At 69.0% G+C, this 115,343-nt stretch carries 93 protein-coding genes (1 of these 93 running past the window's edge); 40 read left to right on the top strand and 53 right to left on the bottom strand.

Annotation, left to right across the window (positions count from 1 at the left end; translation table 11 throughout):
* The 4 genes from NVU01S_RS14820 to NVU01S_RS14805 all read right to left on the bottom strand — a co-directional run.
* Positions 1–152, bottom strand: partial view of a Fe2+-enterobactin ABC transporter substrate-binding protein gene (locus NVU01S_RS14820; protein WP_043677123.1) — the start only. Its footprint begins 853 nt before the window's first position; 152 of the gene's 1,005 nt are visible here — the first part of the coding sequence; its start codon is at positions 150–152; its stop codon lies beyond the left edge, outside the window.
* The gene (locus NVU01S_RS14815; RefSeq protein WP_052281041.1) at positions 149–13,573 is read right to left on the bottom strand and encodes a non-ribosomal peptide synthetase; all 13,425 of its coding nucleotides are present in this window, start codon (positions 13,571–13,573) and stop codon (positions 149–151) included. Before NVU01S_RS14815 ends, NVU01S_RS14820 begins: the two co-directional genes overlap by 4 nt.
* A 92-nt stretch (positions 13,574–13,665) precedes the next feature.
* Entirely contained in the window at positions 13,666–14,520 is an 855-nt protein-coding gene (locus NVU01S_RS14810; protein WP_043677119.1) for a siderophore-interacting protein, read from the bottom strand.
* A 164-nt stretch (positions 14,521–14,684) separates the two neighbouring features.
* A complete protein-coding gene (locus NVU01S_RS14805) occupies positions 14,685–15,641 on the bottom strand; it encodes a purine-nucleoside phosphorylase (protein WP_043677117.1) in 957 nt (318 codons plus the stop codon).
* Positions 15,642–15,887: 246 nt separating this feature from the next.
* On the opposite strand from NVU01S_RS14805, the gene gnd reads away from it, so the two are divergent.
* The 3 genes from gnd to NVU01S_RS14785 all read left to right on the top strand — a co-directional run bounded on the left by gnd (position 15,888) and on the right by NVU01S_RS14785 (position 20,210).
* Positions 15,888–17,342, top strand: a complete 1,455-nt coding sequence (gnd, locus tag NVU01S_RS14800; protein ID WP_043677114.1) for an NADP-dependent phosphogluconate dehydrogenase — start codon at positions 15,888–15,890, stop codon at positions 17,340–17,342.
* A gap of 341 nt (positions 17,343–17,683) precedes the next feature.
* On the top strand, positions 17,684–18,793 hold the full coding sequence (locus NVU01S_RS14790; RefSeq protein WP_043677107.1) for a serine hydrolase domain-containing protein: 1,110 nt from the start codon (positions 17,684–17,686) through the stop codon (positions 18,791–18,793).
* A gap of 967 nt (positions 18,794–19,760) precedes the next feature.
* Positions 19,761–20,210: a hypothetical protein gene (locus tag NVU01S_RS14785; protein ID WP_156162029.1), complete on the top strand. Its 450-nt coding sequence runs from the start codon at positions 19,761–19,763 to the stop codon at positions 20,208–20,210.
* 778 nt (positions 20,211–20,988) lie between these two features.
* Here the strand turns inward: NVU01S_RS14785 and NVU01S_RS14780 are convergent.
* Positions 20,989–21,447, bottom strand: coding sequence for a hypothetical protein (locus NVU01S_RS14780; RefSeq protein WP_156162028.1), 459 nt, complete (start codon positions 21,445–21,447; stop codon positions 20,989–20,991).
* 457 nt (positions 21,448–21,904) lie between these two features.
* Here NVU01S_RS14780 and NVU01S_RS14775 point away from each other — a divergent pair, with 457 nt between their 5' ends.
* The 4 genes from NVU01S_RS14775 (at position 21,905) to NVU01S_RS14760 (ending at position 25,866) form a co-directional block, all read left to right on the top strand.
* Positions 21,905–23,239, top strand: a complete 1,335-nt coding sequence (locus NVU01S_RS14775; RefSeq protein ID WP_043683766.1) for a S8 family serine peptidase — start codon at positions 21,905–21,907, stop codon at positions 23,237–23,239.
* Positions 23,240–23,248: 9 nt separating this feature from the next.
* A complete protein-coding gene (locus tag NVU01S_RS14770) occupies positions 23,249–23,488 on the top strand; it encodes a hypothetical protein (RefSeq protein ID WP_043683710.1) in 240 nt (79 codons plus the stop codon).
* 367 nt (positions 23,489–23,855) lie between these two features.
* Positions 23,856–24,896 (top strand): hypothetical protein, encoded by a 1,041-nt coding sequence (locus tag NVU01S_RS14765; RefSeq protein ID WP_043683706.1) that lies wholly within the window; start codon positions 23,856–23,858, stop codon positions 24,894–24,896.
* A 184-nt stretch (positions 24,897–25,080) separates the two neighbouring features.
* Positions 25,081–25,866 carry an SAM-dependent methyltransferase gene (locus tag NVU01S_RS14760; RefSeq protein ID WP_043683702.1) on the top strand — a complete coding sequence of 262 codons (786 nt, stop codon included), beginning with the start codon at positions 25,081–25,083 and terminating at the stop codon, positions 25,864–25,866.
* Here NVU01S_RS14760 and NVU01S_RS14755 read toward each other — a convergent pair.
* Both NVU01S_RS14755 and NVU01S_RS14750 read right to left on the bottom strand, forming a co-directional pair.
* On the bottom strand, positions 25,855–27,186 hold the full coding sequence (locus NVU01S_RS14755; protein ID WP_052281480.1) for a HAMP domain-containing sensor histidine kinase: 1,332 nt from the start codon (positions 27,184–27,186) through the stop codon (positions 25,855–25,857). The two genes, NVU01S_RS14760 and NVU01S_RS14755, sit on opposite strands and share 12 nt — an antisense overlap.
* Entirely contained in the window at positions 27,186–27,893 is a 708-nt protein-coding gene (locus NVU01S_RS14750; RefSeq protein WP_244467587.1) for a response regulator transcription factor, read from the bottom strand. The genes NVU01S_RS14755 and NVU01S_RS14750 overlap by 1 nt, the downstream gene beginning before the upstream one ends.
* A gap of 238 nt (positions 27,894–28,131) precedes the next feature.
* Here NVU01S_RS14750 and NVU01S_RS14745 point away from each other — a divergent pair, with 238 nt between their 5' ends.
* The gene (locus NVU01S_RS14745; protein ID WP_043683698.1) at positions 28,132–29,619 is read left to right on the top strand and encodes an alpha/beta fold hydrolase; all 1,488 of its coding nucleotides are present in this window, start codon (positions 28,132–28,134) and stop codon (positions 29,617–29,619) included.
* Positions 29,620–29,674: 55 nt separating this feature from the next.
* On the opposite strand, the gene NVU01S_RS14740 is transcribed toward NVU01S_RS14745, so the two are convergent.
* Together NVU01S_RS14740 and NVU01S_RS14735 are read right to left on the bottom strand one after the other, a co-directional pair.
* On the bottom strand, positions 29,675–29,881 hold the full coding sequence (locus NVU01S_RS14740) for a hypothetical protein (protein ID WP_043683695.1): 207 nt from the start codon (positions 29,879–29,881) through the stop codon (positions 29,675–29,677).
* A gap of 9 nt (positions 29,882–29,890) precedes the next feature.
* Positions 29,891–30,751, bottom strand: coding sequence for a hypothetical protein (locus tag NVU01S_RS14735; RefSeq protein ID WP_043683691.1), 861 nt, complete (start codon positions 30,749–30,751; stop codon positions 29,891–29,893).
* Positions 30,752–30,992: 241 nt separating this feature from the next.
* Between NVU01S_RS14735 and NVU01S_RS14730 the strand changes: the two genes are divergently transcribed.
* From NVU01S_RS14730 to NVU01S_RS14720, 4 genes are all read left to right on the top strand, one after another.
* On the top strand, positions 30,993–32,366 hold the full coding sequence (locus NVU01S_RS14730; protein WP_052281479.1) for an L-lactate MFS transporter: 1,374 nt from the start codon (positions 30,993–30,995) through the stop codon (positions 32,364–32,366).
* Positions 32,363–32,500: an MFS transporter small subunit gene (locus NVU01S_RS44200; RefSeq protein WP_167829477.1), complete on the top strand. Its 138-nt coding sequence runs from the start codon at positions 32,363–32,365 to the stop codon at positions 32,498–32,500. The genes NVU01S_RS14730 and NVU01S_RS44200 overlap by 4 nt, the downstream gene beginning before the upstream one ends.
* Positions 32,501–32,616: 116 nt before the next feature.
* On the top strand, positions 32,617–33,588 hold the full coding sequence (sph, locus tag NVU01S_RS14725) for a sphingomyelin phosphodiesterase (RefSeq protein ID WP_043683688.1): 972 nt from the start codon (positions 32,617–32,619) through the stop codon (positions 33,586–33,588).
* 96 nt (positions 33,589–33,684) lie between these two features.
* The gene (locus NVU01S_RS14720) at positions 33,685–34,350 is read left to right on the top strand and encodes a peptidylprolyl isomerase (protein ID WP_043683684.1); all 666 of its coding nucleotides are present in this window, start codon (positions 33,685–33,687) and stop codon (positions 34,348–34,350) included.
* Between the two features lie 66 nt (positions 34,351–34,416).
* On the opposite strand, the gene NVU01S_RS14715 is transcribed toward NVU01S_RS14720, so the two are convergent.
* The gene (locus NVU01S_RS14715; protein ID WP_063776088.1) at positions 34,417–34,887 is read right to left on the bottom strand and encodes a histone-like nucleoid-structuring protein Lsr2; all 471 of its coding nucleotides are present in this window, start codon (positions 34,885–34,887) and stop codon (positions 34,417–34,419) included.
* 274 nt (positions 34,888–35,161) lie between these two features.
* Here NVU01S_RS14715 and NVU01S_RS14710 point away from each other — a divergent pair, with 274 nt between their 5' ends.
* Positions 35,162–36,094, top strand: a complete 933-nt coding sequence (locus tag NVU01S_RS14710) for a TolB family protein (protein ID WP_043683681.1) — start codon at positions 35,162–35,164, stop codon at positions 36,092–36,094.
* On the opposite strand, the gene NVU01S_RS14705 is transcribed toward NVU01S_RS14710, so the two are convergent.
* From NVU01S_RS14705 to NVU01S_RS14685, 5 genes are all read right to left on the bottom strand, one after another.
* The gene (locus NVU01S_RS14705) at positions 36,091–37,548 is read right to left on the bottom strand and encodes an AMP nucleosidase (RefSeq protein ID WP_043683678.1); all 1,458 of its coding nucleotides are present in this window, start codon (positions 37,546–37,548) and stop codon (positions 36,091–36,093) included. The genes NVU01S_RS14710 and NVU01S_RS14705 overlap by 4 nt on opposite strands.
* Before the next feature lie 65 nt (positions 37,549–37,613).
* A complete protein-coding gene (locus NVU01S_RS14700) occupies positions 37,614–37,931 on the bottom strand; it encodes a hypothetical protein (protein WP_043683675.1) in 318 nt (105 codons plus the stop codon).
* A gap of 31 nt (positions 37,932–37,962) precedes the next feature.
* A complete protein-coding gene (locus tag NVU01S_RS14695) occupies positions 37,963–39,162 on the bottom strand; it encodes a CAP domain-containing protein (protein ID WP_082032518.1) in 1,200 nt (399 codons plus the stop codon).
* A 47-nt stretch (positions 39,163–39,209) separates the two neighbouring features.
* Positions 39,210–39,728 (bottom strand): hypothetical protein, encoded by a 519-nt coding sequence (locus NVU01S_RS14690; protein WP_029895040.1) that lies wholly within the window; start codon positions 39,726–39,728, stop codon positions 39,210–39,212.
* Positions 39,729–40,142: 414 nt separating this feature from the next.
* On the bottom strand, positions 40,143–41,681 hold the full coding sequence (locus tag NVU01S_RS14685; protein WP_156162027.1) for a peptide ABC transporter substrate-binding protein: 1,539 nt from the start codon (positions 41,679–41,681) through the stop codon (positions 40,143–40,145).
* A gap of 167 nt (positions 41,682–41,848) precedes the next feature.
* Here NVU01S_RS14685 and NVU01S_RS14680 point away from each other — a divergent pair, with 167 nt between their 5' ends.
* Complete coding sequence (locus tag NVU01S_RS14680; protein ID WP_244467586.1) at positions 41,849–43,225, top strand: LVIVD repeat-containing protein; 1,377 nt, start codon at positions 41,849–41,851, stop codon at positions 43,223–43,225.
* Positions 43,226–43,294: 69 nt separating this feature from the next.
* On the opposite strand, the gene NVU01S_RS14675 is transcribed toward NVU01S_RS14680, so the two are convergent.
* The 22 genes from NVU01S_RS14675 to NVU01S_RS14575 form a co-directional block, all read right to left on the bottom strand.
* Positions 43,295–44,686, bottom strand: a complete 1,392-nt coding sequence (locus NVU01S_RS14675; protein ID WP_043683671.1) for a class-II fumarase/aspartase family protein — start codon at positions 44,684–44,686, stop codon at positions 43,295–43,297.
* Entirely contained in the window at positions 44,673–46,763 is a 2,091-nt protein-coding gene (locus tag NVU01S_RS14670; RefSeq protein ID WP_082032522.1) for an FAD/NAD(P)-binding protein, read from the bottom strand. The genes NVU01S_RS14675 and NVU01S_RS14670 overlap by 14 nt, the downstream gene beginning before the upstream one ends.
* Before the next feature lie 118 nt (positions 46,764–46,881).
* Positions 46,882–48,351 carry an MFS transporter gene (locus tag NVU01S_RS14665; protein ID WP_043683667.1) on the bottom strand — a complete coding sequence of 490 codons (1,470 nt, stop codon included), beginning with the start codon at positions 48,349–48,351 and terminating at the stop codon, positions 46,882–46,884.
* A gap of 54 nt (positions 48,352–48,405) precedes the next feature.
* Entirely contained in the window at positions 48,406–49,383 is a 978-nt protein-coding gene (locus NVU01S_RS14660; RefSeq protein WP_043683664.1) for a 3-oxoacyl-ACP synthase III family protein, read from the bottom strand.
* Positions 49,384–49,625: 242 nt separating this feature from the next.
* On the bottom strand, positions 49,626–50,963 hold the full coding sequence (locus tag NVU01S_RS14655; protein ID WP_052281477.1) for an acyltransferase family protein: 1,338 nt from the start codon (positions 50,961–50,963) through the stop codon (positions 49,626–49,628).
* Between the two features lie 23 nt (positions 50,964–50,986).
* Positions 50,987–51,385, bottom strand: a complete 399-nt coding sequence (locus NVU01S_RS44495) for a hypothetical protein (RefSeq protein WP_043683657.1) — start codon at positions 51,383–51,385, stop codon at positions 50,987–50,989.
* A gap of 91 nt (positions 51,386–51,476) precedes the next feature.
* Positions 51,477–52,559, bottom strand: coding sequence for a nitroreductase/quinone reductase family protein (locus NVU01S_RS45355; protein ID WP_063776086.1), 1,083 nt, complete (start codon positions 52,557–52,559; stop codon positions 51,477–51,479).
* A 33-nt stretch (positions 52,560–52,592) separates the two neighbouring features.
* Positions 52,593–53,606 carry a glucose-6-phosphate dehydrogenase (coenzyme-F420) gene (gene fgd, locus NVU01S_RS14645; protein WP_086006312.1) on the bottom strand — a complete coding sequence of 338 codons (1,014 nt, stop codon included), beginning with the start codon at positions 53,604–53,606 and terminating at the stop codon, positions 52,593–52,595.
* Between the two features lie 76 nt (positions 53,607–53,682).
* The gene (locus NVU01S_RS14640; protein WP_156162026.1) at positions 53,683–56,001 is read right to left on the bottom strand and encodes an ATP-binding protein; all 2,319 of its coding nucleotides are present in this window, start codon (positions 55,999–56,001) and stop codon (positions 53,683–53,685) included.
* 106 nt (positions 56,002–56,107) lie between these two features.
* The gene (locus tag NVU01S_RS14635) at positions 56,108–57,229 is read right to left on the bottom strand and encodes a 3-deoxy-7-phosphoheptulonate synthase (RefSeq protein WP_043683650.1); all 1,122 of its coding nucleotides are present in this window, start codon (positions 57,227–57,229) and stop codon (positions 56,108–56,110) included.
* 713 nt (positions 57,230–57,942) lie between these two features.
* Positions 57,943–59,025 (bottom strand): type 2 isopentenyl-diphosphate Delta-isomerase, encoded by a 1,083-nt coding sequence (fni, locus tag NVU01S_RS14630; RefSeq protein ID WP_052281476.1) that lies wholly within the window; start codon positions 59,023–59,025, stop codon positions 57,943–57,945.
* Positions 59,000–60,145 carry a phosphomevalonate kinase gene (locus NVU01S_RS14625; RefSeq protein WP_043683646.1) on the bottom strand — a complete coding sequence of 382 codons (1,146 nt, stop codon included), beginning with the start codon at positions 60,143–60,145 and terminating at the stop codon, positions 59,000–59,002. Before NVU01S_RS14625 ends, fni begins: the two co-directional genes overlap by 26 nt.
* A complete protein-coding gene (gene mvaD, locus NVU01S_RS14620) occupies positions 60,132–61,184 on the bottom strand; it encodes a diphosphomevalonate decarboxylase (protein ID WP_082032516.1) in 1,053 nt (350 codons plus the stop codon). The genes NVU01S_RS14625 and mvaD overlap by 14 nt, the downstream gene beginning before the upstream one ends.
* Complete coding sequence (gene mvk / locus NVU01S_RS14615) at positions 61,181–62,209, bottom strand: mevalonate kinase (RefSeq protein WP_167829476.1); 1,029 nt, start codon at positions 62,207–62,209, stop codon at positions 61,181–61,183. Before mvk ends, mvaD begins: the two co-directional genes overlap by 4 nt.
* Before the next feature lie 53 nt (positions 62,210–62,262).
* Positions 62,263–63,441 (bottom strand): hydroxymethylglutaryl-CoA synthase, encoded by a 1,179-nt coding sequence (locus NVU01S_RS14610; RefSeq protein WP_043683644.1) that lies wholly within the window; start codon positions 63,439–63,441, stop codon positions 62,263–62,265.
* Entirely contained in the window at positions 63,438–64,502 is a 1,065-nt protein-coding gene (locus tag NVU01S_RS14605; RefSeq protein WP_014987451.1) for a hydroxymethylglutaryl-coenzyme A reductase family protein, read from the bottom strand. Before NVU01S_RS14605 ends, NVU01S_RS14610 begins: the two co-directional genes overlap by 4 nt.
* Complete coding sequence (locus NVU01S_RS14600; protein ID WP_167829475.1) at positions 64,502–65,431, bottom strand: SGNH/GDSL hydrolase family protein; 930 nt, start codon at positions 65,429–65,431, stop codon at positions 64,502–64,504. Before NVU01S_RS14600 ends, NVU01S_RS14605 begins: the two co-directional genes overlap by 1 nt.
* A gap of 105 nt (positions 65,432–65,536) precedes the next feature.
* Positions 65,537–66,400, bottom strand: coding sequence for a DUF5995 family protein (locus tag NVU01S_RS14595; protein WP_043683639.1), 864 nt, complete (start codon positions 66,398–66,400; stop codon positions 65,537–65,539).
* Between the two features lie 177 nt (positions 66,401–66,577).
* Positions 66,578–67,429, bottom strand: coding sequence for an SDR family NAD(P)-dependent oxidoreductase (locus tag NVU01S_RS14590; RefSeq protein ID WP_244467585.1), 852 nt, complete (start codon positions 67,427–67,429; stop codon positions 66,578–66,580).
* Positions 67,422–69,341, bottom strand: coding sequence for an anthranilate synthase family protein (locus NVU01S_RS14585; RefSeq protein ID WP_043683630.1), 1,920 nt, complete (start codon positions 69,339–69,341; stop codon positions 67,422–67,424). The genes NVU01S_RS14590 and NVU01S_RS14585 overlap by 8 nt, the downstream gene beginning before the upstream one ends.
* On the bottom strand, positions 69,341–70,018 hold the full coding sequence (locus NVU01S_RS14580) for an isochorismatase family protein (protein ID WP_043683627.1): 678 nt from the start codon (positions 70,016–70,018) through the stop codon (positions 69,341–69,343). Before NVU01S_RS14580 ends, NVU01S_RS14585 begins: the two co-directional genes overlap by 1 nt.
* 31 nt (positions 70,019–70,049) lie before the next feature.
* Positions 70,050–70,838, bottom strand: a complete 789-nt coding sequence (locus tag NVU01S_RS14575; protein ID WP_014987457.1) for a 2,3-dihydro-2,3-dihydroxybenzoate dehydrogenase — start codon at positions 70,836–70,838, stop codon at positions 70,050–70,052.
* 479 nt (positions 70,839–71,317) lie between these two features.
* Between NVU01S_RS14575 and NVU01S_RS14570 the strand changes: the two genes are divergently transcribed.
* The 4 genes from NVU01S_RS14570 to NVU01S_RS14555 all read left to right on the top strand — a co-directional run bounded on the left by NVU01S_RS14570 (position 71,318) and on the right by NVU01S_RS14555 (position 76,540).
* Entirely contained in the window at positions 71,318–72,853 is a 1,536-nt protein-coding gene (locus NVU01S_RS14570) for an AMP-binding protein (RefSeq protein ID WP_043683622.1), read from the top strand.
* A gap of 29 nt (positions 72,854–72,882) precedes the next feature.
* Positions 72,883–73,830, top strand: a complete 948-nt coding sequence (locus NVU01S_RS14565; RefSeq protein ID WP_029895090.1) for a UbiA family prenyltransferase — start codon at positions 72,883–72,885, stop codon at positions 73,828–73,830.
* Positions 73,830–75,443, top strand: coding sequence for an AMP-binding protein (locus tag NVU01S_RS14560; RefSeq protein ID WP_082032521.1), 1,614 nt, complete (start codon positions 73,830–73,832; stop codon positions 75,441–75,443). The genes NVU01S_RS14565 and NVU01S_RS14560 overlap by 1 nt, the downstream gene beginning before the upstream one ends.
* Before the next feature lie 98 nt (positions 75,444–75,541).
* Positions 75,542–76,540: a polyprenyl synthetase family protein gene (locus tag NVU01S_RS14555; protein WP_043683614.1), complete on the top strand. Its 999-nt coding sequence runs from the start codon at positions 75,542–75,544 to the stop codon at positions 76,538–76,540.
* Between the two features lie 13 nt (positions 76,541–76,553).
* Here the strand turns inward: NVU01S_RS14555 and NVU01S_RS14550 are convergent, their stop codons facing one another.
* Positions 76,554–77,366 carry a UbiA family prenyltransferase gene (locus NVU01S_RS14550; RefSeq protein WP_043683611.1) on the bottom strand — a complete coding sequence of 271 codons (813 nt, stop codon included), beginning with the start codon at positions 77,364–77,366 and terminating at the stop codon, positions 76,554–76,556.
* A gap of 371 nt (positions 77,367–77,737) precedes the next feature.
* Between NVU01S_RS14550 and NVU01S_RS14545 the strand changes: the two genes are divergently transcribed.
* Positions 77,738–78,475 carry an SDR family NAD(P)-dependent oxidoreductase gene (locus tag NVU01S_RS14545; RefSeq protein WP_043683607.1) on the top strand — a complete coding sequence of 246 codons (738 nt, stop codon included), beginning with the start codon at positions 77,738–77,740 and terminating at the stop codon, positions 78,473–78,475.
* Here NVU01S_RS14545 and NVU01S_RS14540 read toward each other — a convergent pair.
* Both NVU01S_RS14540 and NVU01S_RS14535 read right to left on the bottom strand, forming a co-directional pair.
* Entirely contained in the window at positions 78,446–79,129 is a 684-nt protein-coding gene (locus NVU01S_RS14540) for a response regulator (protein WP_014987464.1), read from the bottom strand. The genes NVU01S_RS14545 and NVU01S_RS14540 overlap by 30 nt on opposite strands.
* Positions 79,126–80,286, bottom strand: coding sequence for a sensor histidine kinase (locus NVU01S_RS14535; RefSeq protein ID WP_244467584.1), 1,161 nt, complete (start codon positions 80,284–80,286; stop codon positions 79,126–79,128). Before NVU01S_RS14535 ends, NVU01S_RS14540 begins: the two co-directional genes overlap by 4 nt.
* Before the next feature lie 338 nt (positions 80,287–80,624).
* Between NVU01S_RS14535 and NVU01S_RS14530 the strand changes: the two genes are divergently transcribed.
* From NVU01S_RS14530 to NVU01S_RS14520, 3 genes are all read left to right on the top strand, one after another.
* Positions 80,625–81,425, top strand: coding sequence for an AfsR/SARP family transcriptional regulator (locus NVU01S_RS14530; RefSeq protein WP_043683600.1), 801 nt, complete (start codon positions 80,625–80,627; stop codon positions 81,423–81,425).
* 365 nt (positions 81,426–81,790) lie between these two features.
* Positions 81,791–82,132 (top strand): hypothetical protein, encoded by a 342-nt coding sequence (locus tag NVU01S_RS14525; protein ID WP_156162025.1) that lies wholly within the window; start codon positions 81,791–81,793, stop codon positions 82,130–82,132.
* Between the two features lie 323 nt (positions 82,133–82,455).
* Complete coding sequence (locus NVU01S_RS14520; RefSeq protein WP_043683592.1) at positions 82,456–83,244, top strand: AfsR/SARP family transcriptional regulator; 789 nt, start codon at positions 82,456–82,458, stop codon at positions 83,242–83,244.
* 136 nt (positions 83,245–83,380) lie between these two features.
* On the opposite strand, the gene NVU01S_RS14515 is transcribed toward NVU01S_RS14520, so the two are convergent.
* Together NVU01S_RS14515 and NVU01S_RS14510 are read right to left on the bottom strand one after the other, a co-directional pair.
* Positions 83,381–83,572, bottom strand: a complete 192-nt coding sequence (locus tag NVU01S_RS14515) for a hypothetical protein (protein ID WP_043683589.1) — start codon at positions 83,570–83,572, stop codon at positions 83,381–83,383.
* Complete coding sequence (locus NVU01S_RS14510) at positions 83,569–84,237, bottom strand: hypothetical protein (protein WP_156162024.1); 669 nt, start codon at positions 84,235–84,237, stop codon at positions 83,569–83,571. Before NVU01S_RS14510 ends, NVU01S_RS14515 begins: the two co-directional genes overlap by 4 nt.
* Positions 84,238–84,507: 270 nt before the next feature.
* Here NVU01S_RS14510 and NVU01S_RS14505 point away from each other — a divergent pair, with 270 nt between their 5' ends.
* The 5 genes from NVU01S_RS14505 (at position 84,508) to NVU01S_RS14485 (ending at position 89,499) form a co-directional block, all read left to right on the top strand.
* Entirely contained in the window at positions 84,508–84,981 is a 474-nt protein-coding gene (locus NVU01S_RS14505) for a flavodoxin family protein (protein WP_043683579.1), read from the top strand.
* Between the two features lie 187 nt (positions 84,982–85,168).
* The gene (prpD, locus tag NVU01S_RS14500; protein WP_043683576.1) at positions 85,169–86,671 is read left to right on the top strand and encodes a 2-methylcitrate dehydratase PrpD; all 1,503 of its coding nucleotides are present in this window, start codon (positions 85,169–85,171) and stop codon (positions 86,669–86,671) included.
* Positions 86,671–87,585: a methylisocitrate lyase gene (gene prpB, locus NVU01S_RS14495; protein ID WP_043683573.1), complete on the top strand. Its 915-nt coding sequence runs from the start codon at positions 86,671–86,673 to the stop codon at positions 87,583–87,585. Before prpD ends, prpB begins: the two co-directional genes overlap by 1 nt.
* Entirely contained in the window at positions 87,585–88,757 is a 1,173-nt protein-coding gene (locus NVU01S_RS14490; RefSeq protein WP_244467583.1) for a bifunctional 2-methylcitrate synthase/citrate synthase, read from the top strand. Before prpB ends, NVU01S_RS14490 begins: the two co-directional genes overlap by 1 nt.
* A gap of 64 nt (positions 88,758–88,821) precedes the next feature.
* Positions 88,822–89,499: a TetR/AcrR family transcriptional regulator C-terminal domain-containing protein gene (locus NVU01S_RS14485; RefSeq protein ID WP_043683570.1), complete on the top strand. Its 678-nt coding sequence runs from the start codon at positions 88,822–88,824 to the stop codon at positions 89,497–89,499.
* Here NVU01S_RS14485 and NVU01S_RS14480 read toward each other — a convergent pair.
* A complete protein-coding gene (locus tag NVU01S_RS14480) occupies positions 89,496–91,208 on the bottom strand; it encodes an ABC transporter ATP-binding protein (RefSeq protein ID WP_043683567.1) in 1,713 nt (570 codons plus the stop codon). The genes NVU01S_RS14485 and NVU01S_RS14480 overlap by 4 nt on opposite strands.
* The gene (locus NVU01S_RS14475; protein WP_043683563.1) at positions 91,205–93,037 is read right to left on the bottom strand and encodes an ABC transporter ATP-binding protein; all 1,833 of its coding nucleotides are present in this window, start codon (positions 93,035–93,037) and stop codon (positions 91,205–91,207) included. The genes NVU01S_RS14480 and NVU01S_RS14475 overlap by 4 nt, the downstream gene beginning before the upstream one ends.
* Positions 93,038–93,146: 109 nt before the next feature.
* On the opposite strand from NVU01S_RS14475, the gene NVU01S_RS14470 reads away from it, so the two are divergent.
* Positions 93,147–93,485 (top strand): S24/S26 family peptidase, encoded by a 339-nt coding sequence (locus NVU01S_RS14470; RefSeq protein WP_043683560.1) that lies wholly within the window; start codon positions 93,147–93,149, stop codon positions 93,483–93,485.
* On the opposite strand, the gene NVU01S_RS14465 is transcribed toward NVU01S_RS14470, so the two are convergent.
* The 3 genes from NVU01S_RS14465 to NVU01S_RS14455 all read right to left on the bottom strand — a co-directional run bounded on the left by NVU01S_RS14465 (position 93,475) and on the right by NVU01S_RS14455 (position 95,945).
* Complete coding sequence (locus NVU01S_RS14465; RefSeq protein WP_043683556.1) at positions 93,475–94,125, bottom strand: response regulator transcription factor; 651 nt, start codon at positions 94,123–94,125, stop codon at positions 93,475–93,477. The two genes, NVU01S_RS14470 and NVU01S_RS14465, sit on opposite strands and share 11 nt — an antisense overlap.
* Positions 94,122–95,300, bottom strand: a complete 1,179-nt coding sequence (locus NVU01S_RS14460; RefSeq protein WP_043683552.1) for a sensor histidine kinase — start codon at positions 95,298–95,300, stop codon at positions 94,122–94,124. The genes NVU01S_RS14465 and NVU01S_RS14460 overlap by 4 nt, the downstream gene beginning before the upstream one ends.
* A 189-nt stretch (positions 95,301–95,489) precedes the next feature.
* Positions 95,490–95,945, bottom strand: a complete 456-nt coding sequence (locus NVU01S_RS14455; RefSeq protein WP_043683549.1) for a hypothetical protein — start codon at positions 95,943–95,945, stop codon at positions 95,490–95,492.
* A 175-nt stretch (positions 95,946–96,120) separates the two neighbouring features.
* Between NVU01S_RS14455 and lanKC the strand changes: the two genes are divergently transcribed.
* From lanKC to NVU01S_RS14440, 4 genes are all read left to right on the top strand, one after another.
* A complete protein-coding gene (gene lanKC, locus NVU01S_RS14450; RefSeq protein ID WP_043683545.1) occupies positions 96,121–98,739 on the top strand; it encodes a class III lanthionine synthetase LanKC in 2,619 nt (872 codons plus the stop codon).
* 304 nt (positions 98,740–99,043) lie between these two features.
* Positions 99,044–99,169, top strand: coding sequence for a hypothetical protein (locus NVU01S_RS45230; RefSeq protein WP_256656750.1), 126 nt, complete (start codon positions 99,044–99,046; stop codon positions 99,167–99,169).
* 193 nt (positions 99,170–99,362) lie between these two features.
* Positions 99,363–100,628, top strand: a complete 1,266-nt coding sequence (locus NVU01S_RS14445; protein ID WP_043683542.1) for an MFS transporter — start codon at positions 99,363–99,365, stop codon at positions 100,626–100,628.
* Positions 100,628–102,661, top strand: a complete 2,034-nt coding sequence (locus NVU01S_RS14440) for a prolyl oligopeptidase family serine peptidase (protein WP_043683539.1) — start codon at positions 100,628–100,630, stop codon at positions 102,659–102,661. The genes NVU01S_RS14445 and NVU01S_RS14440 overlap by 1 nt, the downstream gene beginning before the upstream one ends.
* An 18-nt stretch (positions 102,662–102,679) precedes the next feature.
* On the opposite strand, the gene NVU01S_RS14435 is transcribed toward NVU01S_RS14440, so the two are convergent.
* Entirely contained in the window at positions 102,680–103,255 is a 576-nt protein-coding gene (locus NVU01S_RS14435) for a TetR/AcrR family transcriptional regulator (RefSeq protein WP_043683535.1), read from the bottom strand.
* A 178-nt stretch (positions 103,256–103,433) separates the two neighbouring features.
* On the opposite strand from NVU01S_RS14435, the gene NVU01S_RS14430 reads away from it, so the two are divergent.
* Both NVU01S_RS14430 and NVU01S_RS14425 read left to right on the top strand, forming a co-directional pair.
* On the top strand, positions 103,434–104,453 hold the full coding sequence (locus NVU01S_RS14430; RefSeq protein ID WP_043683531.1) for a hypothetical protein: 1,020 nt from the start codon (positions 103,434–103,436) through the stop codon (positions 104,451–104,453).
* 181 nt (positions 104,454–104,634) lie between these two features.
* Entirely contained in the window at positions 104,635–106,953 is a 2,319-nt protein-coding gene (locus NVU01S_RS14425) for a TerD family protein (protein WP_156162023.1), read from the top strand.
* Between the two features lie 26 nt (positions 106,954–106,979).
* Here NVU01S_RS14425 and NVU01S_RS14420 read toward each other — a convergent pair whose 3' ends face one another.
* Positions 106,980–107,219 carry a hypothetical protein gene (locus NVU01S_RS14420; RefSeq protein ID WP_043683523.1) on the bottom strand — a complete coding sequence of 80 codons (240 nt, stop codon included), beginning with the start codon at positions 107,217–107,219 and terminating at the stop codon, positions 106,980–106,982.
* Between the two features lie 235 nt (positions 107,220–107,454).
* Here NVU01S_RS14420 and NVU01S_RS14415 point away from each other — a divergent pair, with 235 nt between their 5' ends.
* Complete coding sequence (locus NVU01S_RS14415; RefSeq protein ID WP_043683520.1) at positions 107,455–107,670, top strand: helix-turn-helix transcriptional regulator; 216 nt, start codon at positions 107,455–107,457, stop codon at positions 107,668–107,670.
* A gap of 73 nt (positions 107,671–107,743) precedes the next feature.
* Here the strand turns inward: NVU01S_RS14415 and NVU01S_RS14410 are convergent, their stop codons facing one another.
* Positions 107,744–108,709 (bottom strand): GlxA family transcriptional regulator, encoded by a 966-nt coding sequence (locus NVU01S_RS14410; protein WP_043683517.1) that lies wholly within the window; start codon positions 108,707–108,709, stop codon positions 107,744–107,746.
* Between the two features lie 96 nt (positions 108,710–108,805).
* On the opposite strand from NVU01S_RS14410, the gene NVU01S_RS14405 reads away from it, so the two are divergent.
* A complete protein-coding gene (locus tag NVU01S_RS14405) occupies positions 108,806–109,549 on the top strand; it encodes a DJ-1/PfpI family protein (protein ID WP_043683513.1) in 744 nt (247 codons plus the stop codon).
* Between the two features lie 28 nt (positions 109,550–109,577).
* Here NVU01S_RS14405 and NVU01S_RS14400 read toward each other — a convergent pair whose 3' ends face one another.
* Complete coding sequence (locus NVU01S_RS14400; protein WP_065652206.1) at positions 109,578–109,958, bottom strand: hypothetical protein; 381 nt, start codon at positions 109,956–109,958, stop codon at positions 109,578–109,580.
* Positions 109,959–110,334: 376 nt separating this feature from the next.
* Here NVU01S_RS14400 and NVU01S_RS14395 point away from each other — a divergent pair, with 376 nt between their 5' ends.
* From NVU01S_RS14395 to NVU01S_RS14390, 3 genes are all read left to right on the top strand, one after another.
* A complete protein-coding gene (locus NVU01S_RS14395; protein WP_043683506.1) occupies positions 110,335–110,586 on the top strand; it encodes a hypothetical protein in 252 nt (83 codons plus the stop codon).
* A gap of 277 nt (positions 110,587–110,863) precedes the next feature.
* A complete protein-coding gene (locus NVU01S_RS44195; protein ID WP_167829474.1) occupies positions 110,864–111,019 on the top strand; it encodes a hypothetical protein in 156 nt (51 codons plus the stop codon).
* 157 nt (positions 111,020–111,176) lie between these two features.
* Positions 111,177–111,893, top strand: coding sequence for a hypothetical protein (locus NVU01S_RS14390; RefSeq protein WP_043683502.1), 717 nt, complete (start codon positions 111,177–111,179; stop codon positions 111,891–111,893).
* A 6-nt stretch (positions 111,894–111,899) separates the two neighbouring features.
* Here NVU01S_RS14390 and NVU01S_RS14385 read toward each other — a convergent pair whose 3' ends face one another.
* A complete protein-coding gene (locus NVU01S_RS14385) occupies positions 111,900–112,790 on the bottom strand; it encodes an NmrA family NAD(P)-binding protein (RefSeq protein WP_043683499.1) in 891 nt (296 codons plus the stop codon).
* Between the two features lie 83 nt (positions 112,791–112,873).
* On the opposite strand from NVU01S_RS14385, the gene NVU01S_RS14380 reads away from it, so the two are divergent.
* A complete protein-coding gene (locus NVU01S_RS14380) occupies positions 112,874–113,614 on the top strand; it encodes a TetR/AcrR family transcriptional regulator (protein ID WP_043683496.1) in 741 nt (246 codons plus the stop codon).
* Between the two features lie 50 nt (positions 113,615–113,664).
* Here the strand turns inward: NVU01S_RS14380 and NVU01S_RS14375 are convergent, their stop codons facing one another.
* Entirely contained in the window at positions 113,665–115,140 is a 1,476-nt protein-coding gene (locus tag NVU01S_RS14375) for a cytochrome P450 (RefSeq protein ID WP_063048126.1), read from the bottom strand.
* Positions 115,141–115,343 lie beyond the last annotated feature (203 nt).

The following is a 115,343-nucleotide window of genomic DNA, read 5'->3' as shown; positions in this document are numbered from 1 at the left end:
TCGGTGGTGATCGTCCTGGTGTGCTCGCCGGCCGCGGTGTCCTCGGACGACGAGCATCCGACCACGAGGCCCAGCGCCATGGTCAGTCCGCCGAGCAGGGCGACTGCCCGCCGCATGCGTCCGGCGCGGCCGGACGTTCGGGTCGACTTCATCGGTCTCCTTGTGTTGAACGAACTTTCATCTCCAGCTCGCGCTCGATCAACGGCGTGAGCTCGGCCCAGCCCGCCGCGGTGACGAGCCCGGCGTGGTCGAAGGGCAGATGGTGCACGACGGGGTCGAGCCCGAGTGCACGCCAGCCCGCGGCCAGTTCCGCACCCGGCGAGGCGACGGCATCACGCGGGCGATCGGCGGTGAACAGCGTCAGCGGGCCGGCGTAGTCCGGAACCGCCGACACCGCCAGCAGTCGTACGCATTCGGTGAAACCGGCGCGCAGCGCCTCGTGCAGGTGCGGGTCCGCGCTGCCGATCTCCGGTGCGAGCACGGTCAGCAATTCGGTGACATCCGAGTCGATGTCGTGTTCGGCCCCCGCCCGACGGCCGAGCGGTGCGGCATCGATCAGTCCCGCGAAGGCGATCTCCTCGCCTGCCGCACTGAGCTGGGCTGCCATGGCGTGCACCACATTTCCACCGAACGAGTAGCCGAGCAGGTGGTACGGCCCGCTCGGCTGCTGCGAGCGCACGGTGGCGACGTACTGCGCGGCCAGCTCGTCGATCGACGAGGCGGCCGGCGCCGCGCCGCTCAGCGTGGGCAGTTGCAACCCGAACACCGGCCGTCCCGCGGACAATCGAGCCGCCAACGGCAGGAACTGCCAGGCGAATCCACCGGCCGGGTGCACGCAGAACAGCGGCGGCGCGGCGCCGCCCGCACGCAGCACGAGCACATGTTCCCGGCCCGGGGCCGACGACTCCGGCTCGGCCGCGGCGCCCTGGGTGCGGTCCAGGTGTGCGGCCAGTTCCGCCACCGTCGGCCGGGCCGTCAGCGTGCCGAGCGAAATGGTCACGCCCAGTGCGCGATCCAGCGCGCCGAGCAGCCGCATCGCGCGCAGCGAATCGCCGCCGAGGTCGAAGAAACTGTCTTCGATATCCACCTCGGCGAGCTCGAGCACCTGCTCGAACACCGCGCAGACCGCCCGCTCCCGGGCCGTCTCCGGCGCCCGGCGCACCGTGCGGCGCTCCGGTTGCGGCAGTGCCGCGCGATCCAGCTTTCCGTTGGGCGTCAACGGGATCGCGTCGATCACCACGATCTCGGCGGGCACCAGCGCGGCGGGCACCTTGGCCCGCACTTCCGGGCGCAGATCACGAGGGGCACAGCCCGCGTCGAGCACCACGTAGCCGAACAGTCGTGCGGTGCCCGCGGAGTCGGCGCGGACCGTCGCGGCGGCCCGCCGGACGCCGGGCAGCGCGGCCAGCGCGGTCTCCACCTCGGCCAGCTCGATGCGCACGCCGCGGATCTTCACCTGATGATCGACCCGGCCCAGGTACTCCAGCTCCCCATCGGCCCTGCGGCGCACCAGGTCTCCGGTCCGGTACATCCGGCCGCCGTCGGGGGCGAACGGATCCGCGACGAACGTGCCCGCGGTCAAGCCCGCCCGATCCCGGTAGCCGATCGCGATGCCGTCACCGGACAGATACAGCTCGCCTTGCGCGCCGACCGGCACCTCGGCCAGACCCGAATCGAGCACCCGCACCTTGGCATTGCGCACCGGGCGACCCAAACAGGGTGTGGCACTGCCGGATACCGGCGAGCCGAGCGCGTTGATGGTGAACTCGGTCGGCCCGTACAGGTCGTAACCGGTGGCGACGGGATGTTCGCGCAGCAGCGTCCACAGATCCGGCGGCACCGCCTCACCGCCGAGCAGCACCAGGGCAGGCACATGCGCGCCGGTGAGCAGACCGGCCGCGAGCAATTCCCGTGCGTAGGAGGGCGTCACGTTGACCGCGTCGATGCCGACGTCCTCGTAGTGCGCGACCAGCGCGGCGGGCTCCAGGCGCGCCTGCTCGTCGATGACGTGCACCTCGTGCCCGGCGAGCAACCAGAACAGTTCCTCCCACGACATGTCGAAGGAGAACGAGACGGTGTGCGCCACGCGCAGCCTGCCCCGGTTCGCGCGGCGGTCGGTCGGGCCGAAGATCTCGTCGAGGTGGTTGTGGTACATCGTGGTCAGACCGCGATGACCGATCACCACGCCCTTCGGGCGACCGGTCGAACCGGACGTGTAGATGACGTAGGCCGGTTGATCGGCACAGCTCGGCCCGGCCACCGCGACCTCGGGCACCGCGGGCGGCGGCACGGCACCGTCGAGCACGCGCGCCACCTCGGGCTGATCGATGAGCAACTGCACCCGCGGTCCGCCGTCGCCCTCGATCACGCTCGCCCGATGGACGCCCGTGCTGATCAGGGCCGAGGCCGCACTGTCGGCGAGCAGCTCACGCAGCCGGGCGGGCGGGTGGGTCAGGTCCAGGGGCAGATACGCCGCCCCGGTGCGCATGACCGCGAAGATCGCCACCACGTGGTCGGCGATGCGCGGCAGCGCGAGCGCGACCACGTCGGTGATCCCCACCCCGCGGCTCGCCAGCAACCGAGCCATCCGGTCGACCCGATCGTTCAGCTCTCGCGCGGTCAGCGCGACCGGTCCGCACACCAGCGCGACGGCGTCCGGGGTCGCGGCGGCCCGTTCCCGCAGCAGCGCGTCGACGCTCCCGCCGGGCTGCCCGGGCAGCGGCACGTGCACCCGCTCCGGCGTGAACTCCGGCGCGGCGGCGACCGGCACCGCGGTGTCCGCGACCACCGTGCGGCCCGCTGCGGTGTCCGGTGCCGCGAGCTGTTCGAGGATGGCGACCAGGCGCGCCAGCATCTGCTCGGCCAGCCCGTCCGGGATCAGATCGGCCCGGTGTTCGAGGGTGATCCGCAGCGGATCCGACCCCGCACCCGGATCGACATCGAGAGTCAAGGCGTAGTGCGTGCTGTCCACCGCTTCGCGGCCGACCACGCCGGTGCGCGCGAAAACGTCTGCGGCGCCGCTCTCGTCGCGCGGCAGGTTGCGGAAGACGTAGAGCGTGTCGAACAGCGTCGGGTATCCGGCCGCGCGCTGGATGCGACCCAGGCCGAGCTGCTGATGCGCGACGAGACCACCCTGCTCGCGCAGCATCCGGCGCAGCAGTTCCAGCAGCGGCTCCCCCGGGCGCACCTGGACGCGCACCGGAATGGTGTTGAGCACCAACCCGATCATCCGTTCCGCGCCCGGCACCTCGGGCGAGCGCGCGGAGACCGTCGATCCGAACACCACATCGTCGAGCCCGGTGCTCGCGCGCAGCGCCAGTCCCCACGCGGTGGAGACCACCGTGGACAGGGTGACCTGGCCGTGCCCGGCCAGCGCGCGCAGCGCCGTGGAGGTCGCCGCGCTCAGTTCGATCCGGGACCGGCCCGGCAGCGGCGACCGGTCCGTGGCCCCGGTGCCGACGAGGGTCGGCTGCCGCAGCTCGGAAAGATAGGCGTGCCAAGCCTTTTCCGAGGCACCGTGATCCAGACCCGCCAGCCAGCGCAGCTGGTCGCGGAAGTCGGCGGCAGGTTCGAGCGCCGCGTCGAGGTCTGCGGCGGTGCTGGTTTCGGCCCGCTCGTAGAGGGTGAACAGTTCGGTGAACAGCAGGGCCAGCGACCAGCCGTCGATCAGCAGGTGATGCAGCGTGAAGACGGTGCGGCTGGTGCCGTCCGGCAAACGCAGCAGCACCAGTCGGATCAGCGGCGGTGCGCCGAAATCGAAAGGCGTGCGGTATTCCTCGTCCGCCAGCGCCGCCACGGCGGCCGCGGCGTCGTCGGTCGTGCTCAGATCGACTTCCCGGCACGGTGTTTCCCACGTATCCGGAATGAACTGCACCGGAGCGCCGAAGCCCGCGTGGGTGAATCCGGCCCGCAGGTTGGCGTGCCTGCGCAGCACCGCGTCGAGGGCGCGGCGCAACAGGTCGGCGCGGGCGGGCCGGGCGGCCTCGAACACGAAGCTCACCTGCATGTGGTACGCGTCCGATCCTGCGGCCCGATCGACCACGGACTGGAAGTACATGCCCTCCTGCAACGGTCCCAGCGGCAGCACCTCCTGCCACGCCGGGCACAGCGCGTCCAGGCGGGCGCGCTGGTCGGCGTCCACCGTGACGAGTTCCGCCGCGGCGACGGGTGCGGCCGCGGTGTCCGCCGGCGTCGCGGCCGCGGCCAGCTCGCCCAGGGTCGGGTGTTCGAACACGTCCGCGACGCTGAGCACCAAGCCGTGCCGCCGGGCCCCGGTCACCAGCCGCACCGAGGAGATGCTGTCGCCGCCGAGCGCGAAGAAGGCGTCGTCCGGGCCCGGCGCGGCGATGCCCAGCACCTCACCCGCCAGCCCGCACAGCGTCCGCTCGGCGGCGGTGCTCGGCGCGCGACGCGCGGTGTCGGTCCGGGTCGGCTCGGGCAGCGCAGCGCGATCCACCTTGCCGTTGAGCGTCAACGGCAACGCATCCAGCACCGCGATCGCCTGCGGCACCATGTATTCGGGGAGAATGCCCGCGACGGCGGCGCGGACCGCCGCCGAGTCGAGCGTGCCGCCCGGCGACGCGACGACGTAGCCGAAGAGCCTGCCGGTGCCCGCGCTGTCCGCGCGGACCGTGGCCGCCGCCCGCGCGACCCCGGCGACCGCCCGCAGCGCGGACTCGACGTCGCCCAGCTCGATCCGGAAGCCGCGCACCTTCACCTGATCGTCGCTGCGGCGCAGGTATTCCAGCCGTCCGGCGCGCTGCCGGACCAGATCACCGGTGCGGTACAACCGCCGGCCGGGCAGGTCCGGATCCGGCACGAAGCGCGCGGCGGTCAGTTCCGGCTTGCCGAGGTAGCCGCGAACCACTTGCGCGCCACCGAGATACAGCTCGCCCGCCACGCCCGGCGGTACCGGGCGCAGATGCTCGTCCAGCACTCGGGTGTGCACATCGGTCCACGGTGCGCCGATGGTGACCTGTTCGCCGTCGCACAGGTCGCGCGCCGTCGCCCACACGGTCGCCTCGGTGGGCCCGTACACATTCCGCACCGACCGGCAAGTGGCGACCAGCGCCACCGCGAGATCCGCGGGCAACGCCTCGCCGCCCACCAGCGCGCGCACTGCGGCCAGCTGCGGCGCGTCCTCGTGTTCGACCAGTACGCGCCACAGCGAGGGCGTCGCCTGCACGAGTGTCGCGGCGCTGTCGGCGATCAAGGCGTGCAACGCGTCCGGGTCCCGGACGGTGGCCCGATCGGCGAGCACCACGGTCGCGCCGACGGTCAACGGCAGCAGCAATTCCAGGACGGCGATATCGAAGGACACCGTCGTCACGGCCACGATCCGGTCACCACGGCCGATCCAGCCCGCCCCGCCGACGGTCTCGGCGAACGCCGCGAGATTCGCCGTGGTCACCATGACGCCCTTGGGCTTTCCGGTCGAGCCGGAGGTGTGGATCACGTAGGCCAAGCGCTCGTCGGCCGGCCGCGGCTGCGGTAGCACGACCGGATCCGGTTGTGCCGCAGCGTCGGCCAGCACCGTGGGCGGCCCGCCCGCGGGCAGCCGATCGGCGAGCTCGGAACTGGTCAGCACGCACACCGGGGTCGCGTCCGCGAGCATGTACGCGAGACGGTCCGCCGGGTAGTCGACGTCGAGCGGCAGGTAGGCGGCGCCGAGGCGCAGCACGGCGAGCAGTCCGGCGATCAGATCCGTCGAGCGGGCCAGCGCGACGCCGACCACCTGCTCCGGCCGCGCACCCGCGGCCAGCAGCCGCGCGGCGAGATCCGCTGTCCGCGTGTCGAGTTCGGCATAGGTGATCGAGTCCGCGCCACAGACCACGGCGACCGCGTCGGGGGTCGCCCGCACCTGGTCCGCGAAGCGCACCGCCACGCCGGGCGGCGTGGTCGAGCGCCGCGCCGGATCGCGCGCCGGATCGGTTGCGGCCAGGGCGGTTTCGAAGATGCCCGCGGTCGGCTCGGGCACGACCCGCTCGAGCACGGCGATCAAGCCGTCGACGAGCGCGTCCGCGGTCGCGGGGTCGAACAGGTCGGCGTCGACCACCAGGCGCAGGTTCGCCTCGTCCGGTGCGCCGGCATCGGCCAGCCACACCGCCGTATCGAAACGCGCGGCGGTGGTGACCGGGGGTACCGGCTCGACCACGAGCCCGCCGAGCTGCGGGGCGGGGGCCGCCGGTTCGTAGGCGACCATGGTCTGGAAGAGCGGATGCCGGGCCAGCGAACGCGGCGGAGCCACGGCGTCGACCACCCGCTCGAAGGGCGCGTCCTGGTGCGCCAGCGCGTCCAGCGCGGCGACCCGCACCCGGCCGAGCAGCTCCGCGAAACTCGGACGGCCGGTCAGATCGCAGCGGACGACCAGCGTGTTGACGAAATACCCTACGGTGTCACCGAATTCGCCCGCGTCGTCGTCCAGCACGCTGTCGCGATGCGACACCGTGCTGCCCAGCGGTATATCGCGCCCGGCGCCGAAAGCCGACCAGGTGGTGGCCACCGCCGCCTGCAACACCATCAGCGGGCTGACACCGTACGCGCCGCACAGTTCGGTGATCGCCGCGCGCAGCCCGGCGGGCAACGGCCGGAGCACGGTGTGCCCGCGGTACGCGGCCCGCGCCGGGCGCGGCCGGTCGAACGGCAGCTCCAGCTCGGCGGGCAGACCCGCGAGGGTGTCGCGCCAGTACGCCAGTTGCCCGGCATAGGCGTCCTGCTGCTGTCGGCGACGCTCGCGCGCCGCGTACTCGCGATAGTCCGTACCTGCCGGAGACCACTGGGGCGCTTCGTCTTTCACCCGCGCTCGATACGCGGTGTCCAGATCGTCGAACAGGGGACGCAGCGAGGTGGCGTCGAAGGCGATGTGGTGCACCACGAGGACCAGCACGTGGTCGTCGGGCGCGATCTCGAGCAGCGTGGCCCGCGCCGGCGCCGCGGCGGTGATGTCCACGGGCTGGGTCAGGCATGCCGCGATGGCCGCGTCGAGGCCCTCGGTCCCGATCGCGTGCCAGTCCAGTCCCGCCGCGTCGGCGGCCGCGAGCAGGTGCAGCGTGGCGGATCCGGCCGCGTCCTGCGGATAGGTGGTGCGCAGCACCGGATGTCGCGCCAGCACGTCGCGCCAGGCGGCGGCGAGCGCGTCGTTGTCGAGCGCACCGCGCAGCCGGACGACCACCGGCACGTCGTAGGTGGTGGACGGTCCTTCCAGCCGGTGCAGGAACCACAGGCGTTCCTGCGCGGGCGACAACGGCGCGCCGGTGCCCACCCGATCGAGCACTGCGGGCGTGAACTCCGTTGGGGCCGTTACTACTTCACCGTCCGTGGCGACCGCGCGCTGCCCGAAGCGCCGCTGATCGATCTGCGCCCGCGTCGCGAGGGTGCGCGCCGTCGGCGCGTCGAACACATCGGTGATCGCGACCCGGACGCCCAGCCTGCGCAGCCTGCCCACCAGGCGCATGGCCGTCAGCGAGTGCCCGCCCAGCGCGAAGAAGTCGTCGTCGGGACCGATCGAGGCGAGCTCGAGTACTCCGGCCGCGCCCTCGCGGATCGCCGCCAGCACCGCATCATCGGCGATACCGGGGCTGTCGATCACCAGCGGACGATCCGGTGTCCGGACCGGCGCGGTCGGCGTCACCCAGCCGGACATGTCGAGCAGTTCGCCCGTACGCGTGTCCTCGGCCTCGACCACGGTGCACAACACCTGCGCGATCCGATCGATGATCCGGCCGACCGTCTCGTCCGCGACGGCGGCCCGGTCGTGGTAGACCACCAGCTCCAACCGATCGCCGGGTGGGGCGAGCAGCGTGACCGGGTAGTGCGTGAGTCCGTGATTGTGGAAGCCGGTTATCCGCAGCTCGTGCGATTCCGGCTGTTGCGCACCGGAGTTCGGGAAGTTCTCGAACACCACCAGGGTGTTGAACAGCTGGCCCAGCCCGGCGGCGCGCTCGATCTCGGCCAGGCCCGCCTGCTCGAATTCCTGCATGGCGAACTGTGTTTCCTGCAGTTCGGCGAACAGGTCGAGCAGCGACCGCTCCGGCGCGAGGGTGCACCGCACCGGAATGGTGTTGGTGAACAGGCCGACCATGGCTTCGACACCGGGCAGCTCGGCCGGACGACCGGATACGGTCGCGCCGAAGACGACGTCGGCCTGCTCGGTGAGTTCGGCCAGCACGACCGCCCAGGTGCCCTGCACCAGGGTGTTCAGCGTCAACCCGCGGCGGCGGCCCAGCGCGACCAGCGCGGCGGCCTGCTCTTCGGACAGCGGAACCCGCACCTGCCGGAAGTCTTGTGCGCCGGTCGATGTCGTGGACAGCAGACTCGGCGCGGCCAGACCCGCCAGCCTGGCCGCCCACGCGTCGCGCACCGCGTCACGGTCCTGTTGGGCGATCCACGCCAGGTAGTCGCGGTACGCGGCGGGGGCGGGCAGTTCGGCGCGGTGGTAGAGCGCGAGCAGCTCACGCAGCACGATCGGGGTGGACCAGCCGTCGGTGAGCAGATGGTGCGCGTTGAGCACCAACCGGTGCTGCGCGTCCGGCAGGTGAATCAGCAAGGCGCGCAATAGTGGCGCGCGATCGACCAGGAAATGATGTGCGGCCGCTTCGGTTTCGAGCCGGTCCGCGGCGGCGACCGCGGCCCGCACGGGCAGTGCGGACAGGTCGGCGTAGCGCCACGGCATGCGCAGTGTCCGGGGAATAGCCTGCACGGGCCGGTCCAGCGCGGTGTAGTGGAATGCCGCACCGAGATTGGGGTGCCGGGCGAGTACCGCGTCGAAGGCCGTCGCCAGTCGCTGTTCGTCGAGTGGCCCGGTCAGATCGATCCGCGCGGTCAAGGTATACACGTCGGCCGCGCCGTCGCGGATCGCGTGGAACAGCAGACCCTCTTGCAACGGCGAGAGCGGCAGCAGTGCGGCCAACGGCCCGTGCAGCGCTTCCAGTTCGTCGATGCCGTCCTGCGTGGCCGGGACCTCGGGGCAGTCCGACGGCGTCAGCCCACCCTCGAACAGCACCGCGTGCGCGGCGAACGCCTCCAGCGCGAGTTCCCAATGCTCTTGCAGGGCGGTCACGGTCGCCGCGCCGAGCACCTCCCCCGCCGCCGTCCATTCCACGGCGAGCCTGGGCGCGCCCTGCTCGTGCACGAACGCGTTGAGCGCCAGCACCTCCGACAGCGCCTTACCCGCGGGCTCGCACACCGCGAACGGATCTTCTTCCGGCAGTTGCCAATCGGTACCAGGCGAGGCAGCGAACCGGCCGAGGTAGTTCAGCAGCAGCTCAGGGGCGGGTGTGCGCGCGAGATCGGGCGCGGTCCGCGGATCCAGGTGGCGCAGCACGCCGTAACCGACGCCGCCACCGGGCACGGCGCGCTTGGCCTCCTTCACCGCGCGCAGCAACCGGCCCGCCGCCGCACCACCGGCGAGGGCCTCGGCCAGTCCGGCCGCGGTGTCGATACCGTCGGCCGGCGCCCAGACCGGGTACTCACTGGTGAACCAGCCCACGGTGCCCGCGAAATCGGTATCGGCCGCCAAGGGGTCGCGTCCATGGCCCTCGACGGTGACCGGCCTGCCCGGCTCCAATGCGTCGCCGCGGCTGTGCCGCCACGAGTTCACCGCAAGCAGCAGGGCGGCGAGCAGGACATCGTCGGCACCGGCCCGATACGCCGCGGGCAGCGTGGTGAGCAGGGCCTCGGTGAGTGCCGGAGCAGCGAGCGTTCGGCTGCGCACCGCGCTTCGCGCGTGATCACGGCGCGGATCCAGCGCCCGTTCGCCCAGCGGGGTCGTCGTCGCGCGACCGAGCGCCGCCCGCCAGTGTTCCGCTTCCGCGGCATGGATTCCGGCCGTACCGGCCTCGGCCAGCATCGTGGCGTAGCGCCGCCACGAACTGCTCTTGGACACCAGCTGCAAGGGTTGCCCCGCGCGCGCGGCCTGGCACGCGGCATGCAGTTCGGGCAGCAGTATCCGCCAGGAAACACCGTCGACGGCAAGGTGATTGGCCACCAGGATCAGCCGATCCGGTGTGCCCGCCGGGGTCCGGGCCAGCGCGACGCGCAGGCAGCGGCCGTCGCGCGGGCTCAGCTGATCGGCGAGATCCTGTGCCAGGTCCGGTATCCGGGAAACGTCCTCGACGGCCGGCTCGCTGAGAATATCCGCGGCCGGAACCGAGCCCGGCGCACCGATGGTGAGCGTCGGCGGCGTCGTTTCGGTGTCCAGCACCGCACGCAGCGCGTCGTGCCGGTCGAGCATGGCCTGCACCCCGGTCCGCAGATCCGCGAAATCCAGCGTCTCGTGCAGGGTGAGCACGGTCCACTGGGCGTACCCGGCGATCGCCGCCTCGTCCGGGTTCGCGGCGAGCAACGCGCGCACGATCGGCGGCAGCGGGACCGTGCCGGTCGGCTCGTCGTCGGTCGCCGTGCGCGGCTCGTCGGCGAGCCGGTCGGCGGTCGCGGCGATGGTGCCCAGATCGCCCTGCGCCAGTATCGCTTTCGGCTGGACGAGCAGGCCGTGCGCGCGCAGCCGGCTGCTGACGCTGATCGCCGTGATGCTGTCGCCGCCGAGCCCGAAGAACTCGTCGTCGACGCTCACCGCCGGGCGGCCGAGCACCTCGGCGACCACGGCGCATACGGCGCGCTCACGATCGGTGCGCGGCGCGCGTCCGCGCGAAACCAGTTGCGGCGCGGGCAGGGCCGCGCGATCCAGCTTGCCGTTCACGGTGGTCGGCAGCGCGTCCAGCACCACGAGCACGGACGGAACCAGATGGTCGGGAACGGTTTTCGCGAGCCGGTGCCGCAATTCGTCGGCCCCGTCGAGCCGCTGTCCCGACGCGGGTACGAGATAGCCGATCAGCTGAGCCAGGCCCGCGGTGCTCCGGATCACCGCCGCGGCGGCGGCCACCCCGGGCAGCGCGCCGAGGATCGCCTCGACCTCGCCCAACTCGACCCGGTGGCCGCGGATCTTCACCTGATTGTCGCCGCGGCCCAGGAATTCGTAGCCGAGGCCGGCGCGCCACCGGGCGCGGTCGCCGGTGCGGTACATCCGCGCGCCGGGCGCGCCGAACGGGTCGGCGACGAACCGCTCGGCCGTCACGACCTGGCGGCCGAGGTATCCGCGCGCCAATTGCGGACCGGCGAGGTACAACTCGCCGACCTCCCCGTGCGGGACGGGCTGCAATGCGCTGTCGAGCAGATAGGTACTCGTCCCGACCAGCGGGCCGCCCACGTGCGGCACGGACCCGGATACCGGCGCACTCAGCGCGTCGACGGTGGCTTCGGTGGGGCCGTACATGTTTCGCGCGGCCACGCCCGAGGCGACGATGGCCTCCCACAGCGCGGGCGAGGCCGCCTCGCCGCCGAAGAGCAGCAGCTGCGGGCGATGTCGCGCGCCGAGCATGCCGTTGTCGATCAACGCGGCGGCCATCGACGGCGTGGTGTCGACCACGTCGATCCGGTCGGCGGCGAACGCGGCCACCTGCGCGGCGGCGTCGCGCTGCAATTCGGCGTCGTAGAGGTGCACCCGATGCCCGCACAGCAGCCACAGCAGCTGATCGAGCGCGGCATCGAACGCGAAGGACGCGGTGTGTGCGGTGTGTAACTGCCTGCCGCCCACCCGATCCGCCGCCTCGGCGTAGATGGTCGAGCGATGATGGTGCAGCAGATGCGCCGCGCCGCCGGAACGAACCAGGACGCCCTTGGGACGCCCGGTGGAGCCGGAGGTGTAGACCACATAGGCCAGATGTTCGGGGTGGCGCGGCGCGGCCAGCTCCGCCGCGGTCAGCGGACCGTCCGGCGCACCGTCGATCAGTGCACGAACGGCACTGTCCGACAAGCGGATCGGGGCCGGCCTGGCGTCACCGGCCAGCACCTCGGCCAAGGCGTCCACCGCGAGCACCTGCACCGGGCGGGCGTCGTCGACGATATCGCGCAGCCGCTCGGTCGGGTGCTCGGGATCGAGCACCAGATGCGCCGCGCCCGCATGCTGCACGGCGAGCATCGCCACCACGATCTCGGCCGTTCTGGGTAGCGCGAGGCCGACGATGTCGTCGGGCCCGACGCCCTTGCCGCGCAGGAACCGCGCCAGCTGATGCACCTGCCTGCCGAGATCGGCTGCGGTGAGCCGGGTTTCGCCCGCGACCAGGACGACGCGCTCCGGGTACGCGGCGACCATCCGATCGAAGGCCGTGGACAGGTCTTCCGGCGTACCGGGCAGCGCCGCGCTCGCCCGCTCCGCGAGAATCCGCTCCGCGTCCGCTTGCGGATAGGGCGCGACCCGTCCGATCGTCCGATCCTGTCCGTCGGTGAGTTCGCCGATCATCCGGACCAGTCCGGCCAGCCGCCGCTGCACCGTCTCCGCGTCGACCGAGCGGGCGTCGACCTCGAAGCCGAGCTGGATCCGTCCGCCGGACAGCGGGGTGACGGTGAGCCCGAGATCCTCGGGCGGACCGCCGGCCACATTCCGCAACGTGCCGACGGCGCCGGCGAAATCGAGGGCGACGTCGAAAGCCTTGAGATTGATGCCGATACCGTGCAGCAGCGCGCCGGTCTGCGCGGCGCCGAACTCGCGAGCCAGGTTCTCGCCGCGGTAGCGCTGGTGCGCCCGCAGTCCGCGCAGGGCGTCGGCGACCCGTCGGCTCAGCGCGCCGATCCCGTCGTGACCGGACACCGCGAGCCGCAGCGGCAGCACGTTGACCGCCATGGACGGTGTGGTCAGGGCGGTGCGCCCGACGCGAGCCATCACGGGCAACGCGATCACCACGTCGGTCTCGCCGAGCAGCCGGTGCACGAATCCCGCGTAGCCGCCGACCAATACGTCCGCCCAGGTGGTGCCGGTCGCCTCGGCCACCGCACCGACCCGGGCCATGAACTCGGCGTCGAGCACGGCGCGCGCCTGATGCGTGCGCTCCGCCGGTCCGTCCGGTTGGCTGCCCCGCCCGTCCAGCGACGGCAACGGGGTGAGCAGGTCGCGCCAGTACGCGCGATCCTGTTCGAACTCGGGTCCGGCCTGGTACGCCGCGTCCTCGGCGACCAGCGTCGTCATCGAACCCCAGCGCACCGGCGCGACGGCGGTGCCGCGCACCAGCGCGGTGTAGTGGGCGGCCACCCGGCGCGAGACCAGGGCCGCGCTGTACCCGTCGATGATCAGGTGGTGGTAGAGCTGGATGCACCACACCTCGTTGTCCGACAGGCGCAGCAAGGTGTAGTTGAACAGCTGCCGGTCGACCATCCCCCGGCAGGCCCGCGCGGCCCGGACCCGCTCCGCCTCGACCGCGTGCTGCGCGGCGGCGGTCGGATCCGCCTCGCCGCGCAGATCCACGGTCGGGCGCAGCTGTGCCGCGGCGTCGGTGATCCGCTGCCGCGGCCCGTCCGCACCGTCGCTGAACCGCAAACGCATGGTGTCGGATTCGGCGATCGTACGGCGGATCGCGGTGTCCAGCAGGTCCAGATCGATGGGTTCCGGTCCGGCGATCTCGAGCACCTCACCGACCAGGTAACCGAGGGTGTCGGGGTCGAGGCGTTGAGCGTTCCAGATCCCGAGTTGCGCTCCGGTCAAAGCGAATTCATCGTGCCCGTGCACCGCCGGAAGATCCGTCACAACCCATTCCTCAATCTCGAGCCACACACGTTCAACGCCTGCCGTCGCACGACACCGGGACAGCAGGCGGGTAATGCCGAAACCAACGGCCGTTATTCGGCGTCGGCCTCGTGGTCCTCGTCGAAGTCCGCGTGCCCGCGCTTCCAGTAGGCCGTGACATCGGAGTCACCGGGCTTGGCGCGCAACACTTCTCGTACCCAGCGGCGCAGCGGCCGCACCACGCCCGCCTCGGCGGCGATCCAGGCGTAGATCCGCTCGCCCGCCGGCAGTGCGACGCCGCGCACCGCGCGCTCGAGCAGGTCCGAGCACCCCGGCGCGACCTCGCCCCGGTGCAGCCAGTGCACCTCGACGCCCGCGGGCGCGCTCAGCTCGATCTGTTCCGACTCGTCGACCACCTCGATGAACGCCCAACCCGCGGCGTCGGCGGGCAACGCCTCCAGCCAGCGGGCGATCGCGGGCAGCGCGGTGATATCACCGGCCAGCAGATACCGGTCGTAGGTGAACGGCACCACCAGTCCGCCGGGCGGGCCGGCGATGTACACCCGTGTCCCGGGCGTTGCCGCCGCGGCCCACTCCGCCGCGTGGCCGCCCGGATGCAGCGCGAAATCGATATCGAGTTCACCGGCCGCCGCGTCATAGCGCCGCACCGTGTACTCGCGCGAAATCGGCAGCGGACGCGGCCATTTCAGGGCGAGATCGACCTGCTCGGGCAGGCGCAGCGCGCCGTCGGGATCCGGGTAGATCAACCGGACGTGCTCGGTGGGGGCGTGACTTTCGAACCCGGCGAGTTCGGGGCCGCCGAAGGTCAGGCGGCGCAGCCCGGAACCGATCATCCGGGTGTCGAGCACGGTCACTTCGCGCAGGCCGATCGGGTACGGCACCTTGGCGCCGCCCGCCTCGCCGTCGAGCACTTCGGCGATCCGTTCGAGATGAGCCGCCCGGTTCATGCGAGCGCGCCGATTTTCGTCATTTGTGTGACATCCCTTGCGTTCCATGGAGATCCATCGGCCGATCGGGCCGACGTGCACCACCTCCGGCGCAAAGTCTGAGGTTAGCCTAACTTAATTTACCGAGCAACACCACCGGTCCGAATCGGTGCCGCGGCACTGCCCTACCGCGTGCGCTGCGGCGGGTTCTGCAACAGGTGATCGACCACCAGCCGGCCGAGCGTGTAGCCGTTGTCCAGCGACAGCCGGAACCCCGCGGACTGCTGCTGGATGTGATCCATGACGCTCTGACCGGGATAGGGCTGATCGAAGTTGCTCACCGTGCGCAGCGACAGGTACCGATCCAGCTTGCCGTGCCGCTGCAGCACCGCCGCGGTCGCGTTGTCCTCCATCTGCGTCGTGCAGTAGACGCCGCGCCCCTCGGTGCGCACGCCCATGATGTAGCGCGCGGTATCGGAGAGCTGCTTGCCGGAATACCAGTCGTCGCCGGTCATGGTGTCGCACTTGACCACCGCGGGCTTGCGGCCCTCCTGACCGGGGAACTGCGCCCGCTCGGCGGCGGCCGCGGGGCTGTCGGCGAGCGGGGCGTGCTCGGTCAGCCGGAACGCCGTCTCCACCAACGACTCGTTCAGCTGGAAGGCGGCGGTGTCGTAGTTCTCGACGGGCCGGTACCCGTAGGGCAGCTCCGGTGCCTCCGCGGGCACGAGATGATTGCCGAGATCGAAGTCGACCACCCAGCGCGCCCAAGCCGCGCCGCCGAGCGTGCCCTGATCCGGCGGGGTGCCCGCGGTGCCGACGGTGAGGAAATAGGCGTCGTCGAAATCGAGCTGCGGGCTGTCCAGCAGCGCCATCATGGTGGACGCCGCATTGGTCTTGCCCTGCCCGGTCTGCGCGACGCACAGACCCTCGGCGTTGCAATGCACCGGCTTGTACGCGGTGGGCAGGTTCACGGTGATCGGCAGCGATTCGCGTTGCAACCACGGCTCGGTCTCGGGATCGAACATGGTGATCACCAGCACCCCGACCTTGACCGGTTTCGCCTCGTCGGCGCCACCGCACCCGGCACTCAGCGCGGCGGCGGCGAACACGATGCAGGCGACTACCCAGCGACGTAGCGGCATCGGATGATCCTATGTTATGCCGGGGCGTGGTCGTGAGCTGCGCGGATCCGAACCGGGCCGACCGCTGAGCCGAGCGGCCCGCCCATGTAGGTTGGACGGCAGGTTCTCTTGCGGCACAAGCGAACCACCGGGCCCCGCCGACCTGCGGTTACGGTGTGCCCGCGGATTCGACGAGCAAGCCAGACGCTCGGGTGCCGACAGTCGGTGGAGCGCGGCCGGTCCGCGCCGAGTGAAAGGCCAGACAGCATGACGTCATCGGCGGGATCGAACGCACGCGCCCACATCGGGGTCACCGGCCTCGCGGTGATGGGAAGCAATATCGCGCGCAACTTCGCCCGTCACGGACACACCGTGGCACTGCACAACCGCAGCATCGCCAAGACCGACGCGCTGCTCGCGGCCCACGGCGACGAGGGCGATTTCGTGCGCACCGAGACGATCGAGGAGTTCGTCGGCGCGCTGCAGAAGCCGCGCCGCGTGCTGATCATGGTCAAGGCCGGCGACCCCACCGACGCGGTGATCGAGGAACTCGCGGCCGCGATGGACGAGGGCGACATCATCATCGACGGCGGCAACGCGCTGTTCACCGACACCATCCGCCGGGAGAAGTCGCTGCGCGAGCGCGGCCTGCACTTCGTCGGCGCGGGCATCTCCGGCGGCGAAGAAGGCGCGCTGAACGGCCCGGCCATCATGCCCGGCGGCCCGAAGGAGTCCTACGAGACGCTCGGCCCGCTGCTGGAGTCGATCGCCGCGCAGGTCGACGGGACGCCGTGCTGCACCCACATCGGGCCGGACGGCTCGGGCCATTTCGTGAAGATGGTGCACAACGGCATCGAGTACGCCGACATGCAGCTCATCGGCGAGGCCTACCACCTGCTGCGCGACGCGCTCGGCTTCGACGCCAAGCAGATCGCCGACGTCTTCACCGGCTGGAACCAGGGCGAGCTGGAGAGCTACCTGGTCGAGATCACCGCCGAGGTGCTGAACCAGACCGACGCCAAGACCGGCACCCCGCTGGTCGATGTCATCCTCGACGCCGCCGAACAGAAGGGCACCGGCCGCTGGACCGTCAAGGCGGCGCTGGACCTCGGCGTGCCGGTGACCGGTATCGCCGAGGCCGTGTTCGCCCGCGCGCTGTCCGGCGCCACCGCGCAGCGCGCGGCCGCCGGTGGCCTCGCCTCCGGACAGCTGGCCGCCAAGCCCACCGACGCCGAGCAGTTCACCGCCGACATCGAGCGCGCGCTCTACGCCTCGAAGGTGGTGGCCTACGCCCAGGGCTTCGACCAGATCGCCGCCGCCAGCGTCGAATACGACTGGAATCTGCGGCCCGGCGATCTCGCGACCATCTGGCGCGGCGGCTGCATCATCCGCGCCCGCTTCCTCAACCGGATCAAGGACGCGTACGACACCAACCCGCAGCTGCCCAGCCTTATTCTCGATCCGTTCTTCCAGGCGGCCATCGAGAACGCCATCGACAGCTGGCGCCGGGTGGTGGCCGCGGCCGTGCAACTCGGCATCCCCGTCCCGGCCTTCGCGTCCTCGCTCGCGTACTACGACGGCCTGCGCGCCAAGCGCCTGCCCGCCGCCCTCACCCAGGCCCAGCGGGACTACTTCGGCGCCCACACCTACGAGCGCATCGATATGCCCGGCAAGTACCACACCCTGTGGAGCGGCGACCGCAGCGAGATCGCAGCCGACTGATCCCCCACGCACACCACGGCCCGGGCGCCGTTCCCGTCCGGGTCCGGCGCGCCGAGCACACCATCCGAGCCGGTCGCCGAATCCCGTTGGCTGCCCACCCGATCCGCGCCCTCGGTGCGCCGCCGCGGCGCCAGCCGGTCGGTATCGAGCGACAGCTCGGAGCCGGAGACGGCCGGCAGGCCGAACTTTTCCTGGCCGCCTCGGCGAGACGCACCGTGCCGTAGGTCCCCCGGCGCCGGGGTGTGCGTCTGATGGACCACGGGTGGCAGCGCCGAATCCCGGGTCCGGGTACGGGTTTTCCCTGATGTGCGGGACACTGCCGGGCTTCTAGTGTCCGAGTCATGCGTAAGTCGGCTCTTGTCATGGCATTGGTCGCGCTGGTCGCCGCCGGGTGCGCGCAATCCACCTCGGAAGCAGCGCCGGACGATGCGGCGCGCGTGCAGGCGGATCTCGACGAGCTGGTGCGGTCGGGCATCACCGGGGCCGTCGCGACCACCACCGTGGCCGGACACACCACGACGCTGTCCGCGGGCGTCGCGAATCGGGTTACGGGCGAACCGATTCCGACCGATCACCCGCAGCGGGTACGGGTCGGCAGTGTCGGCAAGAGCTTCATCGCGACGATCGTGCTGCAACTGGTCGGCGAGGGCCGGATTCGCTTGGACGAGCCGATCGACACCTACCTGCCCGGCTTGCTCGCCGGCGACGGCGTCGACGGGCGCGCGATCACCGTGCGCCAGCTCCTGCAGCATCGCAGTGGACTACCGGAATTCAGCGACGACGCGGAGGTCGACGAAGTCGCGGCAGCCGCCGCGGGCCGAGTGTTCACCCCCGACGAGGAAATCCGGCTCGCCCTGCGCCGCCCCGCCCAATTCGCGCCCGGAACCCGGCAGAAATACACCAACACGAACTACGTCGTGCTCACCGAACTCATCCGCACGAGCACCGGCAATCCCTATGCCGCCGAACTGGAACGGCGCATCCTCGCCCCGCTCGGCCTCGCCGACACCTACCTGCCGCCGGCCGGCGAACACGACATCCGCGGTCCGCACCCGCACGGCTACGCGATCATCGACGGCGCCCGCACCGATGTCACGCGCATCGAACCCTCGGTGCCCGGCGCCGCAGGCGGACTCGTATCCACCGGCGCGGACCTCAACCGCTTCTTCACCGCCCTGATCGCCGGCGAACTGCTCCGCCGCCCGGAAATGGACGCGATGCCGGCCAGCCTGCCGATGAGCGAGCCCTACCCCCTCGACTACGGACTCGGCCTGATGACCACCGACTTACCCTGCGGCACAAAATTCCTCGGCCACACCGGCGGCATCACCGGCTACATCACCCTCTCCGGCGCCACCCCCCAAGGCCGAGCCGCAACCATCACCATCACCGAATCCGCCGACCTCGGGTCCCGCGCCGATACTCTGCTGGCCCACGCGTTGTGCCCGTGAAGGTGTGTGAGGGCTACCGTCGTGTGCGCGGGCCGTCGTCACGAGTGCCGGATTTGTTGGTGCGGTGCGGTTTTCGGCGGGGGGCTTCCCGTCAAGGTCTCCCCATCCCACGTTTACACCCGAATCATGCTGAGCGCGTCGCCTGCCGTACCCGGCTGTAGGCGCACGTCAGGCGCGCGGGGTCCTGTTCCCGCGTGGTCATCTGGCTGTGGTTGCGTTTCGGGGGGCTTGGAGTTGCTGGTGTAGTGCGGTTTTCGGCGGGTTGGCTCCCCTCGACGTATCCCCGTCCCAGGTTTGCCCCCGAATCATGCTGAGCGCGTCGCCTGCCGTACCCGACTGTAGGCGCACGCCAGGCGCGCGGGTTCCTGTTCCGGCGTGGTCATCTGGCTGTGGTTACGTTTCGGGCGGCTTGGGAAGAAGGGGTCGCCCGGGAGTGGACCAAGCGACAGATAGGTGCGTGTCGACACGCGAAAGCCCAGACCTGCACCCTTTCTCGGGTTTCGCACCCCTTCTGGACGCCCAGAGCGGGTGCAAAACCCGAGAAAGGGTGCATTTCCTGAGCAGCAGACCCACCCCGAAAAGGAACTCTCGAGAACGGCACCACAGCCAGATGACCACGCTGGGACGAAACCCCACGCACCTGACGCACGCCTACAGCCGGGAACGGCACCCGAAGCCCCCAGCACCATTCATGTAACTCCCGAGGCAGGCACACGAAACTGAGCCGGTAGAACTTCGGCAGCCAGCCAACCACCCCAAACGCAAGAACCGATCCCAAAGACCACCACACTTATTCGGCAGCACCACATTGCACCCCCTGCAACCCCCGAACCCACAACCGCAGAACAGAATTGGAGTTGAACTCCGGAAGCCGAAAAGCAAGGATGGGAAACGTGTGCGGACCGGCCACGCGCCGTCCGCCGCAACTCCAACCGGGGGATTCCATTGCTAGAGAGAGCATTTCAACGTGTTTAAATCCAACAGAGCCGTCGCCACCACGATGGCGACGCTCGGTGCGCTGGCTGCGACGATCGCGCTCGCCGCACCACAGGCCGGGGCGGCAGTCACGAACATGCATATCGAGCAGGGGCAGAGCTTCGGCAGCTCGGACGCTCTCGGCACCGGCTGCTCATACGAAGTCACCATCACCACCGATCCGGGTACCACGATCGGCATGCTCGATCAGATCGGCGACGACCCGCGGACCGCGGACCACAAGCAGTTCCGGCCGGGCAAGATCGTCGCGGACGCGTCCGGCACCGCGCGCACCACGTGGATCCCCGACCGCAAGGGCCCACACAAGCTCGTAGCCCTCGAACTCACCGACGGCGACGATTTCGAGGCCTACGTCCGCCGCGGCCAAATCAACGTCGGCACCGGCATCAACCTGGGCCCCGCCTGCGCCGTTCTCCCCTGATCACCTCTCACCCAACCGCGCGGCCGCCGCACCAGCTAGCGCCAGTCATGCCGGCAGCGGCAGCCACGCCAACTAGCCGCCACCACACCGGATAGCGCCAGCCACACCCGCTGGCTGCCGCGCGCCTCTCGCCACCCCGCGCGCGTGTCGTTCAACAGACACGCGCGCGGGACGACAAAACCTGCGCGGCACGCACTACGGCTACCCCACCGCACGGCAGCCCAGCGCCAGCAGCGCCGGGTCGCAGCAGCCACGCCGGGCAGCGCCAACCACACCGGGTAGCGGCAGCGGCAGCCGCGCCGGGCAGCGCCAAGCACACGGGATAACGGCAGCCGAGCCAAATAGCCGCTGCCACACCGGTAACGGCAGCCACACAGGTCGCCGCTGCCACGCGGGGCAACGCCAACCACACTCACCGGGTCGCACCAATGGCCGTCGCCACGCTAGGTCGCGCCAGCCACCCCGCGTAGTGCCGTGCGGCACGCTTCTTCGTCGCGCACTTCTTCGTCGCCCCGCGCACTTCTTCGTCGCCCCGCGCACTTCTTCGTCGCCCCGCGCACTTCTTCGTCGCCCCGCGCACTTCTCGCCGCCCCGCGCGCGTGTCGTTCGACGGACACGCGCGCGGGACGACAGAACCTGCGCGGCACGCACTACGGCTACCCCAACCGCGCGGCTGCCCAGCGCCAGCCGCGACAGGTAGCAGCAGCCACGCCCCGGTGGCTGCGGCGCGGTTCTTCGTCGCCCCGCGGGGTACGGCTAGTGCCCCGCGGGGGTAGGGCTAGTGGGCGGCGTATTCGATGGTGCAGTCGCCGTTGGTGTAGTTCTGGGCTTCGCCGTGGTTGAACACGCTCAGGGTCAGGGCTATTCGGCCTGGTTTGGTGTCTACGGCGGGGATGGAGAGGACATTTTCGGGGCCCTGCACTCGGGCCGAGGTGTCGCCGCCGCCGCTGCGGCCGGTGTCGAGGTTCGCCCAGACGACCCGGAACTGCTGGTCGTATCCGGTTTCGGAGTTGGCGTCGGTGTGCAGCGTGAGGTCGAAGGTGCCGTCGTTGTGCGAGGAGGCGAACGCTTCACTGACGGCGTAGGTGGAGAAATCGCCTTCCGGCGTGGGGTATTTGATGGTGCACAAGTGCTCGCCGGGGGTGTCGGGAGCCGCGACCGCAACGGGTGTGCCGCCTAAAGCCGCCGCCGTGCATACGGCAGCCCCGATCAGGGCCGAACGTGTCAGTGATTTCATCGAACCGTCCCATCTGTACCGTGATCCAGCAGGTCGAACGCGGTTGACCGAGGCCGATTCGCACCGAATGGAAGCGTTCGGCAACCAGCCCGAGCGTACCCACCGCCGCTCGATTGCGCTGGCAAACGATTCCTAACCCCCTCGGTATCAACGTTTTTCGACTGAGCAATGCGCAATACCGGTGCAGTACAGCAATTCTGACGCACATACCCGGAATTGGCAGTAGCGAGCATCCCGGTAGACAAAGTGGAATTCGCCCGGTCCACAATTCCCGGCTCGCCTGTTCACTCGGTGATGCGGGGAAAATGACCGCGCTGTGATCCCGGACACGCCCTGCCCGGCGAAATTGCCCAGAGCTTGCGCTTTCCCGCGGCACCGGTCGCCCGCCCATAGCGACCTCGGCCGTCCTGGCGTGCCCAACGCGAACTTCCCGGCCGCGGACGGCAGTATGTCGGCCATGCGCGTACTCATCCAGCTTCGCCCGTCCGTCGATGTGATTACCGCAGTGGCCGATCGCGCCGTTTCGGTCGCCACGGCCGATGTCGCCGGGCATCTGTCCGGCATCACGCTCGATCAGTCCTATGCCCCGGTCGCGGTGCCGAAACCGGTGCCCGCCGCGGCCGCCGTCGAGCGACTGAGCTACTCATTGGACCCGGTGGACGCGTCGGTGGTGGTGCGCGGCGAGATCGCGGACGACGACCTCGCCCGCGGTGTCGCCCAGCTGTCCGAATCCCGCAGCGTCACCGGCGTATTCGCCGACCCGGTGATCCAGACCAGCCTGACCTGTGGCGACACGCCCGCGGTCGGCAACTGGCACGACGTCGAAACACTGGTGCGGCGTGGCGATTTGGGTGCCGCCGGGCTGGACGGCACAGGTGTGGCACTGGCCATCGTCGACACCGGGATCAATGCCGCGCACGTGCAGCAGGCCCGGGGCGGCGCCGTGCACATCGATCAGGCGCGCAGCTGGAATCCCGCCGGTGTCAACGGAACCGCGGGCGAGTTCCCGGTGGCGCACGGCAGCATGTGCGCCTTCGACGCGCTCATCGCCGCGCCACAGGCCACCCTGCTCGACATCCCGGTGCTGCAGAGCACCCGACAGGGCGGCAGCACCATGGACGGACTGCTCTCGGACGCGCTGGCCGCCTACGCGCACCTGCGCACCGTACTGACGGACCAGCCCGCCGCGTCCCGTGCGCTGGTGATCAGCAACAGCTGGGGCTCCTTCTCGCCGAGCTGGGACTTTCCGGTCGGACGGCCGGGCAACTACTCCGACAATCCGTCGCATCCGTTCAACGTGATCGTCGGTTCGCTGGAGGCCGCGGGCGCCGATATCGTTTTCGCCGCGGGCAATTGCGGCCGCGACTGCCCCGACGGCCGCTGCGCCTACAAGGACCGCCCGATCGGCGGCGCGAACTCGCACCCCGGCGTGCTGTCCATCGCGGGCGTCGACACCAAGAACCAGCGCGTGGGCTACTCCTCGCAGGGTCCGGGCCGCTTGACCGATCGCAAGCCCGACATCTGCTCCTACACCCACTTCCTCGGGTCGAAGGCCTTCGGTGCGACCGAACCCGACACCGGCACCTCGGCCGCCTGCCCGGTGGCGGCCGGCCTGGTCGCCGCCGTGCGCACGCAGTGGTCCGCCACCGCACTGCCACCGGCCCAACTGCGAACGTTGTTGCAGCGCACCGCGACCGCGCAAGCCGGTGGCTACAACTACGATTACGGGTACGGCATCGCCGACACGGCCGCGCTGCTCGCGGAACTGAACAAATCGGCCTCCCGCGCGTAACGTGGGGGCATGCCGTTGCTCACGATCCGGCTTCCCGCGAATGCGACCCTGGCCGTCGCACTGCGCGAGCTGAAGCTCACGGTCGACGACGTAGACACCGCGTACGGCCTCATCCCCGTCGATCCCGCGCAGGGGCTCTACGCCCTGCGCGTGACCGACTCGGCGGCCGCGCGGCTGAACACCGACCAGGTCGAGATCTTCGCCGACCCCCGCATCGAGGCGATGGACGAGCCGAAACCACCTGTCTGATCAGCTGATTCGTCCCACACCCGGCGGCAGTGCGCCCGGCCACACCGCCCACCACCTTCCGCGCACAACCGGCCCCTAACCGAGATCAGGCGTCAGCTTGTCGCGGGCCGAATCATGCGTGCCGCCCGCGTGATTGAGCGATTGCGCAGGAGTTGCCATCGCGTAGCCGGTCGGCCGCTACCGGTCTGCCCACCGCGCAGCGGACCGGCATCGAGTGAATTCGGCGATCCCCCAGAATGATTCAGCCCTCGTCCGGTCGCGAGCACGTCGCGCAACAAGCACTCACCCGACGTATCGAAAGCACAACATTCCGTACTGGAACCCGACATCGGCCCATACTGGAACCCTCCGGTCTAGGATCCGACCCATGGGTACGCGGGCAGTGCACTTCGTTGGCAGCTTTCCGGCCGAGAGCACAGCTACCGCGATGCAAGCCATGCTCGACACTTCCGGCCCCCTGCTACGAACGCTGCCCACCGGCGAGACGCGACGCTACGAGTTCTACGTCAAACCGATAATCGAAGACCTGGTCGCGCAGGGCGCCTTGGAATTGAAGAAGGCGGGCGAGTGGAATACCAGTCAGCAGCGCACGATCTACCGGCCCGCGCGCGGCAAACGACTCACCGCCGACCTGATGGATCTGGGCTATCTGCACGAGGCCGAGGAGGCCCTGCCGATATTCCTGGCGGCGCGTGCGCGGCACGGACTGCCCGGACTCACCCTGCAGATCGGCATGCCCACCGACTTCACGCTCGCCTTCATCGCGATGGGCCGCACCGGCCTGCTGCGGCATCGAAAAGCGTTCACCGCGGCCGCGCTCCGCGATATCGCCGCGATCCAGCGGCTCACCGGCGGTGACGTGGTCATTCAACTGGAAGCCACCGCGGAACTGGTGCTGCTCGCGCAGACGCAGCCGCGGCACCGGCTGGTGAACCGGGTGCTGGGGTTGAGCAAGCGGATCGCCGCACTGGCCGCCGCCGCGCCCGCGGGCACCCGGTTCGGCGTACACATGTGCGTAGGGAGTCTGCACAACAAGTCCCGGGCCACCCTGCGAGACGCGCGCCCGATCGTCTACTTCGCCAATTGCCTTGCCCGGCAGTGGCCGTCGGGCCGCCCGCTGGAATTCATCCACGCGCCGTTCGCGGCCGGGGACAAGCCGCCCTCGACCGAGAGCACCTTCTATGCGCCGCTGGCAGACCTGGAGCTGCGTGCGGGCACCCACTTCTACGCGGGGCTGGTGCACGACATACCCACCGAGGCAGCGCAATTACAGACGTTGCGGCAGATCGAGCACGCCCTCGGCCGACCGGTCGACGGGGTCGCCACCGCATGCGGCCTGGGCCGGCGCACCCGACCCGTCGCCGACACACTGATGGCTCGGGCAGCCAGGCTCGCCGAACAGGAGTGACGCGCGCGCGGCGCGCCGAGAATGACGTCGCCGGGTATCTGTACGGAACCACACCGCGGTTCCAGTCGAAGATTCGGCCCTGACGGGCGGATCATGACGCTTTGCCGTGCGCCGGGCAGGCTGCTCGAACGCTACGCTCGGGATCGAGCATGCCGAGACCCACCGGGAGGAAACCTTGTCGGGGATGGACCGAGCGCCTGGACTCAATCCCACCGTGCCGAGTTCCGCGCGCATCTATGACTACATGCTGGGTGGTAAGGACAACTACGAGGTCGACCGCCAGGTCGCCCATCGTATGCTCGCGATCGCCCCGGACACCAGGACCCTGGCCTGGTTCATTCGCCAATTCCTGGTCCGGGCAGTCGAATTGGCCGCCGACGCGGGCGTCAAGCAGTTCATCGATCTCGGCGCGGGCATCCCCACTTCGCCCAACGTGCACGAAGTCGCCCGGGAGATAGAGCCTTCGGCCAGAGTCGTCTATGTCGACAACGACCCCGTCGTGCGCGCGCACTGCGACGCACTGCTGGCCAACTCGCCCGGCTTATCGGTCATGCAGGCCGACATCCGGCGCCCGCGCGAGATCATCGACCGACTACGGACCGAGTCGCGCATCGACTTCGAGGAACCGATCGCCGTGCTGATGATCGGCGTGCTGCACTACGTGATGGACGAGGAGAAGCCCGCCGATATCCTCGCCGCGTTCCGCGATGCCATGGCGCCGGGCAGCTACCTGGCCATGACGCACGGGTCAAACGAGACCAATCCGGACTTCATCAGCCAATCCCAGTCCGACACCGAAAACACCCCTTCCCAGGTGCGCTATCGGTCGGCGGAGGAGATCGAGGCCCTCATGGCGGGCTTCGAGTTGATCCCACCCGGCGTCGCGCCCGCACAGCAGTTCCTGCACACGGATCTGCCCGCGACCCGGCTGGTGATCTACGGCGGTCTCGGCCGCAAATCAGCCGGCTGACCGTTTCCGCCGCGACGTGTCGGCCGGTGCCGCCTCGGGAGGCAGCCGGAAACCGACGCGGCCGCCCGGGCCGGGTTCGGCGAATACCGTGCCGTGATGCGCGGTCACGATGTCGTCGACGATCGCGAGACCCAGACCGGAACCCGGCGTACTCTGCGTGTTCGCGGCGCGATAGAAGCGGTCGAAGACGGCGGTGATGTCGGCGGGCGCGATACCGGGTCCCTGATCGCGCACTGTCAATTCCGTGCCCTCGACGTGCACTTCGATCGGCGTATCCGCCGGGCTGAACTTGATCGCGTTTCCCAGCAGATTGTCGATACACCGCTCCAGCGCGCGCAACCGGCCGAGCACCGGCTGGGTCCCCGTCGCGGTGACCGTGATGGTCCGCCCGCTGCGGTGCCGGAACCGCTGGGCGCAATCCTCGGCGAGCGTCGCCAGGTCCAGCGAGGTGGCGTCCTCCGCGGTGCGCTGATCGGTCGCCAGCTCGACCAGTTCGGCGACGAGCGCGTCCAGCGCGACGGACTCCTGAACCAACGTGTGCAGCACCTTGGCTTCGTCCTCGGGCGCGAGGCGGCCCCGGGCGCGCTGCAGGAGTTCCGCGCTGCCGCGAATGGAGGTCAGCGGGGTCCGCAGCTCATGACTGGCGTCCTGCACGAGCCGGTGCTGCTGCTCACGCGAACGGCGCAGCGCGGCCAGCATGGTCGCGAAACTGCCGGTGAGCCTGCCGATTTCGTCGCGGCCGGTGGGCGGCAGCGGCACCGAGAGATCCTGGGTCGAGCTGATGTGCTCGGTCGCGGCGAGCAATCGGCGCACCGGTCGCAGGATCCGACCGATCACCAGCCAGCTGAGCAACGCCGACACCGCCACCGCGAGCGCGGTGATACCGCCTGTGCGCCAGAGGAATTCCTGGTCGATCTGATCCGGCTTCTCGTACCGCTGGGCCACCATCACGGCGCCGCCGCCCGGCCGCGGCTTGGTGAGGATGCCGTACGGCTTGCCGTCCAGGTCGATGTTGTATTCGGCTGTGCCGCTGCCGGTTCTGGCGACCGCCCGGTCGGCATCGGCGACCGGCAGGACTATCCGGTCCGCGACGAGCGGGTGTGCGATGCCGTCCGCGCCCAGCAGTTGCTCGATGGTGTCGGGCCGTTCGGGCAATACCGCGGGCAGCACCGCGATGACCGCGTCGGCCCGATCGTTGAGGCTGTGCGCGAACTGCGTGCTGATCAGGCCCACGACCCCGCGGTAGGACGTCGCGAGCGTGACGATGATGGCGGCCACGATCGCGACCACGACGACCAGGGTGATCCGTGCCCGCAGCATCACGCGGGCCGCACGGAGTAGCCGACGTTGCGCACGGTGTGGATCAGCCGGGGTTCGCCGTGCTCTTCGGTCTTGCGTCGCAGATACCCGATATAGACATCGAGCGAGCGGGACTCGGTATCGAAGTCGAAACCCCAGATGTGCTCGTAGATCCGGCTGCGGCTCAACACGATCCGCGCGTTGCGCAGCAGCAGCTCCAGCACGTCGAACTCGGTCTTGGTGAGTTCGATCGGGCGGTCACCGCGATGCACCTGTCTGGTCGCGGTGTTCAAGGTCAGGTCGTCGACCGCCAGCACGGTGTCGTCGTCCTCGTCGAAGGTGCTGCGCCGCAGCAGCGCTCGCAACCGGGCGAGCAGCTCGTCGGTGGCGAACGGCTTGGGCAGGTAGTCGTCGGCGCCCGCGTCGAGACCGGCTACCCGGTCGCCGATCTGCTGCCGGGCGGTGAGCACCAGGATCGGTAGCCGATCACCGCGGCGGCGCAGCAGCCGGCACAGCGACAGGCCGTCCAGGCGCGGCATCTCCACATCGACCACCGCCAGGTCCGGCCGCTGCTGCGCCAGCAGTTCCAGGGCTTCCTGACCATCCGCGGCCAGGTACACCTGATAGCCCTCGAAGCGCAGCAGTTGGTCCAGCGTGCTGCGCACATGCGGATCGTCCTCGGCGACGAGGACCGACGCGGCGGGCACTGACGAGCTAGTGGTGTTCACTCCGTCATTGTTGCTGGTGAGTAGCGATGCCGCAGGGGTCAGGCCGTTCACTTCGTGACCATCGTCACCCCGGTGCTCGCCGAGCGCCGGATCGACCCCCACCAGCACCTATACACGGCACTCGGAATTCTTACCTGTTTCTTGCCCGGCCCTCGCAATCCGCTGACATCCAGCGCACAGGATCTGTCCCATACCGCAACCGAATGCGGGAAGCGTTCCGACAAAGGGGATTTCGACGATGCGCAAGAGTATGCGGGCAGTCGCGAGTGTGCTGGCGGCCCTCGCCGCCGCGACCATGATCACGGCGTGCGCCGACGGCGCCGCCCCACCCGGACCCGACTGGTGCCCGACCGTGCCGGGCCATCAGGTCGAGTGCGGCGTGCAGTCCCGGCCACTGATCGCCGATCAGCCCGAATCAGGCACTGTCGCAGTGAGTTACGCGCTCATCCGGCGCAGCAAGCTGGACGCGCCCGCGATGGGCACCATCGCCCCGAATCCCGGCGGACCGGGTGTGCCGCTGATCGCGCACGCCGAGCAGGCGGCCCAGCTCTCCGCGTTGCTGCTCGAAGACCACGATCTGCTGCTCGTCGATCCGCGCGGCACCGGGCTGTCCAGCCCGTTGGACTGTGGCGCGGACGAGGCGGGCTACCAGCTCGGCAGCCGTGACCAGCAGCAGCAGATGGTGGCGCGGTGCGCCGAACAGCTCGGCTCACGCGCCGCCGGCTATACCTCGGCGGCCACCGCGGACGATGTCGACGCCGTGCGGGCCCGGCTCGGTATTCCGAAGCTGGTGCTCTACGGCATCTCCTACGGCACCTATCTGATGCCGATCTACGCCGAGCGCCACCCCGGCAGCGTGCAGTCCATGGTGCTGACCGGCGCCTACCCGCCCGACTTCGATCTGCTCTCCCGGCCCAACGCCGAGGCGTTGTCGCTTGCGCTGCAACGGATCTGCGAGCGCAGCCGAGCGTGTGACGGTGCGACCGCCGTAGCCGATCTGACCGCCGTGACGCAACGCCTGGCGGCGCACCCGCTGACGATCGACGGCCCCACGCCGTGGCAACTCGACGAAAGCAAGCTGGCCACACTGGCTTTCGAGGTGGGCACCAGCAATCTGGGTGCGAATCCGACGGAGCTGACCCCGCTCGGTACGTTGCCCGCCGCGCTGCACGCGGCCGTGCAGGGTGACGATACGCCGTTGCGGCAGTTCGCTGCTCGCGCCGGCGGCGAGCCGACCACGGAGAACATCGACCTGTTCCTCACCGTCGCCTGCAACGACTACCCCACGCTGTGGTCGCGCCAGGCGTCGCTGCCCGAGCGCGATCAGCAGTACCGGCACAGCGTCGAAGCGGCGGGCCGCACCGGCGCCTTCAGCGCGGCCGGCTTCAGCGGGGGTATGCGCGACGGCGGCAACGCCTGCCTGCGCTGGCCCGCGGTGACCGAGGCGCACACCGCCCCGGCTCGCGGCACGCTCCCCGACGTGCCGGTGCTGGTGCTCTCCGGTGACCTGGACGCCATCACGCCGGACGCGAACGGGCAGCGGGTCGCGGCGATGTTCCCGCGCGCGACGTTCCTCTCCGTCCCCAACACCGGCCACATCCCGGACCTGGAGCCCAGCGGCTGCGTCGTCGGCATCGTCGACCACTTCGTCCGTACCGGCGCCACCGGCTCGACCGACTGCGTGGCGACCGTGCCGCCGATCCAGGTCACCCCGGTTCCGCACTGATCCGCAACCAGGCCACCGAGCGGTGGGCGACGCGCAGACCGCGTCGCCCGCCGCGTCATTTCGGCAGCCGACCCGGCTTGCGCCCGAACACCATCGAGGTCGGCCCGATCAGCTGCCGCCGCTCGATCTGGACGAAGCCCGCGTCACGGAACCAGCCCGCGCACTGCGTGGTGCTCGCCTCGAAGCCTTCGCGCATCTCCAGCATGATGTTCAGGCTGGACAGGTGGCTGATCATGTTGTCGCGGCGCCGCGGTTCGGCCATCGCGTGCTGTTACTCCGGCAGTGTGCCGAGCAGTTGTTCGAAGTTGTCCGAGGCGATCAGCGCGAGGCTGCTCTCGGTGCGGCGGGTGGTGATGGCGAGCGAGAGATGCCCTTCGTGCCAGCGGTAGATCGATTGGCTGACCGGCCAGGGTTGTTCCGCGAAACCGTTGACGGCGAACTGGGCCAGCACGGCCCCGGCCCGGAGTACCTCGAGATCGTTGATCGGGTAGGCGTACATGTGCTGTTTGGCGGGCAGGATCACCAGCGCGCCCGCCGTCCCGGTCACCGGGTAGTCGCCGAGCCAGCGGACGTGCGCCGTGGCGTACTCCGAGCCCGACAGCAGCGACAGCGGTAACCCCTCGGCGAGCGGATCGTCGAATTCGTGCACCGTGACCTCCAGCGGGCCGTCGGCGCGGACATTGCGTTCGGCCAGCGCGAACAGATCGTACTCACCGATCTGCCACTCCCGGCGCATCTCGTGGGTGACCTGGGCGACGGTGTGCACGCGATCGAGGACGACGCGCTGCACCAGCCCGGGCGCGACCATCCGGCGCACCGCGTCCTCGGCGCGCATCGTGCTGGGGTACAGCCGGGTTCGGATCGAGTCGCGCACCGCGGCGAAGCTGTCCACGCCGTCGTGCGCGGCGAGTTCGAGGGTGGCGATGCCGGTGGCGAGATGGTCGGCGGCCAGCGCGAACCAGTTCGATTGCGGCTCACCGGCGACCAGGCGGCGCAGGTTGGCCAGCGACGTCTCGAAGCGGCCGCGCCCACCGTGCAACACGATGTGGTCGGCGGACACGATCCGGCAGGAAAACCCTTGCCGCCGTGCCGCTTCGACGAAAGCCTCCGACAGGAGATCGCGTTCCGGCATGAACAGCCCCCTCCACCAGCACAATCCGCGTTCCGCTCGGAGCCGGCGCGCGGTTCCCCCTCGATTCTGTCAGCTTTCGCCGCCGTGGGCGCGGTGGGCGGCCGGACCCCAGTTCGGAAACACCGGCGAATGGCCCGCCGGTCCGGTCAGCGGACCATCGGATGAGTATCGGCGCGGAACGGCACTCGCGAACGTGCGCGAACCATATGATCGCCACAGAGTTGAGAGTGGAGATCGCCGCATGACCGCAGTCGCCGACGCCGGCACCACCGGGTACGCCCGTGTCATCGCCCCACCGGGCTGGAGCCGCTGGCTGGTGCCGCCCGCGGCGTTGTCCATTCACCTGGCCATCGGGCAGGCCTACGCGTGGAGCGTGTTCAAGCCGCCGCTGGAAAAGGCGATGGACGTCTCGGGCACCGGCAGCGCACTGCCGTTCCAGATCGCCATCGTCATGCTCGGCCTGTCCGCGGCCTTCGGCGGCACCCTCGTCGAACGCCGCGGGCCGCGCTGGGCGATGACGGTCTCGCTGGTGTGTTTCTGCTCCGGCCTGCTGATCTCGGCCCTCGGCGCGGCAACCGGCGCCTACTGGCTCATCGTGTTCGGTTACGGCTTCGTCGGCGGCATCGGGCTCGGCATCGGCTACATCTCGCCGGTGTCGACGCTGATCAAGTGGTTCCCCGACCGGCCGGGCATGGCCACGGGTTTCGCGATCATGGGTTTCGGCGGCGGTGCACTGATCGCCTCGCCGTGGACCACCCAGCTGCTGTCGGGTTTCGGCAAGGACGACGCGGGGATCGCCAAAACCTTTCTGGTGATGGGCCTCACCTACGCCGTATTCATGTCGGTGGGGGTACTGCTCATCCGAGTTCCGCCGCCGGGCTGGCGTCCGGCGGGCTGGGCGCCGTCGAAAAAGGCCGGGCGGCTGGTCAGCGACAACGATGTCGAAGCCGATGTCGCCCTCCGCACGCCGCAGTTCTGGCTGCTGTGGATCGTGCTGTGCTGCAACGTGACCGCGGGGATCGGCATCCTGGAGAAGGCGGCGCCGATGGTGCTCGACTTCTTCGCGCAGACCTCGACGCCGGTCACCGTCACCGCGGCGGCGGGTTTCGTCGCGGTGCTGTCCGCGGCCAATATGGCGGGACGGATCGGCTGGTCCTCACTCTCGGACGTGATCGGCCGCAAGAACATGTACCGGATCTACCTCGGCGTCGGCGCGCTGGCCTACGCCATGGTGTGGTCGGTAGGCCAGACGAGCAAGCCGCTGTTCATCCTGGGCGCGATGGTGATCCTGTCGTTCTACGGCGGCGGATTCGCCACCGTCCCGGCCTATCTCAAGGATCTGTTCGGCACCTATCAGGTGGGCGCCATCCACGGCAGGCTGCTCACCGCCTGGTCGGTGGCCGGTGTCGCCGGACCGTTGATCGTCAACGCCATCGCCGATTCCGGTGCCCGGCACGGCAAGACCGGCCCCGAACTGTACGGGACCTCGTTCGCGATCATGATCACGCTGCTCTGCGTGGGTTTCGCGGCCAATGAACTGATTCGCCCGGTGGCGGCGAAACACCATCGCACGGCCGAGCCGAGGGCCGTCGTCACGGAGAAGGACCCGGTATGACCGATGCCGAAAGCACCGAATCGACGCTACCCCGGCGTATTCCACTGCTGATCTGCGCCTGGCTGTGGGTGGCGATCCCGTTCGCCTACGGCGTGGATCGGTTGATCGTGAACCTGCTCAAGCTGTTTCACTGAGCACCGCCACTCGGACGTCCGGCAGCACACAGTTGATCATGATCGCGTCATGCAGAAGTCATCATGGCTTGATCCGATGGCGGTCGTTATGTCCGACTTCGAGACGAGGAACTGCCGTGCCGCTGACCAAGCCCACGAGGCTGAGCATCATCGCCGCACTCGCCACCACCTGTATGGCGATTCCGTTCCAAGCCACGGCCGCCCCCGCGGCCACGCCGGAACTGCGCGTGCTGACCTACAACACCTTCCTGTTCAGCAAGAACCTGTACCCCAACTGGGGCCAGGACCATCGCGCCGCCGAAATCCCGAACACCGATTTCTTCCACGGCAACGACGTCGTCGTGCTGCAGGAAGCGTTCGACAACGGCGCCTCCGATGCGCTGAAATCCGCTGCGGCGGGTGAATACCCACACCAGACGCCGGTGGTCGGCCGGTCCAGGAACGGCTGGGACGCGACGGGCGGCAAGTACTCCGCCACCACCCCGGAGGACGGCGGCGTCACCATCCTGAGCAAGTGGCCGATCCTGCGCAAAGAGCAGTTCGTCTTCGCCGACGCCTGCGGCGCCGACTGGTGGTCGAACAAGGGCTTCGCCTACGCGGTGCTCTCGGTGAACGGCAGCAAGGTGCACGTGGTCGGCACGCACGCGCAGTCGACCGACCCCGGCTGCGGCGCGGGCGAAGCGGCCCGCGATCGTTCTCTGCAATTCAAAGAGATCGACGCGTTTCTCAACGGAAAGAACATCCCCGCGACCGAGCAGGTGCTGGTGGCGGGCGATATGAATGTCGATTACCGCACCGCCGAGTACGGTTCGATGCTCGCCGATGCCGGATTGGAGCCTGCGACCTCGCGCACCGGTCATCAGTACTCCTTCGACACCGCGGAGAATTCGATCGCGCACGACCGCTACCCGAACGATCCGCGCGAAGACCTGGACTACGTCCTGCACCGCAGGGGCCACGCCAAGCCGTCGTCGTGGCGGAACAACGTCATCAAGGAATCGTGCCCGCCCTGGACGGTGACGAGTCAGGGTAAGGACTACACCTACACCAATCTGTCCGATCACTACCCGGTGATCGCGGGCGGCTGACCGCGCGAAGCCCGTGCCTGCGCGCGCGGCGGGCAGGCACGGGCGGATTACCGCTTTGGCGAACGCTTTTCGGCGAGATCCGCTAGTTTGCTTGCTATGCGGTCACGTTGGGGTGCTCTACTCGCCATTGCCGTCTTGTCGTCGATCGGTCCGGTCGTCGGCGCTACCCCGGCCACGGCCGGCCCGCCCGTGGTGTCGTGCGCGTTCACGCCGACCGCGTCGGACAACCCGGCCGCCCGCCCCGTGGCGCCGCCACTGCCGGTCGCCCTCGGCATCGGCACCATCGACGTCACGTTCCAGTTCAACTACGGCCCGGTCACCCTCCGGCTGAACCGGGCGGGCGCCGCGCCGTGTGCGGTGCAGAACATGACAAGCCTGGTGGCACAACGCTTCTACGATCAGAGTCAGTGCTGGCGGCTCACCGACAGCGCTCGCCTCGGCGTGCTGCAATGCGGCGATATCTTCGAAGTGGAGAAGGGCGGGCCCGGCTACCAGTTCCCGGACGAGGTCGACGGCACCGAAACCTATCCGCGCGGCACCGTGGCGATGGGCAACCAGGGCCCCGGCACCAATGGCAGCGAATTCTTCATCGTTCATTCGTTCGCCAATATTCCGGCGAACTACTCGGTGCTGGGTCAGGTGGTAGCCGGTATGGATGTCCTCGATCGCATGGTCGCCGCGGGTATCACGCCGACCGAACGCGGGCCGCGCGACGGCCTGCCCGCCGAGCCGGTCGTGATCACCAGCGCCACGCTGTCCTGAACCGGCGCTGACCGGAACCGAAGAGCCGCCCCACCTTTGGGGCCGAGCGGCCGACCGGCCTGCGGACTAGACGCCTGCGGCGACCTTCTTGCCCGTCTTCTTCGCGGTCTTCTTGGCGGGTTCGACGAACGAGGGCACCGCGGGCTTCTTCGAATTCGCCGCGGGCGCCTTGGCGGCCTCGACCGGGGCGGCCTCCGGCGCTTCGTGCGCGGCCCGGTAGGCGGCGGTGACCTCGGCCGAGATCCGGCCGCGCGTCGAAACCCGGTGTCCGTTCTCGGCGGCCCAGGTCCGGATGGCGGCGAGCTGGCCGTCGCCCGAGGCACTGCGGGCCCGCGGGGTGGCGCTCACCCGTGCACCGGCGCGGCCCGTCTTACGCGCCTTTTCCGCCCACGGATCGACGAGCGCCCGCAGCTTGGCCGCGTTCGCATACGACAGGTCGATTTCGTACATGCGGCCATCGAAACCGAACGAGACCGTTTCATCAGCCTTCGAGCCGTCAAGGTCGTCGATCAACGCCTCGATGATTTGCCTTGCCATTCTTGATTCCCTTCGAGGAAATACGGAGCGGGTCAGCGGCGACGTTAGCACGGCGGATACCGCGACATACAGTTGCATACGTTGCCCGGAGCGCATTTTCAGCTTTGAAATCCGGCGGCGAAGATAGCCGCACCGCATCACCGATCCACGCAATTCGTACGCATTCCGGTGGATCGTCGCGGCACGTGGCGCGAGTATTTCGATGAGCGAACCGCGCCGTCGACGTCGACCGGGCGCGCATGTCAGGGTGGGCGCGACCGAGAGCGGAGCACGAATGAATCGGGAGCGGGAAAGCATGGTCGAGCACAAGGACGCGGTCACTCGGCCGGACGGAGCCGAACTGTTGTATCGGCCGGCCGGGCGGGCGAGTGCGCAGAACGCCGCCTTTGCACCGGACGGTAATGCCGTGGTGTTCACGCAGTTCGACGCGGGCTACAACCTCGGCGGGGCGAGTTTGCGGCTGCTGCGCACGTCCGGCGGCCCGCCTGAAGTACTGGTACGCAAAGGCGATCAGGCGGCGGTGAATCTGCCGGGCGCGGCGTGGAACAAGCCGACCGGGCTGATCACGTTCTCCTATGACGTCACCGATCTGGACGAAATCTGGACGGTCGCGCCGGGCCGCGCACCGACGCAGGTGACCACGCACGACAGCATTCGCGGTTACACCGAGCCCAGCTTCGCCCCGGACGGCGAATGGATTGTCTTCCAGGAGAACGACACCCAGACCGGCCCCGGTGCGCGCGGCAGCATCTGGAAGGTGCGCCGGGCCGACGGCCTGCCCATCGAACTCGTGGACGGACCGGGTACGGACACCGACAACCGCCAGCCGAACTGGTCCCCGCGCGGTGATCGGATCGTATTCCAGTCGCGCCGTGCGGATTCCGCGGACTGGGACCTGGTCACCGTCGCGCCGGACGGCACCGGACGCGCGACGCTCACCGCCGGCGCGGACGAGGACACCGACGCCAGCTTCTCGCCCGACGGGAACTGGGTGGTGTACTCCTCCGATCACGCGCACACCCCGCACGCCCAGATCTTCGCGCACCGGGCCGACGGCACCGGCCTGCCCGTGCGCGTCACCACCTCCGAGCACTACGACGGCGCACCGAGCTGGTCACCGGACGGTCGCTGGATCACCTTCGAGTCCAGCGCCGACGGCGCATCCGCGACCGCCCTCTGGCGCATCCCGACCCGAATTCTGGGCTAGCGGAACGGCGGCTCGTTGAACGTGCGCAGCTTGCGGGAATGCAGCCGGTCGCCCTCCGCACGCAGGAATTCCACTGCGCGGATACCGATTTGGAGATGCTCGGAGATGGCGCCCTCGTAGAAGCGGTTCGCCTGACCCGGCAGCTTGATCTCGCCGTGCAGCGGCTTGTCCGAGACGCACAGCAGCGTGCCGTAGGGCACCCGGAAGCGATAGCCTTGTGCCGCGATGGTGGCGCTTTCCATGTCGACGGCGACCGCGCGGCTGAGGTTGAACCGCAGGGCCGACGCCGAATAGCGCAGCTCCCAGTTCCGGTCGTCGGTGGTGACCACGGTGCCGGTGCGCAACCGCTGCTTCACCGCCTCGCCCGGCATGCCGCTCACCGTCTTGGTCGCGTCGTACAGCGCCCGCTGCACCTCCGCGATGCTGGGAATCGGAATATCCGGCGGCAGTACGGAATCCAGCACATGGTCGTCGCGCAGATAGGCGTGCGCGAGCACGTAATCGCCGATCGCCTGGCTCTCGCGCAGCCCGCCGCAGTGGCCGATCATCAGCCAGGCGTGCGGGCGCAGCACCGCGAGGTGATCGCAGATGGTCTTCGCGTTCGACGGGCCGACACCGATGTTCACCAGGGTGATACCGCGCCGTCCGGGCGCGGTGAGATGCCAGGCGGGCATCTGGTGTTTCTTCCACGCGAGATCGGAGATCAGTCCGACGCCTGCGGTCTCGGCACTGATCACGGTGCCGCCCGCGCAGGAGAGACGGTCGTAGGGGCCGTTCGGATCGGCGATCTGCTCGCCGGCCCAGCGCACGAACTCGTCGACATAGCGCGAGTAATTGGTGAACAGGACGAACGACTGGAAATGCTCGGCGGGCGTGCCGGTGTAGTGCTGCAACCGGGCCAGCGAGAAGTCGGTGCGCAGCGCGTCGAAATGGCTGAGCGGGAAGGTATCGGCCGGATCGAGGATGCCGTCCGCGGTTTCGTCACCGATCGTGGCCAGATCGGTGGTCGGGAAATACTTCGCGAGCGCCGCGGCCATCGAACGATCCAGCGCGAGGTCGGCGCGATCGATCACGTACGGGAACGGGATGTCCTGGTGCGACGGCGATACCTCGACGCGCACGTCGTAGTCGTGTTCGATCATCGCCAACTGCTCCGACAGATAGTGGCGCAGCAGGTCGGGCCGGGTGACCGTGGTGGCGTAGCTGCCCGGCCTGGTGAACCGCCCCCACGCGCGGGAGCGGTTCTTCGGCGCGGCGGCACCGTCCCAGCTGATGCGCAGCTCCGGATAGGCGAACGCGCCGGCGGCGCGGGCGGCCGCGTCGGGCACGGTGCCGTTCTCGACGAAGTCCCGTAGCGCGGTCCGCAGCGCGCCGACCGACTGCTGATAGAGCGCGTCCAGGCGGTCCAGCGCCTCGGCCCCGGTCAACGAGGTGCCTTCGTGCCTGCCCGGCATGTGTCCTCCCAGCTCACGTTCGCCCAGCCGTCGTGAGGACACCGTATTTCACGCCCGACGCGCCTTCAAAGTGCGCTGGTGACGGCCCCCGCCGCGCATCGAGCGGCCATCCGTTTCGCCAGCAGCAGCACCGCCTGCTCGCGCAGCAGGCCGATCCGGCCCGCACAGTTGTCCGCCAGGGCCAGCGCCATGCCGTCGTGCACGCTGCCGGGATCGCTCAGCAGTTCGTCCAATTCCATACCCGCCCTGGCCTGCTCGAAGGTGAGCGTGCGGTGGGGTAACCAGCTGAGGCACCAGGCTTTGCGGTCGTGCTCCGCGGTACGAGAGGCGAATTCCGGGGTGGTATCGCTGGTCATCGACCACGCGGTGATGTAAAGCGCCATATCGAACTCCTTCTGCGCCTGGACCCGAGCGCTACCAGGCCCCGCCCGGACCGCCGGTGGTGAGCCCGCCCAGGGCGTCGCCCACCGCGCCTAGCCCGCCGAGCGCATCGCCGAGACCACCGAACTCGTCGCCGAATTCACCGAAGATGTCACCGAGGCCGCCGTAGGCGTCGCCGCCGCCGGTGAGACCGCCGAGCCCGTCGTCGAAACCGTTGCTCCAGGGATCGAACGAGTCGCCACTGTCCGGCGTCGCACCGTCCTCGGCGAAGTCGTCGAAGCCGTTGCTCCACGGGTCGAACGACGAATCGTCGCTGTCCTGCGTCGCATCGCCGGCATCCGCGCTCCAGGGATCACCGGAAGACTCGTCGGAGCCTTCGCTCCACGGATCCTCGAACGCCTCGGTGTCGTCCTCGGTCGAACTGTCCTCGCCGAACCCATCGCCTTCGTCGCCGGACGACGGGTCCGAGCCTTCGTCGCTGGTGTCGCCGAAACCGTCGTCGCCGGCCTCGGTCGAAGAGTCCTCGCCGGTGGGCGCCTCGTCGTCGCTACCGGGCTTGTCTTTGTCACCGTCGGACGGTTTCTGGTCGCCGCCCGACGGTTTGTCCTTGTCACCACCCGGCGGTTTCCCCTTGTCTTTTTCTTTGTCCTTTTCTTTGTCCTTGCCTTTATCGCCTTTGTCGTCTTTACCCTTGTCGTCCTTGTCCTTGCCGGAGCCGCCCGAGGTGCCGAAATCCTGTGTCCAGTAGGCGGTTCCGTTACTGCTCTGGGCGTAGCCGACCCCGATGTCCTGCAGCTTGCAGTCCAGGATGTTCGCCCGGTGCCCCTCGCTGTTCATCCACGCGTCGACGACCTCGGACGCACTCGTCTGCCCCTCGGCGATGTTCTCGGCCCAGCCCTGGGCCTGGTACCCGGCCGCCTTGATGCGGTCGCCGGGATCGCCCTTCGACGAGTTGTGATCCAGAAAACCGTTGTCCGCCATGTCTTTCGTGTGCGCCTGCGCGGCGGCGGTGAGTTTCTTGTCCGCCTTCAGATCCGAACAGCCCGCCTCGGCCCGTGCGGCATTGGTCAGGCCGATCACCTGCTCGGCCGGCGACCCGGATTCGGGAGCCGCTGCGGCCCTGGAGGTTCCGGCGATGGTGACGGCGAAGGCCGACACCCCGAACGCGGTGGACAGTGTGAGCATGGTCGCGGGAGAAAAGCGGTTCTTCCGCGGTGCGCTGTGCTTCCCCATCGAATGCCTTCTCGTTGCTCGTTGGCAGTGACCTCGCCGGGCCGGGCTCAGGCGCTGCCGGAGAGCAGGCCGAGCAGCGGGGCCAGTCCGCCCAGGCCCGCGCTGCCGCTGCTCGCGCTGCCGGACACGGCCGTGCTGCCGGTGCCGAGCGCCTTGCCCAGCGGGGCGATGGCCGAACTGCCGGTGTTCAGGCTCTTCGCCAGTCCGCTCAGCGCGGCGCTGCCACTGTTCAACAGCTCCAACGGATCCGGTGCCGCCTTGGGCTTGTCCGCCGCGGGCTTCGGCTTGTCCGCGGCCGGCTTCGGCTTGCGCTTCTTCGGCGGCACGGCGTTGCGGCTCTCCTGCCCGCCGTGGTGGCTGACGGTCTGGGCGACCGCCCCGCCCACCCGCTTCGCCGGGGCGGGCGCCACGTCGTCGGTCCGGTGCGTCGCGGTGATGGTCGAATCCGCCGTCGCCGCACCCGCGCCGCTCTGCGCCGAGATACCGAGGCCGATCAGTGTGGCCGTCGACAGAATTGCCAATTGCGCCGGGACATGATTTTTCCGAGGTGCGCTGTGCTTACCCATGAAATTCTTTCCTTCGATATGGTCGGCCGCGCGCCGAATCGCCTGTCCGCCAATGGATCAGGCTGGTCGCCGCCGAGGTGGATCCGCCTGTCGGAACCCGCCGAGCAGCATTGGTCGGTGGCCTGGCTCCCGGTTGCACCGGATGGTCGAGCACTGATCCGAGACTAGGACGCGGCGCACCGGACGACGAGTTGTGTGCCGCATTCTAAAAGCGAGTTGAGGCGCGATTAAAAGCCGATCGATCAATCACGACACGATCACGGCCGGATCACACCCGATCACGACGCGAACCGCGTCAGCACCCGTGCGCGTCCCGACCACGTTGGGCAGCAACGGCTCTCACGGCCCTGCCGGTCACCCGAGGTTTCCGCACATCGATCGAAGGAGCAACGCTTCGGCCGTCCGCACAGCCGCTCATACCGATATCGCGGCGAGGTCGATGCCGCGGAACGGGGTCGCGGTGACGTCGTGCACCCGCGGCGCCCAGACCGCGTGGCCGTGACCGGACCACAGGGGTGCGACCGGCAGGTCGCGCAGTAGTTGGTTCTCGGCGAGGCGATAGAGCTGAGCGCTGTCCACCGTGACGTCCGCCGCATCGGCGGCGGCCAGCAGCTCGGTGAACCCGTCGTCGGCGTACCCGGCGGCGCGGGCCAGCGCGCTGAGGAGTTCGTGCGGGCTGGAGGTGCGCAGTGAGCGGGACACCACGAACGGGCCGTCCACGGGCGCGCTCGTCTCCTCGTCCCGTGGCCGCGCGGTCGCCGCCACCCCGAGCGCCGTGCGCCACTGCTCGGCGAGCGGCCGCGCCCAATGCTCCTGCCCGGCAGCAAAATACACGCTGACCGGCCCGGCGAAGGAAACCTGCCCGAGCAGCGACTTCGCCGCGGCCCCGTCGTGGCTGCACGGACGGCAGGTGGCCGACCGTGCGCCGGGCGCGACGCCGGGCGGCAACAGCGTGTTCGCGGGATCTACCTGCCGCGCCAGCGGTCCCGCGGCCAGAGCCGGACGGTCCACCGCCATGGCGAACGCGAACCGTGCCGCCGCGTCCTCGAACCGCTTGTCCGACAGTGGGAATGCGAGATAGTCGGCCTCCGGCAGCGGCCACATGAGGTGTCGCTCGGCGAAGTCGTGATGCATGGCGTCGTGCCGCTCCCCGGGCACCGTGGCGACCAGATCCAGCGCACCCGCTCTCACCTGGTCGTACTGCTCGGCGGGCGTACCGACCCGGAATTCGATCGCACGGACCTTGCCCGCGGCCTCCTCGACCCGCTCGAGCCGTCCGCCCGACCCCGCTCGCCACGGGCCCGCCAACCGGAACGGCCCGTTGCCGATCGGCTGCGCGGCGAAGCCGGTCCAATCCCGGGAGGCCAGCACCGAGGCGGGCAGGGGCAGCAGGGCCTGCGCCGCGAGCACGGCGGGCACTTGGCCGAACGGCCGGTCGAGCACGATGCGCAGCGTGTATTCGCTCGGTGCGCTGATCTCCGTGGCGCGCAACACCTCGGTGAGTGCGCTCGCACCGCTCCATCGCTGCTCGATCACGGTGCGCCAGGTGTCCACATAGGATTTCGCGGTCACCGGCGTCCCGTCGTGGAAGCGGCCGTCGGTGCGCAGGTCGACCTGCCAGGTCATCCGGTCCGCGGTCGAGATCGCCGCCGCGGCCCGGGGAACGGTCCGCCCGGTGGCCGCGTCGTAGTCCACCAGCGGCGTCCACAACGCGCCGGCCAGTAGCCGACCGGCCTGGTCTCGCAGATCGCCGGGGACGAGGCCGGCCGGCTCGCCGATGCCGACCGTCAAGACACCGGACCGGGCCGCCGCCTCCGGAGTTCCGGTGCAGCCGGCGCTGCCGACCAGCAGCGCGGCGCACAGGACCGCGAGCGGCCCGCACCATCCGGGTCTCCTCGACAGCCGCGCGCACAGCGCGCGCCGCACCTGTAACACCAGAATTACCAGCATCATTCACCCTCCGCCGCGCGAATCACACACCTGCCTCAGGCATCATGGGACGCGCCACGCGAAAGTTGTTCCCCAGTTGCGGTACCGCGATGTGGGTATCGCGAATTCGGCACGGCGACACTTACAGTGAGGCTTCCCCATGACCGAGCATCCCCGGTCATGGGGAATTCATGGCCCGCTGGGAGGTAGTCGTGCGCCGTTGGTTGCTCCGCTCGTCTCTGCTCTTGGTCACCGTGACCGCGGCGCTCGCCGCGACCACGCTGCCCGCCATGGCCTGTGGGGAGGAGCAGACGCACGGTCCGCATACCGCGGCCGCCCGGTCCACCGGCGCCCCCGGCGCGGAGAAGAACGTCAAGGCGGTCGGCAACGTGCCGGATGCGCAGGGCGCGATCGCGTTGCAGTTCCTCCAGTACGGCAACCGGGACGTGATGGTGGTCTCCGGCGAATTCGGCTTGAAAACCTATGACCTGACCGCGAATCCGGCGGCGCCGAAACTGATCGGCAAGCTGGATATGCCGGGTATGTGGGAAACCGAGGACACCGAGGTCGACCCGCTGCGCAAACGTGTCTTCCTGTCCCGCGATCCGCGCGCCTTCGGCGGCAACGTGCGCACGGGTGAATCCGGCGTCTACATCGTGGATCTGGCCAAGCCGGAGAAGCCGACCGTGTTGAGCTACGTCAAGGTGCCTGCGGGGCACACCACCAGCTGCATCAACGACTGCCAGTATCTCTGGACCGGTGGTCCGGCCAAGGCGGACAGCCAGCCCGCCGAATGGGGTGGCCGCCCGATCTGGGTCACCGATATCCGGGATCCGCGCAAGCCGAAGGTCTTTCCTCAGCCGATCGAGTTGGCGCGCAACGACGGCAAGACCGATTACGTGCACGACGTCCAGATCGACGCGGCCGGTGTCGCCTGGGCCTCCGGCCGCGGTGGCGTGCGCGGATATTGGACCGAGGGCATGCACAAGGACCCGGTGACCGGCAAGGTCCGCCCCGCCTCGCCGACCGATCCGGTGCCCTACGCCGGCGGCGGGATCAACGAGACCGCCGCGCCGTCCAAGTTCATGCACAACAGTTTCCGGCCGGTCGGCAGTATGGCGCCGGACGGCGGCAACGCCGGGCACTGGGGCAACGGGAACCTGATCTATGCCACCGAGGAGAGCTTCCTCGACGGCTGCGCGGGCGACGGCGTGCTGGTGATCGCGTCGCTGGAGGGGTCCTACGGTGGTGAAGGGTGGCGGTCGACGCCGCAGAAGCCGTACCGGCTCAAAACAATCGGCACCTGGGGTGTGGCCGGACAGGAGGGCAGCGACCCCGCCTCGGCGGATTGTTCGGCCCACTACTTCGACGTCCGCGACAACGTGCTGGTGCAGTCGTTCTACGCGCAGGGCACCCGGTTCCTGGACGTCAGCGATCCGACCAACCCCAAGCAGATCGCGTACTACCGTCCCGCCGATGCCGCCGCCTGGGCGCCGTACTGGCACCGCGGTTTCGCCTATGTGGCCGACAACAACCGCGGCATCGACATCCTCCAGCTCACCGCCTGAACCGACTGCCCCGCAACGCAAAAAAGCTGCCCCGCATACGAAAACGTATGCGGGGCAGCAGCAGTGCGCTCAGCGGTGTTCGATCACCTGGTCGAGCAGGGTGGGGGCGATACCGAGGTAGTTCTGCGGGCGGAGCAACTCGCGGATCTCCTCGGCGCCGAGCCGCTCGCTCACCGTGGGATTGGCGGACAGCACATCGGCCAGCGCTGCACCGGACTCCGCGGCTTCGAAGGCGGCCGCTTGCAAGACCTTCTTGGCTCGGACGCGACCGAGCAGTGGAGTCAGGCGGATGGACAGGCGCTCCGAGACCAGCTGGCCGTGGCTCATGGCGAGGATCTCGCTCATCCGGGCCTCGTCGGCACGCAGGCCGTCGGCCAGTTCGGCGGCGGTGTGCGCGCTGCCGCCGACCAGCAGCAGGCACTCCCGCAGCGGTTGCCACTCGGCATGCCAGGCGCCGGGTGAGCGTTCGTCCTCGGCGAGCATCGCGCCGAACAGGGTGGACGCCAGCGCCGGCACCTGCAGCGAGGCCGACCGGATCATGGTGGCGAGCACCGGATTACGCTTCTGCGGCATGGCCGAGGACTCACCGCGCCCGACCGCGGCGGGCTCGTACACCTCCAGCACCTCGGTGCGGGCCTGGGAGAGCACATCGACGGCGAATTTGCCGAGCGCCCCCGAAGTAGTGGCCAGCACGGCGCCGAGATCGGCGATCGGCGTCCGGACACTGTGCCAGGGCGCCGCGCTGGGTACCAGCGACAGCTCCGCGGCGAACTCGTCGGTCAACCTGGCGTAGATCTGCGCCGGACTCGCGTCGGCCAGCGCGCCGCCGCTGCGCCGGGCACATTCCACGTACGACGCGAATGTCCCTGCGGCACCGCCGAGTTGGACGGGCAGGCCGTGCGCGCGGACCTGCCGCAGCCGGTCGGCCGCGGCGAGCAGGCCCTGGATCCAGGTGGTGACCCGGGCACCGAAGGTGGTCGGCACCGCGTGCATGCCCAGGGTTCTGGCGGCGATCACGGTATCGCGGTGCTGGTCGGCCAGCCGGGTCAGCGAGTCGGCGCTCGCCTCCACGTCGGCGATGATCGCCGTCAACGCGCGCGCCGCGACCAGCATCGACGCCGTGTCGAAGATGTCCTGACTGGTCGAACCCCAGTGCACGTGATCGGCGGCGGCCGAATCGGTTTCGGCGACCACGCGCTGCAACTGCTGCACGAACGACACCACGGGATTGGCGGCCCCGCGTGCGGCCGTGGCGATCGCGCGCACGTCGAACCGATGGGTGCCGACCGCGGCGGTGATCTGCCCGACGGCGTCCACCGGGATCAGGCCGAGCCGCGCCTGGGCGCGGGCCAGGGCGAGCTCGACCTCCAGCATCGCCTCCAGCCATGCGTCGTCGGACACCACCGACTCCACCGGCACACCCGCGCGCACCGGGGCGAGCAATCCCTTATCTATGACCATCGGCGTAGTCCTTTCGCGGTAGCGGGCCGGCCGCCGTCCGGTAGTCGGTGAGGATGGAGCGCGCGACGCTGTCGCTGTCGGACAGTGTCACCGAGTTCACGCCGGGCCGTGGTCCGGCCGCGGTCACCCAGTGCACGGCCTCGGTGGGCACGCCGACCGCGAAGCGGCGCGGATGCGCACGCCCTGCGGCGTCGAGGACCGCGTGCGAGTCACGGGCCACCTCCAGACCTCCGGTTCGATAGTGGCTGCCGTCGGGGTTCGTCAGGGTGAACCCTCGAATATCCTCCGATCGCAGCAGGTTCCGCAACAGCACGTCGCCGGTCGCCCGCAGATCGGGCTCGGGCAGCCGCGCGTCGATGAGCACCCGGCCGGTTACCGTCGAGCCCGCCACCATGGGCGAATTCGCCACGAAACACCCTGCCTCGGCGTCGAGCCGTACGCGCATGCCCGGCCCGATGATCCGCACTACGCCCGCTCTGATCAGCGCCGCGAGTTCGGCGATCCGCGCGGTGGGCGGGCCGATCGAGAGGAAGGCGTTCAACGGCGTGTACCAACCGTCGAGATCGTCGCGATACGACTGGCCGGTGATACCACCGTGATCGACGATCAGGCGCACCTCGTTGCGCAGATCCCGCAGCACGTCCAGGGTCGCCTTGACCGGGCCGCGCACATTGCCGAGCCGGGCGTTGCGCACATCGGCGTCCAGGTAATCGACCAGCCAGCTGTGGAATTCGGCGACCTCGCCGAAGCGGCGGCCCGCGGTGGGATCGCCGAGCAGCTCCCAATTCCACCGCTGCTCCGGCGCGATCCGGTACTCGGCGAGGATGGCCGCGGCCGCCTGCTCGGTGGGTGCCGCGAGGTAGCGCGCGCGGAAGCCGCGCAGCTCGCGCGGGCTGATCTGATCGTCGATCACCAGCGAGTAGTAGACCGTCTCCACCTCCCGCGCGACCAGGGGCCACACGTCGCGCCGGAACGAGATGTCCCCGAAACGCTCGGCCCGGCTGCGTAATTCGGCGATCCGCAGCGGGTCGAGCAGGGTGGGGATGTGGCGTTCGTCGATGCCCTTCTGATTCTCACCGCGCGCGTGATGCGGTACGCCGCGCCGGCACCCCGCCACGATCAACGGTTCTCGCCCGGACGGGATGTACTTCAGCACCCCATCCGTGTCGGTCTGCTCGAATCGGCCGTCCCGGCCGACCGTGAGCAGCGCCATGTAGTCGAAGAAGGTCAGGCCGAGACCGCGGATGATCGTGGTTTCCCGCTCGGGCACCTGATCGATGTCGACATCGGCGGCATTGACCGGGGCGATGTGCAGCAGCCCCAACCGTTGCACCTGTCCGTCGGGCCAGCCGGGATCCACCGGCTGCCGTGGCGAGACGTGGCCCTGCGCGAGCACGACGGCGTGCAGCGCGTCGATGCGCTCCCCCGTATCCAGCGTCAGCTCTTGGCGACCCGTCGGATCATCGCGCAGATCCGTTGCGGTGGCGGTGATCTCGTAGGTGCGCACCCAGCCGGCGTAGCGATCGCGGATGTGCTCGTAGGCCCAGCGCAGGTAGTAGCCGTAGATGGCGCGGGTGGGATAGGTATTGGGCGCGGTGCGGCACGCCTCCGTGTAGAACTCGTCGGGCAGGTCGGCGAAATTGCCGACCTTCGCCAGGAAACTCGTCCATTCGTACAGACTCGGCCCCGGCACCACGGGACCTGCCATGGCCACGCTGTCGTCGGTGAAGATCGTCACCTGCGACGCCACCGTATTCATCAGCAGATGCTCGGATTGGTCGGTGCGCCAGACCGATCCGGTGCCGACCCGGGTCGAATCGATCAGATAGATCTCGGTGCGGAAGCGATCGCCGTTGCGCACGATATTGGCGCAGATCCGCTCGTAGCAACTCAGGCCGCGCGGGCCGACCCCGACCACGGCGATGCGCAGTGCGTCGGGTGCGCCGGGGCGGTCGGGCCGCGGAAACCTGCGCAGGGTCTCGGGAAAGAGCACCACTGCCGATTGCTCGCCGTCTTCGAGATCCTCGGCGCCGGGGGAAGTTATCAGTTCACGGGTTCCTAGCTTGTGGCTGGACACGGTGTCACCTTCATCAGATTCGCGCTTGGCGATGCGGGTTACAGACACAGACCTGGCCATGTCCGGATACAGCTGTGCACCCGGGTACCGGAATCGGTACCCGGGCATGGTCACAGCGTCAGACGACCACCTTTTCCGGTCGCGATTCCACCACGGCGTCCGCTTCTTCGCCGCGCGTGTTGACCGTGCGCAGCGCGGTCAGCGCGCCCACCGTCGCGAAGATGGCGGCGACCAGCAGCGCGCGCCGGAACCCGGCGGTCGTCGCGTCCAGCGGCAGCGCACCGTGCGCCAGCTCGGTGTTGGTGTGCGAGATGGAGATCGCGGTGAGCACCGCGACACCGATGGCGACACCGAGCTGCTGCGCGGTGCTGAGCAGCGCGGCGGCCAATCCGGCCTTGTCCGCGGGCACACCCGCGTTGGCCGCGGTGGTGTTGGCGACGAAGACCGCGGCCGAGCCGGCGGCCGTGATCATCAAGCCGGGCAACAGGTCCGACAGGTACGCGCCGTCGGTCGGGATCTGCGCGAGCAGGAAGATGCCGATGCCGGTGATCACCGAGCCGATGATGATCACCGGACGGGTTCCGGTGCGCGGCACGATCTTTGTCGTCACGCCGGAGACCACCACGATGGTCGCGCTGAACGGCAGATAGGCCAGACCCGCCTTGATCTCCCCCCAGCCGAGTACTTCCTGGGTGTAGAGGGTGATGAAGAAGAACAGCGACATCATGCCCGCGGCCACCAGCATCTGTGTCACGTCGGCGGCGCCGAGACCACGGATGCGGAAGATCGACAGCGGCACCAGCGGATTCGAGATCTTGTGCTCGTTGAGCACGAAGCCGACCAGCAGCGCGGCGGCCGCCGCCAGCACGAGAACCGTACGGGCACTGCCCCATCCGTGCTCCGGCGCCTCGACCAGGCCGTAGACCAGCGTCATCAGGCCACCGGTACCGAGCGCGGTGCCGAGGATGTCGAAACTGCCCTTGATGTCGTTGCGCCGGTCGCTGGGCACCAGCAGCGGCAGCACGATCAGGATCAGCAGGCAGACCGGCACATTGACGTAGAACACCCACCGCCAGCCGGGCCCCTGGGTGATCAGACCGCCGAGCAGCAGCCCGGACGCCGCACCGAGACCGGCGATGCCGGCCCACACGCCGAGCGCGGTACTGCGGTCGGTGCCGCTGCGGAAACTGGTGGTCAGGATCGACAGCGCGGCGGGCAGCATGAGCGCCGCACCGATGCCCTGGGTGAACCGGGCGCCGATCAGCAGTTCGCTGTTCTGCGCCAGACCTGCTGCGGCCGAAGAGATTCCGATGATGGCGGTGCCCGTCATCAGGATCCGGCGCCGCCCGAGCAGGTCGGCCAGGCGCCCGCCGAGCAGCATCAGGCCGCCGTAGGTCAGCAGGTAGCCGGTGGTGATCCACTGCAGGGTCGAGACCGACAGATCCATCTCGCCCTGGATCGCCGGGAGCGCGAGATTGACGATCGAACTGTCGACGAAGTCGAGGAACGCGGCCGTGCACAGCAGCACCAGCGTGAGCTTGCCGCGGCGGGTCGCGAGAAAGGACGGTGACTCGGTAGGTGCACTCACTACGCTGTCTCTCTTTCCGGGATGAATGAAGTCGTATTTCGGCCGTGCGGTGGCTCACCACTCGACGAGGGTGAGTCCCACCGCCATTCCGCCCCCGAAGCCGACGAGCAGAACTTTGTCGCCCGGGCGAATCCCGCCCGAGCGTGCCGCGTTGTCGAGGGTGATCGGTATCGACGCGGCACCCGTGTTCCCGTAATAGCGAACCGTCGTGTGCATAGTGGCGTTGACCAGCCCGAGTTCCTCCGCCAGTTCGGCCAGCATGACGCCGTTGGCCTGATGCGGAATCAGGTGGGTGATGTCGTCCGGCGCCACGCCGGAGTCGTGCAGGAATTGCTTGACCAGCACCGGCAGCGAGCCGTTGACGAAGGCCCGGACGCCGCGGCCGTCCATCGTGAAGTACTGCGCCCCGAGTTCGTGCGCGGCCGGATCGTAGGGCTGGCGGCTGCCGCCGGCCGGAACCCGGATCAGCGAGGTCAGCTCGCCGAAGGTATGCAGGCCGAAGCGGCGCAGGCCGCCGGACGCGGACGGCCCGAGCAGCACCGCACCCGCGCCGTCGCCGAACAGCACCACCGTGCGCCGGTCCGCCGGATTGAGGATCCTGGAGTAGACGTCGGCGCCCACGACCAGCCCGTATCCCCCACCGGCCCGCGCGATCGCGGCCTCCACCGCGGACAGTGCGAAGACGAAGCCCGAGCACACCGCGTTCACGTCGAAGGCCGAGGCGCCGCGGGCGCCGAGGTTGTGCTGGACGAAGGCGGCGGTAGGCGGTTGCGGGTGATCGGGCGTGGAGGTCGCGACCACGATCGCGCTCACCTCGTCCGCGCCGATGCCCGCGGCGTCCAGCGCCGCGCGCGCCGCGCGGGTCGCCAGGTCGGAGGTCGCCTGGTCCGGCAGGGCCCAGCGCCGCTCGCGGATCGCGGTCTTGCGGATGATCCATTCGCTGTCGACGTCGGCGCCGGCGCCGACCTCGCTGTTGGACACGATGCGATCCGGCAGATAGGACCCGGTGCCGAGCACGGCGATGTTGTTCACGTGACGTTCCTCCTGGCATGAATGTCGTCGACGGCGGCCGAATATTCGGCCGCGGCGCAGCCGCAATAGCACGGCGTGCGGTGGTCGGCGACGTCGGAATTCCCTGCCGGATACGCGGTTTGCTGCGGCCGTTCCGCAAGGTCTTGGCGCATGATGATCCACCGTTGTTTCTGCTCGAATAAAAAAGGCACCGGCCGCCGGAGGTGCCAGGTCCGGGCGGCCGGTGCGTTATGGGTGGCAGGTCAACGGACGGTGGAATTCACTGTCTGCGGTTCTTTCGGACTCGCCACCACGGGCTTCGGTTCGCTCGAGACCACCATGGTTTCCGGTTTCTCAACGTCCTTCGGCGCGGTGCGCCGGCGACCGGAGAACCGGGTCATCAGTGGCAGATCGATCCAGTGGTACATGGCCGCGCCGGCCACGGTCGAGACGACCATGGACAACAGGGCCCAGCCCAGCCAGCCGGCCCAGCCGAACTGGTGCCCGCCGATGAACAATCTGGTGATCAGCACCATCACCGGGAACTGGATCAGATAGAAGGCGAACGAGACGTTCCCGAGCCACACCATCGTCTTGGACGAGTTCAGGCCCGGAATGCCTTGCAGATCCCGCGCGGCGAGCGTGGCCACCACCGCGGTCATCGGCGCCAGCAGCAGCGCCGACATCTTGTAGTTCACCGGCAGCACCCAGGTGGCCGCGTAGGCGACCGCGAGCAGCGCCAGCGGCGGACCCATCTTGACGTTGCGCCACCGGCCCTCGAGCACCATCCGGGCCGCGAGCACGCCGAGGAAGAACTCGGGCAGCCGCGACAGCGGGAAGTTGTAGCTCAGCCAATACGACAGCGCGACCGGGATATCGTCGCGAGCGAACCACGCGGGCGAGGCGTGCAATTCGTACATCGGCGAGGCGTCACCGGGCACCAACCGGGGTGCGAAAGCGTTCTCGATGCCCTTCGGGCCGTCGACGAACAGGAAATACGCGGTGTGCAACGCGAGGATGAACAGGAACAGCACCACCATCGCCCGCACCAGGTGTTCGGTGCGGATGCGCCGGACCAGCGGCAGCACCAGCGGGAAGCTGAGGTAGAACAGCATCTCCGAGGCCAGCGACCAGGACGGCACATTCAGCCCACCGACGGTGGTGGACTTCGGAATCCAGGTGTGCACCAGCAGCAGGTTCGGCACCCAGACCACCAGGCGGTGCAGCGGCACGCTGGCGACCACGATGAAGGCCAGCGCCGCGACCAGGTGCGACGGATAGATCTTCAGTACCCGCCGCCAATAGAACCGCAGCACCGAAGCGCCGGGCTTGAACGACCAGTAGATGATGAATCCGGAGAGCACGAAGAAGAACGTGACGCCGGCCGCCCCCAGCTGCATGGGCATGAAGAAGTGGATCTGACGGAACAGTTCCGATTTCTGGAACGGATAGACCGGCAGAAACACCAGGGCATGTAGGAGAAAGACGGCGAATGCCGCCCACCACCTGGCCCCCGTCAACGACGGCAGGGCCGGGCGGCTTTGCGCGATCTCGGGCGACACCGCGGGGGTTCCCCGCGGTGTCGATCGGGTGTCGGTCACGGCGACCTCGTTCTATCGCGTGCTCAGTAGCCGGGCTTCGGATCGAAGCCGGGGTCCGACAGGGTCGGCGGGGCCGGCTTCGGCGCGGGCGCGGGCTCCGGAGCGGGCTTGGGCGCGGGCTTCGGCGCGGGGGCGGGAGCAGGGGCGGGCTTCGGCGCGGGCGCCGGGGCGGGCTCCGGTTCCGGGGCAGGCGCGGGAGCCGGGGCGGGTTCGGGAGCGGGCGCCGGGGCCGGGGCGGGCGCGGGTTCCGGAGCAGGCGCGGGCGCCTGCGAGGAGCTGGCGACCGGGGCCGGGACGACGGCCGAAGTGCTCGGCGTCGTGGTCGACGAATCGGAGTCGCTGCCGCAGGCCGCAGTAGCGGTCACGATGGCCGCGCTGCCGAGAACCGCCAGAGCTACACGAATTGGCAGAAGGGATTTCATCACGTCAACACCTCAATCGGATACGTATGGCGATCAGATACATGGACGGGACCGAGTGCCGGGTAAGGCTTTTCGATCCCCCGTTTTCGAATTACTTACGGGCGGCGGCAGGTTTGGCCGCACCGGCCGCCTTGGTGGCGCCCGCCGCCTTGGTGGCACCGGCCGCGCCGTTCGACGCGGCAGCCTCGTTCGCCTTGCTCGCGGCCTTCGCCCGGCCCGCCGCGAACGCCTGGTCCGCCGCGGAGCCCACGTTCTCCCGCGGGACGCACACGACGACCGGAATATCGCGGTCGGTGCGGGTCTGGTAGACCGCGAAACCGTGGTACGCCTTGACGATCCGCGGCCACAGCTCGGCCTTCTCCGCGCGATCGGCGGTGTGCGCCAGCCACGGTGTGGTGACACCGTCGATGGTCAGCTCCACCTCGGGCGTGGCGACCAGGTTCTTGTACCACTCGGGATCGCGGTCGTCGCCTTCCTTGGACGCCACCAGCACCACCCGGCCCGGTTCCATGACCGGCACCCACAGCACGGCGGTGCGCCGCGCCTTCGACTTGCGGCCCAGCACATGCAATTCGATGGCGGCCATGCCGAATTGCTTGTTGCCCCACTTGCCGCCGCTGACCTTCAGCATCAGGTGGTGGATGTTGCGGATCAGCTTCAGCACCTGGTCGAAGACGTAGTTGCGCGGCTTGGCGAGCCAGCCCTGCCGGGTGCGCTGCTGGGCCTTACGCGGCGAGGTGATCGCCACCTCGGCGGTCTTCAGCACGCTGCGGTACCCGGCGGCGAGCACCGGGAAACCGAAAGTGCGCGTGGCGAAGTCGGCGCCGAACGGGATCGCGGCCTCGGCCGTGGTGGTCAGCACGACCCGGGTGCCGCCCGCCACCTCGCTGAAGTTCAGCTCGGCCCCCTGGTGCCGGATGGCCGGGAAACCGCTCTCGATCACCCAGCCGATCTTGTGCGGGGCGTCGTAGGTGGTGATGCGCTCGGTGTACCGGCCGAAGAACCAGGTGACCTTGCGGACCGCGCCGACACCGTAGGGCACGTCGGCGGCCGGCTGAATCAGCTTGTTCTGCAACACAGCCTGCGAAGCCGAATAGTTCTCGGTATCGGCGAACCAGTGGAAGACCGTCTCGATCGGAGCCGCGATCACGCGCTCCACCGTGAGTTTCTGCATTGTCAATCCTGTCGGGTCTGGGTGGTCGAGGAGCTAGCCGAGCTTGCGCAGCCGGGGCGCGAGGTCCCTGGCGAACAACTCGAGGAAACGGGACTGGTCGTGCCCGGGGGCGTGGAAGACCAAGTGCCGCATGCCTGCATCGATGTAGGGCTCGATGCGGGAGACCACGTCGTCGGGGTCGGTGCCGACGATCCAGCGCTTGGCGATCTGCTCGATCGGCAATGCGTCGGCCGCGGCCTCCATCTCGATCGGATCGGAGATGCTGTGCTTCTGCTCCGGAGTGAGCGACAGCGGTGCCCAGAACCGCGTGTTCTGCAGGGCCAGGTCGTAATCCGTCTCGTAGGAGAGTTTGATTTCGATCATCGTGTCGACGTCGGCCACGGTGCGGCCCGCCTTCTCGGCGCCCTCGGTGACCGCGGGCATCAGCTTCTCGGTGTAGAGGTCCATGCCCTTGCCGGAGGTGCAGATGAAACCGTCACCGACCCGGCCCGCGTACCGGGCCACCAGCGGCCCGCCCGCGGCGATGTACACCGGAACCCCTTCGGCGGGAACGTCATAGATGGACGCGCCGACGGTCTTGTAGTACTCGCCGTCGAAGTCGACGCGGTCGCCGGTCCACAGCGCCCGCATCAGCTCGACCGATTCCCGCAGCCGCGCGTACCGCTCCTTGAATTCGGGCCATTCGCCGATGAACCCGGTGGCGATCTCGTTCAGCGCCTCGCCGGATCCGACGCCCAGCATCACCCGTCCGGGGTAGAGGCAGGCCATCGTCGCGAAAGCCTGCGCGATCACGGCCGGGTTGTAGCGGAAGGTCGGCGTCAGCACCGAGGTGCCGATCTGGATACGGCGGGTGCGTTCACCGACCGCGGCCAGCCACGCCAGCGAGAAAGGCGCGTGCCCGCCGTTGAATCGCCACGGCTGAAAGTGATCACTGATCATGGCGCTGTCGAAACCGTTTTCCTCGGCCGACACCGTGAGCTCGACAAGTTCACGCGGAGCGAATTGTTCCGCCGATGCCTTGTATCCGAGTCGAAGTTCCGTCACGATTATTCCCTCGATTGCGTTTTTGCGGATTGACCAGAGCCTATCGCCGACTCCGGACCGGAAAAATAACAAGCCCCTGTCAGGAATGACCTGCCATTGCGTGGGGATCTTGTTCGCCTTTCACCACCAAGGCGACATGCAGCCTGGATGGGCACTCCAGCTTGGACATCACCAGCCGGAGATGGTTGATCACCGTCCATTCGGCAATGCCGAGCTGGCTGGCGATCATTCGATTGGTCATACCGTCGGCGACCAGCAACGCAATTTCCCGCTGCCTTTTCGTCAAACTGGCCAGCGGTGAGCCGGAACCGGCGGGAATCGCCGGACCGGACAACGCCCGATCGACGATATCGCGCAGATTTCCGGCGGTTTCCGGTCGAATGAGATGCGCGGCCCGCGCGTTCTCGCTGCCGATATCGTCCGGCAGCGGAATCGCATAGGCGTTGCGCAGGTGATGCACCGCGCCGAACAGCATTGCCGCCGATTCGCTGAATTCGGCGTCGGCCATGCGGTACGCGCTCGCGCAGCCCTCCACCGCGACGAGCGTCTCGAGCACGTGCTGTCCGCTCTGCGGAATCCGCAGGGCGGCCCGGAACAGCTCGAGCGCGCGGTGCGCGGTGTCGGCGCCGAGTTGGGTGTGGGCCAGCGCGTTCAGCATGCGCATCCGGTCGGCGTCGCTGCCGAGCCGCTGCACACGATGCTGGATCGTCGCCCAGTCCTCGTCGCGCTGACCGATCGGGTCCGGGAGCGCGAGCACTGCCAGGTAGATCTCGGCCAACTCACGTTCGCCGCCCTTGTTCGCCTTGCGCAGCGCACGCATCAGCTGTTCCCGGGCCCGCGCGGGTTGACCGGCCACGAGCTGGGCGGCGCCGAGTCGCACCGTCGCCCGGTAGGCTCCCGCGCCGTCGTCGGCGCGGTGGCAGGCCGCCGCCGCGCGGGTGAACAGGTCCACCGCGCGACCGGATCGGCCGGACCGCAGCGCCCAGTCACCGAGCAGTTCCATGGCGCGCGGCACCGCCGGGCCCGTCACCGCCGGATTGTCGAGGAATCGGAGCAATGTCCGTTCCAGCTCGGGCAGGCATCCGGAGTGCACCCAGACGTCCTCGAGCCGCGCGGCGACCTCGACGGCGCGTTCGGCCCGGCCCAGCTCGATCAGGCGGGCGACCGTGGCGCGGAAATCGCGCACCCGCTGTTCGGCAAGCTGCAGCGCCGCGGCCCGCCGATCCGGCCTGCCCAACTCGTCGGCGAGCCGGAAAGCCAACTCGCACAGGCGATCGGCATGGTTGCGCCGGATCCGGTCGCCGCGCGCCCGGTCGGTGCGCAACAGCCGATGGCAGTAGGCGCGCACCGTGGCGATCAGTTCGTAGCTGGGGTGACCGGCATCGGTCACCGTGCGCTGTAACAGACTGTGCCCGATCAGCGTGGTCAAGGTGCCGCCGATGAACGTCTCCTCCAGATCGACCATCAGCGAGACGGTGTCCGGATCCACGGCCGACTCGCACAGCGAAAGATGCAGCAGCACATCGACGGTGCTCTCGTCGAGCCGGTCGATACCCCAGGCGACCGCGTCGTGCAGCGATCGATGCCGCAGCGGGATGTCCACGAACGGCAGCGGGGTGAGCCCTGCACCGGAGCGGATCAGCTTCAGCGTCTGCGCCGACCCGATCCGGTTGATGGTGATCGCGGCCAGCTCCAACGCCAGCGGCACCCCGTCCAGCTCGTGTGCGATCTCGTCCAGTACCAGCCGATTCGCCGCCGAGCTGCGGTAGCGGCTGTCGATACTGGCCAGCAGCAGTTGCGCGGCGGCCGAGGACGCGGGCCGGTAGGGCCCGGACTCCGACCGGGTACGCAACGGGCGCACGGAGACGACGTACTCGCGCTGCAGGTTGAGCACCACCCGACTGGTCGCTACGACAAGCAGATTCGGGCAGCGCTGCAACAGCCGGGAGACGTCACGGGCGATCGAGCCCGAGACCAGATCGCAGTTGTCCAGCAGCAGAATGGTCCGGTCCGGACCGAGATCGGCTTCGAGCGCCGCCAATGTCGTTTCGGCATCGGCACTCTCGTCATCGCCGGACCCGAAGCCGAACGCGGCGTATACCTCGCGCCAGACCTCACGCCGATTGCTCGACTCCGCGAGATCCACGGTGGTGGCGGTCGCGGTGCGGAACTCACTGAGCGCCAGCGCTTCCTGCGCCACCCGGCTCTTACCCACCCCGGCCGGTCCGGTCAGGGTGAGCAGACGGACCCGGGGATCGTTCATCAGGCAACGGATTTCGTTGACTTCCTTGTCCCGGCCGACGAGACCGGGCAACCGGAAGCTGTCGATATCCGCGTCGTCGTCGGTGATCAGGCCCAACCCTGCGGCCGGCCACTGCAGATTGGTGCTACTCGGCACGTTGTCCTCCTCACTGGTGGCCAACCATGGCCCATGGCGCCGTGCGACCCGTGCTGCGCGACGGCAGCGCCATGGGCCCAAAGCTGTTGATCTGCGCGAATTCCGGCTACGCCGGAAGGCGGGTGCCGATCGACCGCGCGCGCCTGCGCCGGGTGGCGACCGCGGCGGCGAGCCGATCGAGTTGCGCGGCGGTGGCGTGCCAGCCCAGGCAGGCGTCGGTGATGGACTGCCCGTAGGCGAGCGCGCCCGCCTCGCCGAGGGTGAGATCCTGGCGACCGCCGACGAGGAAGCTCTCCAGCATCACGCCGACCACGCCGCGCTCGCCCGCGGCGATCCGTCCGGCTATCTCGGTCACCACGTCGACCTGCTTGTTGTGGTCCTTGTTGCTGTTGCCGTGGCTGGCATCGACCACGAGGCGCTGCGGCAGCCCCGCCTTCTCCAGTCGCAGGCAGGCCTCGGCCACCGAGGCGGCGTCGTAGTTCGGGCCGGTGCTGCCGCCGCGCAGAATCACGTGGCAGTCGGTGTTGCCGGTGGTCTGGATCAGCGCGCAATGGCCGGCCAGGTCGATACCGGGAAAGACGTGGCTCGCCGCCGCGGCCCGCACCCCGTCCACCGCCACCTGCACGTCACCGTCGGTCCCGTTCTTGATCCCGACCGGCATGGACAGCGAACTGGCGAGCTGGCGGTGCACCTGGCTGGCCGCCGTGCGTGCGCCGATGGCGCCGTAGGAGACCAGATCCGCGATGTACTGCGGGGTGATCGGATCCAGGAACTCGCACGCCACCGGCAGGCCGAGTGCGGTGATGTCGACCAGCAAGCGCCGGCCGAGACGCAAGCCGGTGTCGATATCGAAGGAGCCGTCCAGGTGCGGATCGTTGATCAGGCCCTTCCAGCCCAGGGCGGTGCGCGGCTTCTCGAAGTACACCCGCATCACCACGTGCAGCCGATCGTCGAGCTCGGCTGCTTTGACCGCCAGCCTGCGCGCGTAGTCCAGCGCGGCCTCGGGATCGTGCACCGAGCACGGCCCGACGATCACCATCAGCCGATCGTCGGCCCCGGTGAGCACATCCACGGTGGCCCAGCGACCCGCATGCACCATGGCGGCCAGCGTCTCGTCGATCGGGTGCGCATGGCGCACCTCGGCGGGCGAGAGCAGCGGGCTGACACTCAGGGTGCGCCGATCCTCCAGGTCGGCACGCGTGGTGGCGATCGCGATATCAGTATTCATTCCAGTAACCTTTCGGCCTGCAGGTGAAAAGTCAGGCCCCGGTCATGGAACAGCTGCCGCCGCCGGGTGCCCGTGAGGTGCATTTCTCGGCGGCGTCGAACTCGCAGAACAACCGCACCACATCGTCGTTGGGGCCTGAGTCGAGCCGGGCCCGCGATCAATGTGCTGCGCATGTCTTCTCCTTTGCGAAGGTGGAAATCCTCGGGCCGGAGCCCGCGTGTCGCGGCAGCCGCCGGCGATCGACCCTGGTCCCCAGCAGACATGCGGCGACGACGCCCATAGTTCCTATGGTCGCCGGATAACCTGAATTCTCGGTGTAGAGAATGCGCACCGAACGCGCGAACAACAGCGGGAAAAATCTCGCGCATCATTCTGCGCGGGGTGTGCTGAATTCGGATACGGACACAACTGTGCCGCCCCAATAGCGTGACACCCCGAAAAGAGACGGTCAAGTGTGATGCCCGTCACGGCGGCAGCCGATTTATCTGGATACTTTCTTTTCACTATTGCCGGTCGATAGTGCGGGAATTGTGTGGAAACAATTCTTCCGTGGCCCGCGCCCCGGAACGCACGAGACCGCAGCGAGAAGGTCGTTCGCGCTGCGGTCCGGTGCTGGAGAACTCGAAGTGGGTCGCGGGCACAACTGTGCCGCACGAATAGCGTGACACGTCGCGCCATCAGCGCGCGATCGCGCGCCTATCGTCGCGCCATCGTCAGCGCGCACGCCGGGCGTAGCCGCCCGGATCGATACCGCGCAGCCGGCTGAACTCGGCCAGGTTGCCGCTCAGCAGCAGATCCGTCTGCGCCAGGTCCGGCACCGTCTGCGCGCCGAGCACCACCATCAGCTGCCGGATCTGGGTGATCCAGTCGCCGATCGTCGAAACCAGCGCGTCGACACCGGCGCTCTGCAGCACCGACAGGAAATAGCCCGACACCCCGACCGCCCGCGCGCCGAGCGCGAGCGCCCGCACCACGTCGAGCGGGTGCCGCACGCCGCCCGAGGCCAGCAGGCTCAGCTCCCGCTGCCGCGCCACGTCGGCGGCGTCGATCAGGCAGGCGGGCGCGGACTGTCCCCAGTCCCCCAGGTACGCGAAGTCCTCGTGCGGGCGCCGGGCGTTCTCGATGGTGGCGAAATTCGTGCCGCCGCGCCCGGATACGTCCACGATCGAGACGCCGAGGTCGGCCGCACGCGCCACCGCGGCCGCGCTCATCCCGAAGCCGACCTCCTTGACGATCACCGGCACGTCCAGCGCGTCCACGATCCGGGCGATGTGCTCGGGCCACGCGGAGAAGTCCCGGTCGCCCTCCGGCATCACGATCTCCTGGATCGTGTTGATGTGGATCTGCAGCGCGTTCGCCGCGATCAGATCGACTGCGCGCTGGGCCATTTCGGGTGTCGCGTTGGCATTGACATTGGCGATGACGAACCCGTCCGGATTCTCCTCGCGCAGCACCCGGTAGGTCGGCGCCACCGCGGGGTCGGCGAGATAGGCGCTCATCGAGCCGGAGGCGATCGGCACCCCGGTCTGCCTGGCCGCGATGGCGAGGCCGCGGTTGATCTCCCCCGTGCCGGCGCTGCCGCCGGTCATCGCGTTGATGTACAGCGGTACGTCCCACGCGATTCCGGCGACCTCGGTGCCGAGCGACACCGCCGACTCGGCGCTGCCCGCCAGCGCGTGGTGCACGAAACGCACCTCGTCGAACTGGTTCAGCTCGAGCCCGGCGCTGCGCAGGTGATGCTGCTCCACCGCGAGGCGGACATGGTCGTCTTTACGGCTGCCGTAGATCTGCGACACTGTCGTCACTGGAGTTGCCTTTCGCTGAAAACGATTGATGCACAAGCAGTTCGAGCGGCGTGATGCCGGCCGCCCGCCACTGCTGCCGCAGCTGCGCCACGTCGGCCGAAGCGACCAGCGCGATACCGCAGTCGCCGCCGCCCGCGCCGGAACTCTTCGCGACCGCGCCGAGTGCGTCGGCCGTGGTGCGCAGCGCGGCCAGCGCCGGGGTCTCGATCGGCACACCGGCCAGCGCGCTCACCGCGCGCAACAGCGCCCCCGCGGTCGCGACGGCCGTACCCACCGACGCGTCGTCACCGGACTCCAGCGCCGCGACAAGCGTTGCGACACAGGAATTGCTGGCGACCACGAACCGGCTGTACGCCGCGGAGTCGCCCGCGATGCCGTTGCGCAGCAGCTCGACCAGCCCGCTGGACACCGCGGGCTGCCCTGACCAGCCCACTTCGAGCCGGAGCGCGCGGGGCGCGGGCACCCGGCGCGCGGACAGCTCCGGCCACGGCTGCCAGAGCAGGTCGGTGAGCTTGGTGTCGGGCTGGGCGAACTGCGCGGCCACCCGGGCCCGATCCGGGGCTCGGTAGGCGACCCAGCCACCGAGCAGGGATGCCGCGACGTCGCCACCCGAGCACCGCGGATCCACCGCGAAGGCGGTCAGCAGGGCCAGCCGCAGCAGCGCGTCGTCGTCCAGGTCGAACCGGTAGGCCCGCGCGAGGGCGCGCACCACGCCGACCGTCACCGCGCCCGAGGAGCCGAGCCCGAACTTGCGGCCGGTCGCCGCGTCGTCCAGGGCCGAGCGGATCTCGAGGTGGAAGCCGAGCAATTCGTCGCCGCGTTCGGCCGCGAGCCGCTCGACCAGTTCCACCGCGGTGAGCACGTGCCGCAACGCCGCGGCATCGGCCGGATCGGCCACCGCGGCAACGGTTGTCGCGGTACGCGGGAGCAATTCGACCGGGCCCGGCCCGGTGCGCGCGGTGGTGACCGTCCGGCGCGACGGCGCCTGCGCCGGACCGACCGCGACGGTCAGGTAGCGGTCCACCGCGACGAGCACGGCCGCGCCACCCGGTTCCAATACCGCGTACTCGCCGGCGATGTACAGCTTGCCGGGAACGTCAACGGTGATCATGGGCACTCGATTCGGCCGGCGCGCCGATCGCCGCACCCGGTCCCGGGGTGGCCACGATGACCCGCATCGCCGGATCGGTCTCGGCCAGGGCCGCGGCCACCGCGGCGCTGTCCCGTCGATCGCACAGCACCTTGACGTTGGGGCCCGCGTCCATCGTGGCGTACGCCGCGACGCCTGCGGCGCGCAGCGCGAGCACCCGATCCAGCACCCGCATCGACCCGGGGGCGAAGTAGCGCACGGCCGGGCGGGCGCCGAGCATCGTGGCGTGCATGCCGAGGGCGTTGCGTTCGGCGATCTCGCCGACCGCCGCCAGATCCCCCGACGCGATGGCGGCGTGCATCTCGCGCAGGTCCTGTGCGCTGGACTGCACCCACGGTTGATAGAACGGCGACGTGTCGACGGTGCGCCGCATCGCCGCCCGGCTGGTGATGGACTTCTCGCCGGCGTCGACCAGCGCGACGACCAGCGCGGGATCCAGCAGCGGCGCCGCGATCGGCTCCGCGTAACTGCTCGAATCCCCCTCCGCGCCAACGCCTTCGCCCCGATGCCACTGGGCGAAGCCGCCGTAGATGGAACGCGAGGCGCTGCCGGAGCCGCGCCGGGCCAGCCGGGACAGCGCGCGCTGGTCGAGGTCCAGACCGTAGGCGCCGGCCGCCGCCACCGCGAGTGCCGCGAACCCGGAGGCCGAGGAGGCAAGGCCCGCCCCGGTCGGCCCCATGTTGACGGTGTGCACCCGGGCGCGGCGGTGATCGCCCGCCGAATCCCGTACCAGATCGAGGAATCCGACGACCTTGGCGGCGAAGGCCTGCGCCGCGGGGCCGTCGGCAACGGTGACGCTGTCGGCCGGGAGGTCCTCGGCGAGGGTCACCGTGGTGACGGTCGCGAAGACGCCGAGGGTCAGCGACAGGCTGCTGGTGACCGGAAGATGAAGCGCCTCATCGCGTTTGCCCCAATACTTGATCAACGCGATGTTCGGATAGGCCGTCGCGGTGACGCCTTCGGTGGCCACCGGCGCGGCCACCGTCTCCGGCGTGCTCACGACCGCACCTCGCTCGCGTCCAAGGCCACGGTATGGCAACGATCCGCGCCCGCGGCGAGCAGGACGGCGTGCAACCGCGCCGCGTCGGCCGCGTCGGCGGCCAGCGCGATGACACAGCCGCCCAGTCCGCCGCCGGAGAGCTTGGCGCCCAACGCACCCGCCTCCAGCGCGGCGCCGACCAGCGTCTCGATCTCGGGGCAGCTCACGCCGAGCCGGTCGAGGATGAAGTGTGTCGCGGTCATCTTCGCGCCCACGTCGGCGAACCGGCCCGCCGCCAGATCCGCCGCGGCGGCGGTCGTCATTGCCCCGGCCCGCTCCAGCAGGTCGGTACCGGTCGCACCGAGCGTCACGAGATTGCGGTGCACGGTCGAAACCGCCTGCCGGGTACTGCCGTTCACGCCGGTGTCGGCGACCACCAGGACCGGCTGGGTCGCGCCCGCGGCCACCGGGAGCGGCGCGACCGCGCCCTCCTGGAACCACATCGGCCCGCCCCGGCTGATCACGGTGCGCGCGTCCACGCCGCTCGCCTTGCCGTGCGCGAACGATTCCGACTGCTGGATCAGGGCGAACATGGTGTCGCCGGCCAGTTCCCGGCCCCAGAGCCGGGCCACCGCCTCGATGATGGCGGCCGAACTCGCGGCGCTGGAGCCGAAACCGCGGCCCGCCGGGATACCGCTGTCGACCGTGACGAACAGCCCGTCGTCCGGGCGATCGAGGTACTCGCAGACCGCCGAGACGGCCAGCCGCGGTACCGCCGAGGCGTCCAGCTGGGAGGCCGCGGACAGTTCGCGGCGGCCGGAGTCGAGCGTCGAGGATTCGATCACGACCGGGCCGGGCCTGCGGCGGGCGCGGGCGGTGACCGGCAGCGACGGCACCGGCAGCGAGATCGCGGGCTTGCCGTACAGCACGACGTGCTCACCGAACAAGATCAGCTTGGCGCTCGCGCGCCCGGTGCCGACCTCGCCGTCGGCGCGCTCGGGCACCGCGTGCCCGCGCGCCGCCAGCACACTACGAGGGGGCCACATTCCGTTCTCCATCAGCGCATTTCACTCTCGGTGTGGATCGGTCCGCACCCGCGTCACTGCGCGCGCGCCGCCCCGTAGATTCTCGAATGTCCCGCGATCGCCGTCAGCCGGAACGGATTGCTGCTCGTCTCGTCGAGCACCAGCTCCGTACCGTCCTCCGGCAGCGCGACATTGCGCAGGGCACGATACTTTTCGTACGAGATCGGCTCACGACGTGCGATCGCCGCCCGGTTCTCCGCGGTCCGCAGATGTTTGCGGTACCCGGGAACCATTGTGACCGAGAACAACTCGGCGACACAGCCCGACCCGTAGCTGAACAGCGCCACCGACTTGCCGTCGAGATCCTCGGAGTGGTCGAGCAGCGAGACCAGCCCGACGAACAGCGACGCGGTGTAGCTGTTGCCGATCGCCCGGTTGTAGATCGTGGTCGGCGCCAGATCGGCGTACAGCCGCGCCGTACTGGCCTCGATGCCCTTGAGCTCGAGCAGCCGGGTGTGCGCCTTGTAGGCCATCTTGGTGAACGGCTGGTGGTAGCAGAAGCCGGCGAATTCGGTGACGCCGCGCCCGCCCCTGGCCTCGTAGTCCTTCCACGCCTGCTCCACGGCCTCCAGGTACGCACCGACCGACAGCTTGCCGTCGACGAGCGGGGTGGACCGATAGTTGGGCCGCCAGAAGTCCTGGACGTTCGCGGTGTAGAGCCCGACCGTCTCGTCGAGAACCGCGAGGTCAGGGTGCGCCGAGACCAGCATCGCGACCGCGGCCGCCCCCTGGGTGCCCTCGCCGCCGGAATCGACGTCGTACTTGGCGATATCGCTGGCGATCACGAGCACGCGCTGCTCCGGATCGCGAGCGACGATGCCCGCCGCCAACTGCAGCGCGGAGGTGCCGCCGTAGCAGGCCTGCTTGAGCTCGACGGCGCGGGTCGCGGCGGGCAGTCCGATCAGGTCCTGCACGTAGACCGCCGCGGCCTTGGACTGGTCGATCCCGGTCTCGGTAGCGAACAGGATCGTCCGGATGCCCTCGACACCGTGTTTGGCGACGATCTGCTTGGCCGCGGCCGCGGCCATGGTGACGATGTCCTCGTCGGTGGCGGGCACGGTCTGGGAGGTCTGCCCGAGGCCGATGTAGTACTTGTTGACGTCTACGCCGTTGTGCCTGGCCAGCTCGGCCAGATCCATCGCGTAGTGGCCGGTCGCCAGGGCGATGTCGTGGATTCCGATAGGCACGGTCATTGGCCTGTTCCTTCTCCTGATGCCGAGCGCTCGAAGCGGATGTGCGTCCGCATCAACTCGCCCGGATTTGTCTGCGCCGCAAGCAGAGACAGCTCTCCGCAGAGCACGGCGGCAGCGGTGAGCACGGCGAGCCGCCGTGCGTTACCGCCGACTTCCCGGCTCTCGCGGCACCCCATGCGGGCCAGGTTCGCCTCGACGAAATCCAGCCCCTTGCCGTTGCCGACGGTGCCGACGATGAGATTCGGTAGCGCGCAGGAGAAATAGAGATCCCCGTCGCGATCCTCGACGTGGGTGATGCCCTGCGAGCCCTCGACGATGTTCGCCGCGTCCTGCCCGGTGGCCAGGTACACGCCGAGCAGCATGTTCGCGTAATGCGCGTTCGCCGTGCGGATTCCGCCCGCGATCGTGGTGCCGATCAGGTTCTTGCGCACGTTGAGATCGGCCACCTGCGCGGCCGTCGTGTGCAGCCGCTGCGCCACGATCTCGCGCGGGATCAGGATCTCGGCGACGACGTTCTTGCCGCGGCCGAGGATCCCGTTGACCGCGGAGGCCTTCTTGTCGGTGCAGAAGTTGCCCGACACCGACCCGTAGCGCACACCGGGCACGGTGTTCACGATGTGCCCGAGCAGGGTGTCGGCCGCCAGGGTCACCATGTTGTGCCCGGACGCGTCGCCGGTGGTGAACTCGAACCGCAGGAACAGCAGGTTGCCGACGATCTGGTGGTGCAGGTCGATCAGATCGGCGAAGCGGCTGCATTCGCCGACGATCCGGCGCAGCTGCGGCAGTTCGGCGGTGAGCTGGCGGGCCGCGGCCAGTGCGGTGCCCGCGTCATCGGCCTCCAGCAACACCGACCTGGTCATCCGCTCGTCCACCAGCGTGGCCACGATGCCACGCTCGCACAGGGTGGAGATCTTGGCGCCGCGTCCCACCGAAGGCCACAGGGGCGATTCGTAGGTGGCCAGCGGCACCTCGACCAGACCCTCGGCGACGTTGCCGGAGATCTTGAGCGGCCCTACCCATTGCATCGGCACCGTAGCTGCCGAAAAAGTGTCCTCAGTCATCACAATCCGAACTGTTCCTTGATGCCGGTCGCCGTGACCGTGTCACCGTGCTTGGTCGGGTGGAACGGGATACCGAGGAACTCACCGGTCGGGTTGAAGTACCCGTTGATCCACGAATCCGCGGCGCAGCTGCCGTGGCCCGCGGTGGCCGCCCTGGTGTCGAAGAAGCCGACGTCGAGCGTGGCCGCGGCGGTGCGCTGCGCGTCGTCGACCTTGTCCAGGAACTCGGTCATCGCACCGGCGCGCGGCTGCGACATCCGGCCCACCGGGGACTCCCAGCACCACTGCGGGTTGCCGCGCTCGCCGATCGTCGGGTAGCCGACGAAGACGATCTGCGCGTTCGGCGCGTAGTAGCGCACGTAGTCCACGACCGGCTTGATCCAGGCCACGTACTGATCGGCGTTCACACCACGAGAGTCGGGCGCGCGGCCGTCCAGGCCCGCGTCGGGTCCGCAGCCCTGGATGAAGTTCGGCAGGCAGGTGACCTCGGCGTCGAGCGCGCGCTGCCGGTTCGAGCTGTTCCAGATGTCGTTCTGGCCCAGCTGGATCGTGACGAGGCGGGTCTTCGGGCCGAACGCGCCGGCCGAGGCGGCCTGCTTGGCCATGTAGGTCGCGGTGTAGTGCGGCGGGGTGGCCAAGGACGCGCCGAGGCAGGAGACGTCTTCCAAATCGTCGGCGCCGATGTTCATCTGCGCGGCCAGCTGCTTGGGCCACGAGGTGTCCGACCGCTGGCAGGACTTGTCGCCGCCGTAGCCGAAGCCGAGCGAGTAGATGATGTTGCCGTTGGTGGTGTAGGAATCGCCGATCGCCACGAAGGATTTTCCGTCGGCGCCCTCGTCGGCGGCGGCCGGCGCGACGGTGCCCAGCAGGGCGGACACGGCGCACAGCGAGGCAGCGGCAAGGAGTCGGATGGGGGTGGAAGTCTTCACGGTTCGAATCTCTCTTCGGGGACGTTCAGTCCGTTTCGGAGTCGGCGCCCCGAACCATTTCGGGGAGGCCGCTGGCAGACAGCGGGGCGCTCGCGCCCTGGCGTACTAGAGCCCGTTCACGTTCGTGAGCGTGGCGAGCACACCGTCGATGGCTCCCCACATGGTGGTGATGCCGGCGTTGGTGAGATCGCGGGTGGCCGGGTTGGCCAGGCCGACGCCGTTGGCCAGGTTGGTGGCGTTCACGCTGGCGAGCGCACTGCGCAGCAGCATGGTCGAGCCCACACCCTCGCCGGTGATCCGATCGAGTCCCTCGCCGAAGAAGTAGAACCGCCACAGCGGGCCGACATCGGCGTTGTACGCCTGCTTGGTCCGGCTGACCAGGGTGGGATTGTTGACGGCGATCGCGTCCATCAATTTGAAGTAATCGGCCGAGTTGTCCGGGCCGATACCGGTCGAGGCCAGCGCGTACGGGATATCGACGCTCATATGCGCGTTGTAGCCGACCATCGCCACATAGGCGCCGGACTCCGCGCAGTTACCGGCCAGCCCGAAATAGGGTGCCCACTGCCAGGCAATCGGCGCGCCGGTGAATTCGGCGTGCACGGCGCGCAGCCAGGTCTCGTAGCCCTCGAAATAGAATTGCGCGTCGCGCTGCGGATCGGTCAGCCCGGCGCCGGAACGGATCATCGGCAGCACCGTCGCACGGTCCGCGGTGTCGTTCATGAGCGCGAAGAGACCACGCCGATCACCATGTGCGACAAGGATTTCTGCGATCTGCGCGTTGCGCTCGCCGACCTCGACGAGCCGCTGCAGACCGTCGGCGCCACGGATCGTGTCCATATCCGAGAGCTCGGTGATCGTGGCGATTTCAGCGGCATTCAGCGGCGTGCCGCAGGCGGCGGCCGAGACCGGGGATTCGGCGGCGGCGGGGCCGGCGAATCCGGGCCAGAGCGCTGCCGCGCAAGCCATTGTTGCGACCATGAGTCGCCCATTGCGTAGCATCACGATGATGCCCTTTCTGAATAATCCACGGGATTTACCGGTCGATATTTACCGGTGTATACACAAAGACTAATCGGGCCGGTGGTCGCAATTCCATGGCAGCTACTTGTCACCGGCACGCGGACCAGGCGATTCGCCCCCGGGTCACCCCCAGCGCAGCAGCAGCCGGCCCACCGTGCGGGGGCCGGACAACCGCAGGGCCCACAGCACCGGCACGTAGCGCGGGAGCACCTGCACCGGCCGGTGCCGGATCGCGGTCAGAATCCACTCCGCCGCTTCCTGCGGCGTCAGCCCGGGCAGCCGCTGATACTCGGGGGTGGGTGCGCTCATCGCGGTGTGCACCAGCGGATAGTGGACGGAGGTCACCGCGACCCCGCGGCCGGACAACTCGGCGTCCACGCAGCGGCCGAACGCGGTCAGCGCGGTTTTGGAACTCTGGTAGGCCGCGAAGCGGGGCGAGGTGCCGGTGGGCACGGTCCAGGTGCCGACATTGACGATCTGACCGCGGCCCGATTCCAGCATGCCGGGCAGCAGGCCGAGGCTGAGCTGGACCGGGCCGAAATAGTTGATGCCCATGGTGCGCCGGAAATCGTGCATGCGATCGAACGATTCCGTGATCGGTCGCCGGATGGACCGGCCGGCGTTGTTCACCAGCACGTCCACCCGGCCCACCGAGGTGCGCACCCAGTCGAGCAGCGCGTCGACCTCGTCGCCGTCGGTGAGATCGCACGTTCGATAGACGGCTTTGCCGCCCGCGGCCCGGATCTCGTCGGACAACTGCGCGAGTTCCGGCTCCCGGCGCGCCACCAGCACGACCTCGGCCCCGGCCGCGGCGGCTGCCACCGCCGCGGCCCGGCCGATACCGGCGGACGCGCCGGTGATCAGGATCCGTTTCCCGGAGACCGGCTCCTCGTCCTTCGCCCGACGGACCGGCACCGGCCGGTTCACGAAGTCGGCGACCCCGCCGAGCGCCCGGCGCACGAGCCGCCTAGCCACGAGCACTCACCCGGTCCCCGGCGAGCACGGCGGGCCGGGCGATCAGCCTGCTCGCGATGGCGGCGAGCACCGCCGGACCGTCTTGGGACAGCACCGATTCCGCGTGGAACTGCACCGAGGCGAAGCGCTCGCCCTGCAGGGCGTACACCTCACCGGTCGCCGGATCACGACTCACCTCGACCCGGCCGAGCGCGGAGTCGAAGGCGTCGACCGCGCTACGGGCGACGAAGGTGTTGTAGAAACCGGCCCGCACGGGCGTGCCGAACAGCGAAATCACCCGGCTCACACCTTGATTCGGCTTGTCCAGCCTGGTGATCTCCAAACCCAGTGCGGAGCACAGGATCTGGTGGCTCAGGCAGACCGCGGCGAACGGCTGATCGGCCGCCGTGAGCTGCTTGATCCGGCGCCGCATCGCCAGCACCCGGGGATCGTGCAGCGCACCGGGATCACCGGGACCGGGACCGAGCACGACCAGGTCGTAGTCGGCGAGTTCCACCTCGGCGTCCCAGCTCGCGATCGTCAACTCGAACCCGAGCGAACGCAGCATGCTGGCGAGCATCGTGGTGAAGTTGTCGGCCGCGTCGATCAGCAACACCGAGCCGCGGGCCTGCGGCGCCGCGCCGATGCGCCTGCTGTCCGCTTCGGCGAACCAGAACTGCGAGGCGATCGAGTTGCGACTCTGCAACGCGGCCGCGACCGCGGGCAATGCGGACAGCTGCGGCCAGCGCGCCGTGACCGATCCGTTGATCAAAGCCGCTGCCTTGGCATAGGTTTCGTGCATCTCGCCGACCGGATCGGAGTCGCGCACCAGCGTCGAGCCCACGGTGATCCTGGCCCGCCCCACGGCGTCCACGACGGCGGTACGGATCAGGATGGCCGAATCGAGCCGGACCGCGCCGCTCGCCCCGCGGTCGATGTAGGCGATGGCACCGCTGTAATAGCCGCGCCCGACCGATTCGTACCGCGCGATGACGTGCGTGGCGCTTTCCAGCGGCGAGCCGACCACGGTCGGCGCGAACATCGTCTCGCGCAGCACCTCGGCGACGCCCAGTTCGGTGCGGCCCCGCAGCAGGTACTCGGTGTGCGCCAGATGCGCCATCTCCTTGAGATACGGTCCGGTCACCGTCCCGCCCGCCGGGCAGAGCGCCGACATCATCTTGAGTTCCTCGTCGACGACCATGAACAGCTCGTCGTTCTCTTTCTGATCGGCGAGGAAATGCAGCAGGCCCGACTCGGTCGGCCCCTCCGGCGGATACCGGTAGGTGCCGCTGATCGGGTTCATCGACACGGTCCGATTGTCGAAATGCGCATGCGCTTCCGGGCTGGCGCCGACGAAGGTCTGCGTGCCGGTGTGCACCAGATAGGTCCAGTACGCACCGCGTTCGCCGCTCAGCAGCCTGCGGAACAGGCCGAGCGAGACGTGCAGATGATCCGGCCCGAACGAACCGATCAGCGATCGGCTGATCACGAAGTTGGAGCCCTCACCGGTGCCGATCTCGTCGGCGATGACCGACTGCACGATCCGGCGGTACTCCTCGTCGGAGACGTCGAACCGGAAGCCCGCCGCATCGATCGAGTCCGGGCCCAGCCGGTCCGGGCCGATCGCCGCGAGCACCGTGTCACGGTCGGTGCGCTCGTGCTCGCGCACCGACATCGCGAGCAACGGCGTGCGATCGTCGTTGCAGGGGAAACCGCGCTCGGCGATCTGCCGGTAGGGCACCAGGACGAGCAGGCCCGACTCCTCGTCGGCCAGCCGCACCTCGTCGAGGCCGGCCAGTTCGGCGAAGTCGCCGAACATGATGTCCACGGTGCCCGGCGCCTCGGCGCCCGAGCGCTGCACCATCGCGAACGGCTGCTGCGGATCGGCGAGCAGCCGATCGAGCAGCGCGCGCCCGGCGGGCACGCGGGCCATCACACACCCACCCGGGAGCCGACGTCCGTGCCGGACTGTACGGCGGCGACCAGATCCGCGGTGGTCTGCACCATGGCGCAGCGGGCCGCCGCGTAATCGAGCGTCATCCGATGGTCCGCACGCGTGAAGTCGGCGATCGCATCGGCGGCGAGGAAGGTCTCGATGTCGTTCGAGTAGGACTCGCACGCGGTGACCAACACCCCGACGTGCGCGTACACCCCGCTGATGATCAGTTGGTCGCGGCCCATCGCCCGGAACCGGTCGAGCAGCCCCGACCCGTGGAACGCGCTGTAGCGCCACTTCGTGGACACCAGATCGGCTGGGCCGGGGGTCAATTCGGCCACGACCGCGCGATCGGTCTCGTCCGTGGTCATGCCCGGACCCCAGACATCACGCAACAATCCGCGCTCGGCCGGGGTCATCCCGCCGGGCTGCGCGGTGTAGACGACGGCCACGCCGGCCCGCACGCAGGCCGCACGCAGCCGCGTGAGGTTGGCGACCAACTCGGTGTAGGGCGAGCCGCCGGCGCGCAGCGGGCGCAGAAAGTAGTTCTGCATATCGTGGATCAACAGCACCGATCGACGGGGTTCGATTTTCCAGTCGACAATATTCTCCGGCATCTCGTCCGGCACCGGCATTTCATACGAAATGACGTCGGGTATTCCACCGAACATCATGACTCCTCTGATCGATCGAATTTCTGCGCACTCAGCTGCCGAGTGTCGCGCCACCATCCACGGTGAGTTCCTGCATCGTGATGTGCCGGGCGCGGTCGGACAGCAAGAATTCCACGGCGTCGACGATGTCGTCGGGATCGGCTATGCGGCCGAGCGGAATGCCGAGCCGGAATTTCTCCGGCACACCGGCGATGGTGGCCTCGGTACGGTCCTCACCCTCCCACGTCGCCTGCAGCATTTCGGTCCTGGTGGATCCGGGCGAAACGACGTTGCACCGTATTCCGTATTTGGCGACCTCCAGCGCGGCGCATTTGGCGAGCATGGTCGCCGCCGCCTTGGAGGCCGAATAGGCGGACATGGACGCGCGCGGCGTGCGCGCGGCATTGGAGGACACCGTGACCACCGCGCCGCGCCGCCGGGAGATCATGCGGGTGAGCACCGCCTTGGTCACCCGGAAAACACCGGTCGTGTTGACCGAGAAGGTTTCTTCCCAGTCGTCCTCGGACAGTTCGACGATCTCGCCGAACCGCATGATGCCCGCCGCGTTCACCAGATAGTCGAGCGGGCCGATATCCCGTTCGACATCGCCGACGATGCGTTCGACATCGACCGGGTCGGTCACGTCACCCTGGACGATCGTCACCTGACCGGGCATGGCACGCAGCTCCTTCGATGCGTCCGCGGCCCGGTCCACCGCGACGACGACCATGCCCTGAGCGGCGAGCCGGTACACGATGCGATGACCGATGCCACCCGCGGCGCCGGTCACCAATGCGATCCGCTGTGCCCCGGAATCCGAGGCCTGCTGCGGTCCGATCATTATATTCACCACACTTACGTCATGAATCCTGAACAAAGACCCTGCGGACTCGCCGCATATCTTCGAAGGTCAATTCAAAGTCTGCTGCGCATGACTGCAGGCAGGCCGATTGATAAACCCGGCGCGCAGCCGAGTCGATGGTAAATTTATCCCTCGCGAACCGGACCCCGGTATAGCAGGGTGTTGCCAACAGGGCGGACTGGCAGGGTGTTGTCAATATTCGCCGCGAACTTGTCAGCGCCGGATCGTTGCCGGTGCCGGAAAGCGAACCATATACTCTCCCCTGTAGTGCAGTCGGGAGTACCCAGCGCAGTGTATTGATCCCGCTGATTCATGCGATGCAAACCCCTCTGGAAACAAACGGGCCCACGGTTTCACACCGTCCCGATCCTGTCCGGGTGTAAACCTCAGCCCTGCTCGATCCGGAGCTACCGGTTTATTCCGGGAACGCCGGCCGACACGAAACATTGAGTGACGCTATGACTCGAAACCACAATCTCATCTACGATCAGTTGATCGAGATCGCGCCGGATGCCCGGCCCTGGATCAGCGACCATTCCTCGGTCGCCGTGCCGGTGGTCGACAATCAGGTGGCACTGACCGATGTCGCCGACGCGGCCAGCCGTGCGGCGACGCTGTTCGAGAGCACCGGCATCAAACCCGGCGACTACTGCGCGGTATGGCTGGACGCGCCGCTGGACATCATGATCGTCATCGCGGCGCTGACCGCGGTGGGCGGCGTGCCGGTCCTGCTCAGCCCGGCGCTCGACGTCGAGACCCTCGGCCGCATGCTCGCGCCCGTGACGATCGAACGCATCGTCACCACCGGCGACCGCCGGGCCAAGGTCGAACAGCTCGAGGCGCTCCGGCAGATCGATGACTGGGCCGAGCTGGCCGCCCGGCTGCCCGACACCGCGCCGCGCCGCACCACCGCCGTGTCGATGCCGGGCACCGCCCCCTACATCGTCACGCACACCTCGGGTACCACCGGCGTGCCGAAGCTGGTGCAGTACACGCGGCGCGGCACCGACCACCAGGGCTACGCCCAGGAGGTGCCCGCGATCATCGGCCGGCTGCGCGGCTACGCCGCCGTCGCGGTGTCCCCCGTGCACTACCGCACCGTGACCGGCCTGCTCTGCGCACTGCGCCGCAACGTGCCGCTGGTCATCCTGTCCGATCACGCGGGCGAGGCGGTGGCTCCGTTCATCCGGCGCTACCAGCCGATCTACCTGGAGGCACATCCCAACACGCTCATGCAGTGGGAGTACCTGGCCGACAACGGAACTCTGGCCTCGGTGCGGCACTACGTGAGCACCTTCGACGTCATCCATCCCGGCACCGTGCGGCGGCTGCTCGCGGGCTCGAAGTACCGGCTCGCGACCTTCTTCGAGGCGTACGGTCAGTCCGAACTCGGCGGCATCGCGGCCAAGGTGCACCTCAAGGGTTTCACCGGCCGCAAACACCGTGCCAAGGTGAGCCGGCTGCCGGAAGGACATTCGGCCGGATGGACCGCGCCGGGCTACTCGAAGGCCCGGATCGTCGGCCCCGACGGCAAGCGGGTGCCGAACGGCACCGCGGGCCGGATCCAGGTCACCTCCGCGGGCCAGTTCCAGACCTACATCAACCGGCGCGAGGCGGCCGAAGCCAACACCAGTGCCGACGGCTGGTGGGACACCGGCGATTACGGCAAGCGGACCCGCTTCGGCAAGCTGATCCTGATCGATCGGCAGGTCGAACGGATGAAGCGGCTCCCCAGCGCGATCGCGATGGAGGACGTGCTGCTCGCCCGCATGCCGTGGCTACTGGAAGCCATTGTGCTGGAACAGGACAACGGCGTCGTGCCGGTAATCGCGTTGCGCGACCGGCCCTTCGACGCGGCCGCGTGGCGCGCGGCGGTCGCGGATCTGCCGCTGATGGCCGACCCGGTCGTCGTCGACTTCCGCGACTTCCCGCGCACCGCCACCGGCAAGATCCAGCGCCCCGCGCTGTCGCAGCTGATCGCGCAGCACAGCTGACCATCGGCCCTCACTCCACAGGACTCGACATGACCACTGAGACTATTCAGTCCACCGGAATCTCCTTCGGCGAGAAGGCCGGTGCCTATTTCCGCCTGGGGAAGCTCCGGGTGTACCACCACTTCTACGCCTGGCTGCTCGCCGTGCTGCTGCTCGCGCACGAGTCGATCAGCAAGCCCGGCATGGCCGCCGCGCTCGGCCTGATCCTGGTCGGCATGATCGCGATGAAGGTCGCCACCTGCGCCGCCGACGACGTCGTCGGCTTCCGCGACGGCAGCGACGCCAAGAACTACGCCACCGGCGGGCACCTGCCCAAGTCCAACAAGCCGCTGCTGTCGGGCATGCTGTCGGAACGCGAAGCGATCACCTTCGGCATCGTCACCGGGCTGATCGCGTTCGGCACCGGTCTGGCGCTGCTCATTCCGCTCGACGGGGATGTGCCGATCCCGTTCCTGATCGGGTACTTCGTGGTGATCGCGGTCGCCGTGCAGTACTCGTGGCTGTTCAAGTTCAGCTACCGCCCCACCGGCCTGGAGTTCGTGATCTTCCTGGTCAACACCGCGGAGGTGCTCGGCCCGTACTGGATCATCGCCCGGCACTGGTCCACCGACGCCGTGCTGATCGGCCTGCTGATCGGCGTGTGCATGCTGCTGGTGGTCTCGTACGCGAATTTCGGTGACCGCGAAGGGGATGCGGCCTCGGGGCGGCGCACCCTCGCGGCCGTCATCTCGCCGACGATCTACCGCGGCCTGATCGCCGTGCTGTCGGTGCTCAGCCTCGCCCTGCTGGTGGCGCCGTTCGTCATCGGCTCGCTGAACCCATGGCTGGTCGTGTGCGTGCTGCCCGCGATCGTGTTGCGCGCCATGCAGATCCGGGCCGGCCTGATCCAGGATCAGGTGCAGCGCGCCGTCATCCTCGGCTTCCGCAGCACCGACGCGGTCGGTCTCGGCCTCGCCGCGGCCCTGGTGCTGTCATGATGCTGCAGCGCACCGCGCAGGTGCTCCGATCGCTGGCCGTGCTCGGCAAGCGTGGTTTCATCCATCCCCGCCATCTGTCCGCGGACGTGCGCTCGGCCAAGATCGCCGCGCACTGCGGACCGTTCCCCGCCATGATCAGCTACATGGCGCGCTACGAGCCCGATCGCGCCGCCGTGGTCGACGCCCGCGGCAGCATCAGCTTCGGTGAGCTGGAACGGCAGTCGAACGCGCTGGCCCGCGGCCTGGCCGCCGCGGGCATCGGCCCCGGCGACGTGGCCGGCGTGCTGGCCCGCGACCATCGCGGCATGGTCGCGACCATGATCGCGACCGGCAAACTGGGCGTCCGGCTGGTCATCATGAACACCGGTTTCGCGGGACCGCAATTGCGCGACGTCGCCGAGCGTGAAGGCGTCACCGTGCTGTTCCACGACGCCGAGTTCAGCGCCCCCACCACCGCGTTGTCCGGCTCGGTGCGGCTGTTCGAGACCTGGAACGACGGGCCGCGCAGCGCGGACGGCCCGGCGCTGATCGATGACCTGATCACCGCCAACTCGACCACCCCGCCCCCGCTGCCCGCCGAGCCCGGCGGCCTGGTGCTGCTCACCAGCGGCACCACCGGCACGCCGAAAGGCGCCGTGCGCAAGCGTATTTCGCCGCTGCAATCGGCGCAGCTGCTCGACCGGGTCCCGCTCAGCCGGGGCGGCACCATGGTGATCGCCGCGCCGCTGTTCCACGCCACCGGCCTCGGGCAGTTCACCCTCGCCATGGCGCTGGGCAAGACCGTGGTGTTCGGCCGCGGCAAGTTCGACGCCGAGGCCACTCTCGCGAGCGTGGCCGAGCACCGGGCCGACACCCTGATCGTGGTCCCGACCATGCTGGGCCGCATCCTCGATCTCGGGCCCGAGGTGCTTGCCCGGTACGACGTTTCGTCGCTGCGCATCATCGCCAGCGGCGGGTCGGCGATCTCGCCGGGGCTCAGCGCCCGCACCGCCGCCGCCTTCGGCGACGTGCTCTACAACAACTACGGGGCCACCGAGGTCGCCGCGGTGTCGGTGGCCACGCCGGCCGAACTGCGGCGGGCGCCGGGCACCGTCGGCCGGCCGCCGGTGGGCGTGCGCGTCGCGCTGTTCGACCGCAACGACCGGGAGATCACCGAACCCGACACCCCGGGCATCATTTTCGTCGCCAACGGCCTCAGCTTCGGCGGGTACACCGACGGCCGGGACAAGGACCGGCACGGCGGGATGATCTCGACCGGCGACATCGGGCACTTCGACCGCTCCGGCCTGCTGTTCCTCGACGGCCGCAGCGACGACATGATCGTGTCCGGCGGCGAGAACGTCTACCCCGGCGAGGTGGAGAACCTGCTCGCCGACCGCGACGATATCGCCGACGCTGCCGCCATCGGCGTGGACGACGCGGATTTCGGCCAGCGGCTGCGGGCGTTCGTCGTGCCGCGCGCGGGCGCCGAGCTCGATCCCGAGGAAATCCGCAATTACGTCAAATCCCAGCTGGCTCGGTACAAGGTTCCGCGCGATGTCGTCATCGTCGCCGAGATTCCGCGCAATGGCTCCGGAAAGATCGTGCGCGCGCAATTGGCCGGAATTCCGTAACTACCTCGGGCTATGTCATTCCTCTATCTCCGAAAGGTGGTACTGCGACCATGTGCGCGGCAACCGGAATCTACTCCGTACAAGACACCAGAAACGACATGATGAAGCGTGCCGAACAGCTGGCACTCGAGTTCCTGGAAAAAGAGCACAAGCGCTGGTTTGCCTTGGACAGCGAGGCCGGTGCGACGATCGAGTCGATTGCCGAGCTGATGCGGGCCGGCGGTAAACGGATCAGGCCGGAGTTCTGCATCAGTGGATATCTCGCGGCGGGTGGTGATCCGGACGGGAGTTCGATCATCTCCGCGGCGGTAGCCACAGAGTTCCTGCACGCGAGTGCGCTGATCCACGACGACGTGTTCGACGAATCAGCGATCCGCCGCGGCGCCCCTTCGGTGCACGAGAAGTACGCGGCCCGGCATCGGGCGCTCGGCTGGCAGGGCGAATCGGGCCGGTTCGGCGAGAGCGTGGCGATCCTGGCCGGTGATCTGGCCCTCGTCTACGCCGATATCTTCATGGCCGAGGCGATGCCCGCGGTCACGGCGGCCTGGGGTGAACTGCGGGCCGAGCTGATGATCGGTCAGCATCTCGACGTGGTCGCGGCGGCGCGGTTCGCGGGCAACCCGCAGCTCTCGCGCACCATCGCCCAGCTGAAATCGGGCAACTACACGATCCACCGGCCGCTGCTGGTCGGCGCGATCCTGGCCGGCCGCCCCGATCTGGCGCAGCCGTTCGAGGCCTACGGTCTCGCGGTCGGCGAGGCGTTCCAGCTGCGCGACGACCTGCTCGACATGTTCGGTGACACCGACACGCTCGGCAAGCCCGCCCAGCTGGATCTCGAACGGCACAAGATGACCCTGCTGCTCTCGCTCGCCATCGAGCGGGACGAACAGGTCAGGGCATTGATCGACGCACCGGGAACGACCTCGGCGCACCTGCGCGAGCGGCTGCTCGAATCGGGGATTTCCGCCGCGGTGGAGCAGCACATCGGCGCGCTCGTCGAGCGGGGCAGTGCCGCGCTCGCCGACGTGGGTCTGGAACCGGGCTGGCAGGAGGAGCTGATCTCCATGGCTCATGGCGTCGCCTATCGGAACAAGTGAGCTGAGCTGAGCGCTAGTGCACACCGGCGATGAGCAGGGTGGCCAGCACCGCGATGTGCACGGCGTACTGGGTGACCATGAAGGCGCGATACGGGAGGCGGCGGTCGGTGCGGGAGGTGGCGCGGCGGGTCGTCGCGGCGAGCACGCCGACCGCCACCGCACCGATGGCCAGGGCGAGCGCCGACGGCGCCAGCATCGGCGCGAAAAGCAGAGCGGCTGCGCCGTATCCGGCGGCGATGAGCGCGGCGTTCACGGTCACCAGCAGGCGGACCCGGCCATCGCCCCACTTGATGACCGGGGTCTGGCGCCCGCCCGCCGCGTCACCCTCGGCATCGGACAGGTCCTTGACCAGCGCACCGACGCCGGCCATCCACAGCGACATCGCGGTGCCGAGCAGCAGCACCGGCAGTCCGCCCTGCTGACCCGCGGCCTGCCAGCCCGCCGCGTAGGTCAGCACGCCCATGCCGAGCACGAGCAGGGCAGCGGTGCTGCCGCGGCGTTTGCCGTAGAAAGGCGCACCGGAATAGGCGTAACCGCACGCCAGATGAGCCAGGATCAACAGCGGCAGCCAGCCGCCCGCGTCGACGACGCCGCCGATGGCCAGCGCGAGGGCGCCCGCCGCGATCACCCCGCCCGCGGCCACCGGCACCGGCAGCGATCCCCGGCTGATCGGCCGGGTCGAGCCGTTCGCCCGGTCCTCGGTGACGTCCATGACGCCGTTGAACACGTAGGCGGCCAGCGTCGCGAGCACCCAGGCCACGGCGGCCAGCAGCACCTGGCCGCCGAGCACCGACGCCCCGAGCACGGCCGCGGTCCCGAAACGCATCAGGAAGATGATCTGGACCGAGATCCGAGATTCCTGTAGGAATTCTTTCGAAAGCCGGACTAATACTGCTCCCGCCGTAGTATCGGCCGGGAATTGAATTGACGCAGCACCCATATTCATATCGCATTACGCTATGCCGGTGCCGACATATCGGATATTCCCCGAATGCGGTACTCCTCTCAGTGCTAAAAGGTGGACTCAGTGTATTGAAAGGAGCAATACCGCGTCTCCGGAATACTACTTTCGCAGCATCTGGGCCATGGCAGGCTCGGTGGATGTCGGCGATCGCGTAGGGTGGGCGCTCACGTGGGGACAGTCGGGTACATCGAACGAGACCCGACACGGTGCAAATTCCTGAAAGGAGCGTTGCCATGGTGGATAGCCGGCACCGCGTGGCCATCGTGACCGGAGCCGGCAGCGGCCTCGGTGCGGCAGTCGTGCGAAAGCTGGCGGCCCGCAAGTTCACCATCGCCCTGGTGGATCTGCGGGCATCGTGGTGCGACACCTCCCTGGACGCGCTCGGGCCCGACCGGGCCGGACTGTGGGCGTTCGGCGCGGATCTGCGCTATCTGCACGAGGCGGAGGCCACCGTGCTGCGGGTCGCCGAAACCCTGGGTCCGCCCATGGTGGTGGTGAACGCGCCGTTCCCGGGACGCGCCGACAGCGCGCCGGAGCTGCCGGACTGGGAATCGGTGGTGCACGCCCGGCTGCGGGCGCCGCTGCTGGTCAGTCGCGCGGCCGAGCGCTACCTGGCCGAGTCGGGCGCGGGCCGGATCGTGAACGTGGCCCAGATCGACTCCTCGGCGCGCAAGCGACCCGACGATCTGGTGATCCGGGAAACGTTGCACGCGTTGACCGAAACGCTGTCCAGGGAACTCGGCCCGCGCGGGGTGCAGGTGAATACCGTTGTCGCGGATATCAGTTGCGCGATCCGCACGCCCGACACCGGATCGCGGGCCCGGCCGGATTGCTGCCTCGCCGCGGAGGACGAAACCGCGGCCCTGGTGGACTATCTGGTCTCCGACGCCGCGGGCGCTGTTTCCGGGCGCATGATCGAGTCGCGCCATCCGGTCACCGGCTCACCGCCAGCTGCGGACACCCTGCGGTGACTCCACCTGCTGGCGCGAGATCAGCGCGCGCTCGACCGCCCGGTTGACCGCATCGATGCGCGAGACCGCCTCCAGCTTGGTGAAGATGTTGCGCAAATGCCGTTTCACCGTCGCCTCGGCCACGCCGAGGCGGGTGGCGATCTGGCGATTGCTGAGCGCCTCGGCCACCAGCACGAGCACCTCACGCTCGCGGGTCGACAGCGTGCTGGGATCCTCTGGCTCTTCGGCCCTGGCCCGCAAGCTCTCCGGCGACACCGAAAGGGTGACCGTCTGCGGCCCTTCGCCCACGGACTGCTGGATCGCCGAGACCAGGGTGTGGCGCCGGGCGCCCTTGTGCAGGTAGCCTCGGACGCCGAGCGAGAGCAGCTGCTGCACGAGCTGCTGCGCGTCGTGCATGCTCAGCACGATGATCCGCAGCGCCGGATCCTGTTCCAGCAGACGGCGAACCGTGTCCGGCGGATTGCTCTCGGGCATTTCCAGATCCAGCAGCAGCACGTCGGGGCGATGTTCGGCGGCCAGTTGAATCGCCGAGGTTCCGGTGCCGGCCTGCGCCACGATCTCGAAATCGGGTTCGGCCCGGAGCAGATCGCACAGTGCCTCTCGTAACAGGGTGTGGTCGTCGGCCACGAGAATGCGGATCTGGTTCTGGCTCATAAGTTTTGACGCTCCTGGGCGATCGGGATCCATAGGGTGACCCGGGTGCCGCGGCCCGGGGCGGAATCGATATGCACCGTGCCGCCGACCAGGTCGGAACGCTCCTGCAGGATCAGCAGGCCGTTGCCACGGCCGCTGGCGCGCAGCGCCTGAACGTCGAAGCCTTTGCCGTTGTCGATGATCTCGGCATGTACCTCGTGCGGCGCGATATCGATGTGCACGACGACGTTGGCCGCACCCGCGTGAGTGTATGCGTTGCGCAGGCACTCGCGGACCATGATGAACAGTTCCTCGGTGACCGCACCGGGTATCCACTTGTCGCTGCCGCGCACCCACATCTGCAGCGGCGCGCCCGACTGCCCCAGCGAGCCGGCGAAGCCGCGCAGCGCGGTTTCCAGCGAGCCGTTCACCCCGGGCTGGCGCAGTTCGCTGACCAGCTCGCGGCTGCGGGTAATCGTCTCCAGGATGGCGTCTTTGGCGAGCTGGACGTGCCGCGATCCCGAATCGTCGCCGGCGCGTTCGCATTCCAGCTCGTAGAGCTCGATCTGACGCAGCGCCAAGCTGACCGAGTTGCCGATGTGGTCGTGGATCTCCCGGGCCAGCCTGCGCTGTCCTTGCTCGTGCGCCTCCCGCACCCGCTGCAGCAGGAACGCGTCGTAGCCGATCGAACCGGACTCGAGCCGCAGCCCGATCCCCTGCTGTAGCGCGCGCACGGCAGCGACCAGGTCGGTCTGCGGTGCGCCGAGCTGCGCGGCGCATTCGGCGAGCACGGTCATGGCCAGATCGGCGATGATGCCGCCCGCGCGCACCGAATGGGTGATGTGGGCGCCCTGCCGCACGCGCTCGGTGCCGAGATCGAAGACGTCGGTCACGTGACTGACCATGGGACTGCCCGACGCGAGACTGCGCGCGCAGTCCTCGAAAATTCGGGTGGCTTGCAGCTCGCACTGTTCCCAGGCGGCCGAATTGGAAACGAGCGGGCTGCCGATCTCTTCGAGGCGGGCACGGTATTGCGCGATCAGCGAGGGAATTCGGGCGGTGAACAGTGCCGCGAAATCAGTTGACAAACTATCCGGCAGATCGGTCTCGACGCTTTGATTTGGCACTGATCTTCCTGTAGTATCTCTGCCGATCACACCCGCCCACCCTTCTCGCACTGCCCCGCCGCGCGCAACCCGGCCGGCATCCGGGCTCAGCGTAGAACTAGATCGAATCCTACCCCGGCGTCGAGGGCCCTTCCAGCGTTCTGCATTGAAACGGCGTGCCGCTCAATACGTTCGATCCTGCGGATGGGTACCACGTCGGGGACATTCTCTACTGCAGCGTAGACCAAGAGGTTCGATCCCGGATCGAACTTACCGGTCCGGTTATCCCTTCGGAGTAGTCGGTATCTCTTAGGGCGCAGGTCCGTTGCCCGCGCCGGGGTGCCGTGTTGCTATCGAGAAGGCGACGTCCGATCGCCGAGACTCGTGCAGATGCGAAGGTTGTTCAGCTGATGGAAGTATCGGAAACACGCCCGCGGAACGAGGTGCGGTTCACCGTGCTCGGCCCGCTCCAGGTGGGTACCGCCGATCGCGCCTACGCCGTGCAGGGCGCGAAGGTCAAGACCATCCTGGCCGCCCTGCTGGCCCGGGCCGATCGTCCGGTGAGCGTGGCCGCCCTCGGCACCGAACTCTGGGGTGGCCGCCCGCCCGGACACCCGGAAACCACTGTCCGCGTACACATCTACCATTTGCGCCGCGCACTCGGCCGCTACCTGGGCGTGCCCGGCGAGCAGATCGTGCGCACCGATCCGACCGGCTACCGGCTGGTGGCGGACGCCGCGCAGATCGACGCCGGGCGGTTCGACGCCTGGGGCGAGCGCAGCGTGACGCTGCTGCGCCGGGGCCTGCCCGAGGCCGCCGCCGTCCTGGCGCAGGACGCGCTGCGGCTGTGGCAGGGTTCGAGCGCGCTGCCGCACGTGACACCGGGGCCGATCGTGAGCAGCTACGTCAACTACCTCGACGAGCGCCGGTTGCGCGTGCTCGCTTGCCACGCCGACGCGCTGATGGCCCTGGGGCAGTTCGCCGATCTCGTTGCGGCACTGCGCGAACTCGTCGCCGATCACCCGCTCGACGAATCCTTCCACCTGCGCCTGATCGCCGCGCTGCACCGATCCGGCCGGCGCGCGGACGCGCTGCGCGCCTGTCAGGAGCTGCGCCGAGTCCTCGATCGCGAGCTGGGCCTCGGCCCCTCGGCCCAGATGCTGGAACTGGAGCAGGAGATCCTGCGGGTGCCCGAGCCGGCGAGCGTGTAACCCGTCCCGAGTCGACGGGCCCGTCCCTTTTGTCCGGATAAGAATGTCCGGCCATTCTTGTCGCGCCCGCCCGGGAATCACAGCGAACGGCAATAACTGCACCGAATTCACCCAACGGTGCGGCGATGACCAAAAAGTGGTACGCGGCCATTGTGACCTGCACGGCCCCGGCGCCGATCCCGTCAGCTTTTACACGAGATTTACCACACTTTTATCCGGTCGACCGAGCATCGCTAATATCGGACACGTAGAAAGGGGGCAGGCATGCGAACCGGGATGCCGACGGAAACTGCTGCACCGCAGGACCATTCGACGAAGGAACCGACATGATCTGCGCCGCAGGAACATTCGACAAGGGAAACGACATGACGTCGAACGACGCCCGGGCCGAGGTCGCCCCGGACGAAGATGACCGCACCGTCCTGGTCGAGGAGGACGGCGTGACGTGCTGGATGGAACGCGTACCGCCGGACCGGTGCGGCACCCTGCACCACGACCCGCGCTCCTCGATCACCGTCGTGCTCTCCGGTGGTCCGGTCGAGGTGGTCGACGAGCACGATCATGTGCTCAGCCGGACCACCCTGACCACCGGTCAGATCATCCGCGGCGGCGGCCTGCCCGCGCCGTACCGGCTCTACAACCTCGCCGACCAAGCTCTGGTCCTGGTGGTCATCGAACTACCCGACCCGCCTGCGCCGACGTCCTGACGATTTCCCCTATAGCACAAAGAGATTCGACGGCCCGTGGTCATCGGGGGCACCCGCCCCGGACCACGGGCCGTTTATCGTGCGAGCGCTGCGAGATTCGGCCGCCGACCGACACGAGATCGAATAAACAATGGCAAAACCGAGCGCACGCCCCGATTATCGAGGGCATCGATGCGACGTTTGTGTGACCCGGCTACTCCTTTCGACGCAGTGTGCTCCCACAGGATGGATTGGCGGGCCGGTGGCGGTCGGTTTTGATAGTGGAAGTAGGGATGCAACAACGGATTCGCTCGACGAGTCCGGTTGAGATGGATGGACACACAATGGTTGAGATCAGAATTCTCGGTCCGCTGGAGATCGAAGGTGATACGGGAATGCCTCGGCTCGACTCGTACCGGCAGCGAGCCGTACTCGGCTTGCTCGCACTGGAGGCAAACCGCGTCACCTCGATCGAAAGCCTGACCGATGCGGTGTGGGACGGCGAACCCCCGGCGACGGCACGATCGCAGATCCAGATCTGCATCTCGGTGCTGCGCCGGGTGCTCGCCGACAGCGGTTGCCCGGCCGCCATCGAGACGCGCGCGCCCGGGTATCGGCTGGTCTTCGACCCATCGAACCTGGACAGCGCGCAGTTCGACGACCTGCTGACCCAGGCCAGGGTGCAGGAGCAGGACGGCAATCTCACGGGCGCGCTGGTCGCGCTGCGGATGGCGTTGCGGCTGTGGCGCGGACCGGTGCTCGCGGATGTGCCCAGCGGTCGCATCCAGCGCATCGCCTACCCGCTCACCGAGCGCCGGGTGGCCGCGGAACTGTCCCGGTTCCGGATCGAGCTGGCGCTCGGCCGGGCCTGGGAGATCGTGCCCGACCTGCAAGCACATGTCGACGCGCATCCGCTGTGGGAAGAGACCTATGGCTACCTGATGCTCGCCCTGTACCGCTGCGGGCGCACGGCCGAGGCCTTGGAGGTCTATCAGCGGGCGCGGGCCACGCTGATCCAGCAGGTCGGGCTGGAACCCTCCGATGAGCTGCGCAAGCTGGAACGGGCCATTCTGGCCGGAGGTGAAAGTCTGCCCCGGCCGGCGCTGTTCGAACCGGCGCGGCGTGCCGGGTGAGCCCGGCGCACTGAAGGCCCGTCGCAGCGGCCATCGGGATCGCCCCCGGGGCACCGGACGGCCGCGGCGGGCACCGCACAACCGGCGCGGGCACAGCGACAGCTATACGAAAGCTGTTGCTGTGCCCGCGTTCTCGCTATCGGACCGGTTCCGGGTCGCCGAGCAGTACGAAAATCTCGGACAGGTCGTACTCGGCGCGACCGGGTCTGCCGTACCGGGTCAGCTTGCCGCGACTCGCCCATTTCCTGATGGTCTCCTGCTTGACTCCCGCGGCGAGCGCGGCGAGTTCGGTCGGCACCAGGCGCCGGTCGGCCAAACGCATGCTCATGCGACCGCCTCCCCGCGCCGCACGGCGTGCCGCTGCGGCCGGCTGACCCGTCGCTGCAACGCCAGCCACTGATGCGGCTGCCAGCTGTGCCCCGCCGAGCAACGCACCAGGCTGTCGCCCGGCCCGGCCGTAGCCAGCTGGGCGTACACCTTCTGGTGGCACCCTGGGCGGTCGCAGTCGCCCACCTCGATCTGGTTCGGCACCGGGTCGATCACCTGCTGGGCCAGGGCGTGCACCTCGGCGAACTCGTCCATCGCGTCGACGATCGCCGGATGCGCGGCCAGCCAATCCCCGTACTGCAGCAGGAAATCCACCAGCGTGCTGATGTCGCGGCGCGGCCGCCGCGGTGGCCGGGCCTCGTCCACCACCATGGCCGCCCACGAGGCCGCGAGCGCCAGCACCTCGGTGCGGGCTTCGACCAGCGCGTCCTTGAGGACGATGCCCTGGCGCAGTCCGCCCCGGGCCGGTGCCATCCTGCGGTTGCGCTCGCCCTGCAGTAACTCGCCGCACCGCGCGTACAGCACCGGCAATTGCCGCAGTGTCTCGAAAAAACGAGACAGGCAATCGGGGCACACGCGCACATCGTCGGCCGGTGGCGTGGATCGCAATGTTTCGATCGCCACGGCGCTGCGGCAGGTCGGATTTTCGCATAATGCCTCGGACATCTGTCTGCTCCTTCGGGCGCTGTCGTCTTGGCACTGCCCACGGTTGCAGAGCCGCGTATTCCCCCGATATCTCCTGCCTGTTGCGCCGCGATAGCGGAACAGCGTGGGTGAATGGAGGCACGCGCACTACTCCGTTCGGATAATTTCCCCACCCATTCCGCACCGATAGGCTGACGGAGTGGCTCGCGACTGGACCATTACGGAAAGAGAGCCTGTGACCCGCTCTGACCAGCAGCACAGTGAATTCGAGAAAGCGAAAGGAGCATCGTCATGAAGGCCATCATCGTGTGCACCTCCGTGTCGCATGGCAACACGAAGAGGATCGCCGACGTCATGGGCCAGATCCTGGAGGCCCGGGTGGTCGAGCCCGGCCAGATCACCGCTGCCGAGCTCGCCACCTACGACCTGGTGGGCTTCGGCTCGGGCATTTTCAACATGGCCTTCCACCCGGAGCTGCGTGACTTCGTCAAGTCCCTGCCGGAGGGGCAGCAGGGCAAGGCATTCGTGTTCGCCAGCAGCGGCTTCCCCGAGCCGAAGTTCCGGCAGTACACCCGCACGCTGTCGAAGCTGATCGAGCAGAAGGGCTTCTCGGTCGTCGACGTCTTCACCTGCCGCGGCTTCGACACCTGGCTGCCGCTCAAGATCGTCGGCGGAATCCGTAAGGGGCACCCCGACGCCGACGATCTGGATGCGGCGCGCACCTTCGCCGTCGGTCTGCGCTCCCGGATCGGCGCCCCGTCCTGACCTTTCGCAGGCACGCACACGAAACCCCCGGAAACCCCGGGGGTTTTTCGTGTTCCGGCGGCGGTTTCGCGGTCAGATGCGGTCGCAGCGGGGCACACAACCTTCGCAACTTCGCCGATCCGGTTCCGCAAAAATAGGCATTTGCGAGGCGGTTCCGGCTCGCGCGCGGCTCGGTAGCGTGCGAAACATGAAGAATCATCTCGTTCGCACCCACCGCTCCGCTGAGCCGTTCCCGCGCGAAGAGCACCTCGCCTGGCGCATCGCCGAGGTCGCCGCCGATCCGGTCGAGGTGGCGGCGGAGACCGCGGAGATGATCGTCAACCGGATCATCGACAACGCCGCGGTCGCGGCCGCGTCCATCACCCGGCGTCCGGTCGCCAACGCGCGGGCCCAGGCGCTGACCCACCCGTACCAGCCGGGCGCGACCGTCTTCGGCGTCGAGGGCCGTTTCTCGCCGGAGTGGGCGGCGTGGGCCAATGGTGTCGCGGTGCGTGAACTCGACTTCCACGACACATTTCTGGCGGCGGAGTACTCGCATCCCGGGGACAACATTCCCTCGATCCTGGCCGTGGCCCAGCACGCCGGGCGCAGTGGTCGCGACCTGATCCGTGCTCTGGCAACGGGTTACGAGATCCAGGTGGATCTGGTGCGGGCGATCTGCTTGCACGAGCACAAGATCGACCATGTCGCCCATCTCGGGCCGTCGGCCGCGGCGGGCATCGGCACGCTGCTCGGGCTGGACACCGAGACGATCTACCAGGCCATCGGGCAGGCACTGCACACCACCACCGCGACCCGCCAGTCCCGCAAGGGCGAGATCTCCAGTTGGAAGGCCTACGCCCCGGCGTTCGCGGGCAAGATGGCCGTCGAAGCCGTCGACCGGGCGATGCGCGGTGAGGGTGCGCCGTCGCCGATCTGGGAGGGCGAGGACGGGGTGATCGCCTGGCTGCTCGGCGGGCCGAAGGCGGAGTACTCGGTGCCGCTGCCCGGACCGGGCGAGCCCAAGCGCGGAATTCTCGACACCTACACCAAGGAACACTCCGCCGAATACCAGAGCCAAGCGCCGATCGATCTGGCGTTCCGCCTGCGCGAGCGGGTCGGCGATCTGGACCAGATCGCCTCGATCGTGCTGCACACCAGCCATCACACGCACTACGTGATCGGCACCGGATCCGGCGATCCGCAGAAGTTCGATCCCGCGGCCTCGCGCGAAACCCTCGACCACTCGATCATGTACATCTTCGCGGTCGCCCTGCAGGACGGCACCTGGCATCACGAGCGCTCCTACGCGCCCGAGCGCGCCCAGCGGCCCGACACCGTCGCACTGTGGAACAAGATCTCCACCGCCGAAGATGCCGAGTGGACCCGCCGCTACCACTCCACCGACCCCAACGAGAAGGCATTCGGCGCGCGCGCCGAAATCACCTTGAAGAGCGGCGAAGTCATCACCGACGAACTCGCCGTCGCCGACGCACACCCGCTCGGCGCGCGCCCGTTCGCCCGCGAGCAGTACATCGCCAAATTCCGCACCCTCGCAGAAGGCGTGATCGAGCCCGCCGAGCAGGATCGGTTCCTCGACGCCGCGCAGCGCACGCCCGAGCTCGCGCCGGCCGAGCTGAGCGGGCTCACCTTCACCGTCTCCGACGAGGTGCCGGCGCGTTCGCCGCAGTCGCCCAAGGGCCTGTTCTGATGACCGGCCTGCTGGCGGCGACGACCTCGGCCGCCGACAAGCGTGCGGCTTTCCGGGCGGGCTTGGCCTCGGGCAGTATCCAGCGACTACCCGGTGCTTTCAATCCGTTGGTGGCCAAGCTGATCCAGGAGATCGGGTTCGAGGGCGTCTACGTCTCGGGCGCGGTGGTCTCCGCCGAACTCGCGCTGCCCGATATCGGGCTCACCACGCTCAGCGAGGTCACCGAGCGTGGCCGCCAGATCGCGCGGGTCACGGATCTGCCCGTGCTCATCGACGCCGATACCGGTTTCGGTGAGCCGATGAGCGCGGCCCGCACCGTGACGCTGCTGGAGGACGCCGGTATCGCGGGATGCCACCTCGAAGACCAGGTGAACCCCAAGCGCTGCGGCCACCTGGACGGCAAGGCCGTGGTGCCGACGCAGGAGATGGTGCGCCGCCTGCGCGCGGCCGTATCCGCAAGGCGCGACCCGAATTTCGTGATCTGCGCGCGCACCGACGCCGCCGGGATCGAAGGCATCGACGCCGCCGTCGAACGGGCGAAGGCCTACGCCGACGCCGGCGCCGACTTGATCTTCACCGAGGCGCTGTACAGCACGGCCGATTTCGAGAAGTTTCGCGCCGCGATCTCGATTCCGTTGCTGGCCAACATGACCGAGTTCGGCAAGTCCGAGCTCCTGACGGCGCAGGCGCTCGAGTCGATCGGTTACAACGCGGTCATCTATCCCGTATCCACACTGCGGCTGGCGATGTGGGCCGCCGAACAGGGCTTGCGCGAGATCTTCGCCGCGGGCACCCAGGCGGGGCTGCTCGACCGGATGCAGCACCGCAGCAGGCTCTACGAACTGCTCGAGTACGAGCGCTACAACGAATTCGACTCCGAGATCTTCAATTTCAGGCTGGGGAAGGACCAGTAATGAACGCAGCAGCGCTGAGCGATTCGGTGCGCGACGGCGACCGGGCGACGGGTGCCTCCGCGATACCGACGATCTACAAGGGGCTCGCGGGCGTCGTCGTCGATACCACCGCGGTGTCCAAGGTGGTGCCGGAGACCAACTCGCTGACCTACCGCGGCTATGCCGTGCAGGATCTGGCCGCGCACTGCAGTTTCGAGCAGGTCGCCTACCTGCTGTGGCACGGTGAACTGCCCAACGACGCTCAGCTGGAACGGTTCTGCCAGCAGGAGCGGGCCGCCCGTCGCGTCGATCGGTCGCTGTTGTCGCTCGTGACCAAGATGCCCGACAACTGCCATCCGATGGACGTGGTGCGCACCGCGATCAGCTACCTCGGCGCCGAGGACCCGGCGGAGGCCGACAACAGCCCGGCGGCCAACCGCGCCAAGGCGTTACGGATGCTGGCGGTGCTGCCGACCATCGTCGCCGCCGATCACCGCCGCCGCCACGGGCAGGACCCGATCGCGCCGCATTCGCATCTGGGCTTCGCCGAGAACTTCCTGAACATGTGCTTCGGCAAGGTCCCGTCCCGGGAGCTGGTGCACGCGTTCGAGGTATCGCTGATCCTGTACGCCGAGCACAGCTTCAACGCGTCCACCTTCGCCGCGCGCGTGGTCACCTCGACGCTGTCCGATATCTACAGCGCGGTGACCGCGGCCATCGGCGCGCTCAAGGGTCCGCTGCACGGCGGCGCCAACGAGGCGGTCATGCACGACATGCTCGCGATCGGCGATCCCGCCCTGGCCGAACAGTGGTTGCGTGACAAGCTGGCCAACAAGGAAAAGGTGATGGGCTTCGGCCACCGGGTCTACAAGAACGGTGACTCCCGGGTGCCGACCATGAAGCAGGCCTTCCTCGACATCGCCGCCGCGACCGACGGCGCGCGGTGGGTGCGGATGTACGAGATCCTCGAACGCACGATGACCGAGGCCACGGGCATCAAGCCCAATCTCGACTTTCCGACCGGGCCCGCGTACTACCTGCTCGGCTTCGATATCGAGGTGTTCACCCCGATCTTCGTGATGAGCCGCATCACCGGCTGGGCCGCGCACATCATCGAGCAGGGCGAATCCAACGCCTTGATCCGCCCGCTGAGCGAATACGTCGGCGTGCCACAGCGTTCGGTCGTCGCCTGATCTCGATCACCCGAAACCGCCAGGTCCTGCCCTGCTGGGGGAACTCATCGTGGAAGATGGATGAATGCCCCCAGCAGCACGTCGTGCGAAGAGCGCAGGCCGGCCACCCCGGTTGTCCCTGGAGGCGGTCGTCGCCGCGGCCACCCGCATCCTGGAGTCCGAAGGGTCGGAGAAGCTGTCCATGCGGCGCCTGGCACACGAACTCGGCACCGCGCCCATGGCTCCCTACTACTACGTGCGCGACAAAGACGAACTGCTCCTGCTGGTGCTGGAGACGCACGCCAAAGGCCTTCCGCGCCCGGAACTTCCGGCCGATCCCCGCGCCCGGCTCATCGCCACGGCGACTCTGCTGTTCGAACTGCTCGCCGAGCGCCCGTGGATCATCGAGGTATTGACCGGCGACGACCTGATGGCCGATTCCGCGCTCTGGTTCGTCGAGATGATGCTGGGCGCGGCGGTCGACTACGGTTGCACGCCAGCGGAAGCCGTCACCGTGTACCGCACGATCTGGTACTACATCGTCGGCAACCTGATCGTGCGGGTGCACCGGGAACGACGCCGGGCCAGGGGCGCCGACGTCTACGAGGAACAGGCCATCGGCGCCGTCCCGGCCGACACCCACCCGCATCTCGCGGCGGTCGCGCAACGCTGGCCCGAACTCACCGCCCGGGATTCGCATCGCGAGGGTCTGACCGCGATCGTCGACGGCCTGCTCGCGACCTGCGGAGGAGACCGGACCTAGCTCCCGGCGGGGGCGAGCGACAGCCGCCAGAAATCGGCGTACCGGCCACCGCGGCGCAGCAGTTCGTCGTGCGTGCCCTGCTCCACGATCCGGCCGCCGTCCAGGAAGACGATCCGGTCGGCCCGCTGCACGGTCCGCAACCGATGCGCGACCAGCACCACGGTCCGTCCCGCCAGCAACCGCTCGATACCCTCGTGTACCGCCGCCTCGTTCACCGGGTCCAGCGCCGACGTCACCTCGTCCAGCAGCACGATCGGGGCATTCTTCAGCAGCGCGCGAGCGATCGAAACCCGTTGGCGCTCACCGCCGGACAGCAGCGCACCACCCTCGCCGACCGGCGTCGCCCAGCCCTCGGGCAGACGCTCGATCACCTCGTCCAGGCGCGCCGCGGTCGCCGCCGCCCGCACCGCGTCCGCGTCGGCCCCGGGACGACCGAGCCGCACGTTGTCCTCGATGGTGCCGTCGAAGAGATAGACGTCCTGGAAGACGATGGCGATCTGATCCATGAGCACCTCGGTGCTGATCTCGCGCACGTCCACGCCGCCGACGCGCACCGCGCCCCGGTCCACGTCATAGAACCGCGCGAGCAGTTGCAGCAGGGTGCTCTTGCCCGCGCCGGACGGTCCGACGACCGCGAGCCGCCGACCGGTCGGCACCGAGAGCGACAGCTCGTCGATGAGTGTGCGGCCGTGCCGACGGAATGTCACCGCGTCGAACTCCAGATCATGATCGCGGGGCTGGACCGGGGCAGCGGGCTCCGGCAGCGGCGCGGTACGCAACACCGCGTCGAGCTGGGCCAGTTCCGCCCGCGCGCCGCGCATCTTGCCGCCGATCTCCGCCAGGGCCAGCAGCGGATCCGCGCAGCGTGCGGCCAGCACCAGGATCACCAAAACCTCTGCCGCGCCGACTTTTCCCTGCAAAGCCAGATAGGCGCCCAGTGCCAGCAGCGCGGTGAAAAACGCCTGCACCGTGAGCGTCAGGCCGAGAATGCCGGGCAACGCCGACAGCGTCGACCGCCGCGCCGCGCGCTGCACGCCGGACAGTGCGTCGTCGAGTGACCGGAAGCGTTCGCCCGTCCGGCCACCCGCCCGCAGTACCGGCTGTGCCTGCAGGTATTCGATCACGCGTGCGGTCGATTCGGCGCTGCGTGCCGAGCGTTCGGCGTCGGTCGCGGCCATCGAGCGCCCGGTCCACACCTGCACCGCCGCCACCACCGGCGCGGCGAGCAACGCCGCCAAGCCGAGCTGCCAGTTGAACGCGAGCATCACGACCACGATCGTCAACGGCGTCACCAGCGCGGAAATGAAGGGCGACAACAGATGTGCCGCCACGCTCATCGCCTGCAACACGCCCTCCCCGGCCAGCACCGACACCTCCCCCACGCGGCGAGAAGTGAACCAGCCCAGCGGCAACCGGGCCAGATGATCGCCGAAGCGGTGGTACACCCCGCTCAGCATCGCCGTCCCGACCCGGAACCCGGACAGGTCGCTGCGATAGCGCAGCAGCGCGTAGGCCGCGACCGCGGCCCCGAACGCGATCAGCCACGGCCACGCGTGCGCCGGAGCGCGCCCGAACAACGCCCGCAGCACCGGCACCAGCAGCGCGTAGGACAGTCCCTCGGCCACCGCGGTCACGGTCATCAGGGCGACGGTGCGCCGCATCGGCCGGGCGTATTCATCCCCGAGCAGGTGCAACAGCATGCGGATCATCGGAGTTCTCCTTGCAGTGCGCTACCGTAGGTTTCGATCTCGTCGGTGAGCGCGGCTCGGTGGGATCGCCAGAATTCGGCGAACTTGCCGTTCTGGTCCAGTAATTCGGCCGGACGACCACGCTCGACGATGACGCCGTCGTCGAGTACCGCGACGCTGTCCGCATCGGCGACGGTCTCCAGCCGGTGCGCGATCACCAGCATTGTCCGGTCGCCGCTCGAGGTCGCGAGCGCCGTGCGCACCGCGTGTTCGGTCTGCGGATCGGCGAACGCCGTCGCCTCGTCCAGCACCAGCACGGGGGTGGCGGAGAGTAGTGCGCGTGCGATCGAAATCCGTTGCGCCTCACCGCCGGACAGCTTCACGTCCACGCCGACGACCGAGTCGTACCCGCGGGGCAGTTCGAGAATCCGGTCGTGGATGTTCGCCAGCCGCGCGATGCGCTCCACGTCCGCGCGGTCCGCGTGCGGCACCGCGAGCGCGATGTTGTCCGCGATCGACGCACGCAGCAGGCGGACGTCCTGGAAGACGAAGGCGACCCGCCGATACAGCTCCGCGCTGCTCAGGTCGCGCAGGTCGACACCGCCCAGGGTGACCGAGCCGTGGGCCGGATCGAAGAACCGCGGCAACAGCTGCACCAGCGTGGACTTGCCGCTGCCCGAGGGGCCGACGAGCGCGGTGACCGTCCCCGGTTCGAGCACCAGATCGATGCCGCGCAGCACCTCACGGTCGGCACCGTAGCCGAACCTGACGTCCCGCAGTTCGACCCGATGTCCCTGCGGCACAAGCGGTTGCGCGGGTTCCGGCAGCGGCGGCACCGCGAGCACCGCTTTGATCCGGCCGACCGCGCGACCGGCGGCCTGCAGGTCGTCGAAGCCGTGCCCCAGGGCCGCCACCGGCGCGGTCAGTCCCAGCCCGAGCAGCAGGAACGGGAGCAGATCCGCCGGTGCCAGCGAACCGTTCGTGATCAACGCCGTGCCGCCGAGCAACAGCACCAGCAGCACGAACGGCGGCGACAACGCCAGTTGCATACCCGCCGCGATACCGGAGACGCCGAACACCCAGCGCCGGAACGTCTCGGTGAAAGTCTCTGCCGCCGTGCGGAACTCGCGATGCGCGCGAGCGCCGCCGCCGAACGCCTTGATCACCGCGATGCCCTGTACGAATTCGATGGCGGCACTGGAGATCCGGCCCATCGCCGCGTCGATCTCCGTTTGCTCCCGCTGCCGCTTCGCCGTCATGAACAGCGGCACGTGCGCGAGGGCGAGCAGCACCGGGATCATCGCGATCAAGGTGAGCCGCCAATCGATGGTGAACAGGTAGACCAGCGAAACCAGCGGCACCACGAACGCCGCGACCAGTTCACCCGGAGCGTGCGCGATGAGCGGGTGCACCGCGCTCACGTCCGGCCCCACCACCTTCGCCAGCTCACCGGTCCGCCGGCGGGAGAACCAGCCGATCGGCACCCGCCCGAGTCGCGCCGCCAGCAGGCGGCGCAACGACAGTTGCACCCGCGCGTCCAACAGATGCCCGACCCCCGACGACGCCCCGGTGAACAACAGTCGCACCAGGAGCCCGCCCGCCCCGATCAGCACCACCGCCCACCCATGACCTTCGTCGACCGGCATGGGCGACAACAGGATTCGCCCCAACTCCACCACCGCGAGCAACGGCGCCAAACCCGCCACCGCCCCCACGATCTGCAACACCGCGACCAGCGCGAAGGCGGGCACATAAGGCCGCACCAACCCCGCCACCCTCGGTTCCGTTCCGCCGCCGTCCGCCACCGTCGCAGATCGCTCGGTCGCCGCAGCGAGGTCGATGGCGTCCATCCCGCCTCCTCATTTTCGTACGCGTATAAACAGACTACAACGCCTCCCCTCCGTCGGCGACTCCGCAAAATGACTTGCCTCGATCCAGGCAAGCGTCGACCCTGAGTCCATGGGGGCGTTGGACGCAATGGCAGCACGGGTGGCCCGCGGCGAGACCGTGCACTTCCGCCCGCGCGGCTCCTCCATGGTCCCCCTGATCCGCAGCCGCCAACTGGTCACCGTCGCCCCCGTAGACCCCGCCCGCGTAGAAGTGGGCGACATCGTCCTCGCCCGCGTCGCCGGCACCGTCTACCTTCACCTCGTCACCGCTGTCGACGGCCCCCGGGTCCAGATCGGCAACAATCGCGGCCGCGTCAACGGCTGGACCACCCACCCCCGAATCTTCGGCCTCTGCACCGCAGTCGAAGGCACCCCCCGCCGCAACATCGCGAACAAGGTCAGGTCATGAGGCCGCTCTGGTAGGCGAGGACGACGGCTTGGGTGCGGTCGCGGGAGGCGGTTTTGGCGATCACGTGGGCGACGTGGGTGCGGGTGGTCGCGGGACTGATGAACAATTCGGCGCTGATCTCGGCGTTGGAGCGGCCCAAAGCCATGAGTACGAGCACTTCTCGTTCTCTGGCGGTCAGAGCGGCGAGGGCGGCGGGGGCGGTGACCGCGCGGGGGCCCGCGCGGCGCAGCGCGCCGAGCACGCTGCCGACGATCGCGGGATCGAGCCACCCTTCGCCGGCCGCGCAGCAGCGCACGGCCTGGGCGAGGTCGGCGGGGGCTGCGTGTTTGAGCAGGAAGCCGCTGGCTCCCGCGGCGAGCGCCTCCTGTACGGCGGTGTCTTCGTGAAAGGTGGTGAGCACCAGGACCGCCGGCGCGTCGGGGGTGCTGGTGATCGTCCTGGTCGCTTCGATACCGTCCAGCACCGGCATCCGCAGGTCCATCAGAACCACCTGGGGCCCCAGGGTTTTCACGGCTTCGATGGCGGCGGCGCCGTCGGCGGCCTCGCCGATCACCTCGAGGTCGGGGGTGGTACTCAGCAGCAGGACACACCCTGCTCGCACCAGCGCCTCGTCCTCGGCGACGACCACGGTGATCGTCATGACACCTCGATCGACGCGTGCGCGGGCAGGGTCGCATGCACGCACCAGCCGTCGGCTTCCGGCCCGGAGGTCAACGCGCCGCCCAGCGCGTCGAGGCGTTCACGCAGGCCGAGCAGCCCGGCACCGGTCGACAGCGCCGCGGCGGCGGGTGCCGCGGTGCCGCCGGAGCTGCGCACGGTGAGGTCCAGGGTGCGCTCGGTCCAGGCGATACCGAGCGTGACGGTCGCGCCGCGACCCGCGTGCTTGGTGACATTGGTGAGGGATTCCTGGACGATCCGGTAGGCCGCGAGATCCGCGTCGGGGGTGAGCGGCCGGGCGGTGCCGGTGACGTCGAGGTGCACCGCCAGGTCGGCGCGCCGCGCGGCTTCGAGCAATCGTTCGACGTCGGCGAACCGGGCCGCAGCCGTGCCGTCCGGCTCGGGTGAACGCAACAGGCCCAGCATGGAATGCAATTCGGTCATCGCCTGGGTGCCCGCCTGCTCGATCACCTCCAGCGCCTGCTGCACGCGGCGGTCGGCGTCGGCGGCGAAGACGCGGGCCGCGCCGGCGTGCAGAATCATGCCCGCCACGGCACCGGTGACGCTGTCGTGTAGTTCGTGCGCGAGCCGCAAACGCTGTGCGGCGAGCGCTTTTTCGGCCGCCGCGGCGAGTCGCTCCTGCTCGGCGCGGGCATGCTGTTCGCGGGCGTGCGCCAATCTGCCCAGGCCCCAGGCGATACCGAGGAAGACCGTCCACGCCAGCGCGGCGGCCAGGAAGCCGCGCAGCTGGGATTCGGCGGGTTCGGCCTGCGCGAAACGATAACTGAACAGTCCGAGTGGCAAGGCGGACGCGACGAGCACCAGCCGTGCGGTGACCCCGGGTACCCGGCCGGCCACCGCATAGCTCGCCACCAGCAAGAAAGCGAACGGATAATATTCCGGGACAACAAGATTGATGCCGGTGTACAGCCACGCCACCAGCCACACCCGCACCGGGAACCGGCGCCGCGCCAGCAGGGTCAAGCAGAGACCGGCCACGGCGAGCGGGATCACCCACAGCGGCAGCGTCGCACCACCGATCAGGCGCTGCTCCCCGTGCCAGAACGCCAGATCCACCGCACCGGTGACGGATACCAGCGCGACATCGACGGCGCGACCCCACCGCGACGCGATCCTGGTTTGCCGCTGCTCCGTCACGACCGACCGGCTTTCCCGGCCGGGCGCCCGCCGTCCGCGACCGCTCGGTACCGGCCGCCGCACACCGCTCGGCTCGCCGATATCTGCCGCGTCATGAGCAGCAGTTTCCCACGAATCAGGTCGGCGGGTCTGCGGTTCTACCGGCTCTCACCTGCCGAGATGGTGTCGCGGACGGGCGAATTCGTGGGATCAGCCGCCGAATAGCCGGAAGATGAACCGCAGCGGGTCCTCCACCGGGATCTCGGGCAGCGTCGGCGGTGGCGCTTCGGCGAGCACCACGCGCACGGCCGCGACGATCTCGGCGGTGCTCGGCTGTACGAACCGCGGAAAGCCCAGCGGATCTTCCTGCAGCACCACCGGCACGCCGCGCACCGGCGCAGCGGAGAACGCGGCGAGCTGCAGCAGCACCAGTTCGGCAGCATCGGGCACCACCCGGACCTGCGCGACATCGATGACCTCGGCAATACCGTCCTCGGCCGCGAACACACCGACCCGCAACGCCCGTGGCTGCTGCGCGAGCGCCTCGTTCAGCGGCGGGTCGACCAGGACGAATTCCGGTTCGATCAAAGTGCCCGCGCCGAGGGCTTCCCCCGTGGCACCGGCCGCGTCGACCGCGTACACCACGACCAAGGTCCGCCTCGTCATGGGCAGCAGTGTCGCACGAATCACCCTGCTACGACGGCGCGATGAGGTTTCTCGTCGCGGTGCGGTAGGCGCACGACACCGCACCGGGCCGATTCGCCACAGGGTGCTGTCCGGCCATTCTTGACTCGTTCGATTCCCCCGCCGACCAGGCCGAATCCGAGAGGACGTGACTCCAGTGAGGCAAGATACGGCGTTCACGTTCGCCCACCCCGACTACTACGAACCGTTCGACCGTACCGACCCGGGCAGGCGCTACAACCCGACCCGGCCGCCGCACGGCTGGACCCGGCGCGAGTCCGAGGTGTGGACGCACTGGACTCCCCCGCATACCGATCTGCCGGCGCAGGGCTGGAAGGTGCACGTCTCCACGGCACTCGGCTCCGCCCAGCAGGTACTGGACGTGGTGAGCACCGCGTGTGCCGAACTGGGCGTCGCCTTCAAACATCTCACCGGCAAGCAGTACTTCCTCTGGCTGCACGGCAAGCACGGCAGCCGCGTGCAGAGCGGCAAGTTCTGCGCGGTCTACCCGCCGACACCGCAGCTCGCCTACGCCCTGCTCGAACGGCTGGAACGCGAATTGTCCGGAGTCGCAGGGCCGTACGTGCTCACCGACCGGCGCTTCGGCACGTCGCAGTGCGTGTCCTACCGCTACGGCGCGTTCCGTCCGCGCCATCGCCTGCAAGCCGACGGCACGCGGGTACCGACCATGCTCGCGCTCGACGGCACCGAGGTGCCCGACGAGCGTCGCCCCGGCTTCCTGCTGCCCGCGGGCATCGCCGACCCGTTCGGCCCGGTGGCCGACGCGGACGGCGACGAGGACGTGCACTTCCACGGCTACACCTTCGAAACCGTGCTGCAGCCGAGCAACGCCGGCGGCGCGTATCGCGCCCGCCGCGCGGACGGCACCCCGGTCTTCGTGAAAGAGGCTCGCGCCCACAACGGTTACGCGGGCAACGAGGACGCGCGCACCCGGCTGGAGCGCGAGTACCTGACCCTGCGTGCCCTGCACGCCGCCGCACCCGGCCTCGCCCCCGCGCCGGTCGAGCTGTTCACCGAATGGGAGCACACCTACCTCGTCACCGAATTCGTGCCGGGCCGCACGCTCAGCAAATGGATGGTCGCGACGAATCCGCTGATCCACGCCGGAGCCGACCCGACCGTGTTCGCCACCTACTACCGGCGGTGCGCACACCTGCTCGCGCAGCTCACCACCCAGCTGGCCACCCTGCACGACCTCGGCTACGCCTTCGTCGACGTCTCCCCGGGCAACATCCTGGTCGATGCCGAGGATACGGTGCGCCTCATCGACTTCGAGGCGACCCAGCCCGTGGACCACCCGCTCGGCCTGCTCGGCACGCCCGGATACGAACCGCCGGAATCCCGGGCGCCCGGGGCCCGGGCGACGATCGATCCACTGCACGTCGACGCCTACGGCCTGCGCGCGATCGCGCAGCTGCTGATCTTCCCGATGCACGAGGCCGCCCGGCGCAGCCCCGAGACACTGGACCACCTGTACGCCGATCTGGCCGAATTGTGCGCTCCCCCAGCGGATTTATGGGCAACGGTGGCACAGTCGCGAACCGCGCACTCGGTGCGGCACCTGCCCTCACCCGGCGAAGTCCGTGGTGCGCCCGCGGCGGCGGTCCGGTGGTTGCGCGATCGGACGGCCGACGGCCTGACCCGCATGGCCGAACTCACCAACCCGCGCTGGGTGTATCCCACTGCGCCGGAGGGACATCGGACCAACACCTTGTGCGTGGCCTACGGCACGGCCGGCGTGCTGCACGCCTTGCGCGCCGCCGGGCGCGACATCGATCCCGCGATCGTCGAACGGTTGCGCGTCACGGCTCTGCGTGATCGGCACCGGACCGGACCGGGGCTGCTGTACGGCAACGCCGGAATCGCCTGGGTACTGGACGATCTCGGGGAGCGCGACGCGGCACTGACCCTGCTCGCCGCGGCGAGCGGCCACCGGCTGGCGACCGAGTCGCCGAGCTGGGGCGGCGGCGCGGCGGGCGTCGCGATGACGCACCTGTCGTTCTTCCTCCGCACGGGCGACACCGGCCACCTCGAGCAGGCACAACGACTGCTCGACGCGGTACCCGAGGGCGCTGCGCTGCGCCGAGCGCTGGGCCCGGACCATCCCTCCGGCCTCGCGCACGGCAGGCCCGGCCTCGCGCTCGCGCTCTACTACCTGTCGATGTGCACCGGCGCGCCGGAACCGTTCGAACGCGGGTTGCGGCTGCTGCGTGCCGAACTCGGGCACACCGAGCCGATTCCGGTCGGCGCGTTGGGCTTCCGGGTCTCGGACACCGACCGGCGCAACATGCCGTACCTGGCGTGCGGCAGCGCGGGCTACGCCCACGTCCTCGCCCGGTACCTCGGCCACCGGCCCGACCCGGAACTCACCGGCCTGTTGCGCAGTTGTGTTCGCGCCGTGAGCATTCGGTTCACCGCGGCGCCCGGGCTGTTCCAAGGCCAAGCCGGCTTGGCACTCGTACACGCCGACGCGGCGGCCCGATTCCCGGAAGAGAACTTCCTGCCCGACGCGGACCGCCGCGCGACCGCACTGTTCAAATACGCGATCGCGGACGGGACCGGCGTCCGCTGGCTCGGCGGCCTGGGACAGCGCCTCAGCGCCGACCTGGCCACCGGCTCCGCAGGCATCCTGCTGGCCCTCCAGCACGCCACCGGCGGCGTCACCGATCCGCTCTTCACCCTCGACCACGGCCTCGCCGAGCACCCCGCCCGGCCCCGGACCGCCCGTCCGCGAAGCGATTTCGAGAGGAGGTGAGCCATGACCAAGGTGCTGAAGCTCCAGCTGCACGCCGACCCCGAGCTCGGCGACGACGCGCCGCTCAGCTCGTACAGCGAGCACCACTGCAACCAGGAAGCCGAGGTGGTCTGAGCCTCGCGCAGCCGATCCGACAGCAGCGCGGAGGAGGTGAACGACATGACCAACGTGCTGAAGCTGCAGTGGCAGGCCCCGGCCGAGATCGGCGACGACACGCCGTTCAGCGCCACCAGCGTCCACCACTGCGGCCCGAACGACGACGACCAGTGACACCGGAACCACGCATAGAGAGGAGGTGAACAACATGACCAAGGTACTGAAGCTCCAGCTGCAGTCCGACCCGGAGCTCGGCGACGACGCGCCGATGAGTTCCTACAGCGAGCACCACTGCGGTGGCGGCCAGGGCGGCGGCTCGGAAGAGGTGCTGTAGTCCGATCGATCGCCGGGCGCGGGTGCTCCCCGCGCCCGGCGAAATCTCTTGTATCCCAGAAGGAAAGAAAACATGGAAAACCAGAACATGGTCGCGCTGGCGACCATGGGCACCGATGACGATCTGATCGACGACGCGCCGATCAGTGTGTTCTCCGTCGTCTACTGCGACGACGCGTATTTCGGGTGACGCGATGAGTACCTCAGCTACCGTGGCCTCACCCGAGGCCGATCTTCGGCGCTACCGGGTCGCGCAGGCGGCCTCGACGTTCGGCAGCACCCTCACCGGCACCGCGGTCTCCGTGGTCGCGGTCGTCGGTTTGGGCGCGGGGCCGCACGCGGTTTCGCTCATCGTGACCAGCGCGATGATCCCGCCGCTGGTGCTCGGCCCGGCGGCCGGGGTGCTCCTCGACCGGGTGCGCAGACCACGCCGGCTGCTCATCGCGGCCGACCTGGTCGCCGCGGCGGCGGTGCTGTGCTGTGCCGCCACGATGGGCGCGGGCGTGCTGACCGTGGCCGGACTGGCCGCGCTGTCGTTCGTCCTCGGCCTGGCCCGGGTGGTGATCGAAGGCTTGTACTTCGCCCACCTGGCCACGCTCGGGATCACCGATCTCGGCCGGGCGCGCGCCGGACTGCAGTCGACGACGATGCTGACCCGGTCGATCGGCGCCTCGGTCGCCGGGCCGATGGTCACGACGATCGGCGCGGCGGCGATGTTCGCCGGTGACGCGCTCACTTATCTGTTCAGCGCCTACTGCCTGACCAGACTCGACGCGCCCGACCGGCGGCAGACCGCACCGCGCAGCGGCTTCGGGCGCGAATTCCTCGACGGCGTAACGGCTTTGCGCGGTCACCCGCTACTGGCAGCATTGGCGATGTACCTGCTGGTGGGTGGGGCTGCGGCGGGCGGCACCGCCGCGTTGCGAGCGGTGTTCCTGCTCGACGAAGTCGCGTTACCCGTTGCGGTGTACGGAATTCCGGCGGTGGTGGCGACGCTGTTCGCCGCGGCCGGTGCGCTGCTGGCCCCGCGCCTGCACGCCAAGGCGGTGCCCGCCCGGCGGGTGCTCGCGGTCACGGTGCTCGGTGGCGCCCTCGGCACCGCACTGCTGCCGATGGCCACGGGACCGACGGCGATGCTGCTGCTCGCCGCCTGCCTCGGGGCGGCCGTGCCGATGTTCTTCGGTGCGGTACTCAATATCGCGCTGGTGACGGTAATGGGCGAGGGTGTCGGCGACGGGTACTTCGCCCGGGTCGGCGCGCTGCTGGCCACCGGGACCACGGCGGCGAACCTGCTCGGCGCGCTGCTGGGCGGCGTGCTGGGCGAGCGATTCGGCGCCCGCACCGGGATCTGGGCGTTCGTCGCCGTCGATCTCGTTGCTTCGCTTGTGTTCCTGCTGATCGTCGGCCGCACACCCGCCGCCCGCGACAGCGTTGCCGATTCGATGGCGAAGGTGGCGTGATGACTGCCGAATACCCCTATATCGCCGCATCCGATACGTGGGATGTGCTGCACGGCAATCGGATTCCCGACCCGTTCCGGCGGCTCGAGGATCTGGCAGACCCGGGCAACCGCGCCTGGGTGAGCTCCCAGCGCCAACTGGCCGACAGCTACCTCGACGCGCTGCCCGGTCAGGATCGGTTGCGAGAGGTGTTGCGCGGCATCATCGTCGCGGGGCCGACCGCGTCGCCGGTGAAATCCGGCGGCACTCGCCGGTTCCGGGTGGGCCGAACGCATTCCGCGGGACCGTGGCACTTGCAGGTCGCCGACGGCCCGCAGGGCGAGTGGCGGACGCTGCTCGATGCGACGGTGCTCGGGAAAGGTGCGATCCTGCGGCGCTGGACGCCCTCGCCCGACGGCCGGTTCGTCGCCGTGCAGGCCAGTGTCGGCGGCGCCGAGGACGCGACCCCGCTCGTGCTGCTCGACGCCGCCACCGGCACCGTGCGGCACACCTGCCCGCTGACCCGGTACGCACCGGTGGAGTGGCTGGCCGACGGCAGTGGCTACTTCTATGTGCGACGACACGAGAACGGTTGCGGCAGTGGGGTGTACCGGCATCGGGTGGGTACCGAGCTGGCCGACGACGAACTCCTCGTCGGCGACGAGAACCCCGTCGGCCGCTACCATCTCACCTTCTGGCACGACCGCTGGCTCATCGTCACCGGGCGGGCGGGGACCAGCCGGACCACGCGCGTCTCGATCGCCGATCTGCGCGAAGGGGGTTCGTTGCGTCCGCTCGAACTCGGCGGGCTCTCCTCCGCCGGGGTGGTGCTCGACACGGCGGGCCGTATCCTCGCGATCTCCACCGCCACTTGCGAATTCGGGCAGCTGCTCGTCGCCGAACCGCTGCCGTCGGGCGGGTGGGGCCCCTGGCGGGTACTGGTCCGGGCCGCGGAGCCCGCGGTGCTGGCCGCGTTCGCGCTGGCCCCGGCCGAGGACGCGGACCGGCTCCTGATCCTGCGCACCAGAGACGGCTACGCCGAACTGTCGGTGCACGACGCGGTGCGCGGCGACTGGTTGTTCGACGCCGAATTACCCGGCGCCGGAACGGTTGCGGGCATCAAATCCACCGACGAGCCCGGGGTGCTGGTGCTGAGCTACACCGACTGGATCCGGCCGCTGGGCGCCTGGCGACTGGACCTGCGGTCGGGACAGGTGTGCCCGACCGAGCCCATGTCCCACGAACTGCCAGGCATCACGGTCACCCGTGCGACCTACCGCTCCGCCGACGACACCGAGGTGCCCGTGACGGTGCTCGCACCCGCCGGACCACCGGTGCCCCGGCCCACGATCCTCAGCTGTTACGGCGGCTTCGGCATCACTTTCCGGCCCGGCTATCAACCGGACGGACTGACCTGGGTGCTGGCCGGCGGCGTGATGGCCATCGCCGGAGTGCGTGGCGGCGGCGAACGCGGGCGACGCTGGCACCGCGACGGGGCCGGCGTGCACAAGCTCAACGCGTTCGCCGACCTGCACGCGGCGGGCGACTGGCTGATCGAAACAGGCTGGACGCGGCGCGGCGCGCTCGCACTGCTCGGCGGCAGCAACGGCGGGCTGATGGCGGTCGGCGCCATGGTGCAGCGACCCGCGGACTACGCCGCGGTGGTCAGCGCGGGCGCTCCGCTGGACATGGTGCGCTACGAACGCTGGGGGCTCGGCCGCGCGTGGCGGGAAGAGTACGGCTCCGCCGACGATCCCGCGGCCCTGCCGGTGCTGCTGCGCTACTCGCCGTACTACAACGTCACCGCGCACACCGGGGAGTCACCGCGCCACTGGCCGCCCGCCCTGTTCACCACCGGTGACAGCGACACCCGCGTGCCGCCGGTGCACTCGTGCAAGATGGTCGCCGCGCTGCAGCGCGAAACCGGCGGCCCGGTGCTGCTCGACGTGATCGTCGGCAAGGGCCACGCGGGCGGCGGGCCGTCCTCGGACCGCGCGCTCATCTGCCTGCTCGCCTTCGTCGCCCAGCACACCGGATTGCCGCTCGAAGAATGAGCCGCGCACCGGCCGTCGTCACGATCCGGGCGACGGCCGCTCCGGTGGGCGGTCGAGGATGATGGCCGAGGCGCGGGCCAGCACTTCGTCCCGGGTGCGGCCGTTGTGGTCGGCGACGAGGAACTGGTTGCCGATGGCCGCGCAGAAGGCGAGCAGGCTGCGGGCCTCGATCTCGTCCGGATCGTCGCAGAAAGTGCCGATCGTGCTGCGCAGCAAGGCCATCCGCCGGTTGTCCACCCGGCGCAGGCGTTCGGCCACCGCGTCATCGCGGCGCGCCCAATCGCGAATCGCCAGGTCGATGGCCAGCAGCCGCTCCCTCGACAACGTCAATTGCCCGGCCAGCACGATCTTGACGCGCGGATCGTCCTCGTCTTCGACCCGGGCGAGCACGTCATCGATGCTCTCCCGTTCCCAGGTGTCCAGCATCTCTTCCAGCAGAGCGTTGCGGTCGGCGAAGTAGCCGTAGAAGCCGCCCTTGGTCACGCCGAGCGCCTTGGCCAGCACCTCGATGCGCACCGCGGCCACGCCGCGCGCGGCCAGCGTCTGCAATCCCTGCTCGATCCACGCCTGGCGTGGCGTGCGGGCCACGGCCACCTCGCAACTCCTCACTCGACTGCTCCGCTGTATACGTGACCGTATATCAACGCCGGACTGTGGCAAGGTCGCAAGGATGACGAATCGCTGGGTCGGTGTGAGCCGGCGGTCGGCAACCGGTCATCCTGCGATCACCGCAGGTTCAGGGCATGGCCGGAACCCGCTGTTACCGTCGGACATGACCTCCGAAGTGATCGCCAAGGCGAATTACCCCGGCGGAGCTGCGGTAGCCAGACGCTCGCCCGCGGATCGCGTGCGCGGCGTGACCGAGCTGCTGCTTTCTGCGTTACCGTCCGCCGCGGTGCTGACCGTGCTGCTCTACGGACTCGGCCGTGCGGTCGGCGTCGGCTTCCCCGGCGCGCTCGCCGCCGCGTGGTTCATGGTCTGCGCGGTCTGGAGTGCGGCGCGATTCCTGGTCCCCGACCAGCGCTGGCTGTTGCGGATCTTCGGGCTGCGGCCGCCCACCGACGAGGAACAGCTCCGGCTGACGCCCGCCTGGGAGAACGCCGCGCACAAAGTAGGTGTGCCCGCCGCGGCCTACACGCTGTGGGTCAAGAACGCGGACCGGCAGTTCCTGGTACCCGACCGAATGATCACCGTGCCACCCGAATCGCTGCAGCGGCTCCAGCCCGCGGAACTCGAGGCCGTGCTCGTGCATCAGCTCGCGCAACGCGTCCAGGGGCGATTGACGTTCTGGCAACTGATCTTTCGGCACTACAACCTGCCCGTCGTCTGGTTCGAACGGGCGTTGACCTCAGGCGTCGGCCTCAGCGCGATCGGCGAGGCGATCGCCCAGCCGATGCCCGCGCGCGGCGCCCGCGTCTTCTCCGTCGGCTGGACTGTGTTCAGCCGCGTCCTCGTCGCCTGTCCTGCCGTCGCGGCGGCCACCGTGATCATCGGCCTCGCACCGGCTTTGCTGCTGCGCCTGCTGCCCGAGCTGGCGGCGCTCGCGTCGCGGCCGGTCGCCGACCGCATCGAATACCGGACCGACCAGATCACCGTCGATCTGGGCTACGGTCCGGAACTCGGCGGCATCCTGCAGTACCAGCACGTCCCCGAACCGGCCCAGACCCTGCCCGATCTTCTCTCGGTATCCCAATTCTCACTGCGCACGCCGCCCGGCAAACGAATCGGCCGCATCCGCGATCGTCTCGATGAACTGGCGCGACGCTGGAACCCCCTCGTGCCCCGCCCCTGAACCGGCGGGTGCCGCGCCACGCACCACCACCGCCAGCTGATCTTGTCCGATCCGGGAAAGGCCCGGCCCCGGCCCCTTTTCCGGACGCTGTCGGCTGAGTGAACGACTGTTGGGGCCGAGGCATGGGCACGAGAATCAGGGGACGGCCAGACGCGGGCAGGGGTCGAGGGAAGGCGGGGCTGTGCAGCTCACTCGAGGGCAGAACATGCCGTTGCCGACGACCGCTTTCACGGTTCGACTGCGGATGGATCAGGGGAAGGTCCCGATCGATGTGTGCGCGATCGTATTCCCGGAAGATGCCCGCGCTGCGGTGGACGTGCTGTCCGCCGGGGCCGAGCGTGCGGGAATCCGCTTGTCGGGCAGCGATATCGAGTTCGACCTCGCCGAGCTGGACGGCGTGCTGCGCGTGGTGGTGCTGCTCAGCGACCGTGACACCGTGCCGCCGGTGGAACTCGTCGCGGTCGACGGCTCAGATCAGCCGCTGGCCGAGTTCTCGATGCCCGCGACGACCGGCGACCGGGCGACGATCGCCTGCGAAATCTATCTTCGGCAGCAGCGGTGGCGGATCCGTGCCGTCGGCCAGGGCTATCGCGGTGGGATAGCCGCGGCCGCAGCCGATTTGGGGTTCACCGCCGACACCACCGACCGGCGCGGCCCTACGCATACCCCGTCCACCGGCACCCTGCCCGACCTGCGCCACACGGTGGACGAACTGCAACGGACCGCGCCCACCCACCCGGCACTGCTGCCCGACTTGGCCGCGGCGCTGATCGAGCTCACCAGGCGACTCGACGCCGATGACGAAACCGTCGAAGCCGCCTTGACTTCCGAACGTGCCGTGGCGGTACTGGCGAAGCTGGCCGCCGACCAACCGGGTGAGTTCGAGGGCTCGTGGGCGATCGAACTGTGCAATCTGGGCGTCTATCTCTTCGAACTCGACCGCTTCGACGCCGCGCTCGAACACACCCGGCACTCGGCCGAGATCCTGGAGCGCCTCGCCGCCACGGACCCGGACCGCTATCTCGCTCCACTCGCGACCGCACTGTCGAACCTCTCGTATCGGCTCGTCGACGTCGGCCGCGAGACCGAGGCGCTGGCGCCCGTGCAGCGCAGCGCGCAACTGCGCGAGCACCTGGCAGCCCGGGATCCCGACACCCAGCTGCAGGATCTCGTGGTGACGATGGTGTCGTTGCGCGGCCTGCTGGCGCGGCTCGGGCATATCGAGCAAGCGATCGAGATCGCCTACCGGACAGCGCAACTCACCGAACAGCTCGGTGACGGGCAGGTCGGCTCCCGGGTCGCCCGCCTCAACGCGCTCGATCAGCTGGTCACGGTATTGATCGGATTGGCGCGTCCCGAGGACGCGATCGAACCGGCGCGCAGCTGGGTCGCCGTCGCCGAACAGCTCGCCACCGACAACCCGGTGTTCCGCGCCGCCCACGCGAAGGCACTCGATCAACTGGCCGCGGCGCTCGACCTGTCCGGTCTGCTCGCGGAATCGGTGCTGGAAAATCAGCGCAGTGTCGCCCGCTACGCACAGTTGGCCGCCGAGGAGCCGCAACGCTACCGCGCCGAGTACGCCTTGGCGTCGATGCGCTTGGGATTGCGGCTGGCGGATAACGGCGATCCCGACACCGCACTGGCACCGGCCCGGCGTGCGGTCGAAGTGTTCGAAAGCCTTGCCGCCGAGGACCCTTCGACCTATCGCCACCAATTCGCGCTGGCGTTGCACAATCTCATCGCGCCGCTCGGCAGCAGCGGGCGGACCGACGAGGCGTTGCGCGCCGCCCGCCAGGTCGTGCAGATCCGGGACGAGCTCGCCAGAACGAACCCGACCGGCATTGTCGACCTGAGCTATTCGCTGAACAACCTCGCCATTCTGCTGGGCGCAGTGGACAACACCGAGGCGATCGCCTGCGCACAGCGCGCCGTCGCACTGCTCGAACGAGCACCCGGCACCGACGACAACCAGCTCGACATCATGGCCAGAGCGTTGGAGACGCTCGCGAATCGACTCGACCACAGCGGATTTCACGCCGAAGCGGTCGGGCCCGCGCAGCGCTCGGTGGCTTGCTTCGAAAAGCTGGCCGCGGCACGGCCGGGGCCCTCCGGCGACCTGGCCCGCGCCTTGACGAACTTCAGCAACAAGCTGTCCGCCAACGACATGCACAACGAGGCGCTGGCGGCAGCACAGCGCGCCACCGCTCTGCTCGAGCAACTGGCCGCCGTCCAACCGGCCGCCTACACCCAATCACTCGGCTTCGCACTGCACACCCTGGGCGCCCGGCTGGCCGTACTCGGCCGTCTCACCGAGGCTTTGGGCCCGGCGCAGCGCGCCGTCGCCATCTTCGAACGACTAGCCGCCGCCCACCCTTCCGTCCACGCCGACCACCTCGCCACCACCCTCGACAATCTCGCCCGCATGCACCGCAACCTGGGACACCACCACGAAGCGGCCGAAGCCACGCACCGCGCCGAAGCCGCCCGTCGCCTTCGATGACGAATTCTGGTCCATAGCCGACTTACTCATGAAGTCTGTTTGCGCGGCCGGCCGCCGTGGCCCGGGCGGCGGGCATGCCATTCGTCGATGGTCTCGGGGAGCCAGCCGCGGGTGGTGCCACGGGGCACGGTGCCGTCGGCGTTCAGCGGGCCGATGATCGCGTCGGGCTCGGGTAGTTTGTAGTTGCTGAGTGCGCCCTGCTGTACGCCCAGTCGTTCGGCGACCTGGCCGCGACTGAGGTACATCGCCTTATTGCGTTCGGACATAGCAGTTTCGACTCCCGACTGAATCACACGTGGTGAGGTCGGCGGTGCTCGTCCCGGCGCGAATCAGCTCCCCCTTCCCCACCGTTAACCTAGTTCAGGTCGAATCATGTTGCAAGCCTCGATGTCTCGGCACGACCGGAACTGTGGTGCACGCCAAATCTCTTGTCGGTTAGGCGTTCCCGTTCACGACCACGATCCAGCCGTGCTGTTCGCAGCGGCCCGGTAGGTTTGGCGCATGGCTGAGATCACCGCACAGCAGTGCGTCGACATCCTGTTCGAGACGACAGGGCGGCGGATCGGACCAGGCACCTTCCGTTCATACGCACACCGGGGTTACGCCCCCGCACCGGTGCGCCATATCGGCCGGACTCCGGTGTGGGACGAGGCGGAGATCGTGGCATGGATAGCGGAGCGCCCCGGGCAGGGCACCCGCACCGATTTGAGCAACTGAGCCCCGACGGCCCGCTGGACGGCAATTGCGCACGGAGACACGGAATGCCGCGTCCGGGAGCGTCGATGGGGACTCAGGCGCGCTCGTTGCGGCGGGTAGTGCGACGATAGGCCGAGGGCGGGGTCGCGAAGTGGTCGAGAAAGGCTTGACGGAGGGTTTCGGTGGAGCCGAAACCGCAGCGGCGGGCCACCGCGGCAAGCGGGAGGTCGGTGCCGGCCAGCAATTGGGCTGCGGCTTTGGTGCGCACCGCCCGCACGTAACGGCTGGGGGTCGTGCCGAGGTGGGTGTCGAACAAGCGGGTGAGCTGGCGGGTGCTCAGGCCGACCCGGCCTGCCAGTGCGGGAGTGCCCAGGTCTGCATCGATATTGCCGGTGATGTGGCCGATCAGATCGCCGATCACACGATGTTCGGGCGGCGACGCGGCGACGTACATGCTGACCTGCGCCTGATTGCCGGGTCGTTGCAGGTAGACGACCAAGCTCTTCGCGATATCGCGGGCCAGGGTCGGACCGTGGTCTTCTTCGATCAGCGCGAGGGTCACATCGAGTGCGCTGGTCACCCCCGCCGCGGTGTAGACCGGGCCGTCCTTGATGAACAACGGCGCGGGATCGACGGTGACCAGCGGATACAGCCGCGCCAGATCGGCCGCGAATTCCCAATGTGTGGTCGCCCGTTTGCCGTCGAGCAGTCCCGCGGCGGCGAGCACGAACGCCCCTGAGCAGATCGAAACGATCCGCCTGCTCGAGGCGGCCAGCCTGCGGATATGGGTGAGGGTCGGTCCGTGCGTGGTCACCCAGCTGCTGCCGGGCCCACCGGCGACGATCAGTGTGTCGAGCGGACCGTCGATCCGATCGATCCGGTACGACGCGAGCAGGCTGAGCCCCGAACTGCATCGCATCGGCCCCTCGTCGATCCCGGCGAGGCACACCCGATACGACGGCCGCTCGGCTGCGCGATTCGCGAAATCGAACGCCTCTGTGGTGCAGGCAATTTCGAGCAGGGCCGCGTCGGGATAGCCGACGACGACAACTTTGCGCATACCGCCGACCCTACGCCGACCGGCCGATGGACATGGTTCGCAGGATTTCGGACAACGCTCCCCCACCGCACCGTCGCTCGCGCGATCCTGGTGTGCATGACGGAGGAGACGAAGACCATTGCGTGCGTGCTGTTTCCGGGCGTCGACCCGCTGGATCTGATCGGGCCGATGCAACCGCTCGGCGTCCTCGGCCACGTGCTGCCCGGCTGGCGCATGGTGGCCGTGGGCGAGCAGCTGACCGCGTACGAAACCGACGGCGGCCCTTTGCGTCTAACGCCGAGCCATACGTTCGCCGAAGTGCCTGCGCCCGACGTGCTCGTGGTGCCCGGCGCTTCGACACCGCTGTTTCGCGCGATGTCCGACCGCGTCCTGACCGACTATGTCCGCTCCGCCGCCGAGCATGCGCAGATCGTCGCCTCGGTGTGCTCGGGGTCGCTGCTGCTCGCCGCGGCGGGGCTGCTCGACGGGCGCAAGGCCACCACGCACTGGACCGCCTTCGATCTGCTGGCCGAGTTCGGCGTGCACCCGGTGCGGGAACGCTGGGTGGAAGACGGCCGATTCGTCACCGCGGCAGGCCAATCCGCCGGTATCGACATGGGCCTGTACCTGGTCGAACGGCTGGGTGGTACCGATATCGCCAGGCTGACGCAGTACGCGATGGAGTACGACCCCGAGCCGCCACTGGGCAGGCTCGACTGGCGGCAGGCGCCGCACGAATTCTTCGATCCGTTCGTGCAGGAATGGGTCACCGACGGACTCGCCGACAATCCGGAATTGGCAGCGGCTTTGCTGGCTCGCGCGCGGGCAGGGCAGGCCCTGCGGCAAAGCACCGCCCAATGAGCGGCACGGCGTGGTGAACCAGCCCCCGTCAGGGCTGTTCGGGATCGACTCTGCGCGGCTTGGCCACGCGCCGGATCCCGGCGGCCGGGGCATCCCGTTTTCGTCGCTGGGCGGCGAGATCGACGACACTCGCCTCGTGCTCGCCTGCGCCGTCCTCGACCGGGCCGGCGTCGAGCGGCCATTCCCCGGTTTCGCGCTGCAGTTCCGATCGCATGACGGGTCTGGTCGGGGCGGGGTCGAAGACGGTGCCCGGCGCCTGCCACGGTTTGCGCGCGGGTTCCCCCGCGTCGTGCTTCATGCGTCGCGGACGGTGTGGCAGCCGGATCAGCTTCGACTCGCCGTCGCTCGCGTCGGGCTGATCGGTCTCGGCCGCCCGTAGGCCTTCTAGCTTCCGGCGTACCCGTTCCACCGCATCGAGCCTCTCTTCGCCGGGCCCCGGCGGGGAACCCCGCTCCGGCTCGTCCCGGTCCGACATCGTCCTAGCAGCCCGTGGGTGCGACGACACCCGTCGGCACCGCGGATCGAGCTCTGAAGATTTTCCTGATTGCGTCACTCACGCCCGTATTCTCTCTCAGGACGTCCGGGCGTCTCGCTTCCCCTCGGGTTCCGGGCGCGATCGCAGGTACCGCGACGCAGACCTCCCGCGCGTTCCGGGCCACCCGGGAAGCCTTGTGACAAAGACCACGGCGAAGGTTGCAGGATATTTGCTAACGCCGCGACCTGCGGTTAGCGATGGTCTCCAAGTAATCGCTGATCACATCTGTGCAGGATCGTCAGGAGGAACCATGAAGAAGACATTCGCCGCCCTCACCCTCGCCACCGCTGCCGCGTTCACCCTGGCCCCGGCCACCGCGAACGCTTCGCCGGGCAGCGGCCCGGGCTGGGACCGTCCGATCCCGCCCGCGAGCCCCGCCTGCCTGGCCATCCGCCCCACCCTCGACGGTTTCGCGGCCTCCGTCTACGACAACGCGGTCCTGCACAACATCGTCATCCCGCCGATCAACCTGGTGCTGCGCGCCGTATGCCAGGACCGCTGACCCGGTCGATTCGAAAACCCTGGCCGCATAGGCCGGTTCGCTCCCGTCGGCGCCCCGGCCTATTGGTCTGAAAAAGCCTGGCAGCGCGCAGACCCACCCGCTCTGCACGGGGCCCTGCGCCGACTCCTGGAGCAGCGCAAAGCGGTGATGGCGAACAATTCCGACTCCGGCCCGGACGCGAGACCCACCGACATCGCCGGCTGAGGTTTCGCCGCGCCTGGTGATCGAAACGTGCCGGCGGGGGTATTGCGAGTCGACCTACTAGAGGAGGTTGCTCATGCATCGCGCGAACGAGGTCGACGACAACGAGACGGACGAGCCGAAGGGCGGACGGCCGGGTCCTACCGATGAGGGCCGCGACGGGGGGATGGCGACGCGGGAGATCGCACCCGAGTTGACCGAAACCGAAAGTGCACAGGAACCTCCGGACTGAGCGCACGAGGACTGCGCGCGACCGGATCCGTCTCGCGGCACCGCGTCAATCCGGGCTGACCTCGATCGATATCGGGGGTTTCCCGGATCCCGCGACCGGTCGTGGCTACTTACGCTGAAAACTCCATCTCGACTTTCGGAAGGGCGGGCCGAAAATCATGTCCCAGCAGATCATCGACAAGCCCCGAACGCTGCGCGGCAAGGCAGCGGGCGTGCTCGCAGTGCTGGGCAGTCTCTGCGCGATCGCCGCCGGAATGATCCAGTGGCGGCAGGATATTCCGCGGGGCGATGCCCTCGGCGTCTTGGCCTACGTCGAGGGCAGGCCGTGGTTTCTCGCCGCATATCTCGGCATCCTCGGCATGGTCTGCTGGGCGGTCGCGTTGTCGACGGTCGGCCGAACACTGGCCGATCCCGCCGCCCGTGCGCTCGCGCGGATGGTCGACCCGATCATGATCGTCGGCGTCGCGGTGTTCTCGGTCGACTACGCCCACGATGGGGTCACGACCGGAGTGCTGGCCCGGCAGTGGGCCGACGACGAGCGCACGGCGGCGCAAGCGCAGGCCACTTACCAGGTCGTCGAAGGGCTCGTCGGCGGGACGACCATGCTCGCCCATGTCCTGATCGGGTCTGCGCTCACCGGTTACGCGGTCGCGCTGCTGCGCAGCCGCCAATTCTCCCCCACCCTGTGCTGGTTCGGGATCGTGCTCTCGTTCGGCTGGTTCGCCGGCGGGTCGGCGCTGTTCCTGCGACTGCCGGGAGCCGGATTCGAGTTCTTGCTCCCGTTCACCAGCGCGGTCACGATCTGGCTCGCGGTGCTGGGAATCATGGTGCTGCGCAACGCATCGCGAGCCGCACGCCAACCGGCGGCAGCGTAGCGCACGTCACCGGCGTGCCGATCCGTTCCCACTGCCAGGCGCCGAGAACACCGCACCCAGCACCGCCGCGAAGTCCGTCGGCTCGCGGTCGATCAACTGCGCCAATGTCGGGTCGACCGTGGCGAATTCACCGGCTCGAGCGGCGGCGAAGATGTCCACCATCATGTCCGCCTGTGCCACCGGAACACCGTGGCTCAGCATCCGCTGGTGGAATTCCGCGTCGGATACGGTGACGCGCTTGATGGTTCGGCCCGTCAGCTCGGATGCCAACGCGGCGATCTCTTCGAAGTCGATGGCCTGCGCAGCGGTCAATGGCGGTGTGGGACCGTCGAATCGGGTGTCTCCGGCCAAGATCGCCGCCGCCGCGTCGGCGAGGTCGGCGTGTGCGGTCCAGCTCACCGGACCGTCCGCGGGCAACACCAGTTGCCCGGTCTCGGCGGCCTGCCCGAGAAACCGCACCGCGCTCGTGGCGTAGAACCCGTTGCGGAGCGAGGTGAACGGCACGCCGCAGGCGCGCAGCATCCGCTCGTCGGCGGCGTGATCGCGGCAGGCCTCGAAGCGCGAGGTCGGCGCGGCACCCATATGGCTGGTGTAGAGGATCCGCCCGGCACCTGCCGCGACGGCTCCCGCCACGGCCGCTCGATGTTGACGGACGGCCTCCGCACCGAGCTTATCGACCGAGACGACCAGCACCTGCTCCGCATCTTCGAAGGCGTGGGCGAGGCTGCCCGGATCGGTGAAACTGCCCTGCCGCACACGCACTCCTCGCTCGGCCAGGTCCTGGGCCCTGCGCGGATCGCGGACGCTCACACCCACGCGGTCGGCGGGCACCCGCGCCAGCAGGCGCTCGACAATCCGCCGTCCCAGCTGCCCGGTCGCTCCGGTCACGATGATCATGAACTTCTCCCGATTCCATTGGAAACATCAATGCATTAACAATGATACTTCCGATGGAAACCGTCAACCGTTATCGTTGTTACATGACTTCGTCCCCCGCTCCCCGGAACAGCACCGCGGAACCCGACGGCACCCCGACCACGCGCGAACAGCACCGGCAGCGCGTCATCGAAGCCGCCGCCGACCTGCTGGAGCGCGGCGGCCGGGACGCGGTCACCACGCGTGCGGTCGCCGACGCGGCAGGCCTGCAACCCCCGGCCATCTACCGGCTGTTCGGCGACAAGGACGGACTGCTGGAAGCGGTGGCGCAGTACGGTTTCGCGAAGTTCGTCGCGAGAAAACACCTCGACCCCGACCCCGCCGACCCCATCGAAGACCTCCGCGCCGCATGGGATCTCGCGGTCGAGTTCGGTCTGTCCAACCCCGCGCTCTACACCCTCATGTACAGCGAACCCGCGGGAACCGAATCAGCCGCGTTCCGAGCCGGACTGGAAATCCTGCGCGCACGGGTCCGCCGCCTCGCCGCGGGCGGCCTGCTGCGGGTCGACGAGCAACTCGCGGCAGGCATCATCCACGCGACCGGCCGCGGCGCCGTCCTGACCTGGCTGTCCCTACCGGGCGCCGACCGCGACCCAGCCCTGCTCACCGCACTACGCGAAGCCATGGTCACCGCGATCACCACCGAACGCCCGGCCGTCCAGGACCCCGGCCCCGCCGGCGCCGCACGCGCCCTCCGCGCCACCCTCCCCGCCGAAACCTCCCTCACCCCGGCCGAACAACACCTCCTCCACGAATGGCTGGACCGACTCGCCACCGAGCATTGACCCCGCGCCGCGACTGGACAACAAGCAGAGCAACGCTGGTAGCGGCTCTGCTACGAGCGCCGAACGTTCCGCTCGGAGCGCAGTGATTCGGCTGTGGGAAGCCGCTTTCGGAATCGGAGGCGGAACCCACGAGGCTTCAGGGTGATTTGCTCCCCCACGTCGAGCCGGTAGCCGGGCTCGGCTTCGAAAGTGAAGGCGTGGGTGATGTGGGCGAGAGCGAGAACTATTTCGTGATAGGCGAATTGGCGGCCGATGCAGGCGCGGGCACCGGTACCGAACGGCTTGTATGCCTTCAGAACGTTGGGGTCGAGCTTGCGTAGGTTCTCCGGTAGGAACCGATCGGGATCGAACTCATCGTGATCGGACCCCCAGCCCGGATCCCGATGCGCCGCAAGGGTCAGCACGAAAACCCAATCACCTTGGCCGAAGCTGTAGCGGCCGCCACCGATCGTGGTGTGCTGCTTAGCTTCTCGAAAGTACCCCGGCGCGATCGGCCACAGTCGCATCGTCTCATCGACTACCCGGCGCAGGTAGCGAAGTTTCGCGACGTCCTCGTAACCGATCTCGGGCCGTTCGCGGTCCGGCCAGCGCTCATCGACTTCGGCGCGGGTTTTGGCCGCGACGTCAGGATGGTTGGCCAAGAAGTAGAGGACGAATGCGAGGACTCCCGCCGAAGTTTCGTGACCGGCCACCAGGAACGTCAGTATTTGGTGTCGGATGTTTTTTTCATCGAGTTTGTCCCCCGAGACAGGATCGGCGGCGTTCAACATCGACCCGAGCAGATCATGGGTGCTATCCGGGTCTTCGCGGCGACGTGTGGCGATGACATCGTCGACCAGCTTCTTAGCGAACGCAATATCTTTGGCCTGCTGTTCGACGCGCCGGCGCGGGAACTTGTGCAGCACCGGAGGCAGATTGGCATTGCGATTGACGAACTGCAGTCCACGAGTCATCGCGGCGACGAACGGATGTTCATCTGCTTCACCGCGCGTGAAGGAATCGAACGAATAGCTGAAGCCGGTGCGGCTGATCACTTCGAGAGTGAACTTGTTGGTGTCTTCGGCTACGTCGACCCAACGGCTTTCCCGTTCAGACCAGTAGTCGATGAGCTCCGCGACTGTGTCGGTCATGCTCTGGTGATAGCTACGCATGGCCGCCTGAGTGAAGGCCGGAGCCAGGATGTTATGCGCTGTACGCCAAGCGGGTTCGTCGTTGTATGCCGTGAACAGACCGTCGCGAGCGATGGGCCGCATCAATCTGAACAGCGGGCTGAGGTTCTTCGTCCAGTACTCTTCGTTGTTGATTTCCGCGAGGAGGTCTACGCCGGAAACGATGACAATCGGGTACGTCACGATCAGTCGTTCGTAGATGGGGCCGAGGCGCCGAGCGTCGTGCATCGCGGCTTGCGTCGGCTTGCCCGGCCGGACCGTGAGCAGATCTCCGAGCAACGGCAACCGGTACGGCGGATGTGGTAGCCGATGGCCGGACGGTCGCGACGCATCAGTCAACTGGCGCTCCTTGTTCATTGGTCGCGGCTACGGTAGCGGCCGCGACGATGGCTTTGGCGCCGGCCCACCGGTCCGCCAACTCGAGCAGTAGCTGTAGTTCCGAGTTCAAGTCACCGCTTGCCGCGGGCGCTCGCGGCGCCGTACTCGCAGCGAATGGATCAGGTTGTACTCCAATATTTTTCGCTCGCAGAGCGTGCGCGACGGAGATCTCGTATGCCGTC

Origin of the sequence: Nocardia vulneris (assembly GCF_001613425.1) — a bacterium.
GTDB lineage: Bacteria > Actinomycetota > Actinomycetes > Mycobacteriales > Mycobacteriaceae > Nocardia > Nocardia vulneris.
The sequence above is the reverse complement of the archived record's forward strand: the minus strand, read 5'-3'. Positions and strand labels throughout refer to the sequence as shown.

Excerpts from the sequence above, each read along its gene's own strand:
- NVU01S_RS14810 (WP_043677119.1), bottom strand. The coding sequence starts at position 14,520 with ATGAACCGGGCGGCTCATCTCGAACGGATCGCCGAAGTGCTCGACGGC.
- NVU01S_RS14805 (WP_043677117.1), bottom strand. The coding sequence starts at position 15,641 with ATGCCGCTACGTCGCTGGGTAGTCGCCTGCATCGTGTTCGCCGCCGCC.
- gnd (WP_043677114.1), top strand. The coding sequence starts at position 15,888 with ATGACGTCATCGGCGGGATCGAACGCACGCGCCCACATCGGGGTCACC.
- NVU01S_RS14790 (WP_043677107.1), top strand. The coding sequence starts at position 17,684 with ATGCGTAAGTCGGCTCTTGTCATGGCATTGGTCGCGCTGGTCGCCGCC.
- NVU01S_RS14780 (WP_156162028.1), bottom strand. The coding sequence starts at position 21,447 with ATGAAATCACTGACACGTTCGGCCCTGATCGGGGCTGCCGTATGCACG.
- NVU01S_RS14775 (WP_043683766.1), top strand. The coding sequence starts at position 21,905 with ATGCGCGTACTCATCCAGCTTCGCCCGTCCGTCGATGTGATTACCGCA.
- NVU01S_RS14770 (WP_043683710.1), top strand. The coding sequence starts at position 23,249 with ATGCCGTTGCTCACGATCCGGCTTCCCGCGAATGCGACCCTGGCCGTC.
- NVU01S_RS14765 (WP_043683706.1), top strand. The coding sequence starts at position 23,856 with ATGGGTACGCGGGCAGTGCACTTCGTTGGCAGCTTTCCGGCCGAGAGC.
- NVU01S_RS14760 (WP_043683702.1), top strand. The coding sequence starts at position 25,081 with ATGGACCGAGCGCCTGGACTCAATCCCACCGTGCCGAGTTCCGCGCGC.
- NVU01S_RS14755 (WP_052281480.1), bottom strand. The coding sequence starts at position 27,186 with ATGCTGCGGGCACGGATCACCCTGGTCGTCGTGGTCGCGATCGTGGCC.
- NVU01S_RS14745 (WP_043683698.1), top strand. The coding sequence starts at position 28,132 with ATGCGCAAGAGTATGCGGGCAGTCGCGAGTGTGCTGGCGGCCCTCGCC.
- NVU01S_RS14740 (WP_043683695.1), bottom strand. The coding sequence starts at position 29,881 with ATGGCCGAACCGCGGCGCCGCGACAACATGATCAGCCACCTGTCCAGC.
- NVU01S_RS14735 (WP_043683691.1), bottom strand. The coding sequence starts at position 30,751 with ATGCCGGAACGCGATCTCCTGTCGGAGGCTTTCGTCGAAGCGGCACGG.
- NVU01S_RS14730 (WP_052281479.1), top strand. The coding sequence starts at position 30,993 with ATGACCGCAGTCGCCGACGCCGGCACCACCGGGTACGCCCGTGTCATC.
- NVU01S_RS44200 (WP_167829477.1), top strand. The coding sequence starts at position 32,363 with ATGACCGATGCCGAAAGCACCGAATCGACGCTACCCCGGCGTATTCCA.
- NVU01S_RS14720 (WP_043683684.1), top strand. The coding sequence starts at position 33,685 with ATGCGGTCACGTTGGGGTGCTCTACTCGCCATTGCCGTCTTGTCGTCG.
- NVU01S_RS14715 (WP_063776088.1), bottom strand. The coding sequence starts at position 34,887 with ATGGCAAGGCAAATCATCGAGGCGTTGATCGACGACCTTGACGGCTCG.
- NVU01S_RS14710 (WP_043683681.1), top strand. The coding sequence starts at position 35,162 with ATGAATCGGGAGCGGGAAAGCATGGTCGAGCACAAGGACGCGGTCACT.
- NVU01S_RS14705 (WP_043683678.1), bottom strand. The coding sequence starts at position 37,548 with ATGCCGGGCAGGCACGAAGGCACCTCGTTGACCGGGGCCGAGGCGCTG.
- NVU01S_RS14700 (WP_043683675.1), bottom strand. The coding sequence starts at position 37,931 with ATGGCGCTTTACATCACCGCGTGGTCGATGACCAGCGATACCACCCCG.
- NVU01S_RS14695 (WP_082032518.1), bottom strand. The coding sequence starts at position 39,162 with ATGGGGAAGCACAGCGCACCGCGGAAGAACCGCTTTTCTCCCGCGACC.
- NVU01S_RS14690 (WP_029895040.1), bottom strand. The coding sequence starts at position 39,728 with ATGGGTAAGCACAGCGCACCTCGGAAAAATCATGTCCCGGCGCAATTG.
- NVU01S_RS14685 (WP_156162027.1), bottom strand. The coding sequence starts at position 41,681 with ATGATGCTGGTAATTCTGGTGTTACAGGTGCGGCGCGCGCTGTGCGCG.
- NVU01S_RS14680 (WP_244467586.1), top strand. The coding sequence starts at position 41,849 with ATGGCCCGCTGGGAGGTAGTCGTGCGCCGTTGGTTGCTCCGCTCGTCT.
- NVU01S_RS14675 (WP_043683671.1), bottom strand. The coding sequence starts at position 44,686 with ATGGTCATAGATAAGGGATTGCTCGCCCCGGTGCGCGCGGGTGTGCCG.
- NVU01S_RS44495 (WP_043683657.1), bottom strand. The coding sequence starts at position 51,385 with ATGAAATCCCTTCTGCCAATTCGTGTAGCTCTGGCGGTTCTCGGCAGC.
- NVU01S_RS45355 (WP_063776086.1), bottom strand. The coding sequence starts at position 52,559 with ATGCAGAAACTCACGGTGGAGCGCGTGATCGCGGCTCCGATCGAGACG.
- NVU01S_RS14635 (WP_043683650.1), bottom strand. The coding sequence starts at position 57,229 with ATGAATACTGATATCGCGATCGCCACCACGCGTGCCGACCTGGAGGAT.
- NVU01S_RS14625 (WP_043683646.1), bottom strand. The coding sequence starts at position 60,145 with ATGATCACCGTTGACGTTCCCGGCAAGCTGTACATCGCCGGCGAGTAC.
- mvk (WP_167829476.1), bottom strand. The coding sequence starts at position 62,209 with ATGTGGCCCCCTCGTAGTGTGCTGGCGGCGCGCGGGCACGCGGTGCCC.
- NVU01S_RS14610 (WP_043683644.1), bottom strand. The coding sequence starts at position 63,441 with ATGACCGTGCCTATCGGAATCCACGACATCGCCCTGGCGACCGGCCAC.
- NVU01S_RS14605 (WP_014987451.1), bottom strand. The coding sequence starts at position 64,502 with ATGACTGAGGACACTTTTTCGGCAGCTACGGTGCCGATGCAATGGGTA.
- NVU01S_RS14595 (WP_043683639.1), bottom strand. The coding sequence starts at position 66,400 with ATGGCTTGCGCGGCAGCGCTCTGGCCCGGATTCGCCGGCCCCGCCGCC.
- NVU01S_RS14585 (WP_043683630.1), bottom strand. The coding sequence starts at position 69,341 with ATGGCCCGCGTGCCCGCCGGGCGCGCGCTGCTCGATCGGCTGCTCGCC.
- NVU01S_RS14580 (WP_043683627.1), bottom strand. The coding sequence starts at position 70,018 with ATGATGTTCGGTGGAATACCCGACGTCATTTCGTATGAAATGCCGGTG.
- NVU01S_RS14575 (WP_014987457.1), bottom strand. The coding sequence starts at position 70,838 with ATGATCGGACCGCAGCAGGCCTCGGATTCCGGGGCACAGCGGATCGCA.
- NVU01S_RS14570 (WP_043683622.1), top strand. The coding sequence starts at position 71,318 with ATGACTCGAAACCACAATCTCATCTACGATCAGTTGATCGAGATCGCG.
- NVU01S_RS14565 (WP_029895090.1), top strand. The coding sequence starts at position 72,883 with ATGACCACTGAGACTATTCAGTCCACCGGAATCTCCTTCGGCGAGAAG.
- NVU01S_RS14560 (WP_082032521.1), top strand. The coding sequence starts at position 73,830 with ATGCTGCAGCGCACCGCGCAGGTGCTCCGATCGCTGGCCGTGCTCGGC.
- NVU01S_RS14555 (WP_043683614.1), top strand. The coding sequence starts at position 75,542 with ATGATGAAGCGTGCCGAACAGCTGGCACTCGAGTTCCTGGAAAAAGAG.
- NVU01S_RS14550 (WP_043683611.1), bottom strand. The coding sequence starts at position 77,366 with ATGCGTTTCGGGACCGCGGCCGTGCTCGGGGCGTCGGTGCTCGGCGGC.
- NVU01S_RS14545 (WP_043683607.1), top strand. The coding sequence starts at position 77,738 with ATGGTGGATAGCCGGCACCGCGTGGCCATCGTGACCGGAGCCGGCAGC.
- NVU01S_RS14540 (WP_014987464.1), bottom strand. The coding sequence starts at position 79,129 with ATGAGCCAGAACCAGATCCGCATTCTCGTGGCCGACGACCACACCCTG.
- NVU01S_RS14530 (WP_043683600.1), top strand. The coding sequence starts at position 80,625 with ATGGAAGTATCGGAAACACGCCCGCGGAACGAGGTGCGGTTCACCGTG.
- NVU01S_RS14525 (WP_156162025.1), top strand. The coding sequence starts at position 81,791 with ATGACGTCGAACGACGCCCGGGCCGAGGTCGCCCCGGACGAAGATGAC.
- NVU01S_RS14520 (WP_043683592.1), top strand. The coding sequence starts at position 82,456 with ATGGTTGAGATCAGAATTCTCGGTCCGCTGGAGATCGAAGGTGATACG.
- NVU01S_RS14515 (WP_043683589.1), bottom strand. The coding sequence starts at position 83,572 with ATGAGCATGCGTTTGGCCGACCGGCGCCTGGTGCCGACCGAACTCGCC.
- NVU01S_RS14510 (WP_156162024.1), bottom strand. The coding sequence starts at position 84,237 with ATGTCCGAGGCATTATGCGAAAATCCGACCTGCCGCAGCGCCGTGGCG.
- NVU01S_RS14505 (WP_043683579.1), top strand. The coding sequence starts at position 84,508 with ATGAAGGCCATCATCGTGTGCACCTCCGTGTCGCATGGCAACACGAAG.
- prpD (WP_043683576.1), top strand. The coding sequence starts at position 85,169 with ATGAAGAATCATCTCGTTCGCACCCACCGCTCCGCTGAGCCGTTCCCG.
- prpB (WP_043683573.1), top strand. The coding sequence starts at position 86,671 with ATGACCGGCCTGCTGGCGGCGACGACCTCGGCCGCCGACAAGCGTGCG.
- NVU01S_RS14490 (WP_244467583.1), top strand. The coding sequence starts at position 87,585 with ATGAACGCAGCAGCGCTGAGCGATTCGGTGCGCGACGGCGACCGGGCG.
- NVU01S_RS14485 (WP_043683570.1), top strand. The coding sequence starts at position 88,822 with ATGCCCCCAGCAGCACGTCGTGCGAAGAGCGCAGGCCGGCCACCCCGG.
- NVU01S_RS14480 (WP_043683567.1), bottom strand. The coding sequence starts at position 91,208 with ATGATCCGCATGCTGTTGCACCTGCTCGGGGATGAATACGCCCGGCCG.
- NVU01S_RS14475 (WP_043683563.1), bottom strand. The coding sequence starts at position 93,037 with ATGGACGCCATCGACCTCGCTGCGGCGACCGAGCGATCTGCGACGGTG.
- NVU01S_RS14470 (WP_043683560.1), top strand. The coding sequence starts at position 93,147 with ATGGGGGCGTTGGACGCAATGGCAGCACGGGTGGCCCGCGGCGAGACC.
- NVU01S_RS14465 (WP_043683556.1), bottom strand. The coding sequence starts at position 94,125 with ATGACGATCACCGTGGTCGTCGCCGAGGACGAGGCGCTGGTGCGAGCA.
- NVU01S_RS14455 (WP_043683549.1), bottom strand. The coding sequence starts at position 95,945 with ATGACGAGGCGGACCTTGGTCGTGGTGTACGCGGTCGACGCGGCCGGT.
- NVU01S_RS45230 (WP_256656750.1), top strand. The coding sequence starts at position 99,044 with ATGACCAAGGTACTGAAGCTCCAGCTGCAGTCCGACCCGGAGCTCGGC.
- NVU01S_RS14445 (WP_043683542.1), top strand. The coding sequence starts at position 99,363 with ATGAGTACCTCAGCTACCGTGGCCTCACCCGAGGCCGATCTTCGGCGC.
- NVU01S_RS14440 (WP_043683539.1), top strand. The coding sequence starts at position 100,628 with ATGACTGCCGAATACCCCTATATCGCCGCATCCGATACGTGGGATGTG.
- NVU01S_RS14430 (WP_043683531.1), top strand. The coding sequence starts at position 103,434 with ATGACCTCCGAAGTGATCGCCAAGGCGAATTACCCCGGCGGAGCTGCG.
- NVU01S_RS14420 (WP_043683523.1), bottom strand. The coding sequence starts at position 107,219 with ATGTCCGAACGCAATAAGGCGATGTACCTCAGTCGCGGCCAGGTCGCC.
- NVU01S_RS14415 (WP_043683520.1), top strand. The coding sequence starts at position 107,455 with ATGGCTGAGATCACCGCACAGCAGTGCGTCGACATCCTGTTCGAGACG.
- NVU01S_RS14410 (WP_043683517.1), bottom strand. The coding sequence starts at position 108,709 with ATGCGCAAAGTTGTCGTCGTCGGCTATCCCGACGCGGCCCTGCTCGAA.
- NVU01S_RS14405 (WP_043683513.1), top strand. The coding sequence starts at position 108,806 with ATGACGGAGGAGACGAAGACCATTGCGTGCGTGCTGTTTCCGGGCGTC.
- NVU01S_RS14395 (WP_043683506.1), top strand. The coding sequence starts at position 110,335 with ATGAAGAAGACATTCGCCGCCCTCACCCTCGCCACCGCTGCCGCGTTC.
- NVU01S_RS44195 (WP_167829474.1), top strand. The coding sequence starts at position 110,864 with ATGCATCGCGCGAACGAGGTCGACGACAACGAGACGGACGAGCCGAAG.
- NVU01S_RS14390 (WP_043683502.1), top strand. The coding sequence starts at position 111,177 with ATGTCCCAGCAGATCATCGACAAGCCCCGAACGCTGCGCGGCAAGGCA.
- NVU01S_RS14385 (WP_043683499.1), bottom strand. The coding sequence starts at position 112,790 with ATGATCATCGTGACCGGAGCGACCGGGCAGCTGGGACGGCGGATTGTC.
- NVU01S_RS14380 (WP_043683496.1), top strand. The coding sequence starts at position 112,874 with ATGACTTCGTCCCCCGCTCCCCGGAACAGCACCGCGGAACCCGACGGC.
- NVU01S_RS14375 (WP_063048126.1), bottom strand. The coding sequence starts at position 115,140 with ATGAACAAGGAGCGCCAGTTGACTGATGCGTCGCGACCGTCCGGCCAT.